Annotated in this window: 97 protein-coding genes, 1 tRNA gene and 1 riboswitch (2 of these 99 only partly in view); of the genes, 60 read left to right on the top strand and 38 right to left on the bottom strand. The window is 70.1% G+C overall.

The genetic code is table 11. The annotated features are described in order from the left end of the window. A protein-coding gene (gene aroA / locus ABH928_RS01520) for a 3-phosphoshikimate 1-carboxyvinyltransferase (protein ID WP_370061025.1) crosses the window boundary here: on the bottom strand, positions 1-617 show its 5' end (the start). 703 nt of this gene lie to the left of the window's left edge; the window shows 617 of its 1,320 coding nt (coding positions 1-617); the start codon lies at positions 615-617; its stop codon lies off the left edge, out of view. Positions 618-718: 101 nt separating this feature from the next. Then, positions 719-1,429 (bottom strand): M50 family metallopeptidase, encoded by a 711-nt coding sequence (locus ABH928_RS01515; protein ID WP_370061023.1) that lies wholly within the window; start codon positions 1,427-1,429, stop codon positions 719-721. Between the two features lie 248 nt (positions 1,430-1,677). Between ABH928_RS01515 and ABH928_RS01510 the strand changes: the two genes are divergently transcribed. From ABH928_RS01510 to def, 7 genes are all read left to right on the top strand, one after another. After that, positions 1,678-2,442 carry an SOS response-associated peptidase gene (locus tag ABH928_RS01510; RefSeq protein ID WP_370061021.1) on the top strand — a complete coding sequence of 255 codons (765 nt, stop codon included), beginning with the start codon at positions 1,678-1,680 and terminating at the stop codon, positions 2,440-2,442. Positions 2,443-2,573: 131 nt separating this feature from the next. Further along, positions 2,574-3,347 carry a sigma-70 family RNA polymerase sigma factor gene (locus ABH928_RS01505; RefSeq protein ID WP_370061019.1) on the top strand — a complete coding sequence of 258 codons (774 nt, stop codon included), beginning with the start codon at positions 2,574-2,576 and terminating at the stop codon, positions 3,345-3,347. After that, complete coding sequence (gene rsrA / locus ABH928_RS01500) at positions 3,344-3,646, top strand: mycothiol system anti-sigma-R factor (protein ID WP_370061016.1); 303 nt, start codon at positions 3,344-3,346, stop codon at positions 3,644-3,646. Before ABH928_RS01505 ends, rsrA begins: the two co-directional genes overlap by 4 nt. 305 nt (positions 3,647-3,951) lie before the next feature. Then, positions 3,952-5,340 (top strand): HD-GYP domain-containing protein, encoded by a 1,389-nt coding sequence (locus ABH928_RS01495; protein ID WP_370061855.1) that lies wholly within the window; start codon positions 3,952-3,954, stop codon positions 5,338-5,340. Positions 5,341-5,390: 50 nt separating this feature from the next. Further along, positions 5,391-6,755 (top strand): HD-GYP domain-containing protein, encoded by a 1,365-nt coding sequence (locus tag ABH928_RS01490; protein WP_370061014.1) that lies wholly within the window; start codon positions 5,391-5,393, stop codon positions 6,753-6,755. A gap of 130 nt (positions 6,756-6,885) precedes the next feature. Further along, a complete protein-coding gene (locus tag ABH928_RS01485) occupies positions 6,886-7,848 on the top strand; it encodes a tetratricopeptide repeat protein (RefSeq protein ID WP_370061012.1) in 963 nt (320 codons plus the stop codon). Between the two features lie 155 nt (positions 7,849-8,003). Further along, complete coding sequence (gene def, locus ABH928_RS01480) at positions 8,004-8,609, top strand: peptide deformylase (RefSeq protein WP_370061010.1); 606 nt, start codon at positions 8,004-8,006, stop codon at positions 8,607-8,609. Positions 8,610-8,676: 67 nt separating this feature from the next. Here the strand turns inward: def and ABH928_RS01475 are convergent, their stop codons facing one another. From ABH928_RS01475 to ABH928_RS01465, 3 genes are all read right to left on the bottom strand, one after another. Further along, positions 8,677-9,711: a ribonucleotide-diphosphate reductase subunit beta gene (locus tag ABH928_RS01475; RefSeq protein ID WP_370061008.1), complete on the bottom strand. Its 1,035-nt coding sequence runs from the start codon at positions 9,709-9,711 to the stop codon at positions 8,677-8,679. After that, a complete protein-coding gene (locus ABH928_RS01470) occupies positions 9,711-12,074 on the bottom strand; it encodes a ribonucleoside-diphosphate reductase subunit alpha (RefSeq protein ID WP_370061006.1) in 2,364 nt (787 codons plus the stop codon). Before ABH928_RS01470 ends, ABH928_RS01475 begins: the two co-directional genes overlap by 1 nt. Positions 12,075-12,207: 133 nt before the next feature. Continuing rightward, positions 12,208-12,342, bottom strand: a riboswitch (cobalamin riboswitch). Positions 12,343-12,485: 143 nt separating this feature from the next. Next, positions 12,486-13,001 carry a GNAT family N-acetyltransferase gene (locus ABH928_RS01465; RefSeq protein WP_370061004.1) on the bottom strand — a complete coding sequence of 172 codons (516 nt, stop codon included), beginning with the start codon at positions 12,999-13,001 and terminating at the stop codon, positions 12,486-12,488. A 160-nt stretch (positions 13,002-13,161) separates the two neighbouring features. On the opposite strand from ABH928_RS01465, the gene ABH928_RS01460 reads away from it, so the two are divergent. Further along, entirely contained in the window at positions 13,162-13,752 is a 591-nt protein-coding gene (locus ABH928_RS01460; RefSeq protein WP_370061002.1) for a hypothetical protein, read from the top strand. Between the two features lie 44 nt (positions 13,753-13,796). On the opposite strand, the gene ABH928_RS01455 is transcribed toward ABH928_RS01460, so the two are convergent. From ABH928_RS01455 to ABH928_RS01440, 4 genes are all read right to left on the bottom strand, one after another. After that, positions 13,797-14,561 (bottom strand): histidine phosphatase family protein, encoded by a 765-nt coding sequence (locus tag ABH928_RS01455; protein ID WP_370061000.1) that lies wholly within the window; start codon positions 14,559-14,561, stop codon positions 13,797-13,799. A gap of 95 nt (positions 14,562-14,656) precedes the next feature. Then, positions 14,657-16,279 carry a monocarboxylate uptake permease MctP gene (gene mctP / locus ABH928_RS01450; RefSeq protein ID WP_370060997.1) on the bottom strand — a complete coding sequence of 541 codons (1,623 nt, stop codon included), beginning with the start codon at positions 16,277-16,279 and terminating at the stop codon, positions 14,657-14,659. Then, complete coding sequence (locus ABH928_RS01445) at positions 16,276-16,545, bottom strand: DUF3311 domain-containing protein (protein WP_370060995.1); 270 nt, start codon at positions 16,543-16,545, stop codon at positions 16,276-16,278. The genes mctP and ABH928_RS01445 overlap by 4 nt, the downstream gene beginning before the upstream one ends. Positions 16,546-16,695: 150 nt before the next feature. After that, positions 16,696-17,469 (bottom strand): GntR family transcriptional regulator, encoded by a 774-nt coding sequence (locus tag ABH928_RS01440; protein WP_196192732.1) that lies wholly within the window; start codon positions 17,467-17,469, stop codon positions 16,696-16,698. Positions 17,470-18,016: 547 nt separating this feature from the next. Between ABH928_RS01440 and ABH928_RS01435 the strand changes: the two genes are divergently transcribed. The 6 genes from ABH928_RS01435 to ABH928_RS01410 all read left to right on the top strand — a co-directional run bounded on the left by ABH928_RS01435 (position 18,017) and on the right by ABH928_RS01410 (position 28,995). Further along, positions 18,017-19,267 carry an extracellular solute-binding protein gene (locus ABH928_RS01435; protein WP_370060992.1) on the top strand — a complete coding sequence of 417 codons (1,251 nt, stop codon included), beginning with the start codon at positions 18,017-18,019 and terminating at the stop codon, positions 19,265-19,267. A gap of 90 nt (positions 19,268-19,357) precedes the next feature. After that, positions 19,358-20,422 (top strand): carbohydrate ABC transporter permease, encoded by a 1,065-nt coding sequence (locus ABH928_RS01430; protein WP_370060990.1) that lies wholly within the window; start codon positions 19,358-19,360, stop codon positions 20,420-20,422. After that, positions 20,419-21,249, top strand: coding sequence for a carbohydrate ABC transporter permease (locus tag ABH928_RS01425; RefSeq protein ID WP_370060988.1), 831 nt, complete (start codon positions 20,419-20,421; stop codon positions 21,247-21,249). The genes ABH928_RS01430 and ABH928_RS01425 overlap by 4 nt, the downstream gene beginning before the upstream one ends. A gap of 40 nt (positions 21,250-21,289) precedes the next feature. Then, positions 21,290-22,822, top strand: a complete 1,533-nt coding sequence (locus tag ABH928_RS01420; RefSeq protein WP_370060986.1) for a glycoside hydrolase family 3 protein — start codon at positions 21,290-21,292, stop codon at positions 22,820-22,822. Positions 22,823-23,428: 606 nt separating this feature from the next. Continuing rightward, positions 23,429-24,880, top strand: coding sequence for a sensor histidine kinase (locus ABH928_RS01415; RefSeq protein WP_370061853.1), 1,452 nt, complete (start codon positions 23,429-23,431; stop codon positions 24,878-24,880). 278 nt (positions 24,881-25,158) lie between these two features. Next, entirely contained in the window at positions 25,159-28,995 is a 3,837-nt protein-coding gene (locus ABH928_RS01410; protein WP_370061851.1) for a Pls/PosA family non-ribosomal peptide synthetase, read from the top strand. A 361-nt stretch (positions 28,996-29,356) separates the two neighbouring features. On the opposite strand, the gene ABH928_RS01405 is transcribed toward ABH928_RS01410, so the two are convergent. Both ABH928_RS01405 and ABH928_RS01400 read right to left on the bottom strand, forming a co-directional pair. Beyond that, positions 29,357-29,608 carry a WhiB family transcriptional regulator gene (locus tag ABH928_RS01405; protein WP_030257455.1) on the bottom strand — a complete coding sequence of 84 codons (252 nt, stop codon included), beginning with the start codon at positions 29,606-29,608 and terminating at the stop codon, positions 29,357-29,359. Positions 29,609-29,944: 336 nt separating this feature from the next. Continuing rightward, on the bottom strand, positions 29,945-30,892 hold the full coding sequence (locus ABH928_RS01400) for a diacylglycerol kinase family protein (protein ID WP_370060983.1): 948 nt from the start codon (positions 30,890-30,892) through the stop codon (positions 29,945-29,947). A gap of 143 nt (positions 30,893-31,035) precedes the next feature. Between ABH928_RS01400 and ABH928_RS01395 the strand changes: the two genes are divergently transcribed. Next, positions 31,036-31,461: a hypothetical protein gene (locus ABH928_RS01395; RefSeq protein ID WP_370060981.1), complete on the top strand. Its 426-nt coding sequence runs from the start codon at positions 31,036-31,038 to the stop codon at positions 31,459-31,461. A gap of 13 nt (positions 31,462-31,474) precedes the next feature. Here the strand turns inward: ABH928_RS01395 and ABH928_RS01390 are convergent, their stop codons facing one another. The 4 genes from ABH928_RS01390 to ABH928_RS01375 all read right to left on the bottom strand — a co-directional run bounded on the left by ABH928_RS01390 (position 31,475) and on the right by ABH928_RS01375 (position 34,102). Continuing rightward, complete coding sequence (locus ABH928_RS01390) at positions 31,475-32,611, bottom strand: RNA polymerase sigma factor SigF (RefSeq protein ID WP_370060979.1); 1,137 nt, start codon at positions 32,609-32,611, stop codon at positions 31,475-31,477. Positions 32,612-32,639: 28 nt separating this feature from the next. Further along, positions 32,640-33,053: an anti-sigma regulatory factor gene (locus tag ABH928_RS01385; RefSeq protein ID WP_196192725.1), complete on the bottom strand. Its 414-nt coding sequence runs from the start codon at positions 33,051-33,053 to the stop codon at positions 32,640-32,642. Positions 33,054-33,314: 261 nt separating this feature from the next. Beyond that, entirely contained in the window at positions 33,315-33,803 is a 489-nt protein-coding gene (locus ABH928_RS01380) for an N-acetyltransferase family protein (RefSeq protein WP_370060976.1), read from the bottom strand. Positions 33,804-33,832: 29 nt separating this feature from the next. Continuing rightward, positions 33,833-34,102: a UBP-type zinc finger domain-containing protein gene (locus ABH928_RS01375; protein ID WP_370060974.1), complete on the bottom strand. Its 270-nt coding sequence runs from the start codon at positions 34,100-34,102 to the stop codon at positions 33,833-33,835. A 121-nt stretch (positions 34,103-34,223) separates the two neighbouring features. Between ABH928_RS01375 and ABH928_RS01370 the strand changes: the two genes are divergently transcribed. The 4 genes from ABH928_RS01370 to ABH928_RS01355 all read left to right on the top strand — a co-directional run bounded on the left by ABH928_RS01370 (position 34,224) and on the right by ABH928_RS01355 (position 40,555). Then, positions 34,224-35,825: a Na+/H+ antiporter gene (locus ABH928_RS01370; protein ID WP_370060972.1), complete on the top strand. Its 1,602-nt coding sequence runs from the start codon at positions 34,224-34,226 to the stop codon at positions 35,823-35,825. Between the two features lie 174 nt (positions 35,826-35,999). After that, positions 36,000-37,388, top strand: a complete 1,389-nt coding sequence (locus ABH928_RS01365; RefSeq protein WP_370060970.1) for an FAD-dependent monooxygenase — start codon at positions 36,000-36,002, stop codon at positions 37,386-37,388. A gap of 387 nt (positions 37,389-37,775) precedes the next feature. Next, positions 37,776-39,728, top strand: a complete 1,953-nt coding sequence (locus ABH928_RS01360; protein ID WP_370060968.1) for a putative Ig domain-containing protein — start codon at positions 37,776-37,778, stop codon at positions 39,726-39,728. A 329-nt stretch (positions 39,729-40,057) separates the two neighbouring features. Beyond that, on the top strand, positions 40,058-40,555 hold the full coding sequence (locus ABH928_RS01355; protein WP_370060966.1) for a hypothetical protein: 498 nt from the start codon (positions 40,058-40,060) through the stop codon (positions 40,553-40,555). A 97-nt stretch (positions 40,556-40,652) separates the two neighbouring features. Here the strand turns inward: ABH928_RS01355 and sodN are convergent, their stop codons facing one another. Further along, the gene (gene sodN / locus ABH928_RS01350) at positions 40,653-41,048 is read right to left on the bottom strand and encodes a superoxide dismutase, Ni (RefSeq protein WP_196192719.1); all 396 of its coding nucleotides are present in this window, start codon (positions 41,046-41,048) and stop codon (positions 40,653-40,655) included. Between the two features lie 172 nt (positions 41,049-41,220). On the opposite strand from sodN, the gene sodX reads away from it, so the two are divergent. After that, positions 41,221-41,694, top strand: a complete 474-nt coding sequence (gene sodX, locus ABH928_RS01345) for a nickel-type superoxide dismutase maturation protease (RefSeq protein WP_370060963.1) — start codon at positions 41,221-41,223, stop codon at positions 41,692-41,694. 58 nt (positions 41,695-41,752) lie between these two features. Here the strand turns inward: sodX and ABH928_RS01340 are convergent, their stop codons facing one another. After that, positions 41,753-42,322 carry a CGNR zinc finger domain-containing protein gene (locus ABH928_RS01340; protein WP_370060961.1) on the bottom strand — a complete coding sequence of 190 codons (570 nt, stop codon included), beginning with the start codon at positions 42,320-42,322 and terminating at the stop codon, positions 41,753-41,755. A 629-nt stretch (positions 42,323-42,951) separates the two neighbouring features. Here ABH928_RS01340 and ABH928_RS01335 point away from each other — a divergent pair. Then, positions 42,952-44,148, top strand: coding sequence for an NADP-dependent malic enzyme (locus ABH928_RS01335; RefSeq protein WP_370060959.1), 1,197 nt, complete (start codon positions 42,952-42,954; stop codon positions 44,146-44,148). A 124-nt stretch (positions 44,149-44,272) separates the two neighbouring features. Further along, positions 44,273-45,235, top strand: coding sequence for a zinc-binding dehydrogenase (locus ABH928_RS01330; RefSeq protein WP_370060957.1), 963 nt, complete (start codon positions 44,273-44,275; stop codon positions 45,233-45,235). A 116-nt stretch (positions 45,236-45,351) separates the two neighbouring features. Here the strand turns inward: ABH928_RS01330 and ABH928_RS01325 are convergent, their stop codons facing one another. From ABH928_RS01325 to ABH928_RS01270, 12 genes are all read right to left on the bottom strand, one after another. Continuing rightward, positions 45,352-46,368: a helix-turn-helix transcriptional regulator gene (locus tag ABH928_RS01325; protein WP_370060955.1), complete on the bottom strand. Its 1,017-nt coding sequence runs from the start codon at positions 46,366-46,368 to the stop codon at positions 45,352-45,354. Further along, a complete protein-coding gene (locus ABH928_RS01320; protein WP_370060953.1) occupies positions 46,365-47,273 on the bottom strand; it encodes a DUF4097 domain-containing protein in 909 nt (302 codons plus the stop codon). The genes ABH928_RS01325 and ABH928_RS01320 overlap by 4 nt, the downstream gene beginning before the upstream one ends. A gap of 179 nt (positions 47,274-47,452) precedes the next feature. Then, on the bottom strand, positions 47,453-47,632 hold the full coding sequence (locus ABH928_RS01315) for a DUF6104 family protein (RefSeq protein WP_196192713.1): 180 nt from the start codon (positions 47,630-47,632) through the stop codon (positions 47,453-47,455). A 50-nt stretch (positions 47,633-47,682) separates the two neighbouring features. Next, on the bottom strand, positions 47,683-48,090 hold the full coding sequence (locus ABH928_RS01310; RefSeq protein ID WP_370060950.1) for a hypothetical protein: 408 nt from the start codon (positions 48,088-48,090) through the stop codon (positions 47,683-47,685). A 130-nt stretch (positions 48,091-48,220) separates the two neighbouring features. After that, a complete protein-coding gene (locus tag ABH928_RS01305; protein WP_370060948.1) occupies positions 48,221-48,817 on the bottom strand; it encodes a hypothetical protein in 597 nt (198 codons plus the stop codon). Continuing rightward, positions 48,793-49,491 carry a WXG100 family type VII secretion target gene (locus tag ABH928_RS01300; protein WP_370060946.1) on the bottom strand — a complete coding sequence of 233 codons (699 nt, stop codon included), beginning with the start codon at positions 49,489-49,491 and terminating at the stop codon, positions 48,793-48,795. Before ABH928_RS01300 ends, ABH928_RS01305 begins: the two co-directional genes overlap by 25 nt. Further along, positions 49,488-49,787 (bottom strand): DUF6317 family protein, encoded by a 300-nt coding sequence (locus tag ABH928_RS01295; RefSeq protein ID WP_370060944.1) that lies wholly within the window; start codon positions 49,785-49,787, stop codon positions 49,488-49,490. The genes ABH928_RS01300 and ABH928_RS01295 overlap by 4 nt, the downstream gene beginning before the upstream one ends. Next, positions 49,780-50,718: an SAV_915 family protein gene (locus ABH928_RS01290; protein WP_370060942.1), complete on the bottom strand. Its 939-nt coding sequence runs from the start codon at positions 50,716-50,718 to the stop codon at positions 49,780-49,782. Before ABH928_RS01290 ends, ABH928_RS01295 begins: the two co-directional genes overlap by 8 nt. A gap of 141 nt (positions 50,719-50,859) precedes the next feature. Continuing rightward, complete coding sequence (locus tag ABH928_RS01285) at positions 50,860-54,714, bottom strand: multifunctional oxoglutarate decarboxylase/oxoglutarate dehydrogenase thiamine pyrophosphate-binding subunit/dihydrolipoyllysine-residue succinyltransferase subunit (RefSeq protein ID WP_370060939.1); 3,855 nt, start codon at positions 54,712-54,714, stop codon at positions 50,860-50,862. A gap of 223 nt (positions 54,715-54,937) precedes the next feature. Further along, a complete protein-coding gene (locus ABH928_RS01280) occupies positions 54,938-56,158 on the bottom strand; it encodes a sensor histidine kinase (RefSeq protein ID WP_370060937.1) in 1,221 nt (406 codons plus the stop codon). Next, positions 56,155-56,883: a response regulator transcription factor gene (locus ABH928_RS01275; RefSeq protein ID WP_196192708.1), complete on the bottom strand. Its 729-nt coding sequence runs from the start codon at positions 56,881-56,883 to the stop codon at positions 56,155-56,157. Before ABH928_RS01275 ends, ABH928_RS01280 begins: the two co-directional genes overlap by 4 nt. A 209-nt stretch (positions 56,884-57,092) precedes the next feature. Continuing rightward, entirely contained in the window at positions 57,093-57,812 is a 720-nt protein-coding gene (locus tag ABH928_RS01270) for a spermidine synthase (RefSeq protein WP_370060934.1), read from the bottom strand. 116 nt (positions 57,813-57,928) lie between these two features. On the opposite strand from ABH928_RS01270, the gene lon reads away from it, so the two are divergent. Both lon and ABH928_RS01260 read left to right on the top strand, forming a co-directional pair. Further along, positions 57,929-60,382, top strand: a complete 2,454-nt coding sequence (lon, locus tag ABH928_RS01265; RefSeq protein WP_370060932.1) for an endopeptidase La — start codon at positions 57,929-57,931, stop codon at positions 60,380-60,382. 288 nt (positions 60,383-60,670) lie between these two features. Continuing rightward, positions 60,671-62,110, top strand: a complete 1,440-nt coding sequence (locus ABH928_RS01260) for an FtsW/RodA/SpoVE family cell cycle protein (RefSeq protein WP_370060930.1) — start codon at positions 60,671-60,673, stop codon at positions 62,108-62,110. A 25-nt stretch (positions 62,111-62,135) separates the two neighbouring features. Here ABH928_RS01260 and ABH928_RS01255 read toward each other — a convergent pair whose 3' ends face one another. Together ABH928_RS01255 and ABH928_RS01250 are read right to left on the bottom strand one after the other, a co-directional pair. Next, the gene (locus tag ABH928_RS01255) at positions 62,136-63,344 is read right to left on the bottom strand and encodes a YncE family protein (RefSeq protein WP_370060928.1); all 1,209 of its coding nucleotides are present in this window, start codon (positions 63,342-63,344) and stop codon (positions 62,136-62,138) included. 5 nt (positions 63,345-63,349) lie between these two features. Then, entirely contained in the window at positions 63,350-64,138 is a 789-nt protein-coding gene (locus ABH928_RS01250; protein ID WP_370060926.1) for a polysaccharide deacetylase family protein, read from the bottom strand. A 63-nt stretch (positions 64,139-64,201) separates the two neighbouring features. On the opposite strand from ABH928_RS01250, the gene ABH928_RS01245 reads away from it, so the two are divergent. Next, positions 64,202-65,008, top strand: a complete 807-nt coding sequence (locus ABH928_RS01245) for an enoyl-CoA hydratase/isomerase family protein (protein WP_370060924.1) — start codon at positions 64,202-64,204, stop codon at positions 65,006-65,008. Positions 65,009-65,138: 130 nt separating this feature from the next. After that, entirely contained in the window at positions 65,139-66,281 is a 1,143-nt protein-coding gene (locus ABH928_RS01240) for a DUF3533 domain-containing protein (RefSeq protein WP_370060922.1), read from the top strand. A 124-nt stretch (positions 66,282-66,405) separates the two neighbouring features. On the opposite strand, the gene ABH928_RS01235 is transcribed toward ABH928_RS01240, so the two are convergent. Beyond that, positions 66,406-66,627, bottom strand: coding sequence for a hypothetical protein (locus tag ABH928_RS01235; RefSeq protein ID WP_370060920.1), 222 nt, complete (start codon positions 66,625-66,627; stop codon positions 66,406-66,408). 31 nt (positions 66,628-66,658) lie between these two features. Next, on the bottom strand, positions 66,659-67,831 hold the full coding sequence (locus ABH928_RS01230; protein ID WP_370060918.1) for an anion permease: 1,173 nt from the start codon (positions 67,829-67,831) through the stop codon (positions 66,659-66,661). Positions 67,832-68,242: 411 nt separating this feature from the next. Here ABH928_RS01230 and ABH928_RS01225 point away from each other — a divergent pair, with 411 nt between their 5' ends. Further along, positions 68,243-69,658: an NlpC/P60 family protein gene (locus tag ABH928_RS01225; RefSeq protein WP_370060916.1), complete on the top strand. Its 1,416-nt coding sequence runs from the start codon at positions 68,243-68,245 to the stop codon at positions 69,656-69,658. A 193-nt stretch (positions 69,659-69,851) separates the two neighbouring features. On the opposite strand, the gene ABH928_RS01220 is transcribed toward ABH928_RS01225, so the two are convergent. Continuing rightward, a complete protein-coding gene (locus ABH928_RS01220; RefSeq protein ID WP_370060914.1) occupies positions 69,852-72,155 on the bottom strand; it encodes an FdhF/YdeP family oxidoreductase in 2,304 nt (767 codons plus the stop codon). Positions 72,156-72,422: 267 nt separating this feature from the next. Here ABH928_RS01220 and ABH928_RS01215 point away from each other — a divergent pair, with 267 nt between their 5' ends. Further along, positions 72,423-73,304, top strand: coding sequence for a fumarylacetoacetate hydrolase family protein (locus ABH928_RS01215; RefSeq protein ID WP_370060912.1), 882 nt, complete (start codon positions 72,423-72,425; stop codon positions 73,302-73,304). Positions 73,305-73,700: 396 nt separating this feature from the next. On the opposite strand, the gene ABH928_RS01210 is transcribed toward ABH928_RS01215, so the two are convergent. Further along, positions 73,701-74,465, bottom strand: a complete 765-nt coding sequence (locus ABH928_RS01210) for a TetR/AcrR family transcriptional regulator (RefSeq protein ID WP_370060910.1) — start codon at positions 74,463-74,465, stop codon at positions 73,701-73,703. Positions 74,466-74,643: 178 nt separating this feature from the next. Continuing rightward, positions 74,644-75,558: a diiron oxygenase gene (locus ABH928_RS01205; RefSeq protein ID WP_370061849.1), complete on the bottom strand. Its 915-nt coding sequence runs from the start codon at positions 75,556-75,558 to the stop codon at positions 74,644-74,646. A gap of 179 nt (positions 75,559-75,737) precedes the next feature. Between ABH928_RS01205 and ABH928_RS01200 the strand changes: the two genes are divergently transcribed. The 9 genes from ABH928_RS01200 (at position 75,738) to ABH928_RS01160 (ending at position 89,103) form a co-directional block, all read left to right on the top strand. Further along, positions 75,738-76,490, top strand: a complete 753-nt coding sequence (locus ABH928_RS01200) for a rhomboid-like protein (RefSeq protein ID WP_370060908.1) — start codon at positions 75,738-75,740, stop codon at positions 76,488-76,490. A 5-nt stretch (positions 76,491-76,495) separates the two neighbouring features. After that, positions 76,496-78,202, top strand: a complete 1,707-nt coding sequence (locus ABH928_RS01195) for a DUF885 domain-containing protein (RefSeq protein ID WP_370060906.1) — start codon at positions 76,496-76,498, stop codon at positions 78,200-78,202. 213 nt (positions 78,203-78,415) lie between these two features. Next, positions 78,416-80,716 carry a DUF4139 domain-containing protein gene (locus tag ABH928_RS01190; protein WP_370060904.1) on the top strand — a complete coding sequence of 767 codons (2,301 nt, stop codon included), beginning with the start codon at positions 78,416-78,418 and terminating at the stop codon, positions 80,714-80,716. Continuing rightward, the gene (locus ABH928_RS01185; protein WP_370060902.1) at positions 80,713-82,500 is read left to right on the top strand and encodes a mucoidy inhibitor MuiA family protein; all 1,788 of its coding nucleotides are present in this window, start codon (positions 80,713-80,715) and stop codon (positions 82,498-82,500) included. The genes ABH928_RS01190 and ABH928_RS01185 overlap by 4 nt, the downstream gene beginning before the upstream one ends. A 119-nt stretch (positions 82,501-82,619) precedes the next feature. Beyond that, positions 82,620-83,222, top strand: a complete 603-nt coding sequence (locus tag ABH928_RS01180; RefSeq protein WP_370060900.1) for a prepilin peptidase — start codon at positions 82,620-82,622, stop codon at positions 83,220-83,222. Positions 83,223-83,293: 71 nt separating this feature from the next. Then, complete coding sequence (locus ABH928_RS01175) at positions 83,294-84,103, top strand: nucleotidyltransferase (RefSeq protein WP_370060899.1); 810 nt, start codon at positions 83,294-83,296, stop codon at positions 84,101-84,103. 131 nt (positions 84,104-84,234) lie between these two features. Beyond that, complete coding sequence (locus tag ABH928_RS01170; RefSeq protein ID WP_370060898.1) at positions 84,235-84,699, top strand: hypothetical protein; 465 nt, start codon at positions 84,235-84,237, stop codon at positions 84,697-84,699. Continuing rightward, positions 84,692-85,885, top strand: coding sequence for a caspase domain-containing protein (locus ABH928_RS01165; RefSeq protein ID WP_370060897.1), 1,194 nt, complete (start codon positions 84,692-84,694; stop codon positions 85,883-85,885). The genes ABH928_RS01170 and ABH928_RS01165 overlap by 8 nt, the downstream gene beginning before the upstream one ends. Positions 85,886-85,953: 68 nt before the next feature. After that, positions 85,954-89,103 carry a DUF3427 domain-containing protein gene (locus tag ABH928_RS01160; RefSeq protein WP_370060896.1) on the top strand — a complete coding sequence of 1,050 codons (3,150 nt, stop codon included), beginning with the start codon at positions 85,954-85,956 and terminating at the stop codon, positions 89,101-89,103. A gap of 17 nt (positions 89,104-89,120) precedes the next feature. Here ABH928_RS01160 and ABH928_RS01155 read toward each other — a convergent pair whose 3' ends face one another. Then, positions 89,121-89,723: a Uma2 family endonuclease gene (locus ABH928_RS01155; RefSeq protein ID WP_370060895.1), complete on the bottom strand. Its 603-nt coding sequence runs from the start codon at positions 89,721-89,723 to the stop codon at positions 89,121-89,123. 206 nt (positions 89,724-89,929) lie between these two features. Continuing rightward, positions 89,930-90,001: transfer RNA gene (locus tag ABH928_RS01150), tRNA-Arg, on the bottom strand. Between the two features lie 141 nt (positions 90,002-90,142). Here ABH928_RS01150 and ABH928_RS01145 point away from each other — a divergent pair. The 23 genes from ABH928_RS01145 to ABH928_RS01035 all read left to right on the top strand — a co-directional run. Continuing rightward, positions 90,143-90,622, top strand: a complete 480-nt coding sequence (locus ABH928_RS01145; RefSeq protein ID WP_370060894.1) for a response regulator — start codon at positions 90,143-90,145, stop codon at positions 90,620-90,622. Between the two features lie 135 nt (positions 90,623-90,757). Then, on the top strand, positions 90,758-92,491 hold the full coding sequence (gene argS / locus ABH928_RS01140) for an arginine--tRNA ligase (protein ID WP_370060893.1): 1,734 nt from the start codon (positions 90,758-90,760) through the stop codon (positions 92,489-92,491). Between the two features lie 151 nt (positions 92,492-92,642). Then, a complete protein-coding gene (lysA, locus tag ABH928_RS01135; protein ID WP_370060892.1) occupies positions 92,643-94,040 on the top strand; it encodes a diaminopimelate decarboxylase in 1,398 nt (465 codons plus the stop codon). Positions 94,041-94,269: 229 nt separating this feature from the next. Next, complete coding sequence (locus ABH928_RS01130; protein WP_370060891.1) at positions 94,270-95,565, top strand: homoserine dehydrogenase; 1,296 nt, start codon at positions 94,270-94,272, stop codon at positions 95,563-95,565. Between the two features lie 6 nt (positions 95,566-95,571). Beyond that, positions 95,572-96,648, top strand: coding sequence for a threonine synthase (thrC, locus tag ABH928_RS01125; RefSeq protein ID WP_370060890.1), 1,077 nt, complete (start codon positions 95,572-95,574; stop codon positions 96,646-96,648). A gap of 311 nt (positions 96,649-96,959) precedes the next feature. Next, a complete protein-coding gene (thrB, locus tag ABH928_RS01120; protein ID WP_370060889.1) occupies positions 96,960-97,907 on the top strand; it encodes a homoserine kinase in 948 nt (315 codons plus the stop codon). A 546-nt stretch (positions 97,908-98,453) separates the two neighbouring features. Continuing rightward, the gene (gene rho / locus ABH928_RS01115) at positions 98,454-100,586 is read left to right on the top strand and encodes a transcription termination factor Rho (RefSeq protein WP_370060888.1); all 2,133 of its coding nucleotides are present in this window, start codon (positions 98,454-98,456) and stop codon (positions 100,584-100,586) included. Positions 100,587-100,830: 244 nt separating this feature from the next. Next, positions 100,831-101,055, top strand: coding sequence for a 50S ribosomal protein L31 (rpmE, locus tag ABH928_RS01110; protein WP_370060887.1), 225 nt, complete (start codon positions 100,831-100,833; stop codon positions 101,053-101,055). Positions 101,056-101,177: 122 nt separating this feature from the next. After that, complete coding sequence (gene prfA / locus ABH928_RS01105) at positions 101,178-102,251, top strand: peptide chain release factor 1 (protein ID WP_370060886.1); 1,074 nt, start codon at positions 101,178-101,180, stop codon at positions 102,249-102,251. Between the two features lie 74 nt (positions 102,252-102,325). After that, positions 102,326-103,192 carry a peptide chain release factor N(5)-glutamine methyltransferase gene (gene prmC, locus ABH928_RS01100; RefSeq protein WP_370060885.1) on the top strand — a complete coding sequence of 289 codons (867 nt, stop codon included), beginning with the start codon at positions 102,326-102,328 and terminating at the stop codon, positions 103,190-103,192. Between the two features lie 15 nt (positions 103,193-103,207). Further along, positions 103,208-103,855 (top strand): L-threonylcarbamoyladenylate synthase, encoded by a 648-nt coding sequence (locus ABH928_RS01095; protein ID WP_370060884.1) that lies wholly within the window; start codon positions 103,208-103,210, stop codon positions 103,853-103,855. A 17-nt stretch (positions 103,856-103,872) separates the two neighbouring features. Beyond that, positions 103,873-104,532, top strand: a complete 660-nt coding sequence (locus ABH928_RS01090; RefSeq protein WP_370061847.1) for a protein-tyrosine-phosphatase — start codon at positions 103,873-103,875, stop codon at positions 104,530-104,532. A 315-nt stretch (positions 104,533-104,847) separates the two neighbouring features. Further along, on the top strand, positions 104,848-106,143 hold the full coding sequence (gene glyA / locus ABH928_RS01085) for a serine hydroxymethyltransferase (protein ID WP_370060883.1): 1,296 nt from the start codon (positions 104,848-104,850) through the stop codon (positions 106,141-106,143). Between the two features lie 107 nt (positions 106,144-106,250). Further along, positions 106,251-107,624 (top strand): MraY family glycosyltransferase, encoded by a 1,374-nt coding sequence (locus ABH928_RS01080; RefSeq protein ID WP_370060882.1) that lies wholly within the window; start codon positions 106,251-106,253, stop codon positions 107,622-107,624. Between the two features lie 144 nt (positions 107,625-107,768). After that, a complete protein-coding gene (locus tag ABH928_RS01075) occupies positions 107,769-108,218 on the top strand; it encodes a hypothetical protein (protein ID WP_370060881.1) in 450 nt (149 codons plus the stop codon). A 187-nt stretch (positions 108,219-108,405) separates the two neighbouring features. Continuing rightward, entirely contained in the window at positions 108,406-109,218 is an 813-nt protein-coding gene (gene atpB, locus ABH928_RS01070; RefSeq protein ID WP_370060880.1) for a F0F1 ATP synthase subunit A, read from the top strand. An 81-nt stretch (positions 109,219-109,299) separates the two neighbouring features. Beyond that, on the top strand, positions 109,300-109,557 hold the full coding sequence (atpE, locus tag ABH928_RS01065) for an ATP synthase F0 subunit C (RefSeq protein ID WP_370060879.1): 258 nt from the start codon (positions 109,300-109,302) through the stop codon (positions 109,555-109,557). A gap of 38 nt (positions 109,558-109,595) precedes the next feature. Further along, positions 109,596-110,147, top strand: coding sequence for a F0F1 ATP synthase subunit B (locus ABH928_RS01060; protein ID WP_370060878.1), 552 nt, complete (start codon positions 109,596-109,598; stop codon positions 110,145-110,147). After that, positions 110,144-110,959: a F0F1 ATP synthase subunit delta gene (locus ABH928_RS01055; protein ID WP_370060877.1), complete on the top strand. Its 816-nt coding sequence runs from the start codon at positions 110,144-110,146 to the stop codon at positions 110,957-110,959. The genes ABH928_RS01060 and ABH928_RS01055 overlap by 4 nt, the downstream gene beginning before the upstream one ends. Before the next feature lie 149 nt (positions 110,960-111,108). Beyond that, positions 111,109-112,683, top strand: coding sequence for a F0F1 ATP synthase subunit alpha (gene atpA / locus ABH928_RS01050; RefSeq protein WP_370060876.1), 1,575 nt, complete (start codon positions 111,109-111,111; stop codon positions 112,681-112,683). A gap of 25 nt (positions 112,684-112,708) precedes the next feature. Continuing rightward, positions 112,709-113,620 (top strand): F0F1 ATP synthase subunit gamma, encoded by a 912-nt coding sequence (locus ABH928_RS01045; RefSeq protein ID WP_370060875.1) that lies wholly within the window; start codon positions 112,709-112,711, stop codon positions 113,618-113,620. A gap of 4 nt (positions 113,621-113,624) precedes the next feature. Continuing rightward, a complete protein-coding gene (atpD, locus tag ABH928_RS01040; protein ID WP_370060874.1) occupies positions 113,625-115,070 on the top strand; it encodes a F0F1 ATP synthase subunit beta in 1,446 nt (481 codons plus the stop codon). 112 nt (positions 115,071-115,182) lie between these two features. Beyond that, positions 115,183-115,343: the 5' portion of a F0F1 ATP synthase subunit epsilon gene (locus ABH928_RS01035; protein WP_370060873.1), read on the top strand. 211 nt of this gene lie beyond the right edge of the window; 161 of the gene's 372 nt are visible here — the first part of the coding sequence; the start codon lies at positions 115,183-115,185; its stop codon lies beyond the right edge, outside the window.

The following is a 115,343-nucleotide window of genomic DNA, read 5'->3' as shown; positions in this document are numbered from 1 at the left end:
GACGGCACCGGTTCGCCGACGTGGCGGACCTCGACGCCGTGCTGGAACCGGGGACCGGAGAGCAGCAGCGCGCTGACGAACTGCGAGGAGCTGGACGCGTCCACGGTGACCGTGCCGCCGACCAGGCCGCCGGTGCCGTGGACGGTCAGCGGCAGCGCGCCGCGTCCGCCGTCCTCGATCCGGGCGCCGAGGGCGCGCAGCGCGTCGATCACGCCGCCGAGCGGGCGCTCGTGGGAGCGCGGGTCGCCGTCGAAGGCGATGTCGCCGTCGGCGAGGGCGGCGACCGGAGGGAGGAAGCGCATCACCGTGCCGGCGTTGCCGACGTCGATCCGGGCCGGGCCGCCGAGCGGCGCGGGCAGCACCCGCCAGGCGTCGCCGCCGCCGCTGACGCCGCTGGTGGAGTTGAGCGTGTCCTCGACGCCGACCCCCAAGGCGCGCAGGCCGTCGGCCATCAGCAGGCTGTCGCGGCTGCGCAGCGGGCGGCGCACGTAGCCGGGTTGCGCGGCGAGGGCGGCAAGCACCAGCGCACGGTTGGTCGCGGACTTGGATCCGGGCACGGTGACCACCGCGTCGACGGGATCGGTCGCGGTCGGGGCAGGCCAGTGCAGCTCGGTCATGGTCACAAAGCTTACGGTCCGCGCCCGGTTCGGTTCAGAACGGCGGGCTGGGCCGACGGGTTCGGTCGATGGGCCGGGCTGATGGGCCGGCCCGGGTTGGTTCAGGGAATCAGCCAGCGGGCACCGACGAGCAGGGAGCCGAGGGAGACCGCGAGGAAGACGCCGACCCAGAACAGGCCGGGCAGGCGGGTGAGCCGGGCCAGCTGGTCCGCGTCCGAGTCACGGGCCTGGCCACGGGCGCGCTTGGTCTGCAGCTCCAGCACCGGCCGCACGCCCGCCAGCAGCAGGAACCAGACACAGAGATAGGCGAACGCGCCCTGCAGCTGCGCGCTGCCGAACCAGGAGACGGCGAAGCAGAGCCCGCCGGTCAGCAGCACCGTCAGCACGCCGTAGGCGTTGCGCACCTCGATCAGCACGCAGAGCAGCAGCGCCACGACCGCCCAGAGCAGGCCCGTGGTGTGTCCGGCCGCGAGCATCCACGCCCCGCCCAGGCCCAGCAGCGAGGGCGCGACGTATCCGGCGGCAGCGGTCAGCACCATGCCGGGGCCGTGCGGCTTGCCGGAGGAGACGGTCAGGCCGCTGGTGTCGGAGTGCAGCCGGATGCCGTGCAGCCGACGCCGCATCAGCAGCGCGACCAGGGCGTGGCCGCCCTCGTGAGCGATGGTGACCACGTTGCGGCTCAGTTGCCACACCATCCGCCAGCCCACGGCGAGCAGGGCGACGGCGGCCGTGGCCCAGATCACGGCTCCGCTGGGCAGGGCCTGGGTGCCGGTCAGCTGGTCCCAGACCTGGCTGATGCTGTGGGGCTGCATGCGGACTGCACTCCGGGGGACACGGGGACGGGGACGGCGGGCCATGGACCGCGGCGCCGAACGACGCACCGAACAAGGCTCCGAGCGAGGCGTGCAGCCTCGCACAAGGGGACGCCGCGCGACCAGTTCCCGGTTCGGGCGGTGTACCGGGAACCGGGCGGCGGGTACCGGTTGCTGGGCAGCCGGTGGCGGTCCGGCGGTTGGGACCGGTCCCCGGCCGGGAGCGTCGACCTGGCAAGGTGGGACACATGTGCGGACGGTACGCGTCGAGTCGTAAGCCCGAGGACCTGGTCGAGCTCTTCGAGGTCGCCTCGTGGGACCCGAAGGAGACCCTCGCGGCGGACTACAACGTCGCGCCGACCAAGGACGTCCTCGCGGTCCTGGAGCGGCCGATACGCGAGCAGGGGCCGGACCCGGTCCGGCAGTTGCGGGTGCTGCGCTGGGGCCTGGTGCCGTCCTGGGCCAAGGAGCCGGGCGTCGGCGTGAAGATGTTCAACGCGCGCAGCGAGACCGTCCACGAGAAGCCCGCCTACCGCCGCGCCTTCAGCACCCGTCGCTGCCTGCTCCCCGCCGACGGCTACTTCGAGTGGCACACCCCCGAGAAGCGCCCCGGGGAGAAGGCACCGAAGAAGCAGCCGTACTACGTGACACCGAAGGACGGCGCGGAGGTCGCCTTCGCCGGGCTCTACGAGTTCTGGCGGGACCGGAACATCCCCGAGGACGACCCGGCGGCCTGGCTCACCACCTGCACGGTCATCACCGTCGCCGCGGAGGAGGAGCTGGCGCACGTCCATCCGCGGATGCCGCTGATCCTGCCGCGCGACCGCTGGGACGACTGGCTGGACCGGTCGCTCACCGAAGAGGACGAACTCGCCGCGCTGCTGGCACCACCGGCTCCGGGACTGATGGAGCTCCGTCCGATCGGCCCGGCGGTCGGCAACTTCCGCAACAACGCCCCCGAACTGCTGGAGCGGGTCGAACCCGAGCCGGAGGAGGCCGGAACGCTCTTCTGAGGAGGCACCTCCGAGGACGCTCCTCCGAGGGCGGGACCCGCTGACGACGTGAGGTCCGGTCGGGGAATGAACAGCCGGGCCCGCTGGTTGTCGCCACTGTCAGGATCGAACACGTCAGTGGAAGGCAGCTCATGGTCGCAGCCGCATGCCAGGCCCGCCCGGAGGACGCGGCGGAGTCGTTCCTTGGCTGGGCCGCGTGGCCCGTCGCGGGCGATTCCTCTCCGAGCCCGATAGTCTCCTTGGCGAGCAAGCCATTCAGCGCCGAGGAGGTGGGTCCGGTCGCCGCGAAGGACACCGAGGAGACCGAGACGGAGCGCGTGCAGCGCTTCGAACGGGACGCCTTGGCATACCTGGACCAGCTGTACTCCGCTGCGTTGCGGATGACCCGCAACCCCGCGGACGCGGAGGACCTGCTGCAGGAGACGTTCGCGAAGGCGTTCGCCTCGTTCCACCAGTTCCGTGAGGGCACCAACCTCAAGGCCTGGCTGTACCGCATCCTGACCAACACGTTCATCAACTCCTACCGGAAGAAGCAGCGCGAGCCGCAGCGCACCGGTGCGGACGAGATCGAGGACTGGCAGCTGGCACGGGCCGAGTCGCACATGTCGACCGGCCTGCGCTCGGCGGAGACGCAGGCGCTGGACCACCTCCCGGACAGCGACGTGAAGGAAGCCCTGCAGGCGATCCCGGAGGAGTTCCGGATCGCGGTGTATCTCGCGGACGTCGAGGGCTTCGCGTACAAGGAGATTGCCGACATCATGGGGACACCCATCGGAACGGTGATGTCCCGCCTCCACCGCGGACGCCGCCAACTGCGGTCGCTGCTGGAGGACTACGCCCGTGACCGCGGGTTGGTCCCGGCCGGGAGCGGTGCGGGGGATGACCGGAAAGGCGCGGACTCATGAGCTGCGGCAACCACCACGACACTTCGTGCGACGACGTACTCGACCACCTCTACGAGTACCTCGACAACGAGATGGGCGAGGGCGACTGCGCCCGACTGCGCGAGCACTTGGACGAGTGCTCGCCCTGCCTCGACAAGTACGGTCTGGAGCAGGCGATCAAGGCCCTGGTGAAGCGGTCCTGCGGTTGTGACACCGCGCCGGCGGATCTCCGCGGCAAGGTGCTGGCGCGGATCGAGCGGATCCGTGCGGGGCTGCCGGTGGAGGGCGAGTTGCTCGCCCGCCCGACCGCGCAGGAGTAATCGCACTGTTCAGGGGCGTGGGGTTCCGCTCGGCGGAGCCCCACGCCCCGTGCGATTGCAACTCCCTGCGGAAGCGAAAAACTGGCCCCTCCCCGGTGTGAAGAAAACGTGCCGCATCGCGTGCTTCAAACCGGAGGCCCAGGGGTATCCAGTCACCCGATCGTGGAGTTTTTCGTGGAACGTCTGCCCCTGTGCGGGCGCTGTGCGATGAACTGAGGCCCGGACCTGGCGAAGGCGGAGCGGAGTCGGAGTCGGTGGCGGATGCGGAGATCGCGGGCTCGACTGCGGGCGGGGGCGGGGAACCTCTGGGGCTCGTGGGGCGCTGCTACGCGGTCGCGGTGATCACGGCGGCGCTGGTCTGCCCGCTGGAGCTCGGGGTGGGCGGCAGCCCGTGGAGCCAGGTGCTCGTGCTGGCCGCGCTGTACGTCGCGTGCGAGTGGCTGGTGCGGCGTCAGGCGCTCAGCGCCGCAGGCGGGGTGGAGACGCAGACGCGATGGACCGCGTTCTTCCCGGTGCTGCTCGCGGCAGCGACCCTGCTGCGGCCCGGGGCGGCGGCGCTTGTGCCGGTGCTGGGCGCGGTGCTCGCGCCCGCCGAGCCGCCGCGTGCGCTGCGGCGTGCCTGGAACGCGGCGCAGTTGGCGCTGGCCGCCTGCGCGGCGGCCGAGGTGTTCGATGCGACCGGTGGCAGCAGTGAGCTGACCCGGCGTCAGTTCCCTGAGGTGCTGGGGCCGACGCTGCTCGCCGCGCTGGCGTTCTGCGTGGTGACGGCGCTGCTGGTCGGCGGGATCAGGGTCGCCGCGGAGCGGGCGGACCCCTACACGGTGTGGCGCGGAGCGCTGCTCCGATCGCTGCTGCCCTGCCTGGGGTACGGGCTGATCGGGCTGATGATGGCCGTCCTCTGGAGCTCCTACGGCGGCCTGGCTGCCGTGCTCGTGCTGCTGCCGCTGACGGTGTCCTCGTGGGTCTACGCCCAGTTCCAGCAGGAGGAGGCCGCGCACCAGGCGACGGTCAGCGCGTTGGTGCAGGCGGTGGAGATCAAGGACGAGTACACCCGGGGCCACAGCGAGCGCGTCAGCCGCGCGTCGGTGCTGATGGCGCGGGAGCTGCGGATGGCGGAGGAGCGTGTCGCCTCGCTGCGGGTGGCCGGGATCCTGCACGACATCGGCAAGTTGGGCGTGCCGACGCGGGTGCTGCGCAAGAACGGTCCGCTGACCGACGACGAGCACGAGGCGGTGCAGCTGCACCCGACCTTCGGGCACGAGATGGTGCGCGGCATCGGCTTCCTGGGCGAGGCGCGCGAGGGCATCCTGCACCACCACGAGCGGATGGACGGGCGCGGCTACCCGACCGGCCTGGCGGGGGAGGAGATCCCGGAGTTCGCCCGCGTGATCGCGGTGGCGGACGCCTTCGACTCGATGACGTCCACCCGGTCGTACCGGCGCGGTCGGCCGGTCACCGAGGCGGTGGTGGAGCTGGAGCGGTGCGCCGGGAGCCAGTTCGACCCGGTGATGGTGGAGGCGCTGGTGCGTGCGGTGCGTCGCCACGGCTGGCAGCCGGCGGCTCCGACGGCGGCCGACGAGGACGCCCCGGACGTGCCGCTCGGCATCCGCGAGCCGAGGCGTCCGGCCGGGGCCGGTGCCTCGGGCGCGGGTGCCGCCGGGGTGAAGAACGCGGCCACCAGGGTGGCGCGTTGAGTCGTCGTGATCGGGCCCTGGCACGGGGGGGCCTGGCGCAGGAGTGGGAGGTGCGCAGACCGGCTGTGCCGATGCAGCAGGCCGTGTCGACGCGCGGCAGGAGCGGTCGGCGCAGCGGGGGCGCCGGTGCGCCGGCCACCGTCGATGCGGCGCGGGTCGGCCGACTGCCGCGTCGGGTCGTGGCCGTCTACGCCGCCGCGGTGCTGCTCGTCCTCGCGTCGGGCGTCTGGCTCGCGGTCTACGGCTTCGTCGAGGCGTGGATCGCCCTGGGCTTCGGGACGTTGGTGGCGGTCGGCGAGCTGTTGCGGACGACGCTGCCGGGCGACCGGGTGCAGGCACCGCTCGGCGCGGCGGCTGCGCTGGCGTACGCGCTGCTCGGCGCGCTGGCGGGGGAGCGGACGCATCACGGGGTGGCGCAGGTCGTGGTGGTGACCACGGGTGCGGCGATGGTCGGCATGGTGCCGAGGGTGGCGCGGGGGCGGCAGCCGTGCTGGGACTCGGTGGCCCGGCGGGTGCTCTCGGTCGGGGTGGCCGCGCTGCTGTTCCAGCCCTTCTACAACCGGGGGGTGCTGCTGCGGTACGGCTTGGAGCACGGTCCGGCCAACGGCGCCTATCTCGCGTTGTGCGCCGGGGTCGCGGCGCTGACCGACATGGGGTTGGCGGCGCTGTTGGCCGGGTCGCACTCCGGCGCGCGATTCGCGCACGCCTTGCGCGACGAGTGCTGCGCGCTGCTGCGGATCGGCTCGGCGATAGTCGCGACCGGTGTCGTGATCGCCATCGCGGCAGGAGAGATCGGGCTCTGGGCGCTGCCGCTCTTCTCCGTGCCGCTGCTGCTGACCCAGGCGGGTTTCCGCCGCTATGCCGCGATCCGGGCAACCCAGCGGCAGACCATCGCGAGCCTGGCCCGCGCCACCGAGGTCGCCGGATACACCCTGCCGGGCCACGCGCAGCGCGTCACCCTGTTGGCCTGCCGGGTCGGACGTGAACTCGCGCTGACCGAAGGCGAACTGCTGCTGCTCGAGTACGCGGCGCTGATGCACGACATCGGCCAACTCTCGTTGGTGGACCCGATTCCCGGCGGCGCGACGGCCCTGCTCTCGCGGGCGGAGCAGCGGCGGATCGGGCAGTTGGGCAGCGAGGTGATCCGCAGGACCGGCGTTCCGCCCGAAGTCGCCGAGATCGTGGCCCGGCTGGCCGAGCCCTACCGTCGTCCGGACGGCACCCGGGACGGTGATGTCCCGCTTGCCGCGCGCATTGTCCGCGTTGCCAACGCCTTCGACGACCTGGCGTGCGACGACCCGGGACCGGCCCGGCGCGAGGAGGTGCTCGTGCAGTTGCGGGAGGAGACCGCGCAGGAGTACGAACCCCGTGTGGTCGAGGCATTGGCCCGTGTTTGCCAAAGGATGCCTGGGTAGGCAGCGAGCGAGGGTGCGCTCATGGTTGGATGCTGATGCAGGGCCTTGCGGGTCCATGTGTCGACCTATGGATGAAGCAACGCCACATGTGCACGCGACAGTGCAGGGGACCGACAAGCGGCAGGCTGAGGTGAAGATCTTCAATCGAGCACGGCAGAGGCCGTCCGCCACCTGGCGGCAGACCACCGACCGCGCCTTCACGCTCATCGGTGACGGTCGGCTCGACGACGCGGGAGCACTCCTGGTCCGGGCGACGGACCTGGAGCCGTGGTTGTCCGACTCCTGGTTCAACCTGGCATTGCTGCACAAGTTCCGCCGGGACTGGGACCAGGCCCGCGCGGCCGGTCTGCGCGCCGTGGCGCTGCTGGACCGTGGCACCGGTACCGGCGCGCCGGACTGGTGGAACCTGGGCATCGCAGCGACCGCGCTCCAGGACTGGGCGCTGGCCCGCCGCGCGTGGCAGGCGTACGGCCTGCGCGTCCCGCCCGGCGACGGTCCGGTCCGGATCGACTACGGCATGACGCCGGTCAGACTGTCGCCGGAGGGCGAGTCCGAGGTCGTCTGGGGCAGACGCCTGGACCCGGCACGCGTCGAGGTGCTGAGCATCCCGCTGCCGTCCTCCGGCCGCAGATGGGGCGAGGTCGTGCTGCACGACGGCTCGCCGCACGGCGAGCGGGTCGCGGACGGGGTTCCCTACCCGGTCTTCGACGAGATCGAACTGTGGGCGCCCTCACCCGTGCCGACGCATGTGGTGCTGCTGCAGGCGAGCACCGAGAGTGACCGTGACGCGCTGGAGCGGATCGTCTCCGAGGCCGGCTACGCGGCGGAGGACTGGACCTCCTCGGTGCGGCTGCTCTGCCGGGCCTGCAGTGAGAGCCGGATGGCCTCGGACGACGGCCACAGCGGCGCCCACGACCCCCACGACGACGGCCCGCTGGGACGGCTGAGCCACCACGCGCAGGGGGAACTGTGGGTCCCCGAACGCGAATGCGGCGTCGCCGCTCCGGCCGGGCTGGTCGAGCAGCTGCTCGACCGGTGGGTGGCGCAGTCGCCTGCGCGGCGGGCGTACCGGGACCTGGAAGAGGTCTGCTGAGGGGCTTTGTCCGAAACCACCCTGGGCGGATGGTCCGGCACGTTCGGCCTGCCAGGTGCGTGGGTGGTTGCTCGCGCAGTGCCTCGCGCAGTTCCTCGCGCCCCTGAGGTGGTTACCCTTTGAGCGAGTAGCTGAGCAGAGTTGAAGGCGAGAGCATGTCGGAACAGCAGTTGGAAGCCGCCGAGCCGCAGCAGGTCGTCGGTGAGGAGCCGGACACCTCGCGCGGGACCGTGCGGGCGATCACGGTGGTCGGGAACCCGGTCCTGCATCACCCGTGTGCCACGGTGACGGAGTTCGGGCCGGAGCTGCAGGCGCTGATCGACGACATGTTCGTGAGCATGTACGCCGCCGAGGGTGTCGGCCTCGCCGCCAACCAGATCGGCGTGGCACAGCGGGTCTTCGTCTACGACTGCCCGGACGACGACAACGTGCGTCACATCGGCGTCCTGGTGAACCCGGTGCTGGACGACCTGGACCCGGCGCAGCGGAACCTCGACGACGGCAACGAGGGCTGCCTCTCCGTGCCCGGCGCGTACGCCGAGCTGCCGCGGCCGGACTTCGCCGTCGTGCGCGGCCAGGACAAGGACGGCAAGGACGTCGTCGTGGAGGGCACCGGCTTCTTCGCGCGCTGCCTGCAGCACGAGACGGATCACCTGAACGGGTACCTCTACATCGACCGGCTCTCCAAGCGGGACCGCAAGGACGCGCTGCGGCAGATGGCGGAGCTGACGCCGCGGTACGAGGTCGTTCCGAACGAGTGACAGCATGACGGAACGGAGGGCGTTCACCCGCGTGGGTGAACGCCCTCGGTTGTGACCAGCCGGGTGACTAGAAGTCGTCGTCGAAGGAGACCGAGCCCTCGACGGCCATCTGGTACGCGGAGACCCGGCGCTCGAAGAAGTTGGTCAGCTCCTGGACGTTCTGCAGCTCCATGAACGCGAACGGGTTCTCCGAGCCGTAGCGGACCGGCAGGCCCAGGCGGGCCAGGCGCTGGTCGGCGACGCACTGCAGGTACTCCCGCATGGAGTCCGTGTTCATGCCGGGCAGGCCCTCACCGCACAGGTCGCCGGCGAACTGGAGCTCGGCCTCGACGGCCTCCTCCAGCATCGCGGTCACCCGCTCGCCCATCTCCTCGTCCCACAGGTCGGGCTCCTCGGCCCGGACCGTGTCGACGACCTGGAAGGCGAAGTCCATGTGCATGGACTCGTCGCGGAAGACCCAGTTGGTGCCGGTCGCCAGACCGTGCAGCAGGCCGCGGCTGCGGAACCAGTAGACGTACGCGAAGGCGCCGTAGAAGAACAGGCCCTCGATGCACGCCGCGAAGCAGATCAGGTTGAGCAGGAACCGGCGGCGGTCCTCCTTGGACTCCAACCGGTCGATCTTCTCGACGCTGTCCATCCAGCGGAAGCAGAACTGCGCCTTCTCGCGGATGGACGGGATGTTCTCCACCGCCGCGAAGGCCGCCGTGCGGTCCTCCGGGTCGGGCAGGTACGTGTCCAGCAGGGTCAGGTAGAACTGGACGTGCACGGCCTCCTCGAAGAGCTGGCGCGAGAGGTAGAGCCGCGCCTCCGGGGAGTTGATGTGCTTGTACAGCGTCAGCACCAGGTTGTTGGACACGATCGAGTCGCCCGTCGCGAAGAACGCGACCAGCCGGCCGATCATGTGACGCTCACCGGCACTGAGCTTGGCCAGGTCGGCGACGTCGGAGTGGAGGTCGACCTCCTCCACGGTCCAGGTGTTCTTGATCGCGTTCCGGTAGTGCTCGTAGAAGTCCGGGTAGCGCATCGGGCGGAGCGTCAGCTCGAAGCCCGGGTCGAGGATGTTCTTCTTCTGGGTGGTGCTCGTGTCGGCGGTGCTGGTCATTACTGGCAGGCCTCGCAGGACTCAGGGTTCTCCAGGGAGCAGGCGACGGCTTCCGTCTCCTGCACCGCCTGGGCGGTGGCCGCGCGGGCGATCCGGGTCGCCGGGCGGGAGCGCAGGTAGTACGTGGTCTTCAGGCCGACCTTCCAGGCGTACGCGTACATCGAGCTGAGCTTGCCGATGGTGGGCGCGGCCATGAAGAGGTTGAGGGACTGGCTCTGGTCCAGGTACGGCATGCGGGCGGCGGCCAGGTCGATCAGCGCGCGCTGCGGGAGCTCCCAGGCGGTGCGGTAGAGGCGCTTGTAGTCCTCCGGCAGGTCGGTGATCTCCTGGGCGGAGCCGTTGCCCTCGCGCAGTTCCTCGCGGGTGATCGCATTCCAGAGGGCGAGGTTCTTCAGGTCGGCCACCAGGTACGGGTTGACCTGGAGGAACTCGCCGGAGAGGGTCTCCCGCTTGAAGAGGTTGGAGACCTGCGGCTCGATGCACTCGTAGACGCCGGCGATGGAGGCGATGGTCGCGGTCGGCGCGATGGCCAGCAGCAGGGCGTTGCGCAGGCCGGTCTCGGCGATGCGGGCGCGCAGTGCGTCCCAGCGCTCCGGCCAGGCAGGGGCCACGTCGAAGTGGTCGATGTGCAGCTTGCCGCGGGCGGCGCGGGTCTCCTCGTAGGCGGCGTGCCGGCCGAAGCGCTCGGCCAGCTCGCAGCTGGTCTCGTAGGCGGCCAGCATGATCCGCTCGGAGAGCTTCGTCGAGAGCGCCTTGGCCTCGGCGGAGTCGAAGTCCAGGCGGAGCTTGAAGAAGACGTCCTGCAGGCCCATCATGCCCAGACCCACCGGGCGCCAGCGGGAGTTGGACGTGCCCGCCTCGGGGGTCGGGTAGAAGTTGATGTCGATGACCCGGTCCAGGAAGGTCACCGCGGTGCGCACGGTGGCGTCCAGGCGCTCCCAGTCGATCTCGCCGTTCGGCAGCACGTGCGCCCCGAGGTTGACCGAACCCAGGTTGCAGACGGCCGTCTCGGAGTCGTCCGTGATCTCCAGGATCTCGGTGCAGAGGTTCGAGGAGTGGACCGTGCGGCCGGGCAGCGCGGTCTGGTTGGCGGCGCGGTTGGAGGCGTCCTTGAAGGTCATCCAGCCGTTGCCGGTCTGGGCCAGGGTGCGCATCATCCGCGCGTACAGGGTCCGGGCCGGGATGCTGCGGACGGCCTTGCCGTCCTGCTCGGCCTTGACGTAGGCGGCGTCGAACTCGGCGCCCCACAGGTCGACCAGCTCGGGGACGTCGCCGGGGGAGAAGAGCGACCAGTCGCCGTCGGTCTCGACGCGGCGCATGAACTCGTCCGGGATCCAGTGCGCCAGGTTGAGGTTGTGCGTGCGGCGCGCCTCCTCACCGGTGTTGTCGCGGAGCTCCAGGAACTCCTCGATGTCGGCGTGCCAGGTCTCCAGGTAGACGCAGGCCGCGCCCTTGCGGCGACCGCCCTGGTTGACCGCGGCGACGGAGGAGTCGAGGGTGCGCAGGAACGGGACGATGCCGTTGGACTGGCCGTTGGTGCCGCGGATCAGCGAGCCGCGCGAGCGGATCCGGGAGTAGGACAGACCGATGCCGCCCGCGTGCTTGGAGAGCCGGGCGATCTGCGCGTAGCGGCTGTAGATCGAGTCCAGCTCGTCCAGCGGCGAGTCCAGCAGGTAGCAGGAGGACATCTGCGGGTGCCGGGTGCCGGAGTTGAACAGCGTCGGCGAGCTGGGCAGGTACTCCAGGCGGCTCATCAGCCCGTACAGCTCGGCGACCTCGGCCACCGACTTCTCGTTGCCCCCGACCTCCAGCCCGCACGCCACCCGCAGCATGAACTGCTGCGGCGTCTCGATCACCTGACGGGTGATCGGGTGGCGCAGCAGGTAGCGGGAGTAGAGCGTGCGCAGGCCGAAGTACTCGAAGCGGTCGTCGGCCTGCTGGTCGACGACGGCGTCCAGTGCGTCGGCGTGCGCGGCGACGAAGGCGGCGGTGGTGTCGCCGATCAGACCCTCGCGGTGGCCGACGGCCACGGACTCGGCGAAGCAGGACGAGCCCTGACCAGCCGCCTCCTCGCGGACCTCCTCGGCCAGCAGCCGGGCCGCCAGACGTGAGTACTGCGGGTCCTCGGCGATCAGCGCGGCGGCGGCCTCGATGGCCAGCCCGCGCAGCTCCGCGTAGTCGGCCTGGGCGCTGCGGCCACGCAGCGCGGCGGCGGCGACGCGGCCCGGGTCGACCTGGGTCAGGTCTGCGGACCGCTCGGTGAGCGTGACCAGCAGCGCGGTGCCGGGAGCGTCGGCGGCGCCACCACGGGCGTCGGGCTCACGGGTGGGCTGGGGCAGGGTGGGGACGGCGATGTCCGTCATGTACGCGCACGCTCCTCGTTGGCGGCCGGTGGCTGAGGCACGGGTCGCGTGAGAAGGCAGGCGGGAGCAGAGCAGCGCGAAGCAGCCCGTCGGCCCACCCACGAGGCCCGGTTGCAGCGCCCGCGGCCGGGCAGGCCGAGGACGCGCTGACGGCAGGTCATCGGACTCGCGGACAGGCCGGATCGGCAGCCGCTCACCGTTGCGGGGCAGTCCCGGAATCGCACCGGGTTCCCCTGCTTCGACAGCGAGCATGAGCATACATCTAGGGGCAGGTGCGTCACGCACCACCAGATGTTGTGTCGCGGCGTGATTCGTTCGAGTAACCGTTCGATCACTCGGCTGCCCCGCTGGAGCACTGCTGCGGCGCACTCCGGGCACCGGCTGAGGCGTCGCGGCTCCTGCCTGCGGGCATCACGCAGGCGAGCCGGACAGCTCCAGTGCGTAGGTGAAGAGGACCATGCCGGGGATCGGCGACCAGTCGCGTTCGGGGGTCCGGACGAAGCCGAGACGCCCGTATATCCGGTGCGCGAAAGCCATCTGCTGTTGTGATGACATGACGATCCGGGGCAGTCCGAGCTCCCGGGCGCGGTCGATCACGGCACGGACCATCAGCTCGCCGATGCCGCGTCCGCGGGCGGCCGGGTCCGGGGAGACGGCCAGCATCCGGAACTCGCCCTCCTGACCCTGCGCCAGGTCCGCGTAGGGGGAGCCGGGCGGGGCGAAGGTCACCGAGCCGAGGACCGCGCCCGTCTCCTCGTCCACCGCGACGAGCAACTCCGCCTTCTCGGCCCGGTCGCCCGGATCGCGCAGCAGCTTGGCGTAGTCGCCGTCCCGCTCGGTGTGACCGTCGTGGATGAAGGCCTCGGCAACGAGGTGACCTGCGGCGTCGTACTCGTCGGGCAGGGCGGGGCGGACGATGATGCTCATCCTTGAAGTCTGCCTGACCTCTCCCCGGTTGCTCCGTGCGGGGGTGCGCCGAGCGGCGCGGCAGAGGGTGACGTGCCATGTTCGTTGAGTGATGTACCAAGCGAAGCGTGATGCGAAAGGGCGCAGCAGCCGCGCCCTGATACTCGGTTGTCTCCCCGTCATGACCGCGGCCGCGTTGCTGGCGGGGACGACGACGCAGGCGAACGCGGCGACGGCGGGCAAGGAGACCATAGCCGCCAAGACCGCCCCGATCTGCGCAGGGGCGGCGCAGCCCAACCCGATCGCGGTCACGCTGACCGGGGTCCACCGCGGTTACGTGCGCGGCGCGGGTTGGTCGACGCTGCGGCTGACGCTGCACAACCGCACCCGGGCGGCCTGCGGGCAGCTCAAGCCGGTGCTCGTCTACGGCGCGCGGTCCCGCACGCTGCGCGTCGACGCGCTGCGGCTGGAGACCTGGCTCGCCGGACGGTGGCGGGCGGTCGGGGTCGACGCCGCGCTCGGCGAGCTCGCGGGCGAGGTGGGCCCGCGCAACGGACTGAGCCTCCGGCCCGGTGCCACGGCGGCGCTGACGCTGCGGATGCGGCTGACCCGCAGCGCGCCGACGGGGGACTGGCTCTCCCTGGCGGTCGCCTACGCGCCGCTCCAGACCAAGCCCGCCAAGGGCGCGCCGTCCGGCACGACGACGCAGGCCTGGCCGGTCGGGGTCACCGACCCGCTCTACTTCCGGGTGACCAGCAGGCACTCCCGGTGACCCCGACTGCCTCGCGGGTCAGTCAGAACACCTGACCCGCACGCCTAACCCTCCAGGTGGGGGCGCTCGTTCCAGCAGTCCAGGGCGAGGGCGCCCTTGGCGTCGCGGATCCAGCGGGTGACCGAGGTGTTGCGGACCGCGCCGCCCTCGGTCAGCTCCTGGAGCTCGCCCTCCTGGAGGTCGTCGATGACGTGGCGGAGCAGGATGACCACCGCGTCGTGGGCGACGACCAGGACCCGGCGGTTGCTCTCCCCCTCGTAGAGGTCGCGGAGCGCGCTGCGCAGGCGCTGGGCCACGTCGGTGAGGGACTCGCCGCCGGGCGGGCGCCAGCGCAGTTCGCCGAGCAGGCGGCGGCGGGCGGCCTCCTGCGGGTGGCGCAGCTCGATCGCGGCCGAGGTCAGCATCTCCAGCACGCCCAGCTCGCGGTCGCGGAGCCGCTCGTCGGTGCAGATCTCCGGGAGCGGCAGCCCGGCCCGGTCCAGCTCCTCGACGACCAGCTCGGCGGTCTCCTGGGTGCGCAGGTACGGGGAGACCCACAGGCTCTGCGGGACGCCGTCCTCCGAGCGGGTGGCCAGCCAGCGGCCGAGGGCGCGGGCCTCCGCGCGGCCCAGCGTGGTGAGCGAGAGGTCCGCGTCCCGGCACGTGATGCCGACGTCCAGGGCGCCGACCGCCTCCGCGGCCTGGAAGGCGGCGTTGGCGGTGCTCTGGCCGTGCCGGACGGCGGTGAGCGTCAGCGGCCCCGGCAGCCCCGGGAAGAGCCGGCGCGGAGCCGTCCGCTGCGCCTTCGGATAGTGCTGGGTCAGTGCCACGTCGGGCCCCCTGGGGATCGACTGGCCCGCCGCGGGAATGCAGAACGGGCCGCGCCCCCAGTGTGCGGGAGTGCGCGGCCCGTTCTAAGGGCGCATCAGGTGGTGACGGGGGCGATCACCGGTTCGGAGTGCTCCGTGTCGTCCACGTCGGCGACGTAGTCGGCCGGGACCGTCTCGTCGACGCCCTCGGGCGACTTGACCAGCCGCAGCCCGACGGTCAGCACGACCGCGACGGCCAGGTTGAGCACCAGCGCGATCAGGCCGATGTAGCCCATCTGCCCGATGCCCGGGATGTTCACGGTGTTGCCGCCGAAGTGCGAGCCGGGCTTGCCGGCGGCGGGGATGCCCCAGGTCTCGTAGGTGCTGTAGGCCATGCCGATGGCCCAGCCGGCCAGCAGCCCCCAGCGGTGGAACCACCGGGTGAACAGCCCGCCGACAATGGCCGGGAACGTCTGGAGGATCCAGATCCCGCCCAACAGCTGGTAGTTGACCGAGAACGACTGGTCCAGGGTGAGGACGAAGGCCAGTGCGCCGAACTTCACCACCAGCGAGACCAGCTTGGCGACCTTGGCCTCCTGGGCCGGGGTCGCGCTCGGCTTGAGGAACTCCTTGTAGATGTTCCTGGTGAACAGGTTGGCGGCGGCGATCGACATGATCGCGGCCGGGACCAGCGCCCCGATCCCGATCGCGGCGAAGGCGACCCCCGCGAACCAGCTCGGGAACATCTGCTGGAACAGCTGCGGGATGGCCAGGTTCTTGTCGTAGCCGGTCACGCCCTTGCCGACGCCCGCCGAGATGGCCATGAAGCCCAGCATCAGCAGCAGGCCCAGCATCAGCGAGTAGGCGGGCAGGATGGCCAGGTTGCGGCGCACCGTGAGCCGGTTCTTGGCGGCCAGCACGCCCGTCGCCGAGTGCGGGTACATGAACAGCGCCATCGCCGAGCCGAGCGCGAGGGTGGCGTAGGTCCACTGCGCGGACGGCCCGGAGACCAGGCTGCCCCGCGGCTTGCCGGTGGTCGGGTTCTTGGCGGAGAGCGCGGTGGCGGCGTCGTGGAAGATGTGGCCGTAACCGCCCAGCCGGATCGGGATGTAGATGATCGCGACCAGCACCACGATGTAGATCAGAGTGTCCTTGACGAACGCGATCAGCGCGGGCGCCCGCAGACCGGAGCTGTAGGTGTACGCGGCCAGCACGGCGAACGCGATCAGCAGCGGCAGGTCCTTGCTCCAGCCGCTGCTGCCGCCGACGTGCATGGTCGTCAGGACCGCCTGGATGCCCACCAGTTGCAGCGCGATGTAGGGCATGGTCGCGACGATCCCGGTCACCGCGACAGCGAGCGCGACGCTCCTGCTGCCGTAGCGTCCGCGCGCGAAGTCGGCCAGGGTGACGTAGCCCTTGCTGCGCGCCACCGACCAGAGCCGGGGCAGGAAGAGGAAGACCAGCGGCCAGGCGATGATCGTGTACGGCACGGCGTAGAAGCCGGCCGCGCCGACGCCGTAGACCAGCGCGGGAACGGCGATGAAGGTGTACGCGGTGTACAGGTCGCCACCGAGCAGGAACCAGCTGACCACGGTTCCGAAGCCGCGCCCACCCAGGCCCCACTCGTCCAGGTGGTTCGCGTCCTGTGCGCGGCGCCAGCGGGCGGCCACGAAGCCGACGGCGGTGACGAGCACGAAGAACAGCAGAAAGACCGTCAACGAGGTCCAGTTGGTCTTCACTTGGCGGCACCTGCCTTCGCCTCGGCCTTGCGGCGCTTCTCCTCACGGGTGAACAGGACATAGGCGACGCCGGTCAGCAGCGCGGAGAGGATCACCCAGAGGAGTTGGTACCAGTAGAAGAAGGGGATCCCGATGAAGGCGGGAGTCAGCCGTGAATAGGAGCTGACCCAGAGCAGCGCGACGAAGGGCGCGACGAGCAGGACGGCGCAGGTCACCCTGACGGGTGTGACGAGCGGCAGGGTTGTTGCGGTGTCGGATTCGGGCATGGACGGTGGCTCCCCCTGGCAACTTTGACGATCTGTTGACCAAGGGAATCTAGACCCTCGCCGCGCTCACGTCACCAGTGCGGGAGGGTGCAACACCCAGAGTCCCGCGTCCCTGGGGTTGCAACTGCCTCTCGAGCAGAGAGTGGCCGTTCAGGCCTCGGGGCGGCGGAGGCGGGCGGTGAACTTGTAGCGGTCGCCGCGGTAGACGGAGCGGACCCATTCGACCGGTTCGCCGTCCGCGTCGAAGGAGTGGCGGGAGAGCAGCAGCATCGGCAGGCCGACGTCCGTGCCGAGGACGCCCGCCTCGCGCGGGGTGGCCAGGGAGGTCTCGATGGTCTCCTCGGCCTCGGCCACGTGGACGCCGTAGACCTCGCCGAGCGCGGTGTAGAGCGAGTTGTACTTGACCAGGTTCCGCCGCAGCGCGGGGAACCGCTTGGCACTGAGGTGCGCGGTCTCGATGGCCATCGGGTCGCCGTTGGCCAGGCGCAGACGCTCCACCCGGAGCACCCGGCCGCCGGGGCGGATGTCCAGCAGCTCGGCCAGCCGGTCGTCGGCGGTGACGTAGCCGACCTCCAGCAACCGGGAGGTGGGCTCCAGGCCCTGGGCGCGCATGTCCTCGGTGTAGGAGGTGAGCTGCAGCGCCTGGGAGACCTTGGGCTTGGCGACGAAGGTGCCCTTGCCCTGGATCCGCTCCAGCCGCCCCTCGACCACCAGCTCCTGCAGCGCCTGGCGGACGGTGGTCCGCGAGGTCTCGAACTCCAGCGCGAGCGTCCGCTCCGGCGGGACCGGCGTGCCGGGCGCCTGCGTCTGGGTGATCTGCAGCAGGTGGCGCTTGAGGCGGTAGTACTTCGGGACGCGAGCGGTGGACGCCCCCGCCTGGGCCTCCTCCGCCGAGGCCGTCCCCTGGCCTCCATCGGTCGTCATCACCGCTCCTGCTTCCTGTCCCCTGTTGGTGTGTCTGATGGTCCGTGTGGCGCTGTGGTCGCCGCGCGTGCGGCACTCATGGTGACACGTCCGCCCCGGCGAGGGCATGCGCGGCACCTGGCGTGCGAGCCCGTTCCCTCGGGGGAGTGGGGTCTCCCGCGCGGATTGGTCCAGGCCAGGTGTACCAGCATGGTCTAGACCTCAAACGCCGTTCTTGGCAAGACCCTCGATTCGGGCGGGCCCGACCGGTCCAGGTCAGTGGGTGTACCAATCGATCACGCCGCGGGGCATGGCTGGTGTCGGCTTGGTAACGGCTCCCGTTCTTCTCGTGGCAACCCGTTGACAGTCATCTTTGGTCTAGGCCAAGCTCCAGGCACTGGTCTAAACCACACAGCGACCAATCAACAACCCCCGACCCATCGCTGGGAAGCGGCGCCCTCGACCTGCTCCGTGCAGGGAGTCGTACCGGAACGGATGGGGGACAATCCGGGCATCCCAGGAGGATGGCGTGAACCGTCGACTTATCGCCGCAATAGGGACCGCGGCCGTGCTGGCCACGGTGGCCGCATGTAGCTCCAGCTCCAACTCCTCTGGGAGCGGCGGCTCGAGCAGCGCCGCGAGTGGAAAGACTCTCACCGTCTGGCTGATGACGGGTGACAACCCGCCCGACTGGGTCAGCAGCGTCACCGCGGACTTCAAGGCCGCCAACCCCGGCGCCAAGCTCAACATCGTCGTCCAGCAGTGGGACGGCATCACCCAGAAGGTCACCACCGCCCTCTCGGAGAGCACCCCGCCGGACGTCATCGACATCGGCAACACCCAGACCCCGTTCTACGCGGCCAGTGGTGGCCTGATGGACCTGACCTCGGTCAAGTCCTCCATCGGCGGTGACAACTGGACCCAGTCGTTCACCAACTCCACGCTGTACCAGGGCAAGCAGTACGCCGCCCCGTGGTACGCCGGTGGGCGCGCGGTCATGTACAACAAGGCGCTGTGGGCCAAGGCCGGGATCACCTCCACCCCGACCACGATGACCGACTTCATCGCCGACCTGACCAAGCTGAAGTCCACCGCGGGCGTCTCCTCCGCGATGTGGCTGCCCGGCCAGGACTGGTACGCCTTCGACGGCTTCCTTCAGGACGCCGGCGCCACCATCGCCACCCAGGGCGGCTCCTCCTGGACCGGCGGCCTGAACAGCCCGCAGGCACTGCAGGCGGCCAACCAGTTCAAGCAGCTCCAGTCCTTCGGCAGCGCTCCCAAGGACCAGGACGAGGCGCACCCGGCCCAGGCCGACGTCTTCGCCAAGGGCAACGTGGGCGCCATGATCGCCATGGGCTACGAGGCGGCGACCGTCACCAAGGACAGCCCGGCACTGGCCTCCCAGATCGGCTGGTTCCCGATCCCGGGCGCCAGCGCGTCCCAGCCGGCCAAGACCTTCATGGGCGGCTCCAACCTGGCCATCTCGCAGAACAGCCAGAACAAGACGCTGGCCGAGAGCTTCCTCAAGGTCGCCCTCAGCGACAAGAACGAGTCCATGTTCGCCAAGGACTCCGGCTTCCTGCCGAACAACCAGGCCGACTACGCCGCCCTGGCGGGCAACGCCTACGCCGAGGCCTACGAGAAGGCCGCGCCGTACGCCGGTTACACCCCGCTCGTCCCGACCTGGGCGAACGTGGAGAACACGCCGAACCCGATCACCACGCTCTTCCTGACCCCGATCCTCGAGGGCAAGGACCCGGCCTCCGCCGCCTCCGCTGCGGACGCGCAGATCGCCTCGCGTCTGAACCAGCAGCAGTAGCACCTCCTGGAGCTGTCCGCCCGGTCTCGGCCGGGCGGACAGCTCCGCCCGCTGAACCAGTAGAGCCTGACGAAGGTGAGACAGATCGCCATGCCATCCAAGGGAGCGCCGGCTCAGCTCCGGGACGACGGAGGGACCGCGGCCGGGTCGCCGGAGCACTCCGGCGGCCAGGCACGAGGGACCGGAGGGAACGGAACCGCGGGCAGGTTCCGGCCCCGGTTCGGCGGGAAGTTCGGCGGGAAGTTCGGCGGGAAGCGGAGAGACACCGGCAACGACGGGATCACCCCGTACCTGCTGCTGCTCCCGGCGCTGGCGGCGACCGCGATCTTCCTGGTCTACCCGGCGATCCGCGAGATCCTCATCTCGTTCCAGCGGCTCAACGCGTTCGAGCTGATCCAGCACGTCACCGAGTGGAACGGCTTCCAGAACTACCAGACGATCCTCAGCAGTTCGGACTTCTGGCACTCGGTCGAGCGGTCGGTCCTGTTCACCGCCGTCAACGTCTTCCTGATCATGGTGCTGGGCAGCCTGGTCGGCCTGCTGCTCAACCGCCTCGGCAGCAAGATGCGGTTCGTGCTCTCGCTGGCCCTGGTCTTCGCCTGGGCCATGCCGGTGCTGGCCGGGACCACCGTCTTCCAGTGGCTCTTCGACCAGAACTACGGCGTCGTCGACTGGCTGCTCTCCCAGCTCGGCTGGAAGAGCATGGCCCACTACGACTGGCTCAACAGCCAGTTCTCGGCCTTCACCGTGATCGCCCTGCTGTTGGTCTGGCAGTCGATCCCCTTCGTGGCGTTCAACCTCTATGCCGGTCTGACCACCATCTCGACCGAGCTCTACGAGGCGGCCCGGCTCGACGGCGCGGATGCCTGGCGGATCTTCCGCTCGGTCATCTTCCCGATCCTCAAGCCGTTCTTCCTCTCCACCACCTTCCTGGAGATCATCTGGATCTTCGGCGCACTGCCGCAGGTCCTGGCGATCAGCGGTGGCGGGCCGCAGGGGAGCACCGCCACCCTGCCGGTCTACGCCTACCTGGTCGGCGTCGGCCAACAGTCCTACGGGATGGGCGCCGCGGTGGCCGTCGTCACCATCGTCATGCTCTGTCTGATGATGTCGTACTACTTCCGCATCATCCTGAAGCAGGAGGACGAACTGTGAAGTCCTCGCTCGTCAGCCGGATCACCTTCAACGCCCTCGCGTCGGTGCTGGCCATCGTGTTCGTCTTCCCCGTCTACTGGATGGTCACGACGGCGTTCAAGCCGAACAACCAGATCATCAGCAGCACGCCGGTCTGGGTGCCCACCAGTCCCACGCTGGCGCACTTCACCACCGCGATGCACGCGCAGTTCTTCGGCGACTACTGGGTCAACAGCCTGACCGCGACCGTCGGCGCGGTGCTGGCGGCGCTGGTGATCGCGCTGCTGGCCTCGGTGGCCGTGGCCCGGATGCGGTTCCGCGGGCGCAAGGCGTTCATCCTGATGATCATGGTGGCGCAGATGGCCCCCTGGGCCGTCATGCAGATCGCCATCTACATGATCGTCCGCGACGCGAACATGCTGAACGAGATCCTCCCGCTGCTCCTCTTCTACATGATGATGGTGCTGCCCTTCACGATCTGGACGCTGCGCAACTTCGTCGCGGCGATCCCGAAGGAGCTGGAGGAGTCGGCCCTGATCGACGGCTGCAGCCGGTTCGGCGCCTTCTGGCGGATCATCTTCCCGCTGCTGGCACCGGGGTTGATGGCCACCTCGCTGTTCGGCTTCATCACCGCGTGGGGCGAGTTCCCGCTGGTCCTGGTGCTCAACAAGGACCCCGCCCACTACACGTTGCCCCTGTGGCTGACCCAGTTCCAGAGCGTGTTCGGCAGCGACTGGGGAGCCACCATGGCGGCCTCGACGCTGTTCGCGCTGCCGGTGCTGGTGCTGTTCATGATCATGCAGCGTCGGGCCGTCGGCGGCCTGACGGCCGGCGCGGTGAAGGGCTGACGTGGACGTGGGGATCCTCGAACCATCATCGATCCGGACGATGGACCGGAACGACCGACTGCACCGCGACGCGCTCACGGTGCTGCAGCCCGGCTTCGTCGGGACCACGCCGCCGGACTGGCTGCGACGCCATCTCGGCGAGGGCCTCGGCTCGGTGGCCCTGTTCGCCCGCAACGTGACCGACCCGCAGCAACTGGCGGCGCTCACCGCCGAGTTGCGCCGGGAGAACCCGCACGTCCTGGTCGCCATCGACGAGGAGGGCGGCGACGTCACCCGCCTGGAGGCCGGCAACGGCTCGTCCTGGCCGGGCAACCTGGCCCTGGGCGCGGTCGACGACCCGGCGCTGACCCGGGACGTAGCCCGCGAGCTGGGCCGGGCGCTGGCCGAGTGCGGCGTCAACTACAACTGGGCGCCCTCGGCGGACGTCAACTCCAACCCCGACAACCCGGTCATCGGCGTCCGCTCCTTCGGCGCCGACCCGGACCTGTGCGCGCGGCACACCGCCGCGTGGGTGGAGGGGCTGCAGTCCGTCGGCGTGGCCGCCTGCGCCAAGCACTTCCCCGGGCACGGGGACACCGCCGTCGACTCGCACCTGGGCCTTCCGGTGGTGGACATCGACGTGGACCTGCTGCGCTCGCGCGACCTGGTCCCGTTCAAGGCCGCGATCGCCGCCGGCGCCAAGGCCGTGATGACCGCTCACATCATGGTCCCGGCGCTGGACGGCGATCGCCCGGCCACGCTCAGCCGGGCGGTGGTCGACCTGCTCCGCCTCGCGCCGTCCGCCGGCGGCCTCGGCTACCAGGGGCTGATCGTCACCGACGGCATCGAGATGGGCGCCATCGCCGACACCTACGGCGTGGCCCGGGGCACGGTGCTGGCGGTCGGCGCGGGCGTGGACGCGATCTGCGTCGGCGGCGGGCTGGCCGACGAGGAGACCGTGCTGCACCTGCGCGACGCGCTGGTGGCCGCGGTGCGCGAGGGCGAACTGCCCGAGCAGCGCCTGGCCGAGGCCGCCGCCCGGGTACGGGAGTTGGGGGAGTGGACCGCCGAGCAGGGGGCGGCCAGCGGTCGGCTCGCGCCCGACCTGGCCATCGGCCTGCGCGCGGCACGGCGGGCGCTGCGGGTGACCCGGCAGCCGGGCGCGGGCTTCGCCCCGGTGACCGAGCGGCCGTACGTGCTCTCGTTCAGCCCGGTGCCGAACATCGCCGTCGGCGACCAGACGCCCTGGGGCGTGGCCGGGATGCTCGCCGCCCGCTTCCCGGGGACGCACGCCGAGAGCGTCGGCCCGGACGACGCCACGCCGGAGCTGCTGCCCGCGCTCGTCGAACGGATCCGGCGCGAGTCGGCCGGACGGCCGCTGGTCGTCGTGGTGCGCGACCTGCACCGGCACGCGTGGATGTCGCGAGCGCTGGACGGGGTGCTCGCCGGCCGGCCGGACACCGCCGTCGTCGAGATGGGTGTCCCACGGGCCTCCGCGCGCGGCGCGCTGCACATCGCCACCCACGGCGCGGCGCGCGTCTGCGGCCTGGCCGCGGTGGAGGTGCTGACAGGGCAGCCGACGGCACACCAGTGAGAGCGGCTCCCGCCCGCGGCGGGAGCAGGGGGGAATCAAGGAGGGGAGCGCAGGGCACGGGTGAATTCCCGTGCCCTGCGCCGTTTTCCGGACTGGTGCTGTCCTGGGAATTCCCTGGGAATTCTCCGGGGCAATCTCTTGTCGGGGTCATTTCAGAATTCCCCGGCTTCGAGCTTTCCTGTGTGCTGAATTCCAGTCACATGACCGTCGGGACAAGAGGGATGGCCACCCGGCCGATGCGGAACGGGCATGCAAAAGGCCGCGGGTGTCGCGACGGGACCCTCAACCCGTCGCGGCGCGCCGCGGCCTTCGGCCTCGTCGGAGGAGGACGCCGTCGCCTGCGTGGCGGGTGTGCGGGCCCGGGACGCGGGACGGGTTCGGCCGACGGTGGGGGAGCGGCAGCCGCGCGGTCAGGGCAGATAGCGCAGGTTCGTCGCTCCGTTGGTGCTGCCTCGATTGTGGACTAGACCATTCACCATTGTCCAGACCAGTGGACCGGGAAAGCCGGGGAAGGCAGAGGTCGCGGTCAGGGTAGGCGTGCTGTTCACCGGCTGGTCGCACGGAGTCCTTCCCCCTGCCTGGGGATACGCTCGCAGCATGCCTTCCCTGAACGAGCTGGTGCGCCACCACACCGCGCTGGAACCCGCCGATGTGGAGTGGATCCACCTACTCATCTCCGAATGGCAGCTGCTCTCGGACCTTTCCTTCGCCGACCTCGTGCTCTGGGTGCCGACCAGGGACGGCACCCGCTACGTCTCGCTGGCGCAGATGCGGCCCAACACCGGCCCGACCTCCTACCAGGACGACATGGTCGGCCACCTGGTCCCGCGCGGCCGCCGCCCGCTGCTGGACATGGCGCTGGACGAGGGCAGGATCGTCCGTGAGGGTGACCCGGAGTGGCGCGAGGACGTACCCGTTCGGGTGGAGTCGATTCCCGTCCGGCGCGAGGGGCGCGTGCTCGGGGTGATCGCGCGGAACACCAACCTGCTGACCGTCCGCACGCCCAGCCGGCTGGAGCTCACCTACCTGCAGAGCGCGTCCGACCTGGCCCAGATGATCGCCGCGGGCACCTTTCCCTTCCGTGGCGAGCAGGTGGACATGGACGCCTCGCCGCGCGCCGGCGACGGCCTGCTCCGGCTGGACGCCGAGGGCGTGGTCACCTACGCCAGCCCCAACGCCATCTCCGCCTACCATCGCCTCGGCCTCAGCACGGACCTGGTCGGCCTGCACCTCGGCCGGACCACCGCGGACCTGATCCCGCCCACCAAGGGCGCCGTCGACGAGGCGATGGTCAAGCTGGCCAGTGGCTGGGCCCCGCGGACCACCGAGGTCGAGCACCCCGAGGCGGTCGTCCAGCTGCGGGCCATCCCGCTCAAGCCCAAGGGCGAGCACATCGGCTCGCTGGTGCTGCTCCGCGACGTCACCGAACTGCGGCGTCGTGAGCGCGAGCTGATGACCAAGGACGCGACGATCCGTGAGATTCATCACCGCGTCAAGAACAACCTGCAGACCGTCGCCGCGCTGCTGCGGCTCCAGTCGCGCCGACTCGACTCCGAGGCGGCCCGGGGCGCGCTCGACGAGGCGGTGCGCCGGGTGGGCTCGATCGCCATCGTGCACGAGACGTTGTCGATGGCGCTGGACGAGCACGTGGCCTTCGACGAGATCGCCGACCGGGTGCTGGCGATGGTGATGGAACTGTCACAGGACGGCCGCGTCACCGCCCGCCGGACCGGCAGTTTCGGGATCCTCTCGGCCGAGGTGGCGACTCCGCTGTCGATGATCCTTACCGAGATCCTGCAGAATGCCCTGGAGCACGCATACGGTCCCAAAGCGGGCGGTACCGTCGAGGTCGAGGCCAGCAGGGCGGACGGTGTGCTGCACATCACCGTCACCGACGACGGCTCCGGTCTGCCGGACGGATTCGACCCGCACACGGCGGGAAATCTGGGGCTGCAGATCGTCCGTACACTGGCGACGGGCGAACTGGGCGGACGCTTCGACATGGCCCCGGCACCCGGTGGCGGCACAAAGGTAATACTCGAAATCCCGTTTGATTGACTGTCGGACGGTTTTAACCGGTTACTCACCTTTAAGGCCCCAACCAAAAGGGATATTGGCTCGTCTAACGTGCCAGGTGCCACAGCGGCGATCACACGATGATCTCGTCGGCGCCGCTCAGGACCACCACCCGACGCCTGGCGAGAACATACGTGGAACAACAGAACTTCATCGCGCCCTCAAGCCACGCCGTATACGGCGTGGGCACCGTCCTGGCTCCGGCCTGGCAGACGGGCGCGGTCTGGCCGTTGGCGGACCCGGCAGTTGCCCGGACCCTCATGGACATCCTGGACGAGACGGCATGGCACCACCCCGACGCGCCCGCGCTCGACGCGGGCGGCACCGTGCTGAGCTACCGCGAGCTGCTGCGGGAGATCGACGGAATCGCGGCGGGGCTGGCCGGCGTCGGCATCGGACCGGGTGACCGGGTCGGCGTCCGCGTGCCCAGCGGCACGCCCGGCCTCTACCTCTCCGTCCTGGGCGCGCTGCGCGCCGGTGCGGCCTACGTGCCGGTGGACGTCGACGACCCGGACGAGCGCGCCGAGATGATCTGGACCGACGCGGGCGTCTGCGCCGTCATGGGCGCGGGCGAGGACGGTGGCCTGGAGGTCTGGCCAGGTCCCAGCCCCACCGGCGGCGAGCCGGGCGCGCCCCGGATCGGCGACGACGCCTGGATCATCTTCACCTCCGGGACCACCGGCCGACCCAAGGGCGTGGCGGTGACCCACCGCAGCGCCGCCGCCTTCGTCGACGCGGAGGCCCGGCTCTTCCTGCGCCAGGCTCCGCTCGGCCCCGGCGACCGGGTGCTGGCGGGTCTGTCGGTCGCCTTCGACGCCTCGTGCGAGGAGATGTGGCTGGCCTGGCGGCACGGCGCCTGCCTGGTGCCCGCACCGCGCGCACTGGTCAAGGCCGGGACCGACCTCGGCCCGTGGCTGGTCGAGAAGGGCATCACCGTCGTCTCCACCGTGCCGACCCTGGTCGCGCTCTGGCCCGCCGAGGCGCTGGACCGGGTGCGGCTGCTGATCGTCGGCGGCGAGGCCTGCCCGGCCGAGCTCGTCGAGCGACTCGACGTGCCAGGGCGTGAGTTCTGGAACACCTACGGCCCGACCGAGGCCACCGTCGTCGCCTGCGCCTCGCTGATGCGGGCCGGACAGCCCGTCCGGATCGGTGCGCCGCTGGACGGTTGGGAGCTGGCGGTGGTCGACCAGCAGAACCGGCCGGTGCCCTGGGGCGAGGTCGGCGAGCTGGTCATCGGCGGCGTCGGCACCGCCCGGTACCTCGACCCGGCCAAGGACGCCGAGAAGTTCGGCGCGATGCCCTGGCACGGCAGACCCGAGCGCGTCTACCGCTCCGGTGACCTGGTGCGTGCCGACCCGCAGGGACTGGTCTTCGTCGGTCGTGCCGACGAGCAGGTCAAGTTGGGCGGCCGACGCATCGAACTCGGTGAGGTCGACGCGGCGTTGCAGGCACTGCCCGGCGTCCGCGCCGCCGCCGCGGCGGTCAAGGAGACGCCCGCGGGCGGGCAGGTACTGGTCGGTTATCTGGTGCCCGAGGCACCGATTTCCGGCATCCCCGCGCAGGGCCCGGACGGCTCGCTCGATCTGGCCGCCCTGCGCACCCTGCTGCTGGACCGGCTGCCGCAGGCGCTGGTACCGGTGCTGGCCGTGGTCGCCGAACTGCCCACCCGCACCTCCGGCAAGGTCGACCGCAAGGCGCTGCCCTGGCCGCTGTCCGGCGGAGACGCCGGCGCGGGCGTGACCGGCGGACCGCTGCACGGGACCGCCGCCTGGCTCGCCGAGCAGTGGCAGGCCGTGCTCGGCGTCCCGGCCGGCCCGGACGGCGACTTCTTCGCCCTCGGTGGCACCAGCCTCGCCGCCGCCAAGCTCGTCTCGCTGCTGCGGGACCGCTACCCCGGCGCGTCCGTCGCCGACCTCTACCAGCAGCCCCGGCTCCAGGACCTGGCCGACCACTACGACGGCCAGGCCGACGACGTGGCCGAGCACCGCGAGGTGCGGCCGGTGCCGCGCTGGGTCGGGCTCTACCAGGCCGTGGTGCTGGCCGTGCTGTTCACGGTCACCGGTCTGCGCTGGGTGCTGGCGCTGGCGGCGGTCGACGACGTCATAGGGCCGCTGCCCTGGGCGCCGTACACCTCCTGGTGGCTGATCGGCGGCGGCTGGCTGGTGCTCTCCAGCGCCTTCGGGCGCGCCCTGATCGGCGCGCTCGGCGCGCGGCTGCTGACGGCCGGTCTGAAACCCGGCAGCTACCGCCGCGCGGGCGCGGCCCATCTGCGGCTGTGGACCGCCGAGCGGCTGGTCGGCGCGTTCAACATCGGCTCCGTGCTCGGCACTCCGCTGGCCCGCCGGTACGCGCGCTGGCTCGGCTGCCGGGTCGGGGACGACGTCGACCTGCACAGCATGCCCCCGGTCACCGGCATGGCCGTCTACGGCGACGGCTGCGCGGTGGAGACCGAGGTCGACGCCGCGGGCTGGTGGCTCGACGGAGACCTGCTGCATCTGGGCACCGTCCGGATCGGACGCGACGCCCGCGTCGGCACCCGCACCATGCTGATGCCCGGCGCGGAGATCGGCTACAACGCCGAGGTGCTGCCGGGCAGTTGCGTGGTCGGCAAGGTCCCGCCCCACACCCGCGTCCACGGCAACCCGGCCCGGGCGGACGAGCGTCCCGTGCCGTTCGAGGAGCAGTGGCCGGCGCCCGCGCACCGGCGCTCGCGCTTCTGGAACGTCGCCTACACCCTGGCCCTGCCCGGCTTCCAACTGCTTGCGCTGGTCTCGGCGCTGCCCGCCGTCTACGCGCTCTGGGTGCTGATAGGGACCGACCCCTCCTACAGCGGCGTCTTCGACCGGCTCGTGCTGGCGTCGGTGCCGCTCGCGGTCGTCACGATGCTGGTCTACGCCCTCTGCGTGGTGGTGACGGTCCGGGTGCTGTCCGTCCCGATCAAGCCGGGGCTGCATCCGGCCCACGGCAGGGTCGGCTTCTGCGTCTGGGCCGTCCACGGGCTGATGGCCTCCTCCCGGGTCATCCTGTTCCCCTTCTACGCGAGCCTGTTGACACCGCTGTGGCTGCGCGCGCTCGGTGCCAAGGTGGGACGCAAGGTCGAGGCCTCGACCGTGATCGGCCTGCCCGGCCTGATGCGCGTCGACGACCACGCCTTCCTCGCCGACGACAGCATGGTCGGCTCCTTCGCCAGCCGCGGCGGCTGGCTGCGGCTGGGCGTGTCCAGCGTCGGAAAGCGGTCCTTCGTCGGGAACTCCGGCATCGTCGCGCCCGGCCGGGCGCTGCCCGACGACTCGCTGGTCGGCGTGCTCTCCGACGCGCCCGCCGGCGCCGAGCCCGGCAGCTCCTGGTTGGGCCGTCCGGGCATGCGCGTCCAGCGCGTGGTGGAGGGCGGCGAGGACACCGCCCGCACCTACGACCCGCCGCGCCGACTGGTCCTGGCCCGCGCCTGCGTCGAGCTGTGCCGACTGCTGCCGGTGCTGATCGCGGTGCTGCTGGGCGACATGGCGGCGACCGGACTCCAGGCGCTGTTCGACTGGGACGGCCTGACGCTCTGTGCCGCACTGGCCGGGGTGCTGCTACTGCTTCTCGGGGTGACGGCCTGTCTGATCACCACCGCGGCCAAGTGGTTGCTGATGGGCCGGTTCCGCGAGAGCCAGCGCCCGCTGTGGTCCTCGTTCGTCTGGCGCAACGAGCTGTTCGACACCTTCGTCGAGGAGCTGGCCATGCCGTGGCTGGGCGGCTCGTTGATCGGCACCCCCTTCTTCACGGCCTGGCTGCGCAGCCTCGGCACCGAGATCGGCCGCGGCGTCTGGTGCGAGTCGCACTGGTTCCCGGAGACAGACCTGATCCGCATCGGCGACGGAGCCACCGTCAACCGCGGTGTGGTGGTGCAGACCCACCTCTTCCACGACCGGCTGATGCGGATGGACCTGATTGACGTCGAGGCGGGCGCGACCGTCGGCCCGCACTCGATCGTGCTGCTCGGCGCGACGCTGGGAGAGGGGGCCGTGGTCGGCCCGTCCTCGCTGGTGATGCGCGGCGAGTCGGTCCCGGCCGGCACGCGCTGGCTGGGCAACCCGGTCCGCCGCTGGACCTGACCGCGGCGGCGGGGGACGCCGCGGAAGGGCCTGAAGACAAAGCGAGGCCCTGCCGAACGGGGGGGAGGTTCGGCAGGGCCTCTTGACCTGCTCCGGCCGTCGGGGGGAGTCGGCCGGAGCAGGGGCTCTGGTGTGAGGGTTGCGCTCTGTGCACGGCACGAACGACTGCCCTCGGCTCCGACGGTATCAAATCCGCGGGGCCGGTGAGCAACGCAACGGGTGTGCGTTGCTTTGGAAAGTGCGGAGCGCGGTCACAACGTTGTGGTGACGGAAACGCCACGGCACTCGATCACAAGTTGATCAAAGGTGGTACAGGTGCAGGATGGTGCAGGCGGTGCAGGCCTTGCGACTACGCAGCGTGTCAGGCGGTACGAGCGCGGTTGCGGGCGGCGCGACGCTTCATCGCACGACGCTCGTCCTCGCTCATGCCACCCCAGACGCCCGCGTCCTGGCCGGTCTCCAGCGCCCACTGCAGGCAGCTCTCCATCACGGGGCAGCGACGGCACACGGCCTTCGCCTCCTCGATCTGCAGCAGGGCGGGGCCAGTGTTGCCGATCGGGAAGAACAGCTCGGGGTCCTCTTCCCGGCAGACGGCACGGTGGCGCCAGTCCATGATTGTCCAACTCCTCTAAAAGGCAGGGGGTGCCCCACCTGCGTCAATGGCAGCTTGTGAATGTGAACGCTTTCACGAACCCATGGGCGGGCGCAGGGCCGACGGGTGAGTCGGCGCGCGGGTGCTCGCGGCGTTGCAGTGGATTCGGGCGACTCAGGCGGGTTCCGGTAACGGACTGTCCCGATCGCCAGGTAAAGGTTCGCAAACCTCGACCCCGGATACAACCCCCTTCGGGTAGGAAATTTTGATTCGTCGGTGTCGCTTGGGTCACACCCAGTACTTCGATGGAGTGAAGGCACTCGTGCGTTCGAGAACAAGGCCAGATGGCCCTTCCGTTCACACAATCACACGCAGTGCCCGAGATACACCTGTGAAGCTGATGGTCTTCCGCTCTCCAAGGTGGTCCCCGTCGACCTGGAATGGCAGCGGTTCCTGCGAATGCAAGGTGAATTCGGCCAGATCGTGGTAAGCGACCACGTGTTTGCCGTGCGGACCGACCCCCGTCGAGTCCAGGAGCTGCGGGATCGTGCGTAGCGTCTGGAGGAGTGACATCCGGGTCATGCCGAAGAGGTCGAGGTTCGTGTCGAACCCCGCCTCGGGCGAGGCGTAGACCGGTCGGTTCCCCAGGTAGGTCCACGGTGAGGTGTTGGAGACTATGGACACCGCCAGGCCCTCGACCGGTTCCGTCCCGTCGGCACGGAAAGTGATCGGACCGTCCTTCCGGCGCCGCCGCTCCCCGGCGAACGCGCGCACCGCCTGCCCGACATAGAGGGAGTGCGTCGACCGCCGACCGCTGCGCCGCGCCTCCTCGACCCGGCCCACCACGCCGGCGTCGAACCCGAACCCCGCGGTGAAGGTGAACCACCGGTCCGGCAGCCCCTCGCCTCCGGCGCGCCCGAGGCTGATGGAGCGCGACCGCTTCTCGCTCAGCGCCTGCAGCAGTTGCCCGGTGGCCTCGACCGGATCGTTGGGCAGCCCGAGCGCCCGCGCGAAGACGTTGGTGCTCCCGCCCGGCACGACGGCCAGTTTGGGCAGGTGTTCGCCGGGGCCGTCGTGGAGCAGTCCGTTGACGACCTCGTTCACGGTCCCGTCCCCGCCGAGGGCGACGACCAGATCGTGCGAGCCGTACCGCGAGACCTCGCGCGCGAGGTCTCGCGCGTGCCCGCGGTAGCCGGTCGCGGCGACGTCCAACTTGAGGTCGTTGGCAAGGGCGTGCGTCAGAACATCCCTGGTCCGACTGCTGGTGGTAGTCGCTTTCGGGTTGACGACCAGGAGGGCACGCATGGCCACAGATTACCTATAGGACCTACAGGTCTCGCACGCGCACGCGGTTGCCCTGCCCAGGGGTATGGGGCCTTCGGCACGCGAGGCAGTGCAACTGCCTGCCCAGGAGAAGGTGTCCGTGAGGCACGAGCTAGCCTGGTGCGGTGACCGCGAATGCCACTGTGACCGCCAGCCCCGCTGCCGTCCGTCCCTGGACGTTGATTGTCGGGGCCTGCTTCTCTCTTGCCCAGGGCGTCGTCATTGCTGCCTACGGCATCTTCGTGATGGTCGGCCCGCTGTCGGCCACCGCCAAGACCGGTGTCGGCATGGCCGAGTACGCCGGGAGCATCCTGCTGCTGATGGGGCTGCTGCCCCTCGCCGCGGGTCGCGCGCTGCTCAAGCTGCAGAAGTGGGGCCGCAGTCCGGCCGTCATGATCGACACGCTCTGCCTCGCGGTGACCTGGTTCACCGTCCAGAACGGCGGATCCCAGCTCGCGCTGGGCGTGGCGATCGGCGTCGCCGGCCTGCTCGGCGTCGCTCTGCTGCTGCACCCGAGGACCACGGCTGCGCTGTGGCCCTCGGGTCGGTGAGAGCAGCTGAACCTCACTCCTCGATGAGGAGCTTCTCCCGGAGCTGGGCGAGCGTGCGGGCCAACAGCCGGGAGACGTGCATCTGCGAGATGCCGACCTCGGACGCGATCTGCGACTGCGTCATGTTCCGGAAGAACCGGAGCACCAGGATCCGCTGCTCGCGCTGCGGCAGCTGAGCCAACAGCGGCTTGAGCGACTCGCGGTACTCCACGCCCTCCAGCGCGTCGTCCTCCGCGCCCAGGGTGTCCGCGACGGCGGGGGACTCGTCGTCGGTGTCCGGCACGTCGAGCGAGAGCGTGCTGTACGCGTTGGCGGACTCCAGGCCCTCCAGCACCTCCTCCTCGGAGATGCCCAGATGCTCGGCCAGCTCGTGGACGGTCGGGGAGCGCCCGTGCCGCTGCGACAGCTCGCTCGTCGCCGTGGTCAGCGCCAGCCGCAGCTCCTGCAGACGGCGGGGGACCCGGACCGCCCAACCCTTGTCGCGGAAGTGGCGCTTGATCTCGCCGACGATGGTCGGAGTCGCGTAGGTGGAGAACTCCACGCCGCGCTCGGGGTCGAACCGGTCCACCGACTTGATCAGGCCGATGGTGGCGACCTGGGTCAGGTCGTCCAGCGGCTCGCCGCGGTTGCGGAAGCGGCGGGCCAGGTGCTCGACCAGCGGGATGTGCATCCGCACCAGCTGGTTCCGCAGTTCCACCCGCTCCGGTGAGCCGTCGGGCAGCGACGCGAGACGGACGAAGAGCGCCCGTGCGGCCTCGCGGTCCGGCGCACCGTGCCGCTGCGGCCCGGGGACCCGGACGCCCGGACCCCACGCCTCGGCGGGCTTGCGCGCCTCACTGTCGCTGTCTCCCTGGACCTCGACCTCGACCTGGACCTCGACGACCTCGACCTCGCCGTCGACGTCGCTCTCCGCGTCGACGTCCGGGTCGGCCGCGTCGTCGTCCTCGGCTGCGAGGTCGAACTCGTCGGTCTCGTCGGTCGCGTCCTTCTGCTCGGGCGCGTCGGACTCCGCCACGAACGCCCGCGCCGCGTCGGCGCGTTCGGGATCGTCCGCGAACACCCTTGCCTCCGTCTGCTGCTGGTCGCCTGCGTCCGCCTGCGCGGGCACGACGGCCCGGTCGGCTCCGGGCTTGTGGTTCAGGTCTCTCACCGCGATCCCCCGCTCCCGTCTCCTCGCGTCATGGCTGGCCGGGGCCGGCACCGCGCTTCTTGTGCAAGCTGATGGTCACCGTCCGGTCCGGCTCGACCGTCGACTCCACCTCGCCGGCCAGTGCGGAGAGCACCGTCCAGGCGAAGGTGTCGCGCTCGGGCGCGCGGCCGTCGGTCGTGGGCGCCGACACGGTCACCCGGAGCGAGTCGCCGACCAGGCGGAACACGCAGCTGAGGACCGAGCCCGGCACGGCCTGCTGGAGCAGGATCGCGCAGGCCTCGTCGACCGCGATGCGCAGGTCCTCGATCTCGTCCAGCGTGAAGTCCAGCCGCGCCGCAAGACCGGCCGTCGCGGTTCGCAGAACCGAGAGGTAGGCACCCGCCGCGGGCAGTCGGACCTCGACGAAGTCCTGCGCGTCGGGCTCGCCGTCGATCTGGGACACCCTCACCTCCGTGCTGTGCTGTTGGGTGGAGCTGTGCTGTTGCCTTCGCCGGGCGTTGCTGCCTGGCTCGTGCCGGGGAGCGACGGGCTCACCGGCCCGTGACCGGTGACGCTATCGCGATCCCGTGCGTCGTGTCGCCCATCCTGGGAGCGAGGCCCCTGTGGTGACTCATAGTAGGTCTCCATATACGCACCGTGGCAATGGGGGTGACCGAATCTTGTCCCGGGAAGGGAAAACCCGTACGTGCCGGACGCCGGTGGCTCAGTGCGCCTGTGACGCCAGGGACTCCAGCGCGGTGCCGGTGAGTCGGTGGACCGTCCACTCCTCCATCTGCGCCGCGCCCAGTGCCTTGTAGAACGCGATCGAGGGCTCGTTCCAGTCCAGCACTGACCACTCCAGTCGGCCGTAGCCGCGCTCGACGCAGATCCGCGCCAGCTCGGCCAGCAGCCCCTTGCCGTGACCGCCGCCGCGCGAGTCCGGGCGGACGTAGAGGTCCTCCAGGTAGATGCCGTGGACGCCGGTCCACGTCGAGTAGTTGCGGAACCAGAGCGCGAAGCCGACCGTGCGGGCCGCTCCGTCCTCGATGTCCTCCGCGACGTGGGCGAAGGCGGCGGGGTGCTCGGCGAAGAGGGCGTCATGGAGGTGCTGCTCGGTGGCCTTGGCTTCGGGCAGTGACTTCTCGTAGTCGGCGAGCTCCCGCACCATGGCGTGAATCTCGGCGACGTCGTCGGGCGTTGCGGGTCGGATCATTCTTGAAGCCTAAAACGCCGGAGGGGCGTTCACACCAGCCGCTGGTCCTCGAAGCACCAGCGCCAGCCCTCGCCCGGCTCGAAGCTGCGCATCACCGGATGCCCGGTCTGCGCGTGGTGCTCGCTGGCCCTGCGGCCCGGGGTCGAGTCGCAGCAACCGATGTGGCCGCACTGCAGGCACTTGCGCAGGGCGACCGGCCGCTGGCCCAGCTCGCGGCAGTGCTCGCAGGTGGAGCTGAGCTGCGTCGGCTCCTCGTGCGGCAGTTCGGCGAGGTGCGGACAGGCGCGTGCGGGGGACATGGCCTCAGGGTACGGCGGTCGACGGTTCCCGTGTGGTTCTGTGAGCCGGTGAGGACGACGGGACGATTCGGACATCGCGTCGCACCGGGCCGGGAGTGAGGACGCCAGGAGTGAGGACGCCGTGAGCGGACCGAGTGCGCTGCTGGTGCTGGTGGCGGGCAGCGCCACCGTGGCGGGCGTGGCCCGCCGTTTAGGGCTCTCCGCGCCGCTGTTGCTGGTCGTCGTCGGGTTGGGTGCCGCGTATCTGCCGGGGGTGCCCGACTACACGCTGGCGCCGGACGTCGTGCTGCCGCTGGTCCTGCCGCCGCTGCTCTACTCGGCGGCGCAGGACGCGTCGTTCCGCAGCCTGCGCCGGAACCGGCGGCCCGTGCTGCTGCTCTCCATCGGCTACGTGCTGTTCTGCACGGTGACCATGGGCCTGGTCGCGCACGCGCTGATCCCGTCGCTGCCGCTGGCGGCCGCGTTCGTCCTCGGTGCGGTGATCGCGCCGCCGGACGCCGTGGCCGCGACGGCGATCGCCCGCAAGGTCGGACTGCCGGCCCAACTGGTCTCGATCCTCCAGGGCGAGAGCCTGGTCAACGACGCGACCGCGATCACCGTCTACCGGGTCGCGGTCGCGGCGGCCGTGGGGGAGGGGTTCTCGTTCGGCAGCGCGCTCGGGGAGTTCCTGCTGGCCGCGCTGGGCGGGACGGCGGTCGGGCTGGTCCTGATGCTGCCGTTGCAGTGGCTGCGGTCCCGGCTCCGGGATCCGCTGCTGCTCAACACCTTCTCGCTGCTGGTCCCGTTCGCCGCCTATGCGGCGGCGGAGGCGCTGCACGCGTCCGGCGTGATCGCGGTCGTGGTGGTCGGCCTCTACCTCGGTCACTACGCGAACTGCGTGGACTTCGCGGTGCGGCTCCAGGAGGAGTCGGTCTGGGCCATGGTCTCGTTCGTGCTGGAGTCGTCCGTCTTCGCCCTGATCGGCCTCCAGCTGCCGGTCGTGGTACGGCAGGTGGGCGGTTGGTCGGTCGGGCAGCTGACGGTCTGGGTGGTGGTGCTGCTGGTCGCCCTGATCGGGCTGCGGTTCGTCTGGTCCTGGCCTGCGACCTATCTGCCGGGCCTGCTCAGCAAACGGATCCTGGAACGGGAGGGACGGCCCTCGTGGACGCGCCCGTTCATCGTCGCCTGGGCGGGGATGCGTGGTGTGGTCTCGCTGGCGGTGGCCTTCTCGATTCCGGAGACGACCCACGACGGATCCCCCTTCCCGGATCGGGATCTGCTGCTCTTCCTGGTCTTCACACTGGTCATCGGCACGTTGCTGGTGCAGGGGCTCACCCTCCCGTGGCTGGTGCAGCGGCTCCCGCTGCCGCAGCGTGACCGGCAGACCGAGACGCTGCGCGAGGCCCAGGCCCAGTACGAGGCCAGCGCGGCGGCGGAGGCGCGGCTGGACGAGTTGCTGGAGGACCCGCGCAACCGCCTGCCCGAGGCGCTGGAGGCACGGCTGCGCCGATTGTTGGACCACAGGCGCAACGCCGTCTGGGAGCGGATGGGCGCACCCGTCCACGAGTCCACCGGCGAGTCGGTGGACAGCGCCTACCGCCGCCTGACCCGGGAGACGCTGGCCGCCGAGCGCCAGGCGTTGGACCGGCTGCGCGGGGAGGAGCGGATCGACGACGAGACGTTGCGGCGGCTGGTGCGTCAACTGGACTTCGAGGAGGCGCTGATGGTCCACGTCGAGGAGTGAGCGGCAGCCGCGCGGGTGCGGGTGCGGGTGCGGATGCGGGTGCGGGTGCGGATGTGTGCGGTGCGGGCCCGGTGCCCCGGCGGTCAGCGTGCGGCAAGGGCGCGGTCAGCGGTGCGGGCGACGCTCGTTCCGGAGCGCGGCAGCCGAGGCCGCGTACGACGGACGAGGTGAACCATGCAGCAGCACACGATGCAGCAGCACACCCCTGCGACAGGCGCCACCACTCCCGCCCTCCGGGTCCTGATCTCCGGCGCCAGCATCGCCGGGCCTGCCCTGGCGCTCTGGCTGGGGCGTTGCGGCCACGACGTCACCGTCGTGGAACGCGCCGCGACGTTCCGCGAGGGCGGCGGCGCGGTCGACTACCGCGGGTCCGTGCACCGCACGGTGCTGGAGCGGATGGGCGTCCTGACCACCCTGCGCGGTCTGGACACCGGGATGGGCGAGCAGGTGCTGCTCGACCCGGACGGCCGCGAGCGGCTGCGGCTGCCGGCCTCCTTCATGAGCGGCGAACTGGAGGTCACCCGTGGCGACTTGGCCCGGACCCTCTACGAGGCCAGTCTGCCGTTCGCCCACTATGTCTTCGGCGACTCCATCCGCACCCTGACCGAGCATGCGGACGGTGTCACCGTCGAGTTCGAGCACGGCCCCACCCGCGAGTTCGACCTGGTCGTCGGCGCGGACGGGATGCACTCGGTGACCCGGCGGCTGGTCTTCGGCGAGGAGTCCCGCTTCCGTCGCGACTCCGGCTGGTTCTTCGCCACCTTCTCCACCGATCTGTCCACCGATCCGTCCGGCGAGCTGTCCACCGATCCGTCCGGCGAGCCGGCGGCCTCGCTCGGGCTGCGCGACTCCGGGGTGATCTGGAACGACCCCGGGCGGATGGTCGGGCTCGCCAACACCCTGGGCGAGGACGGCGCGATGCTGGTCTTCCACGAGCCGGGACTCCGCTACGACCACCGGGACGTGACCGGGCAGCGGGAGATCGTCCGCGAGCGCTACGCCGACGCGTCCTGGTCCGCCGTCCCGGCGGTGCTGCGGTCCGTCGGGACGGCGTCGGACTTCTACTTCGACTCGATCAGCCAGATCGTGATGGACCGCTGGTCGCAGGGGCGCGTGGTGCTGCTCGGCGACGCGGCCTGGGCGCCCGCGCCCGGCGGCCTCGGCAACGGCCTCGCGGTGGTCGGCGCATACGTCCTGGCCGGGGAGTTGGCCAGGGAGCTCGGCGCCGGTTCGGAACCGGCGGCTGCCGTGGCTACGGCCTTCCGCCGTTACGAGGAGCGGATGCGCCCGTACGTGACGGGATGCCAGAAGCAGGGCAGGGGAGCCGGACCGTTCCTGGCCCCCGCCACGGCGGGCAGGCTCCGGCAGCGCAACCGGATCTACCGGATGCTCTGCAGCCGGATGATGCGCGGCTTCTTCGACCGCCTGACCACCCGGCAGGCCGAGGCGATCGACCTGCCGCTGTACCCGCTCCCCGCTTGCCTGTTGTCGGAGATCGTCAGCGAGCAGCCCCGGCCCGTTGCGGACAAGGCCCGTGCGCATGCGGTGCATTCCCAGGCTTGATATCTGCCATAGGCGTACACGAAGCGACAATCCCCCAAGGGGCGGGGCAAGAAACCACTGAGCGGCGGGCTACGCGCGTCAGACCGCGCTGAGCTCGCCGTTTGTTCACTCGCGGGTCAGGTGTGAGTCGCCTTGTGATTTCTTCCTGTGAGACGCCTGTTGACCCAAATTCGACAACCCTGCTTTGCTGTCCCCCACGAAGACGGAGAGCACCACAACAAGTGGTGACAGTATGCCAACTCGCATGGTTTGCATCTGAGTTGGTGTGTGCGAGCTGGTCTGACGTCTTCGGTTCTCCCAGGGCAAGCGGGCGCTCCAGCTGAGCACGCGAGGGTCATCCCCGAGCGGTCTCCACAGCGCCCGCGACGAGAGAGGAACGCTCCCCACATGCGCAACACCCGCTTCAGAGGCGCGGCGCTGGCCGGCATAGCCTCGCTGTCCCTCGCCGCGGCAGGGCTCTCCTTCGCCGCCTCCCCGGCGATGGCCGCGAGCGGTGGCCACCACGACTCCGGCCAGGCGCACCACAACGCCGCCATGGTCGGCAGCAACGCCACCATCAACAACGAGTTCAACCCGTACAGCTCTTCGCTGAACGCGAGCAAGGCCGCGGCCCTCAAGCAGTACGAGGCCCAGCAGCGCAAGCGCCTCGCGAACCAGGCGACCGCGGCGGCCACCGGCCAGGAGACCCTCTCCTACGGCGGCGGCACCGACGGCGTCGGCGTCATGGACGGCCACGTCAAGGTCTACCTGGTCTTCGACGGTACTCAGTGGGGCGCCCAGGGCACCAACGCCAAGGGTGACTCCACCTTCACCGGCGACGTCGACGGCGCGGCCCCGGTCGCCCAGGAGATGTTCAAGGGCATCGGCACCGGTGGCGAGACCTGGTCGGCCGACCTGACCCAGTGGTGCGACGGCGCGAGCGTCGTCTCCGGTGCGACGAGCTGCCCGAGCAACGCCAGCTTCGTCCCCTACCAGAGCGGCGGCGTTCTCTCCGGCGTCTGGTACGACAACTCGGCCGCCGAGCCGAGCAACGCGACCGGCAACCAGCTGGCCCAGGAGGCCATCAAGGCCGCCGGCCACTTCGGCAACACGTCCTCCGCGTCGAACCGCTATGCGTACTACGTCATCCTGTCGCCGCACGGCACCGACCCGGACGGCTACCAGGACCCGAACACCGGCTACTGCGCCTGGCACGACTGGAACGGCGACACCAGCCTCAGCGGTGGTGCGGCGACCTCGCCCTACGGCGACATCGCCTTCTCCAACCAGCCCTACAACATGGACGCCGGCCAGAACTGCGGTGTGGGCTTCGTCAACGGCGCGTCCGCCGGTGAGCTCGACGGCTACACGATGACCCTCGGTCACGAGTGGCACGAGATGATGTCGGACACGTACCCGGCGGGTGGCTGGACCAACCACGTCTCCGGCTCGTCCTACAACGGCCAGGAGAACTCGGACGAGTGCGCCTGGCTGCAGCCGGGCACCGCCGGCGGCGCCGCCAACGTCACCATGGGCACCGGCTCCTTCGCCGAGCAGGCCAGCTGGTCGAACGACACCAACTCCTGCGCCATCTCCCACACGATCCTGACCCACGGTGGCGGCACCGGTGGCAACACCGTCACGGTGACGACCCCGGCCGGCCAGTCCGGCACCGTCGGCACCGCCGCCTCGCTGAAGGTCACCGCGTCGGACTCGGCCACGGGTCAGACCCTCGCCTACGCAGCGACCGGTCTTCCGGCCGGCCTGTCGATCAACTCCTCGACCGGTCTGATCTCCGGCACCCCGACCGCCGCGGGCACCTCCTCGGTGACGGTCACCGTGACCGACGGCACCGGCGCCAAGGGCACCGCCACCTTCTCCTGGACCGTGGCCGCCGCCCCGACCGGCTGCACCTCGGCCCAACTGCTCGGCAACCCGGGCTTCGAGACCGGCGCCGCCGCCCCGTGGACCACGACCGCGGGCGTGCTGAACAACTCCTCCCAGGAGCCGGCGCACGCCGGTAGCTGGGACGCCTGGCTCGACGGCTACGGCACCGCCCACACCGACACCGTCTCCCAGACGGTGACGATCCCGAGCGGCTGCAAGGCGACGCTGAGCTACTGGCAGCACATCGACACCACGCAGACCGACGGCACCGCGCACGACACCCTCGTCGTCACGGTGAACGGCAACACGGTCGGCTCCTTCTCCAACCTGGACGCCAACACCGGCTACAGCCAGGAGAGCTTCGACCTCTCCTCCTACGCCGGTAAGTCCGTGACCATCACCTTCACGGGCACCCAGGACGGTGCGGCGAACACCAGCTTCGTCCTCGACGACACCGCGCTGAACGTCTCCTGACGTCCAGTCAGTCACCAGCACCACCCGGGGGTCGGCCGCTGGCCGGCCCCCGGCCTGCGTCCCGGGGTTCGGAGGCACTCGAGGGGGGTGCCTCCGGCCCGGCCCGAGTGATCCGACTCATCCGGCTGATCTGCTGAGACGCAGGAGAAAGAGGGAGTGGGAGGGGAACCGATGCGCAGGCCTGCGCATCCAATCGGCAGTTGTCCGTGAAGTGGATACTGCCCGCACAGAGGAGCAAGCACATGACCAAGGCCCGTACTTCTGACGCTGGTACGCCCGGGGCTTCGAGCCCGTCCGCTCCGCGGTCGTCGAAGCGCAGTCTTGTCGCGGTGGCGGCCCTCGGTCTCGCCGCAGGCCTGGCACTGGCCGGCTGTTCGTCCTCCGGCTCGTCCTCCGGCTCGTCCACCGGGGCGACGGGCTCGGCGTCCGGCTCCGCGACCGCCGTCGCGTCTCCGTCCGCCTCCGCCTCCGGGGCCGGAACGAGCGGCGGCACGACGCCCACCGGCACGGTGGTCAAGCTCGACGAGAACGCCAAGGGCACCACGATTCACGTGCCCGTCGGCGGCTCCGTCCTGCTGACCATGCACAACATCACCTGGAGTACGCCGCACGTCTCCAACGCCGCCGACCTGTCGCCGCTCGGGCTGCCCGAGATCGGCCCTGGCACCGACTGCCACCCCGGCAGTGGCTGCGGCACCAAGACCACCCGCTTCGTGGCCCGCCAGGCCGGGACGGTCACCATCACCGAGACCCGCACCTCCTGCGGCGAGGCCCGCCGCTGCACGGACGGCCAGGGCACCTACACGGTCACGGTCGTCGTCGGCTGACGCGCGAAGGCGCCTGCCGCGCGGGAACGACGAAGGGCCCGGCCGATTGCTCGGTCGGGCCCTTCGCGGACAAGTCTCAGCCTCAGAGTCCGTGGACTCAGGCCTTCTTGGTCTCCCAGAAGATCTTGTCGATCTCCGCGATCAGGTCGAGCGCCTTCTGGCCCGTCGCCGGGTCGGTGGAGGCCTTGGCCGCGGACAGGGCCTTCAGGGTGTCGTTCACCAGCTGGCTCAGCTGGGGGTACTTCTCGAAGTGCGGAGCCTTGAAGTAGTCGCTCCACAGCACGGAGACGTGGTGCTTCGCCAGCTCCGCGCGCTCCTCCTTGATCACGGTCGCGCGAGCGCGGAAGTGCGGGTCCTCGTTGGCCTGGTACTTCTCCTGGACGGCCTTGACCGACTCAGCCTCGATGCGCGCCTGAGCGGGGTCGTACACGCCGCACGGGAGGTCGCAGTGAGCGTGGACAGTGACCCGCGGTGCAAACAGCCGAGAGAACATGGGAGTCCTTCCTGTGATCGTCTTCCCAGGAGGAGGTTACCGCCGAAAGGCGTCGGACTCGCGTCCGCCCCGGAGGCTTAGGGCAAAGGTCGTAGAAGAGAGGTGGACTTGCCCCGCAGGCTTGCGAAGATGGAATCGAACGGGTCCCGAGCGGTGGGCGAGGATGAACGGAATGGCCGAGCGGATGGGTGAACCCGGCGGGCAGCCGCAGCTGCGGCTGCCACAGGAGCCACCGGAGGGCGGGTCGGTCACCGGTCGGTTCGGCGTGCTGGTCGTCGATGGACCGTCGATGGCGCCCACGCTGTCCCATGGCGATCGCCTGATCTGCCACTACGGCGCGCGACTTCGGCCGGGGGCGGTGGTGGTGGCGCAGCACCCGCTCCGCCAGGACCTGATCGTGGTCAAGCGCGCGGTGGAACGTCGCCCGGGCGGGTGGTGGCTCCTCTCCGACAACAGCGCCGTCGAGAGCGACAGCCGTGACTACGGCCCGGTGCCGGAGGACCTGGTCCTCGGCCGCGTCCTGCTCCGTTACGCCCCACGCCTCGCCTGGCTCGCCCCGTCCACCTGGTGGCAACCGGCGCTCCGCGCCATGCCGTACGCGATGTCCCGCCGCCTCGGCGACTTCCGCCGGCTGCCGAGCCTGTAGGCAGAGCCCCGCGCCGCCCCGCGCCCCGGAAAGTGCGACTACCGGCGGTAGTGCGTCTTCACGCGGAAGCCGCTTCGCGCTTCCGCGCGCGGTACGCCGCGACGTTCGCGCGCGTCGCGCAGCGGTCGCTGCAGTAGCGGCGGCTGCGGTTGGTGGAGGTGTCGAGATACGCGTTGCGGCACGGCGCCGCCTGGCAGATGCCGAGACGGTCCGCGCCGTGGGCGGTGAGGTGCATCGCCAGGCCCATGCTGGCCAGTGCCGCGTACAGCGAGGTCGCGGTCGAGGCGTTCTCCGCCAGATGCATATGCCACAGCGGGCGGCCGTTCTCGTCGAGGTAGCCGTGGCCCGAGATGACCGGGCTGACCGGGTACTCGATCAGCAGCTCGTTGAGCATGTCGACGGCGCGCGTCTGGTCGCCCTCCGCCGCGGACTCGAAGACCGACCGCAGGCGGTTCCGGACCGCCCGCAGCTGCGGGACGTCCGCCACCTCGACCAGCTTCGTGCCCCGGCCGCCCGCGCTGAACAGGCGGCGGACCTCGTCGACCGTGGTGAGTACGTCCTTGCCGCGCTCGGGTTCCTCGGTGTTGACCAGCCTGACGGCGAACTCCGCGTAGGTGGTGAGTTCCATGAGTCGTCCCGAGGTGTCCGTGGCCCGTGAAAGCTGACAGACCGGCACCGACTGCCGTCGGTGGTACCGCGTGGTGGGCGCAGTGTGGTGCCGGGTGGTACTCGCTGGTAATGACTGTACTCTCAGCCAGGGTATTACGATCGGTTCCGATGCGCGTACCTCCGGGTGCGGACAGCGTCCGCAGTATGGCGGTTGAACGGAACATGTGATGAACAAGACCGAATCTCGAGCGGCCTCATTGCCCAGGATCGAGGCGACTGTGCCAAAATCAGCTCACGGGTGACCCCCGTCAGTCGAGTAGGCCCACCGGATCGGCACCGATCCGGGCGGTGTGCAGGACCGGAAGCACGACAGCGCTCCGGATCCGAGGCACCGGTCCGCAACCCGGCCTCTCGCCGCGCGCGGTGTTTTTACTGTTCGTCCCATTCGTTCATATTTGCTGGTTCGCGTCCCGTCTTGTGCGGGCGGATCTCACGACGCGACCGAGCATGGACCCCGAACCTGGGGGACGAAAAGACGAAGCTGTGGCGCCGGCGCCGCGACTAGTGTCGAGATCGGCACCGAACCGGACGCATCAGACGCATCACCAGACATACCAACCCTCACAGAACGACGACGAAGAGGTCCTCGTGGCAGCCGAGATCATCAGTCCCCGTCCCCTCGACGAGAAGGATCCGATCGATCCCGCCTTCGCCCTGCACCGCGGCGGCAAGATGGAGATCAGCGCGACCGTTCCGGTGCGTGACGCGGACGACCTTTCCCTGGCCTACACCCCGGGCGTCGCCCGGGTCTGCACGGCCATCGCCGAGCAGCCCGAGCTGGTCCACGACTACACCTGGACCTCCAACGTGGTCGCGGTCGTCACCGACGGCACCGCCGTGCTCGGCCTCGGTGACATCGGCCCGCAGGCCTCCCTCCCGGTCATGGAGGGCAAGGCGATCCTGTTCAAGCAGTTCGGCGGCGTCGACGCGGTGCCGATCGCGCTGGACACCAAGGACGTCGACGAGATCGTCGAGACCGTGGTCCGGCTCGCGCCGTCCTTCGGTGGGGTGAACCTGGAGGACATCTCCGCGCCGCGCTGCTTCGAGATCGAGCGCCGCCTGCAGGAGGCCCTCGACATCCCGATCTTCCACGACGACCAGCACGGCACCGCCGTGGTCACCCTGGCCGCGCTGCGGAATGCCGCCAAGCTGACCGGTCGCACCCTGGCCGACCTGCGCGCCGTCATCTCCGGTGCGGGCGCGGCGGGCATCGCCATCGCCAAGATCCTGGTCGGCGCGGGCATCGGCGACGTCTCCCTGTGCGACCGCAAGGGCGTGGTCCACGTCGGCCGCACCGACCTGACCGACGTCAAGCGTGAGATCGCCGAGCTCACCAACCGCGGTGGCCTGACCGGTTCGATGGCCGACGTGCTGGCCGGCGCCGACGTCTTCATCGGCGTCTCCGGCGGCACCGTGCCGGAGGACGTCGTGGCGACCATGGCCAAGGACTGCATGATCTTCGCCATGGCCAACCCGAACCCCGAGGTGCACCCGGACGTCGCGCACAAGTACGCGGCGGTCGTGGCCACCGGGCGCTCGGACTTCCCGAACCAGATCAACAACGTGCTGGCCTTCCCCGGCATCTTCGCCGGCGCATTCCAGGTGCGCGCCTCGCGCATCACGGAGGGCATGAAGATCGCTGCGGCCACCGCGCTGTCCGAGCTGGTCGGTGACGAGCTGTCCGCCGCCATGGTCATCCCGAGCCCGTTCGACCCGCGGGTCGCCCCGGCCGTCTCCAAGGCGGTCGCCGAGGCCGCCCGCGCCGAGGGCGTCGCCCGCGCCTGACGCTGTGCGCCAGGGTCAGATGGGCCCTGGCGTTCTAGCACGCACACCCCGCGACCGTCGCGGAGCCGTAGATCACATCGTGGCGCGGTTCCGCGACGGTCGCGCGCGGTTCTAGGGTCATGGCATGTTCGCCGCCTATGCCGCCCGTATCGCACCGGACGACCCGCTGAGCGGTCTCGAGCTCGGGGAGCGCCCCGAGCCCGAGGCGAGGCCCGGCTGGAGCATCGTCACCGTCAAGGCCGCTTCCCTCAACCACCACGATCTGTGGTCGCTGCGCGGGGTCGGGCTCCCCGCCGAGAAGCTGCCGATGATCCTCGGCTGTGACGCCGCGGGCGTCGACGAGGACGGCAACGAGGTCGTCCTGCACTCCGTCATCGGCCAGACCGGTCACGGCGTCGGGCCCAAGGAGCCGCGGTCCATCCTGACCGAGCACTACCAGGGCAGCTTCGCCGAGAAGGTCGCCGTTCCGACCTGGAACCTGTTGCCCAAACCCGCCGAGCTCTCCTTCGCGGAGGCGGCCTGCCTGCCGACGGCGTGGCTGACGGCGTATCGGATGCTCTTCACCAACGCGGGCGTGAAGCCCGGCGACACCGTCCTGATCCAGGGCGCGGGCGGCGGCGTGGCCACGGCGCTCATCGTGCTGGGCAAGGCCGCAGGTCTGCGGGTCTGGGTGACCAGCCGCGACGAGGCCAAGGGCGCCCGTGCGGTCGAACTGGGCGCCGACGCCTGGTTCCCCAGCGGGGCCCGGCTGCCCGAACGCGTCGATGCCGTCATGGAGACCGTCGGCGCGGCGACCTGGTCGCACTCGATCAAGTCGCTCCGGCCCGGCGGGACGCTGGTCATCTCCGGTGCCACCAGCGGACCCAACCCGCCTGCGGCGGAGCTGACCCGGATCTTCTTCCTGGAGCTCAAGGTGGTCGGCTCGACCATGGGGACCAAGGAGGAGCTGGCCGGCCTGCTCAACTTCTGCCGGACGGCGGGGGTGCGCCCGGTCGTCGACTCGGTGCTGCCGCTCTCCGAGGCACGCGAGGGCTTCGCGCGGATGGCGAAGGGCGACCTCTTCGGAAAGATCGTCCTGGAGCCGTAGGACGGCTGTGGCGGGGTGCGGCGCGGTGACGCTCGCGTCGCGATGCGGTGGGACCGATCGGCCAGGGCCCCACGTCCCTGGCCGATCGGCCTTAACCCCCGGGCTGGTCTTAGGAGTTACCGCCGACGCAGTCGTGCTGCGGCGTCCGCCAGGGCGGACCGGGCGCGCTGCAGGCTGTCCGCGGTGACGCCCGCGTCGCGCGCGTGGTCGCGTACCTCGTCGCGGAACCGGTCGAGCAGGCCGCTCAGTTCGCGCAGCGGCTCGCCCGCCGGGTCGACGCTCGCCCACCCGGGCAGGTCCGCCGGCTGCTCGTCGGCCTGGTCGGCCTTGCCGAAGTCGACCGGCTCGTCCGGGCCTGGCTTCCGGTCCTCGGGAGCGCCGGGAGCGCTGTGCGACGCGCCGGTCTGGGCGCCCGGGGGAGTCCAACGGCTCGGATCCGCCAGGCCGCTCAAGGTGCGGGTCAACTCGGACAGGCCCTCGGACAGGCCGGTGGGCCAGTCACCGCTCTTGATGTGGGTGCGGATCTGATCGCCGATCCGGCTCGCCTCGCGACGGGCCTGCTCGCGCACCGCGCGGGCCTGCTCCCTGGCCTCGCGGGCCTCCTCACGGGCGGACCGGGCCTGCTCCTTGGCCTCCCGCGTCTGCTCCTTGGCCTGCTCCTTGGCGACGCGCCACTCATCCTTGGCACGCTGCCAGGACTCGCGGTCGGCACGCCAGGTCTCGTCCCCGAAGCGCACCTGACGGCGCGACTCCCGGGCGGCGGTCCGCATCTCCTCGCGCAGATTCTGCGCGGAGTCGCGGACGTCCTCACGGATCTGGTCGGCAAGCTGTGAGACCGAGTCGTGGATCTCGGCCTCGAGCTCGGCCAACTCGGCCGCGCGGGAGGTGAGTTCGGCGCGACCGGCCTCGGTGATCCGGTAGACCTTGCGGCCGCCCTCGACCGAGTGCTCGACCAGGCCCTCCTGCTCCAGCTTGGCCAGCCGGGGGTAGACCGTTCCGGCGGAGGGCGCGTAGAGGCCGTGGAAGCGCTCCTCCAACAGGCGTATCACCTCGTAGCCGTGGCGCGGGGCCTCGTCCAACAGCTTGAGCAGGTACAGACGCAGGCGTCCGTGAGCGAAGACAGGGCGGCTCATGCCTCGTCAGCCCCCTTCTGGAAGTCGATCGCGAGCGGGGAGTCGGGAGTGGCGTCCTGGGGGGTGTCCTGCACGGAGTCGTCCTCGTCGGTGGGGCGACGCAGGACGGCGACGGACCCGGAAACCGTGGTGATCTTCACACGGCTGGTGCCCTTGCCCAGCGTTCCGGTGATGCGCTTGGCCCCCCACATGCCACCGACCTGCAACTGGTCGAAGGAGGAGGAGATGTCGCCGCTCGTCGTGTCGGCCCTGACCTCGGCGTCCGCCGGAGCGGGGATGCGTACGGCCACCTCGCCGGAGACATTGGTCAGCTCCACGTCGGCGGCCGTCGGACGGTCGAGGTCGACCGTCATCGCGCCGCTGACGGAGTTGGCCTTCAGCGCGCCGCTGGTACCGGCGAAGACGGTGAGCGCGCCGGACACGGTATTGATCTTAAGCCCGCCGGAGGTGCCGTGCGCCTCCACCGCACCCGAAACCGTGTTGGCGTCGACCGGGCCGCTCACCCGAACCAGCGTCAGATCGCCGCTGGCGGTGTTCGCGTGGACTCGTCCGGTCACCCCGGACACCACCGCGTCGGACGAGGCGGAGCCGAGCTCGACCGTGACGTCGGCCGGCACGACCAGGGAGACCACGACGCGGCGCTTCTGCCGCAGACCCTCGATCCAGCGGCCGAGGGCCTTCCACTGGAAGTCCTTCACCTTGAGGTCCTCGTAGGTGACCAGCAACTCGCCGTCCTCGAGGCTCACCAGCAGCGGCGGCCCCTCGATCTCGGTGACCTCGACCCGCGCGGGGCCCTCACCGGCGACCACGTTGACCGCGCCGGCGACCGTACGCACCCGCAGGCGTCGTACCGCCTCGTCGAAGACGAGTTTCTGGGGCTCGCTGATCGTCCAGTGCTCCGACATACCGGTCTCCCCGATGCGTGCGGCGTAGCCGCGGCTGCACCGCGCCGAACCGGGCGCGGCCTTCTGCTCTTCACGATATATCGCACTCGCCAGGAGTCAAGCTATATCGCGAATCTCAGGGTCGCGTCCGGGATCGTGTCGGGGTCGCCTCGGGGATGAGTCGGGTACCGCCTGAGCCGCTACTCGTCGTCCTCGTCGTCGAGCCGTGCCAGCCACGTCGCCAGCCGCTCCACCGGCACCTCGAACTCGGGGTTCAGGTCCACGAACTCCTGCAGCCGGTCGGCCAGCCAGTCGAAGCTGACCTCCTCCTCGCCCCGGCGGTTCTGCAGCTCCTCGATGCCACGGTCGGTGAAGTACACGGCTGTTGCTTTTCCTCTCACTGAAGTCCTCGCCCGAAGGGTACGACAGCTCAGGCGGGCTCACGGTGAAAGAGTCGGTCGTAGCGCTGCTGATCCGCCGCAAGGCGGGCGCGGGCACCGCGCTCGGCCGGCAGCTCCCGACCGAGCGTGGTGCCAGGGATCCACGAGAGCGCGAAGCCCAAGACGAACGGCCCGACAATCGGGAGCAGAGCGATCAGGACGATGGAGTTCATCATCAGCTTGACCGGCCAAGGGAGGCGGCGCCGGAGCTCGCTTCGGTGCTCGCGCCACTCTTCGGGGGTCAGCGTGGTCCGGTTGATCAGGATCGATTCCCGAACGCCGAAAGCGAAGCCCACGGCGATCAGAACTGTCATGCCGACGGAGAGGAGCACGCGAGTCCCCAGCGACAGGTGCTCGGTGCTCATCCCGTAGAAGATCGACCCGGCCAGCAATGCCATGAGAAAGACCATGAACCCGCGCACGAGGGTGAGCAGGACTCGCCGAGTCCAGTACGCCGGTCCCCGATCCACCCAGGTGGTACCGACAAACTGTACTGACAAGGGACTTGGTGCGTACTGCGCGTACTCGTCAGAAGAGGCCGGTGATTCCATGCCATGCTCCCGTCACATCGCCCCACATAGATTTTCCGGTTCCCTTGAGGACGTTCCAGCTCCCGTGAGCCAGCCCGCCTACGACCCCATGGTCGTGGATGTCCTCGCTCCAGTGCTCGTGTACCGCTTTGTCGATGCCGACGCCGACAGCGACTGCACCCGCGAGCTCCAAAGAAGTCGCGGTCACATAGGCTGCACCGGTCAGTTCTTCAGGGGCGGCTGCAACGAGCGCAACCCCAGCCACCACACCGCCCACGGCCGCACCCCCGTCCACCAGGATCGAGTGGGTCCATGACCAACCTTCGTCGTGGTCCTTTATTGCTTCGAATCCCGAGCCAGTCAGCGCCGCGGCAACGTCCAAATCCGGGATGTCCTTAAGGAAGTCCGGCGCGTACTTGAACTTGGACAGCAACTCGCTCAGGCCGTCGAGGTCACCGGTCTTGAAGTTGACGAGCTTCGAGAAGGCGTTCCGACTGTCCAGCGCCGCAGCCAGTTTGGTCTCGCTCGCCTTGAAGTCCGTGACAGCCGACTTGTAGTCCTTGAACGAGCTCAGGTCTGTGCGGACGCCTTGCATCTTCTTGCCGAGCGAGGAGCTTCGGTCTTGAGTGCTGCTTGGGCGGCGTCCCGAGACTTCTTGGCTTCAGCCAACTCCTCGTTCGCCTTGTCGGCCGCCACGCTCTTGCGGTCGTCTCTTGTGGCATACAGATCTCGGAGGAAGGCGGCGACCGTCATCTTGTCGCTCGTTTGCATCGGCTGGTCCGGGTCGATGTCCGCGTAGAACCCCTGCAGAGCCTCCGCCGCTTTGACCCGAGCGTTCTGCGCCTGCACCGTGATCGCGTCGTAGACCTGGGTGTACTCGTTGAGCGCGGGGTCGCTCGCGTTCGCCACCGTCGTCAGCGGTTCGCCGTGTGGGCCGACTTGGAGGCCCTTGCTCTTCGCGGTCTGCGCCGCGTTGTAAAGCGCGTCGTTGAGCGATGAGAGGGAGTCGCCCAGACTGCTCAGGGTCTTCCCAACCGAGCCGACCAGATCGGAGAAGCCGCCCGCTGTGATCGAGTCCGTTGTCCAGGCCTTCCGGAAGCTGGTGGCCGCGTCACCCTGCCAACCGGCCGAGCTCACCAGCGAGTCAACTCCGCTGTCGAGTGGGGCGACCACCGACTGAAGTGCCTCAACGGCGCCGGTCAGTGTGGCGCCCATGTGCTGGAGGCCGGTGAAGTCGCCACCGATCCAGTTGTCGCTTCCCGGGCTCATGAGTCCGGCATCAGATCTTCGAAGACCCCGTGCACGTCCACGTCGCGACGCTGATAGGAGTCGTGTGTGTAGCTGAGCTTGTCGCCGTGGTCGTCGATCTTGTCCGCCATCTTGGTGTGGAGTGAGTCGAGTGAGTCCATGATGGTTTGCAGCGCGTCGTTGAACCCTGGGTCGCCGCCGTCCACCAGAGGTGGGCTGACCTGGACCTTCAGGGAGCGGTAGTGGTCCGCTTGTGAGTGGTACGTCTTGGCCATGGCGGCCAAATCCGCCAACACGACCTGATAGCTGTTACCCACGACTGAACTCCTCCTCATAGGCCAGCACATCGTCCGCCATCCAACGGCGTGCGTCTGGCACTACCGGCGGGTCGAGGCGGACCGGAGGGGCTCCGAGGCGATCCATTAGGGTGATGAACCTTTCTGCGCGCACGGCAGCCCACGGCTGCGCAGTTCCCAGCCGTTCGATGAGGAGGTCCAAGGATGTGAAGGCGACGGGCACCGGGCCCTCGGGGCTGCCCAGCAGTTCGAAGACCATCTGATCGTCGCTGGGGTGCGTCGGAACGAAGAGCGGAGTGTTCGACGTCAGCCGTGCAAGGGGGACGGTCAGGTCCAGTACTTCACCGTCCGCGTTGAGCCGGTTCACCGCTCCGCCCGCAGTGGGCAGGGCCAGTGCCGTTTCGTCACCAGGGTGGATCGGTGAACGCAGCGCCACCGTGATCGCCGCCAGGGCGGCGGCCAGACGTGGGGCGTTGCGCTGGTAGACCGCCGGCTGCGGTGCGCCGGACAGATCCCAGGGGAGGAAGGCGTCGCCGAAAGCAGCGACGGCGATGGACAACCGTCCGTCCTGCGCTTCCGCACGGACGCGAGTCAGCAGCGGTTCGCGATGTGACTCACCGTCTGCGTCGACCCATGTGCCGACACAGTCAGTGAGGATGCTCACCCCGCGGTCCGAGGAGTCACCACCGGCGTTCTGTAGCTCTTCCGCGATGCGAGCCGCGTTTTCGGCCAGGGAACTCCCATGCACGGCAAACTCCGCGGAGACCGTACCGGCACGGACGGTCATGTGCGGCACAGCGACAGCGAGGTGCTCGCGGCCCAAGAGGAAGACCACCGTGAGGACCGCATCCACGCTGCTGCGCACGACGTCGCCAGTGGGCAGTTCCAGCTGCCACGTCCAGTACGCAGTAGGTCTTTCCCCGGCCATCCGGCCCCCCGGTGTCGTGTACATCTCACTTTAGCCGAAACGATGCTACCGGCTCGCGTCGGAAAGGTGGGTCGGGGGTGTGACCGGGCAAAAGCAAAGGACCCGGCACCCCAACTGGGGTACCGGGTCCCTTCAGCGCATCAGGTGGATGTCACCAGCGGCTGATCAGAGGGTGTACACCTCGTCGATCAGCTGCTGCTGCTCCTGCGCGTGGCGCTTGGCCGAGCCGACCGCCGGGGCGGAGGAGGCAGGGCGGGCGACGCGGCGGAGGCGCTGGCGGCTGGCGGAGGGGCCGACGACGACGTCGATGTGGTCCACCAGGTTCAGCGCGATGAACGGCCAGGCGCCCTGGTTGGAGGGCTCCTCCTGGGCCCAGACGTACTGGACGTCGGTGCCGTAGCGCTTGAGCTCCTCCTGGAGCTCGTTGACCGGGAGCGGGTAGAGCCGCTCGACGCGGACGATCGCCGTGTCGGTGATGCCGCGCTCGGTGCGGGCGGCGGCAAGGTCGTAGTAGAACTTGCCGGCCGTGATGACGACCTTGCGCACGTTCGCCGGGTCGACCGTCGAGTCGCCGATGACCGGGCGGAAGCCGCCCTGGGTGAACTCCTCTGCCTTGGACGCCGCGGCCTTCAGACGCAGCATCGACTTCGGGGTGAAGACGATCAGCGGCTTGTGGTGCGGGTTGTGCGTCTGCCAGCGCAGCAGGTGGAAGTAGTTCGACGGCAGCGTCGGCATGGCGACCGTCATGTTGTTCTCCGCGCACAGCTGCAGGAAGCGCTCCGGGCGGGCGGACGAGTGGTCCGGGCCCTGGCCCTCGTAGCCGTGCGGGAGGAGCAGCGTGACGCCGGAGTTCTGGCCCCACTTGGTCTCGGACGAGGCGATGTACTCGTCGATGACGGTGGACGCGCCGTTGACGAAGTCGCCGAACTGCGCCTCCCACATCACCAGCGCGTCCGGGCGGGCCAGCGAGTAGCCGTACTCGAAGCCCATCGCCGCGTACTCGGAGAGCAGCGAGTCGTAGACGGTGTAGCGGGCCTGGTCCTGCGTCAGGTAGAGCAGCGGGGTGTAGTCCTCGCCGGTCTTGTTGTCGATCAGCACCGCGTGGCGCTGGCCGAAGGTGCCACGACGGCTGTCCTGGCCGGCCAGGCGAACCGGGTGGCCCTCCATCAGCAGCGAGCCGATGGCGAGGGTCTCGCCCATGGCCCAGTCGATGGTGCCGTCCTCGATCATCGCCGCGCGGCGCTGCAGCTGCGGCAGCAGACGCGGGTGGACCGTCAGCCACTCGGGCAGCGCGACCTGGGACTCGGCGATGCGCTTGACCATCTCCTGGGAGATGCCGGTGCCGACCGAGACCGGGAAGGTCGCCTGCGGACGCTCGGAGACCGGCTGGGCCGGCGTGCCGGAGGCCTCACGGACCTCGGCGAAGACCTTCTCCAGCTGGTCCTGGTAGTCCTTGAGCGCCTGCTCGGCCTCTTCCAGCGTGATGTCGCCGCGACCGATCAGACCCTCGGTGTAGAGCTTGCGCACCGAGCGCTTCTTGTCGATCAGGTCGTACATCAGCGGCTGGGTGAACGACGGGTTGTCGGCCTCGTTGTGACCGCGGCGGCGGTAGCAGATGAGGTCGATCACGACGTCCTTGTGGAACGCCTGGCGGAACTCGAAGGCGAGCCGCGCTACGCGGACCACGGCCTCCGGGTCGTCGCCGTTGACGTGGAAGATCGGGGCCTCGATCATGCGGGCCACGTCGGTGCAGTACATCGACGAGCGCGAGGCGGCCGGGGCGGCGGTGAAGCCGACCTGGTTGTTGATCACCACGTGCACGGTGCCGCCGGTGCGGTAGCCGCGCAGCTGCGACATGTTCAGCGTCTCGGCCACGACACCCTGGCCCGCGAAGGCCGCGTCGCCGTGGATCTGGATCGGCAGGACGTCGAACGAGTCGCCGGCCTTGTCGAGGATGTCCTGCTTGGCGCGGGCGATGCCCTCGACGATCGGGTCGACCGCCTCCAGGTGGGACGGGTTGGCCGCGAGGGAGACCTTGAGGGTCTCGCCGTCCAGGCCGGTGAACGTGCCGTCCGAGCCGAGGTGGTACTTCACGTCGCCGGAGCCGTGCATCGACTTCGGGTCGAGGTTGCCCTCGAACTCGCGGAAGATCTGCGCGTAGGACTTGCCGACGATGTTGGCCAGCACGTTCAGACGGCCGCGGTGGGCCATGCCGATGACGGCCTCGACCAGGCGGGCCTCGGCGGCCGAGTCCAGCACCGCGTCCAGCAGCGGGATGACGGACTCGCCGCCCTCCAGCGAGAAGCGCTTCTGGCCGACGTACTTGGTCTGCAGGAAGGTCTCGAACGCCTCGGCGGCGTTGAGGCGGCGCAGGATGCGCAGCTGCTCCTCGCGCTCCGGACGGTCGGTGCCGCGCTCGACGCGGGCCTGGATCCAGCGGCGCTGCTTCGGGTCCTGGATGTGCATGTACTCGATGCCGACGGTACGGCAGTACGAGTCGCGCAGCACGCCGAGGATGTCGCGCAGCTTCATCATGGTGTGGCCGGCGAAGCCGCCCACCGCGAACTCGCGCTCCAGGTCCCACAGCGTCAGGTCGTGCGCCTGGACGTCGAGGTCCGGGTGCTTGCGCTGCTTGTACTCGAGCGGGTCGGTGTCGGCCATCAGGTGACCGCGGACGCGGAAGGAGTGGATCAGCTCCATCACGCGGGCGGTCTTGTTGACCTCGTTGTCGTGGGTGCGGGCCACGTCGGTCGCCCAGCGGACCGGCTCGTAGGGGATCCGCAGCGACTCGAAGATCTTGTCGTAGAAGCCGTCCTGGCCGAGCAGCAGCTGGTGGATCGTGCGCAGGAACTCGCCGGACTGGGCGCCCTGGATGACCCGGTGGTCGTAGGTGGACGTCAGCGTCATCACCTTGGAGATGCCCATGCCCGCCAGCGTCTCCTCGGAGGCGCCCTGGAACTCGGCCGGGTACTCCATCGAACCGACGCCCAGGATGGTGCCCTGACCGGGCATCAGGCGCGGGACGGAGTGGACGGTGCCGATGCCGCCGGGGTTGGTCAGCGAGCAGGTGACGCCGGAGAAGTCGTCGACCGTGAGCTTGTTCTGGCGGGCGCGGCGGACGATGTCCTCGTAGGCCTGCCAGAAGCCGAAGAAGTCGAGGGTCTCGGCCTTCTTGATCGCGGCCACCACGAGCTGGCGGTCACCGTTCGGCTTGGTCAGGTCGATCGCCAGGCCGAGGTTGACGTGCTCGGGCTTGACCAGGAAGGGCTTGCCGTCCTTCTCCTGGAAGCCGTGGTTCATCGCCGGCATCGCCTTGATGGCCTGGACCATGGCGTAGCCGATGAGGTGGGTGAAGCTGACCTTGCCGCCGCGGGCGCGCTTCAGGTGGTTGTTGATGACGATGCGGTTGTCGATCAGCAGCTTCGCGGGGACGGCGCGGACGCTGGTCGCGGTCGGCATCGAGAGCGAGGCGTCCATGTTCGCCACGATCCGGGCGCTCGGGCCCTTCAGCGCGACGAGCTCGGGTCCTGACGGTGCCTCGGCGGGGGCGGTCACGTTGGTGCTGTCCTTAGCGGTTTCGGCCGGGGTGGCCGGAGTGGCGGGCACGCGCTGGGTGGGCGCGGCAGGGGTCGCAGGGAGCTGGGTCAGCGGCTCTGCAACGGAGGGGGCGGCGGGAGCCGCGGCGACCGGCTGCGCGGGAGCAGCGGCCGGAGCCGGAGTGGCTACGGGCGCGGGAGCAACAGCCGGAGCCGGAGCCGGGGCGGGTACCGCAGCGGCAGCCGGGACCGGGGGCGTCGTGGGCGTCCCGGTCGCGGCGACGGCGGTGGCACCCGCCTTCTTGGCGTGGCTGGTCTTGTAGTCGGCGAAGAAATCCCACCAGGCCCGGTCGACCGAGTTCGGATCCTGGAGGTACTGCTGGTAGATCTCGTCCACGAGCCACTCGTTCGGACCGAACGCGGCGCCGGGGCCGGGCTCGGCCGAGGTGGCAGGTGAGCTGGTGTGTGGGGACTGTGGAGACACGGCGGCAACCGCCCTCTTCCGCTTCCGTGTGGATGGTGGACAGCGGGTAGTAAGGCTACGCCTCCGCCGCACGTCCGCGCAGGTCCCGCACGGCAAGCGTCGCCCAGATCACAGTCCGGCCGCAAACAATGGCCGAAACGAGAGGTTAGAAGTCGGGCGCGGTTGGGGAGAACGAGAGGCTGTTCGTGCGGTCGAAACCCGGCGAATCGGGCATACTTTCGGCTCACGGGTGCATGTGCGGGAGGATCGCCGGTTCCCAGGGATCGCGCAGGTCGCGCCCCTCGCGCGGCTCGCGGCGCGGGCCGGGGAGCTCGACGCGGATCAGACAGCCCTTCGGTGAGTCGGCGACGGCGATGGCGCCGCGGTGCAGTTCGACCGCCCAGCGGGCGATGGCCAGACCGAGACCGGTGCCGCCGTCCGCGCCGGGCCCCTGCGCGGTGGCCGAGCTGCCGCGGCCGAAGCGCTCGAAGACCCGGGTCCGGTCCTCGGGGGCGATGCCGGGGCCCTCGTCCGCGACGTCGACGACCAGGCCGCCGGAACCGGCCGAGCGGGCCCGTACGGTGACCGTGCCGTCCTGTGGGCTGTGCCGGCAGGCGTTGTCGACCAGATTGGCGACGACCTGGTGCAGGCGCTCCGGGTCCGCGTGCGCGGTGAGCCCGTCGGCGACGTCCAGGCGCAGCGAGACGTCGGTGCGGCGTTTGCTCGCGCCGCCGGAGACGGAGCCGTCAACGGTCAGCCCGCGCAGCACCCCGGCCAGGAACGGCTCGACGTCGAAGCCGCGCAGCTCCAGCGCGTCCACCCCGTCGGCGAGCTTGGACAGGTCCAGCAGATGGGAGACCAGGCGGCCCAGCCGCTCGGTCTGCTCCAGCGCGGCGGCCATGGTGGCCGGTTTCGGCTCCACCACGCCGTCGACGACGTTCTCCAGCACGGCGCGCAGTGCGGCTATCGGGGTGCGCAGTTCGTGGGAGACGTTGGCGATCAGCTCGCGGCGCTGGCGGTCGGCCGCGTCCAGGTCGTCGGCCATGGTGTTGAAGGCGTGGGCGAGCTCGCCGACCTCGTCCAGGGAGCGGGTGTGCACCCGGCGGGTGTAGTCGCCGGCGGCCATCGCCCGCGCGGCGGCGGTCATCTCGCGCAGCCCGGCGGTCATGCCGTGGGCGAGCAGCTGGGTGATCAGCAGCGAGGCGATCACCGAGAAGATCATCACCACCCGGATCTGGGTGGAGGAGTTCAGCGCCAGCACCACCATCAGCGTGGAGATGCAGACCGAGGCCAGGACCAGCACGTTCAGCTTGGCCTTGACCGAGCGGAGCGGGTCGAACGGGCGCAGCCCGGCCCAGAAGCGCTCCGCGCGGCTGGCGTGCGCGTCCCGGCCTCCCGCCGCCTTCGGTGGCTGCGGGGGCTGGTGCGGGAGTTCGCGCCGACGTGCGGGAACACTCCTGCTCACGGTGCGGGGGACTCCAGCGCGTAGCCGACGCCGTGGACGGTGCGGATCCAGTTGGCGCCGATCTTCCGGCGCAGCGCCTTGACGTGGCTGTCGACGGTGCGGGTGCCGGACGCGTCGGTCCAGTCCCAGACCTCGGCCAGCAGCTGCTCCCGGGTGAGCACCGCGCGCGGCTGCTGGGCCAGGCAGGCCAGCAGGTCGAACTCGGTCGGGGTCAGGTGCACATCCTCGCCGGTGACCCGGACCCGACGCTGGACGTGGTCGATCTCCAGTTCGCCGAGGCGCAGCGTGCCGCCCATCGGCGTCCGCGCGGCCAGCTGGGCGCGCTCGATGCGGCGCAGCAGCACGTTGACGCGGGCCGCCAGCTCGCGCATGGAGAACGGCTTCGTCATGTAGTCGTCCGCACCGACGCCGAGGCCGACCAGCAGGTCCGTCTCGTCGTCACGTGCGGTGAGCATGAGCACCGGGACCGGGCGCTGCGCCTGGATCCGGCGGCAGACCTCCAGCCCGTCGAAGCCGGGCAGCATCACATCCAGCACGACCAGGTCGGGCTGCCAGGTCTGGAAGCAGTCGACCGCCGTCGGCCCGTCGTGGGAGACCGCGACGCGGAAGCCCTCGGCGCCGAGTCTGGCCGCGATCGACTCGGCGATCGTCGGCTCGTCCTCGACTACCAGCACTCGGCGCTGGTTACCCAGCCCGTTGTTGGTCTGCTGCTGTACATCCGTCACGGTCACGCCACCGCCCCCAGGGCCTCGCGTTCTCCGGCCCGAACTGAATCTCGGGCCGCCGGGTCGTCTTCGGTACGGTGCCCCACCCCCGACTCGCTCAGTCCGCCACTGCTCGCAGCGTACGGACCCTGGGCCCGCTGTGGCAGGCCGTCGTCGGATAAACCGACCCTTCGAGGGGTGGCACGGGCAAGGACCATACCGTGCGTTAACTAGACGCGCGAGGACAGGTACACGACATCAGGAACGCCTCGTTCCACCTGTACCGGGATTTCGATGACTTCGATTCGGGCAAATCGGGCGCGAAGACGTGCTTCGAAGGGGCGCGAATGTGCCGCGCTCCACACCGCGAGCACACCTTCATCAGCAAGTGTTTGCTCAAGGAGGTCCAGGCCGGCCTCGCTGTAGAGGGAGTCGTTGGATTCGGTGACGGTCCAGTCGGGACCGTTGTCGATGTCGAGGCAGAGCGCGTCGTACCGGTGCTCGGTGGTGCGCAGGTGGTCCAGCAGGTCGGCGTTGACGATCTCGATACGCGGATCGGTGTGACCTGTTCCGGCGAACGGCGCCAGCGGGGCGTCACCCTGCGTGTGCCAGTCGATGATCGCCCTCTCCCGCTCCACCACGGTGATCCGGCCCGGGCGCTTGTCCTGCGCGGCCTCGGCGAGCGAGAAGCCGACGCCCAGTCCGCCGATCAGCACGTGTGCCCCGCGTGGGGAATCCAGGGCGTCCAGGGCGGCGCTGATGAGGAGGCGCTCGGAGCGCCCGTCGGAGGTGTCCATCAGGAAGGTGCCGTTGGCGATGATCTCGAAATGCGCGCCGCGGCGGCGCAGGGCGACCTCGCCGAACGGGCCCTCGCGGCGGTCGAGCAGTTCCGGCGTTTCGTCGGCGCCGGCGTGCTCGGGGTGCGCGGCGTCGTGGTGATGCGTGGACATGGGTCCTATCGTGCCCGATACGCCTGATCGCTCAGAGCGAACATGCGCCGGGGAACAATAGTGGGGTCATGAACCTTTAGTGCAGGTAACTCAACTTGCATGACCGTGGAGAGATCATGGCTTCGACTTCAGGAACGCTCACCCTGCCGGTGCTGCCGCTCGACGACGATGCGGTCCTCCCTGGCATGGTCGTCCCGCTCGACCTGTCCGACCAGGATGTCCGTGCCGCCGTGGAGGCCGCGCAGGCGGCGGTCCGGGAGACCGGTGCGCACGCGCCGGGAATCCGTACGGTGGCGGGCGCCCGCAAGGCGCGGGTGCTGCTGGTGCCGCGCGTCGACGGCGCCTACGGCGCGATCGGCACGCTGGCGACGGTGGAGCAGGTCGGCCGCCTGGCCGACGGCGACCCGGCCGCGCTCGTCCGCGGTGTGCGCCGGGTCCGCATCGGCACGGGCACGACGGGCCCGGGCGCCGCCCTCTGGGTGGAGGCGGTGCCGGCCGACGAGACCGAGGTCCCGTCGCCGCTGCCGGGCGCGATCGCGGAGACCGTCAAGGAGTACAAGGCGCTGACCACGACGTGGTTGCAGAAGCGCGGCGCGTGGCAGGTCGTGGACCGGTTCGCGCAGATCGAGGGCGTCTCCGAGCTGGCCGACAACATCGGCTACGCGCCCTTCGTCACCACCGAGCAGAAGCTGCGCGTCCTGGAGGAGCTGGACCCGGTGGCCCGGCTCGGCTACGCGCTGCAGTTGCTCAAGGACCACCTCGCCGAGGCGGAGGTCCAGGAGACCATCAGCAAGGACGTCCAGGAGGGCATGGAGAGGCAGCAGAAGGAGTTCCTGCTCCGCCGCCAGCTGGAGGCCGTCCGCAAGGAGCTCTCCGACCTCAACGGCGAGCCGGACTCCGAGGAGGAGGACTACCGCGCCCGCGTGCAGGCCGCCGACCTGCCCGAGAAGGTCCGTGAGGCCGCGCTCAAGGAGGTCGAGAAGCTGGAGCGTTCCAGCGACGCCTCGCCCGAGGGCAGCTGGATCCGCACCTGGCTGGACACCGTCCTTGAGCTGCCCTGGAACGACCGCACCGAGGACGCCTACGACATCGCCGGAGCGCGTGCCGTGCTGGACGCGGACCACTTCGGCCTCGACGACGTCAAGGAGCGGATCGTCGAGTACCTGGCCGTGCGCAAGCGGCGCTCGGACCGTGGGCTCGGCCTGGTCGGCGGGCGTCGCGGGGGAGCGGTGCTGGCGCTGGTCGGCCCGCCCGGTGTGGGCAAGACCTCGCTGGGCGAGTCCGTGGCGCGGGCGATGGGACGCGAGTTCGTCCGGGTCGCGCTCGGCGGTGTCCGTGACGAGGCGGAGATCCGCGGCCACCGGCGTACCTACGTCGGCGCGCTGCCGGGCCGCATCGTGCGGGCGATCAAGGAGGCCGGGTCGATGAACCCGGTGGTGCTGCTGGACGAGATCGACAAGGTCGGCTCGGACTACCGGGGCGACCCGGCGGCGGCGCTGCTCGAGGTCCTGGACCCGGCGCAGAACCACACCTTCCGCGACCACTACCTGGAGGTCGAGCTCGACCTGTCGGACGTGGTCTTCCTGGCCACGGCCAACGTGCTGGAGGCGATCCCCGAGCCGCTGCTGGACCGGATGGAGCTGGTCCGGCTCGACGGCTACACCGAGGACGAGAAGGTCGTCATCGCCCGTGACCACCTGCTCCCGCGTCAGCTGGAGCGTGCCGGTCTGGGCGCTGACGAGGTCGTCCTTGCCGAGGACGCGCTGCGCAAGCTGGCCGCCGAGTACACCCGTGAGGCGGGCGTCCGCACGCTGGAGCGCGCGGTCGGGCGGATCCTGCGCAAGGTCGCGGCCCAGAACGAGCTCGGCGAGGCGGGCGCGGAACTGCCGCGCACCGTGGGCGAGGCGGACCTGCGCGGCCTGATCGGCCGTCCCCGGTTCACCCCGGAGCACGCACAGGAGCCGGAGGAGCGGCGCACGGCGGTGCCGGGCGTGGCGACGGGCCTGGCGGTCACCGGCGCGGGCGGCGACGTGCTCTTCGTCGAGGCGTCGCTGGCCGACCCGGAGACGGGCGGCACCGGACTGCAGCTCACCGGCCAGCTCGGCGAGGTGATGAAGGAGTCCGCGCAGATCGCGCTCTCGTTCCTGCGCTCGCGCGGAGCGGAGCTGGAACTGCCGGTCACCACGTTGCGTGAGCGCGGCGTCCACATCCACGTTCCTGCGGGCGCGGTCCCGAAGGACGGCCCGAGCGCGGGTGTGACGATGACCACGGCCCTGGCCTCCCTGCTGTCCGGGCGGAAGGTCCGACCGGATGTCGCGATGACCGGCGAGGTCTCGCTGACCGGGCGGGTGCTGCCGATCGGCGGCGTCAAGCAGAAGCTGCTGGCGGCGGACCGGGCCGGGATCACGACGGTCCTGATCCCCTCCCGCAACGAGGCGGACCTGGACGACGTCCCGGCGGAGGTCCTGGCGCGCCTCACCGTCCACGCGGTCGGTGACGTCCGTCAGGTGCTGGATCTGGCGCTGGAGCCTGCCGTGTCGCTGAGCAAGCCGGAGCCGCTGGCCGCCTGACGGCGGTGACGCGCTGTTGTTGCCGCAGGGAGTCGAACTACCAAGGGGCGCGGGGCCGCATATCAGCGGAGCCCCGCGCCCCTTGTGTGCTGCATGGTTCGCCACCGCGTCAAAGGTGAGGCCCTGGCAGACGTCGACTCCGTCACAGTGTTGCCCGCCAGAGAACCGGAACGGGCCCGTGCGCGTTCCCACCTCCGAACGAGACCTGCGACAATGCCACGGTTCTCCGAGCCAGGAGCGCGGAGCGCAGGAGTCGGAACGTCGCAGAGTGTTGGGTGGGTGCAGAAGATGGGCGCACGGAGCTCGCGGAGCGCAGCCGTGGCACCGGGAGCGAAACGCAAGCGGAACCTGGAGCTGATGCTGCTCCTCTTCGCGGTCGTCGTCTGTGCTTTCGCCGATGCCACCGCCGAGCTGGGGCTGAACGGCACCCTGCCCAGCGGCTTCGTGCTCCAGGTCGTGGGCCTGGGCGCCTTGGCGGTGCTGGCGCACGTCATGGTGCGGTTCTGGGCGCCCTACGCGGATCCGGTGATCCTGCCGATAGCCGTCGTGCTGACCGGGCTGGGCCTGGTCCTGATCCACCGGCTCGACGCGTCGTACATCAAGGTCTACAACTCCACGGCCATGGCGCCGAACCAGATCATGTGGACCGCGATCGCGATCATGGTCTTCGGCGCGGTGATCTACTTCGTGAAGCACCACCGGATGCTCGCGCGCTACACCTACCTGCTGATGGCGGTCTCGCTGATCGCGCTGGTCGCGCCCGCCTTCTTCGGCGCGGACACCTACGGCGCCCGACGCTGGGTCATCCTCGGCCCGATCCAGGTCCAGCCCGGTGAGTTCGCCAAGCTCACCATGATCGTCTTCTTCGCCAGCTACCTGATGGCCAACCGCGACGCGCTCGCGTTGGTCGGCCGCCGGTTCATGGGCATCGCACTGCCGCGCGGGCGCAACATGGGTCCGATCCTGGTCGTCTGGGCGGTCAGCCTGGTCGTCCTGGTCTTCGAATCGGACCTCGGTACCTCGCTGATCTTCTTCGGTGCATTCATCATCATGCTCTACGTGGCCACCGAGCGGACCGGATGGGTCGTCCTCGGTGCGCTGATGGCCGTGGGCGGCTCGGTCGCGGCGGGAACCCTGGTCTCGCACGTCAAGTACCGCATCACCAACTGGCTCGACCCCTTCGCCTACTACAACCCCTCCCCGCCGCAGGGCTCCTCGCCGCAGCTCGCGGAGTCGCTGTTCAGCCTGGGACACGGCGGACTGCTCGGCACCGGTCTGGGCAAGGGCGACTCCTGGCTGATCGGTTTCGCCGGCCGCAGCGACTGGATCCTGTCCACGATCGGCGAGGAACTCGGCACCGCCGGGATCATGGTCGTGCTGGTGCTCTACCTGCTCCTGGCGCAGCGCGGCATGCGCACCGCCGTCCGGCTGACCGACCCGTTCGGCAAGCTGCTCGCGGCCGGTCTGGCCTCGGCCCTGCTGCTGCAGGTCTTCGTCGTCACCGGTGGTGTCATCGGACTGATCCCGCAGACCGGTAAGGCGCTGCCGTTCCTCGCCCAGGGTGGTTCGTCGACCGTGGCGAACTGGATCATGGTCGCCCTGCTGATCAAGCTCAGCGACGCCTCCGGCCGGGCCGATCTCGAGCCGAAGCCGGCTCCGGACGAGACGCTGACCATCTCCGCAGAGGAGATCGCTGCCGCCCGCGCCGAGATGGAGCAGGCCGGCTGACCCGCGTCCGGTGTGCCCGGGGCCCTCAGCGGAAGATGCCAGTGTGGCCCAAGGAGTACCGGCCGGGCTGCGGGTAGACGCAGAGCCCGTGCGGACCTTCGCCGACGGGGATCTCCGCGAGGAGCTTCCCGTCGGTCGTCGACATCGCGTAGACGACGCCGTTGTAGCGGCCGGAGAGCCACAGCACCTTGCCGTCGGCCGAGACACCGCCCATGTCGGGGCTGCCGCCGCCGGGGATCCACCACTTGTGGAGCAGCTTGCCGGTGGCGAAGTCCAGCACCGAGACCGAGCCCTCGCCGCGGTTGGAGATGTACAGGGACTTCGAGTCCCGGCTGACATAGAGGCCGTGCGCACCGGCGCCGGTCTTCAGCAGCGTCGGCTTGGAGAAGGTGTCGCCGTTCATCTCCCAGACGCCGTTGGCGACCATGTCCGCGATGTACCAGACCTTGCCGTCCGGGGAGATCTTCACGTCCTGCGGCATCGAGCCCTGGAACGGGATCTTCTGCTCGGCAGTGATCGCCATCTTCTCCGTGTCGATCTTGAGCAGGTCGCCGGAGAACTCGCACGAGACGATGAAGTACCGGCCGTCCGGCGAGAAGTCCGCGTGGTTGACGCCGTCGCACTGGGACGGGACGGCCTTGACCACCTTCATGGTGTGCGCGTCGCGGAAGACCAGCTGGTGGTCGGCCGAGGCCATGACGATCGCGTACTTGCCGTCCGGGGTGAAGTAGAGGTTGTACGGGTCGTGCACGTCGAGCGTCCGGCCCGAGACCTTGCCCGTGGCCGGGTCGATCGGGGTGAGGGTGTTGCCGAGGTCGTTGTTGACCCAGAGCGTCTTCAGGTCCCAGGAGGGGACCACGTGCTGCGGCTCGTTGCCGACCTGGATGGTGTCGATCACCTTGTAGGTGGCGGGGTCGATCACGGTGACCGTGTCGGAGAGCGTGTTGGGCACGTAGATCCGGGACGGGAAGTCCTTGACCACCGGTGAGAGCTGGTTCGGCCGGTCGGCGGCGTAGAGGTCGGTGGGGGAGAGCAGCGGGGGCATGCCCGGGAGGGCGTTCGGGTCCCGGCTCTGTCCCGCGGCCGCGGCCTCGGCGGCCTCGCGCGCCGCAGCTCCGCCGAGCTTCTGCGCGGCGTCCTGCGTCGAGGCGCCGCCGGACGAGCAGGCGGTGGTGACCAGCAGCGCGGCGGCGCCCAGTGCGAAGGCGGTGGCAAGGCGGCGAGGGGTGCGCATCGGCATCAGCTCAGCAGCTCCGAGGTCGTGACCGCGCTCAGTCCGCGCTGGTGCAGGCCGGCAAGGATCGCGGGCAGGGCGGCGACGGTGCCGGTGTGCCCGAAGTGCATCGAGACGACGGACCCGGCCCGGGTCTTCTCCAGCACGGTCCGGGTCACCGCGGCGGCGCCGGGGTCCTGCCAGTCGAGCGAGTCCACCTCGTAGGAGAGGCAGTGGGTGTAGCCGACGCGACGCGCCTGGGCGGAGACGGACGCGGTGCAGTCCTGCGCCTGGGACGGCCGGAACCACGTCCCGATCGAGCCGGTCAGCTGCCGCAGCCGCTGGGCGCAACGGTCGATCTCGGCGTACGCCTGGTCGGGGGAGAGGGAGGAGATCGCCAGGTGGTTCTGGGTGTGGTTGCCGAGCTCGTGGCCGCCGTCCAGGATCCGCTTCGCCATCTCGGGGTACGCGTCCAGCCAGCTGCCGACGGCCATCACCGTGATCCGGGCATGCGCGCGCTCGGCCTCGGCGAGCACGCTGCGGGCGATCGCCGGATCGCCCTGGCCGTGGAAGGTGAGCGCCACCCGGTCGGTGGTCGTCGGCCCTGACTGGATCTCGAAGGGCAGGTCGGCGAGCGCCTGGGACGCCGTGGCGGCATGCGTCGCCGGCGCGCCGGACGCGCCCGGTGCGGTGGATGCGCGTGATCCGGTCGGGGACGGGCGGGCGTCCGTGCCGTTCGCGCAGGCGCTGAGCACGGTGCCGGCTGCGCCGAGCGCGGCGCCGCAGAGGAGGGCACGTCGATCCAGGGGGCTCACCGTCCCGACGATATGCAGAAGGTCACATATCCGCGCGGCGAGCATCTGACGGATGATCGAGGCGTGCTGACCGCCGAACGCAAGGACCTGCCGTACTCCGTCCCGGGCCTCCGGCTCGCCCTCGGGGAGGACGGCGTCGCCGTTCTGACGCTCGATCGGCCGGAGAAGAGGAACGCGCTCACCCGGACGATGTGGGCCGCGATCCCGGGGATGCTCGCCCGCCTGGCGGAGGAGCCGGGCGTCCGGGTGCTGCTGCTCGCGGGCGCGGGCGGGGCGTTCTCCGCCGGCGCGGACATCGCCGAGCTGGCCGACGTCTACGGCAGCCCGGACGCCGCGGACGCCTACCACGCCGTCAACGTCGCCGCCGAGACCGCGTTGGCCGAGTTCCCGCATCCGACGCTGGCCGTGATCGACGGCCCGTGCGTCGGCGGTGGCTGCCAGCTCGCCGTCGCCTGTGACCTGCGGTTCGCCGCGCGCGGCGCGCGCCTGGGCATCACTCCGGCGAAGCTCGGCATCGTCTATCCGGCGGTACCGACCGCCCGCCTGGCCCGGCTGCTCGGCCCGGCCCGTGCGAAATACCTGCTCTACTCCGCCGAACTGGTGACGGCGGACCAGGCGTTGACCTTCGGTCTGGTCGACGAGGTCGCGGACGACGCGGGGGCCCTGGCCGACCGCGCGCTCGCCTTCGCCCGGACCCTCGCCTCCCGCTCGGCGCAGACGCAGGGCGCGGTCAAGGCGGTCGTCGACGCGACCGTGGGCGGCGGCGACCCGCAGGTGGCCGTCGCCTCCTGGGAGCGCGCCTCCCGGACCACTCCGGACGTCCGGGAGGGCCTCGCCGCGTTCCTGGAGCGGCGCGCGCCCAGGTTCTGAGGTTGAGCGGGCAGGCAGGCTGACGGGGCGTCGGGTTCGTCGGCGTGGCTCCGGCGTGCTGAAAAGTGGGATATGTAGGTTGATGTCCGTTTCATGATCCAGTGCAGAGCAACGGACGAACGGACCCCACATGGCCAGTGGACTGAGCGCGAGCGGGCGAGCGGGGGCGACCGGACAGCGGGGCTTCCTCGGGGAGCTCAGGGACGCCGTCAACGGCCGGACGGCGATGCTGGTGGTGGCAGTGCTGCTGCTCCAGTTCGGCTTCATCGTGTCCTACATCGGCGCGCTGCATCACCCGTACCCGCACCGGGCCTCGATCGGCGTCGTCGCGCCGCCGCAGGTCAGCGCGCAGACGGTGGCCGGGCTCAACGCCCTGCCCAGGCAGGAGCTGGACGCGAGTCCGGTCGCCGACGAGCCGACGGCCGTCGACCGGATCAGGACGCAGAAGATCTACTCCGCGCTGGTCGTCAATCCGACCGGAACCCAGGACCGCCTGCTGGTCGCCAACGCCGCCGGTCCCGCGCTGGCGACCGCGGTCACCCAGGTCGTCACCGCCGCCGAGCAGCGGCAGGGCCGCACTGTCGCCGTGACCGACGTGGTTCCGCTGGCATCCGGGGACGCGGAGGGGCTGTCGGGCTTCTACCTCGCCATCGGCTGGTGCGTCGGCGGCTACCTGGTCGCCTCGCTGCTGGGCATCAGCGCGGGCACCCGGCCCGCGAATCCGCGACGCGCGGTCATCCGGTTGGGCTCGCTGCTGTTGTACTCCGTCGCAGCGGGTCTCGGCGGGGCGGTGATCGCGGGCCCGGTTCTCGGCGCGTTGCCGGGGAGCGTGGTCGCGCTCTGGGGCGTGGGCACGTTGGTGGTCTTCGGCGTCGGCGCGGTGACGATGGCGCTGCAGTGCTTCTTCGACGTCATCGGCATCGGGATCGCGGTGCTGCTCTTCGTCATCCTGGGCAACCCGAGCGCCGGCGGCGTCTTCCCGCCCCCGCTGCTGCCGTCCTTCTGGCGGGCCATCGGCCCCTGGCTCCCGAACGGCGCGGGCACGGCCCTGAACCGCGTCGTCGCGTACTTCCACGCCGGGACGATCCTCCGGCCCGTCCTGGTCCTCGTCGTCTGGAGCGTGGCCGGCGTCGCCGCGACGATGCTCGCCGCCTCCCTCCGCCCCCGGGGCGGTCGCCCCGGGCTGAGCGAATCGCACGGGAGCGAGCGCGCACAACAGGTGCGCGGGGAACTACGCGAGCAACCGCCAGGTGCGGACAGCCCTGTCCATTGAGGACCGTCCGCCCAGGGAGGCTTGTCGCGCTCACGCGGCGGAGCCGCACATCAGCAGCGCGCCGCGCCCCTGAATGGTGCGGCTACCGCGCCCTGCAGCTGTGCCCGCTCCGCAGGGCTGCTGCTCAGCCGCCGGCGATCAGGTACAGGCCGTAGCCCACCGCGCTCGCGCACAGCGCGAAGCTGAGGACCGCCGTGCCCAGCGACAGCGCCCCCGCTCCGCCGCCGGAGACCCGCTCCCGGCGGGCCAGTGCGCTGACGCCGACGCAGAACGCCCCGACCACCGCCACGGCGATCACGACACTGACCCCGAACGTGCTGCCCAGGGCAGCCCAGTTGATGTTCATCGTGCTGCTACTCCTTCGGCCGAAGCTCGACTCAGGCCGCGATCACGGGCGACGGGGAGGCGACTGCCGGCTGCCCGGCTGCCGTGCCGACGGTCAGCGGGTCCTCGGCGACGACGTTGGCCGCGCTGATCTGCTGGCCGCGGGAGGCCACGTAGATCCACGCCGCGATGCCCGCGCCGATCAGGCCGAGGGCGATCTGGCCCCACGCGCCCTGGTCGGCCAGCAGCACGCCCACGCCACCGACCAGACCCGCGGCCGGCAGCGTCAGGACCCACGCGTACGTCATCTTCCGCACGGTGTTCCAGTGGACCGCGCCGCCGACCTTGCCCTTGCCCGCGCCCATGATGCCGCCGGAGCAGACGTGGGTGGTGGACAGGCCGTAACCCATGTGCGAGGAGGTGAGGATGACCGTCGCCGCCGCCGTCTGCGCGGTGAAGCCCTGCGAGGCGTCGACCTCGGTGATGCCCTTGCCCATCGTGCGGATGATGCGCCAGCCGCCGATGTAGGTGCCGAGCCCCATGGTGATGCCCGCGGCCAGGATGACCCAGAGCGGCGGGTTGGAGCCGGGGGCCAGCGAGTGGGCGGTGATCAGGGTCAGGGTGATGACGCCCATCGTCTTCTGGCCGTCGCTGGTGCCGTGCGCGACCGAGACGAGCATGGCCGACGCGACCTGGCCGACCTTGAAGCCCTTGCGGGTGACCTCCTGGTCGCCCTTGGCGGTGAGGCGGTAGGACAACTTGGTCGCACCCCAGGCGGCGATGCCCGCCACGATCGGGGAGGCGACGGCCGGGATCAGGATCTTGGTGGCCACCACGTCGAAGTGCACGCCGTGCATGCCGACGGAGACGACCGTCGCGCCCAGCAGGCCACCGTAGAGGGCGTGCGAGGAGCTGGACGGGATGCCGCGCAGCCAGGTGACGAGGTTCCAGACGATCGCGCCGATCAGAGCGGCGAAGACCACCTGGGGCTGGATGCCCGCCTTCTCGTCGATGATGCCGCCGGAGATCGTCTTGGCGACCGCGACCGACAGGAAGGCACCGCAGAGGTTCAGCACCGCCGAGATGGCGACAGCGACCTTGGGTCGCAGCGCCCCGGTGGCGATCGAGGTGGCCATCGCGTTGGCCGTGTCGTGAAAACCGTTGGTGAAGTCGAAGGCGAGAGCCGTGATCACTACGGCGGTCACCAGGAACGAGATGTGTTCCATGCCCAAACAATCGTCTCAGCGGGGTGGTCGAGCGTGACCGTAGGGAGCCCGGATGAACGGAAGGTGAACTGACGGACTATCCAGAGTTGACGAGTGTGCCGAAGCATGACAAAACCACCCGTTGTTGATCTTCGTGTGTGAACTGGGTCCTTGCGCTGCCTGGCATTCGATCGTCCCAGGACAATTTCTGGCACCGCCGTATGAGGGATGTGTCACATTCACCTGGTGGCCGTCATCACGTGACAGGGCCAGGTGTGAGCGGCCTCAGAATCGTTGACGCCCCCTGCCGCGTGTCAGTGGGACATGGGAGGATCGCCGAGGTTGTCCGTAGGCGGGCGATCGGTCGGTCGTGGGGGCGGAGCCGCAGTGTGCGGCTGACGAAGGGGCGGGCTGGTGTTGGGTATCGGGGGCATGGAACGTCGTCCTTGGCTGCGCGGGGTGCTGCGTTGCGGGTTGATGCTCGCGGCCGCCTCACTCGCCGTCATTCCCGCCGCAGGCAGCGCGAGCGCCGCCGTGGCGCCCCACCCGGGCACGGCCGGAGGGATTTCGACGGTCCTGCCCGCCGGGACGGTCACGCTGACCCAGGCCGAGCAGGCACTGCTGCCGATCCTCGACCACCTGCGCGCGCTCTACCAGCAGATGGAGCAGGCCACCCAGCAGTACGACTCGCTCGGCGCACAGTTGCAGCAGGCGCAGGCCGGTGTGCAGAAGCTGGACGTCCAGCTGGCCGGCGCCCAGGCCCAGGTCGACGCGGGAACGGCGATCGCCGGTGAGATGGCCCAGCAGCAGTACGCCGCCGGTGGCTTCTCACAGCTGGCACAGCTGATCTTCGCCGACGACCCGCAGGCGGCCCTCCACGGCAAGGAACTGCTGGACGCGGCCTCCCAGTCGCAGGCGTCGCTGCTCAGGAAGCTCCACGCCGACGAGGAGGTCCTGGCCAAGGCGCAGACAGCGGCCGAGGCGGCCCGGCAGCGCGTGGCCCAACTCCTCGCCCAGCAGGGCAAGCAGAAGGACGGCATCACCAAGCAGCTGACCGGCGTCGAGCAGTTGGTCTCCGGCCTGACCGGCGCCCAGCGCCAGGAGCTCTCACTGCTGGAGCTGAAGGAGGCCGACGCCGCCCAGCTGGCGCTGCTGGCCTCCGGCGTCCTCGGCAACCAGGGCGCCAAGCCGTCGGCCGAGGGTGCGCAGGCCATCGCCTTCGCCTTCGAGCAGCTCGGCAAGCCCTACGTCTGGGGCGGCGACGGGCCCGACGTCTACGACTGCTCCGGTCTGACCTCGCAGGCCTGGCTGCACGCGGGGACGACCATGCCGCGCACCAGCGAGATGCAGTGGGCCGACCTCACCCATGTCCCGCTCGACGAGCTGCGCCCGGGCGACCTGATCGTCTACTTCCAGGACGCCAGCCACGTCGCGATGTACATCGGCGGCGGCATGGTCGTCGAGGCGCCGCATCCGGGTGCGTTCGTCGACATCGAACCGATGGCCGTCGACCCGATCCTCGGCGCGGTCCGGCCCGACCCGCAGAACCCGTCGATCGGCGGCACCTACACCCTGCCGTCCGCGCCGCCCGGATCGACCGGCCCGGTGCCGATCGGTCCGACCCTGCCCTCGAACACACCGAAGCCGACGCCGAAGCCCACGCCCAAGCCGACGCCCCGGCCCACGCCGAAGCCCAGCCCGTCGGGTTCGCCCACGGGTCTGCCGACCGGCATGCCGTCCGGGTGGCCGTCGGGTTCGCCCTCCACTTCGCCTTCGCCGTCGCCGAGCGGGAGCCCGTCGACGAGCCCGTCACCGTCGGTGACGGGCTCGCCCTCCGCGATCCTCTGAGGCACCCGCGTCGGGACGGCCCAGGGGCCTAGGCCCTGTCGTCAAACTCCCGCCGGGCCCGGCTTGCCTGGTACGCCCTTCTGCTGCGTTGTCGGATCGCCCAAGTACGGCCCAGTACGAGGGCGACCCTCCGCCTTGCAGCTGGCCGCACCAGACAACCCGGGCTGATCCGACGCGAGTTTGACGACAGGGCCTAGCCCGCGTCGGGCTGCGAGTCCGGCTCCAGGCGGATCACCACGGACTTCGAGGTCGGCGTGTTGCTGGTGTCGGCCGTGCTGTCCAGCGGGACCAGGACGTTGGTCTCCGGGTAGTACGCGGCCGCGCAGCCGCGCGTCGTCGGGTAGTGCACCACCCGGAAGTGCGGCGCGCGCCGCTCGACGCCGTCCTTCCACTCGCTGACCAGGTCCACGTACTGACCCTCCGTCAGGCCGTGAGCCGCCGCGTCCTCGGCGTTGAGCAGCACGATCCGGCGTCCGCCGGTGATGCCGCGGTAGCGGTCGTCCAGGCCGTAGATGGTGGTGTTGTACTGGTCGTGCGAGCGCAGTGTCTGCAGCAGCAGGCGGCCCTCGGGGACGACCGGCGCGGTCATCGCGTTGACGGTGAAGTTGGCCTTGCCCGTCGTCGTCGGGAACGCGCGGGTGTCGCGCGGGCCGTGCGGGAGGGCGAAGCCGCCGGGCGTCAGGATCTTCGTGTTGTAGTTCTCGAAGCCGGGGATGACCCGGGCGATCCGGTCGCGGATGTTGCCGTAGGAGGCGTTGAAGTCCTCCCACGGCACGGTGTTCTTGGGGCCGAGGGTGCGCCGGGCCAGCTTGCAGACGATGGCGACCTCGGAGAGCAGGTCCGGCGCGGGCGGCCGGAGCGAGCCGCGCGAGGCGTGGACCATGCCCATCGAGTCCTCGACGGTGACCTGCTGCGGTCCGGAGGCCTGCCGGTCCTGGTCGGTCCGGCCGAGCGTGGGCAGGATCAGCGCGCGCGTCCCGGTGACCACGTGCGAGCGGTTCAGCTTGGTCGACACGTGCACCGTCAGGCGGCAGCCGCGCATCGCCTGCTCGGTGACCTCGGTGTCGGGGGTGGCCGCGACGAAGTTGCCGCCCATGGCGAAGAAGACCTTCACCTTGCCGTCCCGCATCCCGCGGATGGTGTCCACCACGTCGAGCCCGTGCTCGCGCGGCGGGTCGAAGTGGAACTCCTTGCCGAGCGCGTCCAGGAAGGTGGCAGCGGGCCGCTCGAAGATGCCCATGGTCCGGTCGCCCTGGACGTTGCTGTGCCCGCGGACGGGGCAGACACCGGCACCCGGCCTGCCCACATTGCCGCGCAGCAGCAGGAAGTTGACGACCTCACGAATGGTCGGCACAGAGTGCTGGTGCTGCGTCAGGCCCATGGCCCAGCAAACGATGATCTTCTCCGACTTCAGTACCAGCTCGGAGAGTTCCAGGATCTGACTGTCCGGCAGGCCGGTGGCCGCGTGGACCTCGTCCCAGTCGGTCTGCCGCGCCTCGGCGGCGAACTCCTCGAAGCCGCCGCAGTGCCTCTCGATGAAGTCGCGGTCCAGGACCGTGCCAGGGTTCTTGTCCTCGGCCTCCAGCAGCAGCAGATTGAGCGCGCGGAACAGCGCCAGGTCGCCTCCGAGACGGATCTGCAGGAACAGGTCGGTCAGCTTGGTCCCGCTGACCAGACCGCGCGGAGTCTGCGGGTTCTTGAACCGCTCCAGCCCCGCCTCCGGCAGCGGGTTGACGCTGACGACCGTCGCGCCCGCACGCTTGGCCCGCTCCAGTGCGGAGAGCATCCGCGGGTGGTTGGTGCCCGGGTTCTGCCCGGCCACGATGATCAGGTCGGCCTGGTAGAGGTCCTTGAGATGGACGCTGCCCTTGCCGACGCCCAGCGTCTCCACCAGCGCGGAGCCGGAGGACTCGTGGCACATGTTCGAGCAGTCCGGCAGGTTGTTGGTGCCGAGCTGGCGGGCGAAGAGCTGGTAGGCGAAGGCCGCCTCGTTGGACGTCCGGCCGGAGGTGTAGAAGGCGGCCTGGTCCGGGTCGTCCAGCTCCTTGAGCTCGTCCGCGACCAACTGCAGCGCGTCGTCCCAGGAGAGGGGCGTGTAGTGGGTGGCGCCCTCCTCCAGCAGCATCGGCGCGGTGAGCCGGCCCTGCTGGCCCAGCCAGTAGCCGCTGCGCTCGGCCAGGTCCGCCACCGAGTGCTCGGCGAAGAACTCGGGACCGACGCGACGCACCGTCGCCTCCTCGGCCACGGCCTTGGCGCCGTTCTCACAGAACTCGGCGGTGTGGGTGTGGTCCGGCTCCGGCCAGGCGCAGCCGGGGCAGTCGAAGCCGTTCGGCTGGTTCAGCTTGAGCAGCGTCTTCACCGCACGGGGCAGGCCCATCTGCGCGGCGGCGATCTGCGTGGTGTGCCGCAGGGCGGGGATGCCCGCGGCGGCGTGCTGGGGTTGACCGGTCGCGGGCGCGTCCTGCGCCGGATCGGTCACGGGAGCCTTGCGCGCCATTGCGCTCCACCTTTCGCCCTGTGGGCCGCCCTGCACGGTCCTCGTCCTGAGACTGGGGACATCCTTCCATCTCCCGCCGTATGAGTGAATCGTTCTATTCAGCGCAGGCGGCGATTTTTGGATTTGTGCAGGTAGGAGCCGTTGTTACCCGTCCGTATGGCGGTCGGCCCATGGTCGGGTGATCCTACAGTTTGATAGAAGTAGGGCTCTTTCTCCGAGCGACGGTGGGCGACCGGACCGTCCCGATCGCAAAGTGGGTGATCGCAGGTGCGTTTCCTGCGCATAGGACCGACGGGCGCCGAGCGCCCCGCACTGCTCGCCGCGGACGCGGAGAGTGCCTTCGACCTGTCCGCGCTCACGCCGGACATCGACGCCGCGTTCCTCGCTGGGCTCACGCCCGAGCGCCGCGTGGAGATCTCCGCGCGCGCGGAGGCGGGCGAGTTCCCGCGGCTCGCCCTGGCAGGCGGCCAGGGTCGCGGTGGCGAGCGCGTCGGCGCGCCGGTGGCGCGCCCGGGCAAGGTGGTCTGTATCGGCCTCAACTATCGCGACCACGCGGAGGAGGCGGGCCAGCCGATCCCGGCTGAGCCGGTGGTCTTCCTCAAGTCCAGCGACTGTGTCGTCGGCCCCGACGACGAGGTCCTGGTCCCGCGCGGCAGCGAGAAGACGGACTACGAGATCGAGCTGGCCGTGGTGATCGGCGCTACCGCCCGGTACCTCGACTCCCCGGAGGACGCGGACGCGGTGATCGCGGGCTACACCATCACCAACGACGTCACCGAGCGCGCTTGGCAGTTGGAGCGCGGGGGCACCTGGGACAAGGGCAAGTCCTGCGACACCTTCAATCCCATGGGCCCCTGGTTGGTCACGGCCGACGAGATCCCGGACCCCCAGGCACTGGGACTCCGCCTGACGGTCAACGGCGAGGTCCGCCAGAACGGCTCGACGTCGAACATGATCTTCGGCGTCCGCCATGTCATCTGGTACCTCAGCCAGTTCATGACCCTCCACCCGGGCGACGTGGTCAACACCGGCACCCCGGCGGGCGTGGCCATGGGCCTCCCGAACCAGCCGTGGCTCAACCCGGGCGACGTCCTCACCCTCGAGATCGACGGCCTCGGCAGCCAGCGCCAGGTGCTCGGCAAGGCCTGACCCCGGGGCAACGCCCTAGAGGTGCGGGGCCGTGCTGATATGCGGTTCCGCCGCGTGGGCGCGAGCAGGCGGGCTGCAGGGGGTAGTTGCACTACCTCGGGGGCGCGGGGCTGTGCTGATATGCGGCTCCGCCGCGTGGGCGCGAGCAGGCGTTGCACTATTTAGGGGCGCGGGGGGGGGGGGGGCCCGCCCCCGGGGGGGGGGGGGGGGGGGGGCGGCCCCCCCCCCGCGGGGGGGGCCCCCCCCCCCCCCCCCCCCCCCCCCCGCGGGGGGGGGGGGGGGGCGGGGGGGGGGCCGGGGGGGGGGGGGGGTGGTTTTCCTTTCTGGGGGGGGGGGGCCCCCCCCCCCCCCCGGGGGGGGGGGGGGGGCGCCCCCCCCCCCCCCCCGCCCCTGGAGTTACTCCTCGACAGGCAGCAGCAGCCCCGTCAGTCCCTCGATGAGCTTCGCTCCAGGGCCTTCGCCCTGGTAGTGCACAAGCAGACCCCGCAGGACCGTCGCGCTCTGCCGGTCGTGGAGGGCCATCACCGCGAACATCGCCACGAACTCGTCGACCAGCCAGTCGCGCAGCGACTCCGCGCTGCCGACTCCGCCCTCGTCCAGCCAGGTCAGCGCCGTCGCCTCGACGACCGCGACCCAGGAGCGGATCAGCAGGGCGAGTCGCGGGCCGGGGTCGCGGACCCCGAGGTGCTCGATGATGTTGGTGAACGCGGACCTGCGGACCTCGTCCACGATCGCGTTGGTGCGCTGCGTCTCCACCGCCGAACCGCCGCGCAGCAGCGCGCCGTAGCCCGCCGCATGCTCACGGACGAACGCGAGGTAGCGGTCGAGCGCATAGGCGAGCCGCTCGGTCGGGTTGCCCTCCGCGGGGGAGACGAAGCGCGCTGCGAGCTCCCTGGCCGCGCTGCCCAGCGCGGCCTCGTACAACTGCTGCTTGCCGCCAGGGAAGTAGCGGTAGACCAGCGGCCGGGACGCTTCCGCCGCCGTGGCGACGTCGTCGAGGGAGACCTCCTCCGGCGCGTGGCGGCTGAAAAGCTCCAGCGCCACCGCGATCAGCTGCTCGCGACGCTGTTCCACCGGCAGGCGCCGGTAGGGTCCGCGGCGCGCTCGGGTCGTGGTCGTGGTCGCGGAAGCCTCGTCGGGCGTGGCAGGCGCTGGGGTCACCTGATCACCTTACGCCGCCGCCCCGTTCGGCGACGCGGAGCGTCCGGGCTCGGCCCGAGGTCGGACGGGGGCGGACGGGGTCGGGCACGGCCGGCCGGGCTCGGCCGAGGTCGGACGGGGGCCGCGCGGCTCCGCCGCCTCCGCCCGGCTCGGGTTGGGCCGCCGCGCCGCGACGACCTCAGAGCAGCCCCGACCGCCGCCACTCGGCGCGCACCGCGCGGCCGTGGATGACGCCGGTCTCCTCCAGGAACTCCACCAGCTTCTCCGCCGACCACCGCATGGTCTCCCTGCGGTGCTCGCTCGCGCGGACCTGGCGCAGGCACTCGTCCACGTCCAGACCGGCCCGCTGGTAGACCTTGGGGCTGATCAGCGAACGGGCCACGACGACCGCCGCCTGGCCGGAGGTGAGCCGGGTGAAGGTGCGCTCCCAGAGCGGCGCGGTCACCATCTGCCGACGCAACTCCTCGCGCGCGTAGCGCACATGGCGGGTCTCCTCGACGACGTGGATCCGGGTGATGCCGCGCACCAGCGGCTGGATCCGCTCGTCGGGGAAGCTGACCCGCTGCATCCGGTCGAGGATCTCCTCGACCAGCAGGGTCGCAGTGAAGGCTGCGGGCGTCGGCGCGGTGGTCTTGAGGACGCGCCCGAGGAAGCGGGACATCCCGCCCGGCTGGTACCAACCGGTCTCCAGCTTGGCGACCATGCGCGCGAACATCTTGGAGTGCCGGCACTCGTCGGCGACCTCGGTGAGCGCGTACTGGACGTGGCCGGTGCGCGGGTCCAGGTCGTAGATGTGCCGGGCGAGCAGCTGCATCAGGATGACCTCGAACCAGATGCCCGCCGAGGCGAGGCTGGCGGCCTCGTGGCGGGACAGGTCGATCCGCTGCTCCTCGGTCATCCGCTCCCATAGCGGCGTCCCGTAGAGGGAGACGAGGTGCTCGGGCAGGAACCAGAGACCGGGGACGAGCGGGGCGTCCCAGTCGAGCTCGGTGTCCGGGTCGAAGGAGTGCTTGGCCGAGGCCGTGAGCAGCCGTTCGGCGACCAGTTCACGGTCGCTGAGCAGCAGGGAGGGGGCGCCCGGGGTCGTCGTCATCGCCATGCTGTTATGAGACTCCGCGTCAGCAAGGGTGTCAATCCCTTCGACGTCGGCTTCCCCTTTCGGGGCGACTTTCCGTGGCGGCTTCGTGGCGCGAGTTGTCCACAGGCGGGGTTTGTCCACAGGGTGAGTAGTGCGCGAAGGGAAACATGTGGTTCTTGTGCAGAATGGCCCACATGACGCGAGTCGCCCGCCCCGTCCGGCCCAGTTCCGAGCCCTCACCGCCCAGTCCCGTCGCCAGAGCGGCCACGAGGCTCTGGGCGCTGGCCCGGTTCCTGATCCGGTCCGCGCCCGGCACCTACCTCTGGCTCTTCATCCTGGGCGTCAACACCCTTGCGCTGACGCGGATGTCGCCTCGCTTCAAGCACTGGTTCCTGGCCACCCACAGCACCAACCTGGTCGAACTCAGCCACCATCCGGTCAAGGTGCTGATCAGCAGCGCGTTCTGGACGGAGACGCCGAGCTTCTTCTTCTGGTTCGTGATCTTCAATCTGTTCCTGGTCCCGGCCGAGTGGTGGCTCGGAACCGCCCGCTGGCTGGCGGTCGTCGTGCTCGCGCACGTCCTCGCCACGCTGATCAGTGAGGGCACGGTGCAGTTGATGATCAACGCGCACATGTACCCGCACCGGGAGCGGTTCGTCATCGACATCGGCGTCAGCTACGGCCTCTCCGGGGGCGTCGGCGTGCTGGCCTGGTGGTGGGCCAGGCCCTGGCGCTGGTGGTATCTCGGCATCTCCGCCGCCTTCTACGGCGTCCTGCTCGGGGTCTCCACCAACTTCACCAATCTCGGCCATCTCTGTGCCTATCTGATCGGTGTGGCCTGCCTGCCGCTCACCCGTGGACGACGCGGTGGCGACATGACGCCGGCCAGTCTTATCGCTCCTCTGCGAAAACGACTGACTAGCACCCCTCTCCGTGGTGCAGGATGACCCGCATGGCAGACACCCATTCCCTCGCAGCTGACACGCCTCGTCGGATCGCGGACGCGTACGTCGACGCGGTAGCCGAGCAGAACCCCGTCACCGCCGCATACCTGGGCGTCAATCCGGGCGATCCGCGTCAACCGGACCTCTCCCCCCAGGGGTTCGACACCGAGGCGGATCTCGCCCGCCAGGCGCTTGCCCGGCTGGACGCGCTTCCGGCCGAGGCGTTCGAGGACCCGGTCGAGTCGGCGTGTGCCCGGCTGCTGCGCGAGCGACTGACCGCGCAGCTCGCGGTCCACGAGGCCGGCGACCACCTCCGCTCGCTCAGCAACATCGGCGCGCCGGTCCACGACGTCCGCGCCATCTTCTCGGTCGCGCCGAGCGAGACCAAGGAGGACTGGGCCGCCCACGTGGGCCGGATGGGCAACGTCGCCGACGCGGTCCGCGGGTACCAGGCCACCCTGGCCGAGGGCCTGCGCCGCGACCTGGTCAGCGGCCCGCGTCAGGTGGCGACGGTCGGCACCCAGCTGGCCGCCTGGTTCGGCGAGAGCCTGACCGACGAGAAGAACTGGTACAGCACCTTTGCCGTCGACTGCCCCGCAGACCTGCGGGCCCAGCTCGACGCCAACGCCGAGCAGGCGTCCGTAGCCGTCGCCGAGTTCTGCGCCTGGCTGCGCGACACCTACGCGCCCGTGGCCGCCGACCGTCCCGACACCGCCGGTCGGGAGCTCTACACGCGGTCCGCGCGCCTCCACAGCGGCGCCGACCTGGACCTCGACGAGGCCTACGCCTGGGCGTGGACGGAGTTCCACCGCCTGGAGGCCGAACTCGTCGCCGAGGCCGACAAGGTGAAGCCCGGCGCGACCCCGCGCGAGGCCTCCGAGTACCTGGAGACCGACGGCCACACGATCGAGGGCGTGGAGGAGATCCGCGTCTGGCTGCAGAACATCATGGACGAGGCCATCGAGGCACTCGACGGCACCCACTTCGACATCCAGGACAACCTGCGCCGGGTCGAGTCCCGGATCGCCCCGGCGGGCTCCGCCGCCGCGCCGTACTACACGCAGCCCAGCCTCGACTTCTCCCGTCCCGGCCGCACCTGGCTGCCGACGCTCGACAAGACCGCCTTCCCGACCTGGCAGCTCGTCAGCATCTGGTACCACGAGGGCGTTCCCGGCCACCACCTGCAGCTGGCGTCCTGGGTTGCGGCGGCCGACACGCTCTCCCGCTACCAGGTCACCCTCGGCTCAGTCAGCGCCAACCTGGAGGGCTGGGCGCTGTACTCCGAGCGCCTGATGGACGAGCTCGGCTTCCTCGCCGACCCGGCCCACCGTCTCGGCTTCCTCGACGAGCAGATGCTGCGCACGGTCCGCGTCATCATCGACATCGGCATGCACCTCGGCCTCACCATCCCGGCGGACTCCCCGTTCCACCCCGGTGAGACGTGGACGCCGGAGCTGGGGTCGGACTTCTTCGCGGCCTACGTCGGCTCGCCCGCGGAGATGCGGGAGAGCGAGATCATCCGCTATCTGGGCTGGCCGGGCCAGGCCATCGGCTACAAGCTCGGCGAGCGCGCCTGGCGTCGTGGCCGCGACGCGGCGAAGGCGGCGGCAGAGGCGCGCGGCGAGGAGTTCGACCTCAAGGCGTGGCACATGAAGGCGCTCGCCCAGGGCTCGTTCGGGCTGGACGACCTGGTCGCCGAGCTCAGCGCGCTGTAGCGGGCAGGCCCTGGTCGGATTCTGGGCGGTCCCCGGCCGGTTGCCCGGTCGGATTGCTGCTCGGATTGCTGGTCGGGCTGCCTGGTCGGACTGCCTGGTTCGGGCGTCCTGCCTGCCGTACCCGAGTCCCCGGCGTCTGCGACGGCAAAGGCCGCGCGAGAGGCCGGGGCTCGGGTTACGGTAAGGCCCTCTGCTGACTACGAGGGAGACCACGTGGAGCACGAGCTGCTGGTCGCGGAGTCGCGGCTGGATTCCGTCACCGTCCATGCCGACGGCGCACTCTGCCGCCGCCGGGTACGCGTCCAACTCCCGGCCGGTGTCTCTCGGGTACGGCTCACCGGCCTGCCCCTGGTCTCCGATCCGCAGAGCCTGGGGGCGCGCGTCGTCGACCTCCTCGACCCGGACGCGGAGGGGGCGGCGGGAGGTCCGGCGGAGCGGTCATCATGTGGTCGGGTGCTGGACGTGCGACGCGAGGAACGGGCGGAGGTCGTACCGCGCGAGCAGCTCGCCTCACTCCGGCGCGAGGTCGACGCCGCGCAGGAGGCGTACGACGTCGCACGCGCTCGGCGTGACCGTCTGGCGGCGCGCGCCGAGACCACCTGCGCGCTGCGGCCCGTTCCGCCTTTGCCCCGGCGTGGGGACCCGCCTCGTCCCGCACCCGTCGACGCGGTCATCGCGCTCGCCGGGTTCACGGACGAGCGCCTCGACACCGTGAATGCCCAACTCCTCGGCGCAGAGCAGGCGTTCGAGCGGGCCGAGCACGACCTGGATGTCGCGCGACACCGTCTCGCTGAGGCCTCGCACGCGCTCCCCACGGAGTCGACCCGGACGACGGCCGACGCGGTGGTCACGATCGACCGCGGGGCAGACGGGACGGGTGGGGCAGGCGGGTCGGGTGCGGTAGGCGCGGCAGTCGGGTCCGGAGGGCTGGACGGCCAAGATGCCCTGGTCGAGCCGGAGTTGGAGGTAGAGCTGGAACTGGAGTATGCCGTCCCCGGCGCCACCTGGTTCCCCTCCTACCGGCTCCACCTGACCCGCCGCGGGGCAACTGATGGTGCCTCTGGTGTCTCTCCGCGCGACAGCCTCTCCCTCCGTGCGTCCATCGCTCAACGCACGGGTGAGGACTGGACCGGTGTTCGACTGAGCCTCTCCACCGCCGATCTGCTGACCCGCACCGTGATGCCGCAACTGCGCTCCATCCGGCTGGGCCGACGGCAGGCCGAGCAGCCCGCACCGCCGTGGCGGGAGGCTCCGGCAGGCCTGAGCGGACTCTTCAGCGGCTACGACGCAGCAGTCGCCGACGCCCAGGCTCCGCCGGTGCCGCCGCCATCGCGCGGTCTGGGCGCGGCAGTTGCCGGGGCCGGGGCTGGGGCTGGCGTCGTCGGCGGCACCGAGGGTGAAAGGGAACTACGTCCCGCGATGCGCCGTGCCGCTCCACGTGCTGCGGCATTCGGCGCAGCCCCCGCCGCTCCGGGGGCTGCGCCCGGCGGTCCTGTCGCCTACGGCGGCGCGTCTCGTGCCCAGCCGACGGCCGTCGCCTTCCCGGCAACGCCGCAGGCGGGCGCGGCCCCACCCGTCCGGGCGTTGCCCGCGCCCGAGCCGACGCTCGATGTCGCCCTCCGTGACCTCGCCGGGCTCGAACTCGCAGGTCCGACCGCACCGATCGGGGCTCGGGGCACGCTCGCTCCCAGCCTGTCCGGCGGCTCGGCCGGCCCGGTCGAGTGGGAGCACCGGCAACGTGCGCAATCCGTACGCGGGCTGCCGGTGCCGCCGCACGCTGTGCCGGTGCACCTGCGTGCGGCGGCCATGGGCGCCGGTCCCGTCGCCGACGACCGCGCCCAGACCCTCGAGCACCGCTTCGACCACCAATTCGACCACCGCTTCGACACTGCGGCGAGGGTGGACGTTCCCGCCGACGGCGCCTGGCACAGCGTGGCCGTCTCGGAGCTCCCGGTCGGGTTGATGCTCCGTCACCTCTGCGTGCCGTCCCTGGACCCGCAGGTGTACGCCACGGTCGAACTGGCCAACACCAGCCCGCACGCCTTGCTGCCCGGCCCGCTCGACGTGGTCGTCGACGGCGAGTACAGCACCACCGTCGCGATGCCCGCCCTTGCGCCCGGCGCGCGCAAGCGGATCGGGATCGGCGTCGAGGAGGGCGTGCGGGTCGCCCGCCACAGTCGTTCCGCCGAGTCGTCCAGCGGCCTGCTCGGCGGTACGACCGTGATCACCCAGCGCGTCGAGATCGAGGTGGCCAACCGCCTCGACCGTCCGATCGATCTCGACGTGCTGGAACGCGTCCCCGTCAGCGACGAGAAGGACGTACGGATCGAGGACACCGCCGCCACTCCACCCTGGACGGTCGTCCCGCCCGAGCAGGACGAGCACCATCGCCGGGGGCTCCGTCGCTGGCAGCTCGACCTCGCGCCCGCCGCCACCGCCACGCTCACTGGTGGCTACGAGATCCGCATTCCGTCCGCCAAGGCCGTCGCCGGCGGCAATCGGAGAGACGCATGACGACCCCGCCCGATCTCCCCGACGCGACCGACGCCACGGACGCGACCGACGCCACGGACGCGACCGACGCCACGGACGCGACCGACGCTCTTCACGCCCCGATGCTGCTGACCGCGCCCGTCACCGCCGTCACCGTGCTTGAGGACCGGGTCGAGGTCCAACGCGCCGTGTCGCTGGCCGGTTCGGCGCTGTCGCCCGGAGTGCACCGACTCCGCCTCGGGCCGGTCAGCCCGCTCGTCGTCGACCACTCCCTGCGCGGGGAGCTGGACGGCTTTCCGGGCGGCAGCGTGCTGGACCTGCGCGTGGTGCGGCGCTACACGCCGAGGCCGCCGGTCGCCTCGTCGTCCTCGGACGAGCGGTCCGACCTGTCGGTGGTCGGACGACGCGTCAACGACCTGTCGCAGCAACTGCGGAGGGCGGAGCTGAAGGTGGCCAGGCTCGCCGCGCACGTCGCAGTCCTGGAGCAGTTGCTCGTCGACGTGCACCGTGACATCGCCGAAAGCGCGGGCGCGGGTGACGCGCATCCGGAGCGCTGGCGTGAGGCCCTCAATCGCGCCGAGGGTGAGTACGACCGCCACGACGACGAGCTCGGCGCGGCCCGCCGCCGCGCCGCGCGCCTCAAGGCCGAGCTGATCGAGGCCCAGGAGTCCTTGGCAGCGTCGGAGACGCCCCCCATGGTGCTCACCGCACATGTCGAGGCGGTTCTCGAACTTCCGGAGAGTGGCGCGGTCGGATCTGCTTCCTTGTATGCAGAACCAATGTTGACGCTCCGTCATCTCACCCCCTGTGCCCTCTGGCGCCCGGCCTACCGGGCCACGCTCACCACCGGTGCCGGCACTACCGGCTCCACAGGCGAGCAGCCGGGCCTGCAACTGGAGCGCGACGCCTTCCTCTGGCAGCGCACGGGCGAGCCGTGGACGGACGTCCGAGTCACCCTCTCCACCGCCCGCCCGGCGCGTGCCGCCGAGCCGCCGTTCCTGCCCTCGGACGTGATCGCCCTGCGGGACCGCAGCGCGGAGGAGCGTCGCACGGTCGAGGTGGACCTGCGTGAGGTCGAGATCCCCGAACTCGGGCCGGCCATGGACGAGTCCGGGGCCGCAGCCGGGGGAGTGCAGTCCACGGTCTCGACGCTCCCGGGCGTCGACGACGGCGGCGAGGCACGGCGTCTGGTGATCCCGACAGCCGTGACGGTGCCGAGCGACGGGCGCGCCCATCGCGTGCCGCTGGGGGAGACCACGTCGGCCGCCACGGTCGACCTCTTCTGCCTGCCGGAGCTCTCGCCGCTGGTGCTGCGGAACGTCCGCTTTCGCAACGACTCCGGCGCGCCGCTGCTGTCGGGGCCGGTCGACCTGGTGCACGACAGCGCCTTCGTCGGACGCGGCGAACTGCGCTTCACCGCGCCCGGCGCGCCGGCGGAGCTCTGCTTCGGCAGCGACGGCGGCTTCCGCTCGGTCCGCAGCGTGCAGGAGACGACGGAGACGGTCGGACTCTCCGGCCGCACCGTGCGCAGCAGAACGGTCCGCGTCACGCTCACCCGTTTTGCGGCCAGCCCAGGGGACGAAGCTTCCGATCCGATCCGCGTCTCCCTGCGCGAACGGGTGCCGGTGTCCGAGCTGGCCGAGGTGGAGATCCGGCTCGACAAGCACGGAACGTCGCCGCAGCCGGATGCGCTGGACACCGACGGCATCGCCCGCTGGGAGATCGATGTCCAGCCGGACGACCGGCGGACGGTGGTGCTCCGCTACGACGTCGTCGCCGCGCCCAGTGTGTCGATGACCGACTGATCGTCAACGTGATCGTCAACTGGTCGTCCGCACAGCGATTTCGAACGAAGCAAACGCAGCCGATCGTTCGCTGCGCGAAGATGCCCGGTGAACGACTCAGCGATCGGAGGAGCGCGCCCATGAGCGAACAGTCGGCCGCCGAGCCCGCCGCCTCCGTGCCGCCACGCTCCCGTGTGCGCTTTCCCCTGCCTGACGACGAGACACGATCGGTCCTCCGCCGTGACGCGCTTCCGATCGCGATCGCCGCGATCGTGTCGATCGCCGCGCTGATCGTTCGCCATGGCTGGACGCTCGTCCTCCCGGCCCAGATCGTCTTCGTGGTCGGCGCCGCCGCGCTCGCGATGGTCGACGCCCGCCTGCGCCGCCTGCCCGACGCGCTGACGTATCCCGCGTATCCGGCGCTCCTGCTGCTGCTGGCCCTCCCGGGGGCGGGCGGCCCATGGCTCCGTGCCCTCCTCGGCGCGCTGACACTCGCTTGCGGCTACTACCTGTTGGCGCTCTTCGGCGGCGCAGGGCTCGGCGACGTCAAGGCAGCCGGGCTGGTCGGCCTCGTCGTCGGCTACGAGGGCTGGTTCCGTCTGCTCGCGGCCACCGTCTACGCCTCACTCCTGGCGGGCGTCTGGGCCGTAGCCCTCCTCGCCACCCGCCGGGCCGGACGCCGCAGCCAGATCGCCTTCGGCCCGTTCCTGATGTCCGGCGCCCTCCTCGCCCTGCTGCTCTGACCACCCGGCGCGGAGGGACAGCGGAGGGATATCCGTTCGCGGACGGGCAGTCGACCAGGCAGAGTTCGCGCATGAGCGCGACCACGACAGGCCTGGACAGCGACGGCTACATCGCCCGCGAGGGCTCACTGGACCGGGTGCCTTCGGCCTACGCCCCCGTGGTCGCCACCGCCCGGGACCGCATCGCCGCGGCCTTCGACCCCGGCTCCCGCCTCCACAGCGCCTACCTCTACGGCAGCATCCCGCGCGGCACCGCTGTGCCCGGCGTCTCTGACCTCGACCTGCTCCTCGTCCTGCACGAGGCCGACGCGCTCGCGTCCTCCCTCGACGCGACCTTTCCGTTCGTCAACGGCGTCGGTGTGCTGCTCTTCGATGCCACCACCGTGCTCAGCGAGCTCGAACGCCACGACCTGGGCTGGTTCCTCGCCTGCCTCTGCACGCCCCTGCTCGGTCCGGATCTGGCCGCCCAACTCCCGCGCTACCGCCCGGACTCACTCCTCGCCCGCGAGACCAACGGTGACCTGGCTCTCGCCCTACCCCGCTGGCGCGAACGCCTCGCCGCTGTCGAGGGCGATCTCACCACTGAGCACGACCTCGCCGCCCGCCGCGTCCTCTGCCGCAGCGTCGCCCGCCGCCTGGTCCGCACCGGCCTCACCCTGGTCATGCCCCGCTGGGGCGGCTGGACCAGCGACCTCCGCCTCTCCGCCCAGATCTTCGCCCGCTACTACCCCGCCCGCGCCACCCAGATGCACCTCGCCGCAACCGTCGCCCGCACGCCCACCGACGACAGGTCCGTCCTGCACACGCTGGTCGACGACCTGGCCCCGTGGCTCGCCACCGAGTACACCGCCGTCCACGGCACCAAGGCCCCACGCGATTGAGGTCACAGGCGTCACATGGCGGCCAGTACCCAGGAGCTCCTCTGTCCTGCGGTTCGCGGGCGCCTCCTACGCCCCGCCCCTTGTACTGCAACTGCAGAGCCTCTGCTGAGACACCACCCCGTGATCAATATATGAGCGTATGGGTGGCTAAAATTGTTCAAGTTCCCATCGTCCAAGGGCACTTCTTGGCAAGATGCCTTCGTGGCCGACCAGCAACGAAATGGTCGAGAGATGGGCGCGGGGAGAGTATGCAAGCGGAGATTCGGATCACGGGGCCGGCCAGTGGGGCGGAGCTAGCTGACTTGGGACGCTGGCTGTCTGCACAGCGGGGCCTTGTGGGCAGGGTTGCCCAGGTGCAGGGAGAGATCGGCGAGCAGGAACTGGGCGGCGGTGCTGTCGAACTCCTCTCGGTGGCCCTCGGCTCTGGAGGAGTGGTCTCGGTCCTGAGTAGCGCGATCAGCGCATGGCTTGGCAATCGGCAGCGGACCATCAAAATCACGGTCGACGGTGTGAGCGCGGAGTTCCCTGCAGGGACGCGGGCAGAGGTTCTGGCGCGATACCTGGAGGCGCTCAAGGGCGAGGGCTCCAGTGCCTGAGGCTTCTGGCCGGATCGACTCGATCGACTACGCCCGCTCCCGCGCCATCCTGATCGGCGTGGCTGACTACGACGACGCGGGATTCCTGCCCGTCCCGGCGGCAGCCAACAGCCTGAACGCGATGCACACCATGCTCACCGACTCGGCCTCGGGTGCATGGCCTGAGCCTCGCGTCTCGGTCTTCCGGAACCCACGCAACACGGGTGCGTTCGCGGCACACCTTGCTGAACTGGCGAAGTCCGCCGAGGACACACTGTTCTTCTACTTCGTGGGACACGGTTGTCTGAGCACGATGTCAGAGCTGTGTCTGACGCTGAGTGACACGGTCAAGCGGCATGCCGACCTGACCGGGCTCCCGTATCGGGCGGTCAAGAACAACATCCTCGGGAACAGCGCGGCGCGGCTCAAGGCGGTGGTTCTCGATTGCTGCTTCTCAGGACAAGCCATCGAGTCGCTCAGCGGTGACGTCATCGACAGCCTGATCGCCAGGGGCACCACCATCATCACCGCCGCTGACCACGACCAGGCGGCCCATGTGGTGCCCACTTCCGAACAGGCGCAGGCATGCACCTCGTTCACGCGACATCTGCTGGACATCGTCGAGGTAGGCCGGCCGCATGGTACGGAGATGCTCACTCTCCAGGAGATCTACCCGCTGCTCCAGAACAGGCTGAGGGAGTACGGGCTTCCCGAGCCGAACCAGCGCACCACCGACACCGCCGGCTTCTTTCCGCTCGCGCGAAATCGCGCCCTGGCCCCGCTGGCCGACCGAGAGTCGGCATCAACAGAGGCCGCGCCTGGGGTGGGAGAGCGCTACGCGCTGGTGGTGTGGCGTAAGAGTCGTGCTCTGCTGGACGATCCGACCGGGCGTTGGTACGGCGAGACGCAGCGTGGCGAGCAGGCGCAGGAGGAGGCCGACAGGATGTGGTGGCCGATCGCACGATGGCGGATTCCGAATCTCAAGTCGCTGGTTGTGGTCACCGACGGTCGGGTGCATCGGATCCGCGAGGTCTTCGGGGTGGACGAGGAAACCACCTCCGCGGGCGACAACGGCAAGCTGGCTCTGCGAGTGAGTGCCCCCCTGGAGCCCGAGCGCCTGGCGGATCGCCTGCCTGGCCTGCCGTTCGCGCTCGATGATGCCCACCCCGCCGTGCAGGGACGGATGCGCGAGTACGTCACCTTCTGACGGCCTCAGCGTGGTGCGGTGGGCATGTGTTCGTTCATGAAGTAGTCACGTGATGGTCAGGAGCGGTTGTGGGAAACCTCGTCAGCGGCCAGGAGCCGGCCGCCGGTCTGTATGAGCAACTGGTGACGGACGTCATCGAGGCGCGCGTGGACGCGCTGCGAGGAGCGGGCTGGCAGGTCGTGGAGGCGTCGGTCGGGCCGGAGTCGGCACCGTATGTGCTCGCCCGACATCTGGGACGCCGCGCCGCGGAGGCCCTTGCCGCGCTGCCGGAAGAGCAACGGGTCGACGCTGCGAACGAGTTCCTGAGGGTTCTCGAGAAGCGGGGGCACGGGGATCCCGCCGAACGCATTGCGGAGGGGCCGCGGCAATTGCTGGCTCTCGCTGAGAAGGAAGCCCCGGGGGTGTACGCGATCCGGCCTGCTACGCCCCTGTCTGAGTCGGCTCTGCTCACCAACGCCCCGGAGGACCCGAGTCTGGGCACGGAGCTGCGTGCTGAGCTGGCCACCGCCGACCGGGTCGACTTGATCTGTGCGTTCGTCAAGTGGTACGGGCTTCGCGTGCTGGAAGAGCAGCTGCGCGCCGCCGCTGTCCGTGGCGTGCCGATTCGGGTGGTCACCACGACGTACATGGGGGCCACCGACCGGCACGCGCTGGACCGTCTGGTGCGCGAGTACGGGGCGGAGGTGAAGGTCAACTACGAGCTGCGTTCCACCCGCCTGCATGCAAAGGCATGGCTGTTCCGTCGCCGTAGCGGATTCGACACGGCGTACGTCGGCAGCTCCAACCTCTCCCGGGCTGCTCTGCTCGACGGCGTGGAGTGGAACGTGCGGCTGTCCTCGGTCAGCACACCTGCTGTGCTCAAGAAGTTCGAGGCGACCTTCGACTCGTACTGGAACGACTCCTCTTTCGAGAGGTACGACCCCGACCAGCACGCGACCCGGCTTGACGATGCCCTGCGCTCGGCCTCAGGTCGCGACGCCAAGAGCCAGGAAACCACCCGCATCAGCCTGTCCGCTCTCGAGGTCCGCCCGTATCCGCACCAGCGGGACATGCTCGACCAACTGGATGCCGAGCGCGAGGTCCACGGACTGCACCGCAATCTGCTGGTCGCTGCCACGGGCACTGGTAAGACCGTGATGGCGGCTCTGGACTATCGCGCCCTGCTGCGCAAGCTGGGTCGTAAGCCGGAGCAGCTTTCGTTGCTCTTCGTCGCGCATCGGCAGGAGATCCTCAAGCAGTCCCTGCGCACGTACCAGGACGTGTTGACCGACGCCAACTTCGGGGAACTGCTGGTCGGCGGTGAGGTGCCCGAGGATTGGCGGCATGTCTTCGCCAGCGTCCAGTCACTGCACCGGGACCGGCTTGAGGAGCTGGCTCAGGACCACTTCGATGTCATCGTCATCGATGAGTTCCACCACAGCACCGCGCCTACTTATCGCCGGATCATCGACCACTTCCAGCCAATGGAACTGCTCGGTCTCACTGCCACACCAGAGCGCAGCGACGGCCGCCATGTCCACGTGGAGTACTTCGACGGCCGCATCGCCGCAGAGATGCGACTGTGGGAGGCTCTGGAGAACGACCTGCTCAGCCCGTTCCACTACTTCGGCATTGCCGACAACACTGACCTCTCCATGGTTGGGTGGCGCCAAGGGACGTACGACACGGGCGAACTTGACCGGCTGTTCACCGGTAACGAGGCCCGCGCCCGACTGGTCGTCAAGGCGCTGCAGGACAAGGTGGCCGACCCGGAGCATATGCGCGCGCTCGGATTCTGTGTCTCCGTCAGTCATGCCTACTTCATGGCGGAGTACTTCCGCCAAGCTGGTCTCGCCGCCCGGGCCTTGGATGGGACCACCCCGCAGGCTGAGCGTGACGCGGCGCTCGAGCAGTTGCGGCGCGGTGAACTGCAGGTGCTGTTCTCTGTCGATCTCTTCAACGAGGGCTTGGACATCCCGGACGTAGACACCCTGCTGCTGCTCCGCCCCACCCAGAGCGCGACGGTCTTCCTGCAGCAGCTCGGCCGTGGATTGCGGCGTACCGAGGACAAGCCAGTACTGACCGTTCTCGACTTCGTCGGGCAGCACCGGGCCGAGTTCCGCATTGAGGAGCAGTTCCGGGCGCTGACCAACCTCACCCGGCGCCGTCTGCTCGAACACGTCGAGCAGGACTTCCCGCAGCTGCCGTCGGGCTGTCAGATCATCCTGGACCGCAAGTCCAAGCAGGTGGTGCTCGAAAACATCAAGGCGCAACTCAAGCTCGGGATCAAGGGCCTGGCCAACGAGGTCCGCGAGTACGCCCGCCCTGAGTTGGCCGAGTACCTGCGCGAAAGCCGCCGTGAGCCGGCCGACCTGTACCGCGGCAGCAGTAGTTGGACAGCGCTGCTGCGCCGAGCCGGTCTGTTGGACGGGGAACCCCCTGCAGGCGAGGACGCACTGCTCAAGCGGGTGTCCGCATTCCTGCACGCCGCCGACACGCTGCGGGTGGAGACATACACACAGCTCCTGTCTGACGACGCCCCCCGCTACACGGAGCTGACAGAGCAGCAGCGCGGGTTCGCCCACATGCTGTTCTTCTCGCTGTGGCCCACCGGTGGCGGCTTCGCCGACTACCAGGAGGGGCTCGACAGCCTGTGTGAGCAGACCGCCTTCCGCAGTGAGGTACGGCAACTGCTTGCCTGGAATTTGGACCACACCCGTCGTCCCACCACCCCGCTGCTCGGCACGCACAGCGGGGTACCGCTTGCACTGCACGCCGAGTACTCGCGTGAGGAGATCCTGCCCGCCCTCAGGGTTGCCGAACTCGGGGGCTTCCTTCCCGGCAACTTCCGCGAGGGCGTGAAGTGGTGCCCCGCCACCAACACCGACGCTCTCCTGGTCACCCTGACCAAGGACGAGAGGGACTTCAGTCCGACCACGCGGTATCGCGACTACGCGCTCAGCCCGACCCTTTTCCATTGGGAGTCCCAGAACAACACCTCACCCACTTCAGGGGTGGGCCAGCGTTACCGCCGGCATCGGGAGCTGGGCAGTCACGTGCTGATGTTCGTCCGTCGGTTCAAGAGCACCGACTCCGGCGGCCCCCAGCCCTGGACTTTGCTGGGACCGGTCGACTACCAGTCGCACGAGGGCAGCAAGCCGATGGCGGTGGTCTGGAAGGTCCGCACACCGATCCCCGCTGATGTCGAGCTCTACTCGGCTGTGACAGGCGTCAGCTGATCCGCGCGAGTGCGGCGTCACTGCCCCTGCGCGCAGTGACGCCGCAGCGTGATCGCAGTGAGGTCGAGGTCGAGGGCGAACGGCACCGCGGTCTTCAGACGGTCGTGGAAGATGCCGGTTGGGGCGTAGACCCGGGTAGCGGGTTCGAGCTCGAAGACGTACACCACGGCTCGGCCCCTGTCGTTCTCCACTCGCCAGTAGTGGGGAATACCGGCCCTGGCGTACTTCATCGGCTTGGTCTCCCGATCCCGGGAGGTGGACTCGGGGGAGACCACCTCGATCGCCAGCCTGACCGAAGAAGCCGGGAATCGGGTCTGCTCGGGATCCACGATTGCGTCGCCGCTCACGACAATGACACCCGGCCGGTTCTGCCCGTCGATGTCGATGGTGAACTCCCGGACCACTTCCAGATCTGGCGGAGCCACAGCTTCCAGCCCCTGCTTGAGGAAATCGATGGCCCGGACGTGGAAAATGGTCTGCGGACTCACGCGGACGAGGCTCCCGTCGATCAGCTCCGTGTGCGGAGGCAGATTGGGAAGCCGGTCGAGATCGTCGGCGGTCCAACCGCCCTCAGGCGGGATCGGCCAGTTGGGCTCGGATGCCTCGGGCAGGACGCTCATCGGTGCTCCCATGGGACGGAGTCTCGCCGTTGCTTCCAGCCTAGCGTCGGGCTTCCGGTAGGAATCGCACCAACGCGTGAGAAGGAGGGGCGCCGTTGACTTGGGCTTCAGCCACCCCTGAGTGACTGAAGCTCCCCTGGAAATGACGAAGGCCCAGACTCACCGGGCATCCCGGTCATCTGGGCCTGTGCGTGCTTCGTGCGAAGTGCCCCCGGTAGGATTCGAACCTACGCACCCGCCTCCGGAGGGCGGTGCTCTATCCCCTGAGCTACGGGGGCGCACTGTCTTGCGACGTGGAGAACACTACCAGTCCAGACCGCCTGCTCGTGCACGTGGTTTTCGGAAGGGGACGTAACCAGTTCCGGCGGAAGTCCCCAAAACGGAGACGGAGTGTGGTTCCTCCGCATACCCTCAGTGATGTGTCAGGCGAGTCGGGGCGGGTGCTGGTTGTCGACGACAGCGCGGTGATCCGCCAGCTGATCAGGGTCAATCTGGAGCTCGAGGGCTTTCAGGTGGTGACCGCCGTGGACGGGGCCGAGTGTCTGGACGTGGTGCATGCGGTGCAGCCGGATGTGATCACGCTGGACGTGGTGATGCCCCGTCTGGACGGTCTGCGGACGGCGGCGCGGCTGCGGGCCGATCCGCGGACGAGTCATCTGCGGATAGCGATCGTCAGTGCCTGTACGCAGCTGGACCTGGAGCGCGGGGAGTCCGCCGGCGTCGACGGCTATCTCGCCAAGCCATTCGAGCCCATGGAACTGGTCTCCCTGGTGCGGCGGTTGGCCTGCGGCCAGGAGCGCCGCGGTCGTCGCGGCGCGGCCGGCGGAGCGCAGGTGCTCGGCGGTGGCGGAGCGGCGGGCGGCCGGACCGGTGTCGGGCGGGCGCGTCGTTCGCTGTGAGCGAACGTTCCGGGCCGGATCGCAAGCGCAGGTGGATGCGCAGCGACCGCCGGATCCCGCTCGCCGGGTGGACGCGGTGTCTCACTCGGCAGAACTGATGCCAGGGAAGGCCCGCCTCTCGCCTAGGCTTGCCCCGTGACACCCGCAGAGCTTTCCCAGGCAGTCCAGGATGCCGTCCGCGCCGCCGTCGAGGCGGGCGAGATGACCGTCGCCGTCCCCGAGACGGTGACCGTCGAGCGGCCCAAGAACCGCGACCACGGCGACTACGCCACCAACGTCGCGCTCCAGTTGGCCAAGGCCGCCGGCAAGCCGCCGCGACAGGTGGCCGAGCTGGTCGCCGCCAGGCTCCGAGAGCTGCCCGGGATTGCGAAGATCGACATCGCCGGTCCGGGCTTCATGAACGTCACCCTCGACGCCGCCACCCAGGGCGAGCTGGCCCGCACCATCGTCACCGAGGGCGCGCACTACGGCCACGGGGATGCCTTCGCCGGGCTGAAGATCAACCTGGAGTTCGTCTCCGCTAACCCCACCGGCCCGATCCACATCGGCGGTGTCCGCTGGGCGGCCGTCGGCGACTCGCTCGCGCGCATCCTGCGCGCCTGCGGCGCGGACGTGACCACCGAGTACTACATCAACGACGCCGGCGTGCAGATCTCCAAGTTCGGCACGTCGCTGCAGGCCGCCGCCAACGGCCGTCCGGTGCCCGAGGACGGCTACGTCGGCGAGTACATCAACGACATCGCCGCGGAGATCGTCAAGGAGAACCCGGGCATCCTCGACCTCTCCAAGGGCGAGTCCAACGCCGAGTCCAAGGGCGAGCCCAACGCCGACCCCAACGCCGAGCCCAACGGCGATGCCGAGGACGAGCAACTGCAGAAGTTCCGCACCGAGGGCCTGCGCCTGATGGTCGCCGAGATCCAGCGCTCCATGGCCGAGTTCGGCGCCCACTTCGACGTCTGGTTCTCCGAGAAGTCGCTGCACGACTCCGGCGCCGTCGAGAAGGCCGTCGACCGGCTCCGCGAGCAGGGCCACGTCTTCGACAAGGACGGTGCGGTCTGGCTGCGGACCACCGACTTCGGTGACGACAAGGACCGCGTCCTGATCAAGGCGGACGGCGACACCACCTACTTCGCCTCCGACGCCGCGTACTACCTGAACAAGCGCGACCGCGGCAACGACGTCACCGTCTACATGCTCGGCGCCGACCACCACGGCTACGTCAACCGCCTCAAGGCCATCGCGGCCTGCGCCGGTGACGACCCGTCGCACAACATCGAGGTGCTGATCGGGCAGTTCGTGAAGATGCTCAAGGACGGCGAGGAAGTTCGCATGTCCAAGCGGGCCGGCAACATCATCACCATCGACGACGTCGTCGACTGGATCGGCGTGGACGCCGCCCGCTACTCGCTGGCCCGCGTCCCCACCGACTCGACGCTCACCCTCGACATCGACGTGCTCACCAGCCAGTCGAACGAGAACCCGGTCTTCTACGTCCAGTACGCCCACGCCCGGATGTCCTCGGTCGCGCGCAACGCGGCCGAGCTGGGCATCGACAAGGGCGCGGCGGAGGACTTCCGGCCGGAGCTGCTTGCGACCGAATGGGAGAACCAACTCCTCGGCCGTCTCGGCGAGTTCCCCGGTGTGCTGGCCTCCGCCGGCGAGCTGCGGGAGCCGCACCGCGTCGCCCGCTACCTGGAGGAGCTGGCCCGCGACTACCACCGCTTCTACGACAACTGCCGGATCCTGCCGCGTGGTGACGAGGAGGTCACCGACCTGACGCGCGCCAGGCTCTGGCTGGCGGAGGCCACACGAACGGTCATCGCCAACGGTCTCGGGTTGTTGGGCGTCTCCGCCCCCGAACGCATGTAATCCGCGCGAGGGGCCCGAAACCGTCAACCCGGACGACGGTTTCGGGCCCCTCGCGCAAGTGGGCCCCACGGCAGTCGGTGACCGACGAGTAACCAACAGCAGTTGTGGAGCGCGCAAGCACAGCAGCAGAACAGCAGGGAGAACCGAAGCAATGAGCCGTTCCGCCCACCCGGCCGGACCCCGTCACGGCGACGTGCTGCCCGAGGGCCACTACGCCGCGCCGCCCGCCGACCTCAACCTGCTGGACCCGAAGGTCTGGTCCAAGACCGTCACCCGTGACGAGGCCACCGGCGCGGTGACCGTCGCCGGGCTGGACGTCCGGGCGCTGGCCGAGCAGTTCGGCACCCCCGCCTACATCCTCGACGAGGAGGACTTCCGGTCCCGCTGCCGCGCCTGGCAGCAGGCCTTCTCGCACCTGGACGCGGACGTCTACTACGCGGGCAAGGCCTTCCTCTCCCGCGCCGTGGTCCGCTGGCTGCACGAGGAGGGCCTCAGCGTCGACGTCTGCAGCGGCGGTGAGCTGACCGTCGCGCTCTCCGCCGGCATGCCGCCGGAGCGGATCGCCTTCCACGGCAACAACAAGACCCGCGCCGAGCTGGAGCACGCGGTCAAGTCCGGGATCGGGCACGTGGTCGTGGACTCCTTCGAGGAGCTGGTCCGGCTGGCCTGGGCCGCCGACCAGCAAGGCGTGCGGCAGAAGATCCTGCTCCGGGTCACCGTCGGCGTCGAGGCGCACACCCACGAGTTCATCGCCACCGCGCACGAGGACCAGAAGTTCGGCTTCTCCCTGACTGGCGGTCAGGCCGCCGAGGCGGTGCGCCGGGCGCTGACGCTGGACGGCGTCGAGCTGGTCGGCATCCACTCGCACATCGGCTCGCAGATCTTCGACATGGCCGGGTTCGAGGTCGCGGCCCGCCGCGTGGTCGGCCTGCTGGCCGAGGTCAAGCACGAGCACGGTGTCGAGCTGCCCGAGATCGACCTCGGCGGCGGTCTCGGTATCGCCTACACCAGCGAGGACGATCCGCGCGAGCCGCAGGAGATCGCCACCGCGCTGACCGGGATCGTCCGCCGCGAGTGCGCCGCCGAGGGCCTGGCCATCCCGCGTCTGTCGGTCGAGCCGGGCCGCGCGATCGTCGGCCCGACGGCGTTCACGCTCTACGAGGTCGGCACGATCAAGCCGCTCGAGGGCCTGCGCACCTACGTCAGCGTCGACGGCGGCATGTCGGACAACATCCGTACCGCGCTCTACGACGCCGAGTACAGCGTGGCGCTGGTCTCCCGCGCCTCGGACGCGGAGCCGATGCTGAGCCGCGTGGTCGGCAAGCACTGCGAGTCCGGCGACATCGTGGTCCGCGACGCGTTCCTGCCCGACGACCTGGCCCCCGGCGACCTGCTGGCCGTGCCCGCCACGGGCGCGTACTGCCGGTCGATGGCCAGCAACTACAACCACGCGCTCAAGCCCCCGGTGGTCGCGGTCCGCGACGGCCAGGCCCGGGTCATCGTCCGCCGCGAGACGGAGGAGGACCTGCTCCGCCTCGACGTGGGCTGAGCGGCGGGCTGAGATACGGCCCGGTCAGCGTGTCGCTCCGGACGGCGGCGAGAGGATTTGCTGCCGTCCGGTATCGACCAGCGGAATTTGCGTCTCAGTCCGTGGAACAACAGGAAGATCGGCGGCCCGGTCGCCGAGACTTGAGACAGAACAGCACGACACACACGTACAGACATACGTACAGAACAGCACGTTCCCCAGTGGTCAAACCCGTGCAGAACGGAGTCGGATGATGCGTACGCTCAAGGTGGCGCTCCTCGGTTGTGGAGTAGTGGGCTCCGAGGTGGCGCGCATCATGACGACGCACGCCGCCGATCTGGAGGCGCGCATCGGGGTGCCCGTGGAGCTCGCAGGCGTGGCCGTACGCCGGGCCGGACGCGCCCGTCCGGGCGTGCCGGAGCACCTGATCACCACCGACGCCGAGGCGCTGGTCAAGCGCGGCGACATCGACGTCGTGATCGAGGTGATCGGCGGTATCGAGCCGGCGCGTTCACTGATCGTCTCGGCATTCGAGAACGGCGCGTCCGTCGTCTCCGCCAACAAGGCGCTGCTCGCCGCCGACGGAGCCGCCCTGCACGCCGCCGCGGCCAAGGCCGGCGCGGACCTGTACTACGAGGCCGCCGTGGCCGGTGCGATCCCGCTGATCCGCCCGCTGCGCGAGTCCCTGGCCGGTGACAAGGTCAACCGGGTGCTGGGCATCGTCAACGGCACCACCAACTTCATCATGGACAAGATGGACAGCACCGGCGCGGGCTACTCCGAGGCGCTGGAGGAGGCCACCGCGCTCGGCTACGCCGAGGCCGACCCGACCGCCGACGTCGAGGGCTTCGACGCCGCCGCCAAGGCCGCGATCCTGGCCGGTATCGCCTTCCACACCCGGGTCACCGCCGGCGACGTCTTCCGTGAGGGCATCACCGAGGTCACCGCCGCCGACATCGCCTCCGCCAAGGCGATGGGCTGCGTGGTGAAACTGCTCGCCATCTGCGAGCGCTCCAAGGACGAGAACGGCGAGGAGTCGGTCACCGCCCGCGTCCACCCGGCGATGATCCCGCTCAGCCACCCGCTGGCCTCCGTGCGCGGCGCCTACAACGCCGTCTTCGTCGAGGCGGACGCGGCCGGTCAGCTGATGTTCTACGGCCCCGGCGCCGGCGGCGCGCCGACCGCGTCCGCCGTGCTCGGCGACCTGGTCGCGGTCTGCCGCAACAAGGTGGGCGGTGCGACGGGACCGGGCGAGAGCGCGTACGCTCAGCTCACCGTCAACCCCATGGACGACGTGGTCACCCGCTACCACGTCAGTCTGGACGTCGCCGACAAGGCAGGTGTCCTCGCCCAGGTCGCCACGGTCTTCGCCGAGCACGGGGTGTCCATCGACACCGTCCGCCAGCAGGGCCGGGACGGCGATGCCTCGCTTGTCGTCGTGACGCACCGCGCCACTGACGCCGCGCTGTCCGCCACCGTCGCCGAACTGCGCACTCATGACCACGTCCGTGGCGTGGCCAGCATCATGCGTGTCGAAGGGGAGTAACCCGATATGAGCACCACCCTCCAGCACACCCCTCAGTGGCGCGGCCTCATCGAGGAGTACCGCGACCGGCTCCCGGTCACCGCCGCAACGCCCGTGGTGACGCTGCTCGAGGGCGGCACACCGCTCGTCCCGGCCCAGCTGCTCTCCGAGCGCACGGGCTGCGAGGTCTACCTCAAGGTCGAGGGTGCCAACCCGACCGGGTCCTTCAAGGACCGCGGCATGACCATGGCCATCTCCAAGGCCAAGGAGGCGGGCGCGCAGGCGGTCATCTGCGCGTCCACCGGCAACACCTCGGCGTCCGCGGCGGCGTACGCGGTCCGGGCGGGGATGGTCTGCGCGGTGCTGGTGCCGCAGGGCAAGATCGCGCTGGGCAAGATGGGCCAGGCGCTGGTCCACGGCGCGAAGATCCTCCAGGTGGACGGCAACTTCGACGACTGCCTGACGCTGGCGCGCGACCTGTCCGACAAGTACCCGGTGGCGCTGGTCAACTCGGTCAACCCGGTCCGGATCGAGGGCCAGAAGACGGCCGCGTTCGAGATCGTCGACATGCTGGGTGACGCCCCCGACATCCACGTGCTGCCGGTCGGCAACGCGGGCAACATCACCGCCTACTGGAAGGGCTACCGCGAGTACGCGGCGGACGGCATGGCGACGAGGACGCCGCGCATGTTCGGCTTCCAGGCGTCCGGCTCCGCCCCGATCGTGGACGGCGCGCCGGTCCTCAAGCCGCAGACGATCGCCACCGCGATCCGCATCGGCAACCCGGCCTCGTGGGACTACGCGATCGCCGCACGCGACGAGTCGGGCGGCCTTATCGACAAGGTGACGGACCGACAGATCCTCTCCGCCTACCGGCTGTTGGCCTCCCGCGAGGGCGTCTTCGTGGAGCCGGCCTCGGCGGCGTCGGTCGCGGGTCTGCTCCAGGCCCACGAGCAGGGCCTGATCGACCCGGGCCAGCGGATCGTCTGCACGGTCACCGGCAACGGCCTCAAGGACCCCGACTGGGCGGTCGCTGGCGCGCCCCAGCCGACGGTCGTCCCGATCGACGCCGCGGCAGCGGCGGAGCGTCTCGGTCTGGCCTGAGTGCTTCGCTCCCGCAGGTAGCCGCACCGTCCGGGGCGCGGGGCTGTGCCGATACGTGGCGGAGCCCCGCGCCCCTGCGGCGGCGCCGCACGTCAGCAGGGCCGCACATCAGTAGAGCCGCACATCAGGAGCGCCCGCGCCCCTGAGCATCCGCCTGGTTCCCCGTCCGGACAGGCAGACACACCTCGTGTCGAGGTGTACCGCTGAACAGCCCCTTTTCGCTACCCTGGCGTCATACCCCAAGCGCATGCGCTGATTTGCACGCTTGCATCGGGTTTCGTCGTACCCACTCCCGCAGGAGAGTCCACGCAATGGCAGGCCCCGCCTTCCGCGCCGCCGCAGTACGGGTGCGGGTTCCCGCGACCAGCGCCAATCTCGGGCCCGGCTTCGACTCCTTCGGCCTCGCCCTCGGCCTCTACGACGACCTCGTCGTGCGCGTCGCCGACGCGGGTCTGCATGTCGACATCGCCGGTGAGGGCGCGGACACGCTGGCCCGCGACGAGCGCCACCTCGTCGTCCGCGCGATGCGCGCCACCTTCGACCGGCTGGGCGGACAGCCGCGCGGTCTCGAAGTCGTCTGCGCCAACCGCATTCCGCACGGACGCGGACTCGGCTCCTCCTCCGCCGCCATCTGCGCCGGCATCATGGCCGCGCGTGCGGTGACCGTCGGCGGAACCGACGCCCTCGACGACGCCGCGACGCTCGCGCTGGCCTCGGAGATCGAGGGTCACCCCGACAACGTCGCCGCCTGTCTGCTCGGCGGCTTCACCATCGCCTGGACCGACGACTTCGACGGCGAGGGGACGCCGACGCCCGGCTCGGGCGCGCACGCGGTCACCCTCACGCCGAACCGCGAGGTCGTTCCCGTGGTCTTCATTCCCGGGGACCCGGTGCTGACCGAGGTCGCACGTGGTCTGCTGCCCGGGACCGTCCCGCACGCCGACGCCGCCGCCAACGTCGGCCGCGCCGCGCTGCTGGTGGAGGCCATCACCCGGCGTCCGGAGCTGCTGCTCCCCGCGACCGAGGATCGGCTGCACCAGGACTACCGCACTCCGGCGATGCCGCAGAGCGCCGCGCTGGTCGCGGGCCTGCGTGCGGAGGGAATCGCCGCCGTGATCTCCGGCGCCGGACCGACGGTGCTGGCCCTGACGGACGCGAGCACGGCCGAGAAGGTGCTCGGTTTCGCGGGCGAGGGCTGGGCCGCGCACCGGCTGGCGCTGGACACCGAGGGAGCCGCGGTACTGCCGTTGTCGCAATGACACGTCGATCCGCACCGGGAGATCTGCCCAGGGATCTCCACGGGGCAGATCTCCACAGGCAGATCTCCACAGGATCCACAGGTCGGGGCGGATCTGCGAACGGCGGTGCCGGGAATACCTCGGGAAAGTGGGGACACGATTGACACTCGCAGAGTGGGGGAATGTTTGTTGGGTCCAGTAGTGTTAATCTCATGTCAGCACCAGGGGCCCTGCGGGGCCGGGTGCGCGGCGTCCCCACCGTTGGGACAGCAATTCTCCGGGAGCCCGCCACATCGCGTACGCAGCCTGCCTGCGCCATTGTGACCGCATCCCGACGCCGTGTCGGCTAAAGAACCGCCTCCGAGCAGGGGCCTGGAGCCGGAGCCGTACACGCGCAGGGGGCCCGGACGCGTTCGTGCGCAGCGCCATTGACACTGACACATCGCACGTACGCAGTGGGTTCCATCGTTTTATCGCAGCCACGCCCTGCCAAAAGACCACAGGGCGGACAGCACGACCGGTCGCCGAGCCAGAAAGGCCGACGTCCGCTCCAGGGAAGGACCCTTCGTGAGCGACACCACCGATCTGATGGGCGCGCGCCCGGACGCTGACGCGTCGGACGCCGGCACGGCCCCCGCGCCGAAGCGCCGTCGGACCACGGGCACCGGGCTGAACAGCATGGTGCTCGCCGAGCTGCAGCAGCTCGCCTCCGGCCTCGGCATCAGCGGCACCGGCCGGATGCGCAAGAGCCAGTTGATCGATGCCATCAAGGAGAAGAGCGGCGGCGACCCGCTGCTCGCCGCCTCCGCCGCGGCTCCCGCCGCGAAGCGTGCCTCCTCACGCTCCGCCGCCGCTGCCACGCCGGCTGCCGACGACGCCACCGAGACCGCGCCCGCCGCCCCGGCCCGCCGCACGACGCGGTCCCGCGCCGCCGCTGCCGCGCCCGCCGAGCAGCAGATCGAGATCCCGGTGCAGAGCAAGGCCGAGAGCGCGCCCGCCACGGTCGGCGCCACCGCTGCGCCCACCACCGCGGAGCGTCCGGCGCGTCGCAGCCGTCGTGCCACCGCTCCGGCGGGTTCGCCCGAGGGCGCCCCGGCCGCCGCCGCGACCGGTGTCGCGACCGAGGCCGCGCAGGCCTCCGCCCAGGCCGCGCCGGCTCAGGCGCAGGCTCCGGCCGCCGCCGAGTCCGCCCAGTCGGCTCAGGCTGCGACCGGGACCGAGACCCGTGAGCGCGGCGAGCGCGGTGACCGTGCCGACCGCGGTGACCGCGGCGAGGGCCGTGAGGGCCGTCGCGAGCGCCGTAGCCGTCGCGACCGCCGTGAGCAGCAGGGCACCGACGGCGGCCAGCCCCAGCAGGGCCAGGACGGCAACCGTCAGGGCCGTCAGCAGGGTGGCCAGGGCGGCCAGGAAGGTGGCCGTCAGCAGGGTCGCCAGGGCGGCCAGAAGGACACCGACTTCGAGGACGACGAGTTCGGCGGTCGGCGCCGTGGCCGCTACCGCGACCGCAACCGCCGTGGCCGTGACCGTGGTTACGAAGGTCCGGCCGAGCCGCAGGTCGGCGAGGACGACGTCCTGATCCCGGTCGCCGGCATCCTGGACATCCTGGACAACTACGCCTTCGTCCGGACCTCGGGCTACCTCGCCGGTCCGAACGACGTCTACGTCTCGCTGGCCCAGGTGCGCAAGAACGGTCTGCGCAAGGGTGACGCCATCACCGGCGCCGTCCGCCAGCCGAAGGACGGCGAGCGCCGCGAGAAGTTCAACGCGTTGGTCCGCCTCGACTCGGTCAACGGCACGGACCCGGAACCCGGCCGCAACCGGCCTGAGTTCAACAAGTTGACGCCCCTGTACCCGCAGGACCGGCTCCGCCTGGAGACCGACCCGGGCGTGCTGACCACCCGCATCATCGACCTGGTCGCACCCATCGGTAAGGGCCAGCGTGGTCTGATCGTCGCGCCGCCGAAGACCGGCAAGACGATGATCATGCAGGCGATCGCCAACGCGATCACCCACAACAACCCCGAGACCCACCTGATGGTCGTCCTCGTCGACGAGCGTCCGGAAGAGGTCACGGACATGCAGCGCTCGGTCAAGGGCGAGGTCATCTCCTCGACCTTCGACCGTCCCGCCGAGGACCACACCACCGTCGCCGAGCTCGCGATCGAGCGCGCCAAGCGTCTGGTGGAGCTGGGCCACGACGTGGTCGTGCTGCTGGACTCCATCACCCGCCTGGGCCGCGCCTACAACCTGGCGGCGCCGGCCTCCGGCCGCATCCTGTCCGGTGGTGTCGACTCGACCGCGCTCTACCCGCCGAAGAAGTTCTTCGGCGCCGCGCGCAACATCGAGAACGGCGGCTCGCTGACCATCCTGGCCACCGCGCTGGTCGAGACCGGCTCGCGCATGGACGAGGTGATCTTCGAGGAGTTCAAGGGCACCGGCAACATGGAGCTCAAGCTCGACCGGAAGCTCGCCGACAAGCGCATCTTCCCCGCGGTGGACGTGGACCCGTCCGGCACGCGTAAGGAAGAGATCCTCATGTCGCCGGACGAGCTGCGGATCGTCTGGAAGCTGCGCCGGGTGCTGCACGCGCTCGACTCGCAGCAGGCGATCGAGCTGCTGCTGGACAAGATGAAGCAGACCAAGAGCAACGCCGAGTTCCTCATGCAGATCGCGAAGACGACCCCGGGCCAGGACGACTGACCCGACGCTCCGCGCTCAGCACTGCGACCCCGGGCCCGAAAGGGCCCGGGGTCGCGGGCTTTTCCTCAGGCACAGGGGCCGGTCGCACGGTCCGGGGGCGCAACTCCGGGCCCCGGAATATCCGTGGCCCGAACCCCGTTTTGGAGCATGACGGCAGTCCCTGGCAGACTGGTACGTCGGTCCCGGTTCACGCGCGGCAGCCCGCCGCACGACCCGGTGCCCTCCCAGAACATAGGAGCATCCCTTGAAGGCCGAGATCCACCCCACCTACGTGGTCACCCAGGTCACCTGCACCTGCGGCAACGAGTTCACCACGCGCAGCACCGAGCAGTCCGGCGTCATCCGCGCCGAGGTCTGCTCCGCCTGCCACCCGTTCTACACCGGCAAGCAGAAGATCATGGACACCGGTGGCCGCGTGGCCCGCTTCGAGGCCCGCTTCGGCAAGAAGCACGCCGCCAAGCAGCAGTAGCGGCCTTTCGGCGCCGGCCGGGCGTACCCGTGGTTTCCCGGGTGCGCCCTGGTCGGCGCCGTTCGCGTTGACGAGAAGGTTTCACCGGTTCCATCCCACTTGCGGAAGAAGGCCCAGCTCCCATGTTCGAGGCAGTCGAGGAGCTCCTCAACGAGCACGCGACGCTTGAGGAGCGTCTTGCCGATCCGGCCGTGCACGCCGACCCGGCCGCCGCGCGTCAGTTGACGAAGCGCTACGCCGAGCTGACGCCGATCACCAAGGTCTACCGCGAGTGGCGTCAGACCGGCGAGGACATCGAGACCGCCCGCGAGCTCGCCGAGGCGGACCCGGAGTTCTACGCCGAGATCAAGGCCCTTGAGGCGCAGCGCGAGGTGCTCACCGAGCGCCTGCGGATGCTGCTGGTGCCGCGTGACCCGAGCGACGACAAGGACGTGCTGCTGGAGGTCAAGGCGGGTGAGGGCGGCGAGGAGTCCGCGCTCTTCGCGGGAGACCTGCTGCGCATGTACCTGCGCTACGCCGAGAAGCAGGGCTGGAAGACCGAGATCATCGACGCCAACGAGTCGGACCTCGGCGGCTACAAGGACGTCCAGGTCGCGGTGAAGTACCGCGGTGGCAACCCCGAGCCCGGCCAGGGCGTCTGGGCGCGGCTGAAGTACGAGGGCGGTGTGCACCGCGTGCAGCGCGTGCCGGCCACCGAGTCGCAGGGCCGGATCCACACCTCCGCCGCGGGCGTGCTGGTCACGCCGGAGGCCGAGGAGGTCGAGGTCGAGGTCAACGCGAACGACCTGCGCATCGACGTGTACCGCTCGTCCGGTCCGGGTGGCCAGTCGGTCAACACCACCGACTCCGCCGTGCGCATCACGCACCTGCCGACCGGTATCGTCGCGTCCTGCCAGAACGAGAAGAGCCAGCTCCAGAACAAGGAGCAGGCCATGCGGATCCTCCGCTCCCGTCTGCTGGCGGCGGCGCAGGAGGAGGCGGACCGTGAGGCCAGCGACGCCCGCCGGAGCCAGGTCCGCTCGGTGGACCGCTCGGAGCGGATCCGCACCTACAACTTCCCGGAGAACCGGATCTCCGACCACCGCACCGGTTACAAGGCGTACAACTTGGACCAGGTGCTCGGCGGCGAGCTCGACCCGGTGATCCAGTCCGCCGTCGACCAGGACGCCGCCACGCGGCTCGCCGAGGCGACCTGAGCCCGTCGGCCGCACCGGCGCTCCGCCGCCGGCGCAGCGAGTAGAACCCGAAGGACCGCAAGAGAGGCACGCACGTGAACCTCCTCCTCGCCGAGGTGGCCCAGGCCACCCAGCGGCTGGCTGCCGCAGGCGTGCCCTCGCCGCGTTTCGACGCGGAGGAGCTCGCGGCCTTCGTCCACGACGTCAAGCGCGGCGAGCTGCACGCCGTCAAGGACGCCGACTTCGACGCCCGTTACTGGGAGGCCGTCTCCCGTCGCGAGGCGCGCGAGCCGCTGCAGCACATCACCGGGCGGGCGTTCTTCCGCTACCTGGAGCTCCAGGTCGGCCCCGGGGTCTTCGTGCCGCGTCCGGAGACCGAGTCGGTGGTCGGCTGGGCGATAGACGCCCTGCGCGACATGGACGTGGCCGAGCCGCTGGTGGTCGACCTCTGCACCGGCTCGGGCGCGATCGCGCTGGCGCTGGCCCAGGAGGTGCCGCGCAGCCGGGTCCACGCCGTGGAGATGTCCGACGACGCCTACGCGTGGGCCCGCCGCAACGTCGACGCCAGTCCGGACGCGTCCCGGATCGAGCTGATCCGCGGCGACGCGACCAAGGCGTTCGTCGACCGGCCCGAGCTGAGCGGCCAGTTCGACCTGGTCATCAGCAACCCGCCGTACATCCCGCTGACCGAGTGGGAATACGTCGCGCCGGAGGCTCGCGACCACGACCCCGAGATGGCACTCTTCTCCGGCGAGGACGGTCTCGACACCATCCGCGGCATCGAGCGCGTGGCCGCGCGGCTGCTGCGGCCCGGGGGAGTGGTCGTCGTCGAGCACGCGGACACGCAGGGCGGTCTGGTGCCGTGGATCTTCCGCGAGGAGGCGGGCTGGACCGACGCCGCCGACCACCGCGACCTGAACAACCGCCCCCGCTTCGCCACCGCGCGCCGCGCCGTCCTCTAGGAAGGGATTCCACCGATGAGTCGTCGTTACGACTGCGCCGACGCGACCGAGCGTGCCGCCGGTCTGCGCGAGTCCGCCTCCGCGATCCGCCGGGGCGAGCTGGTGGTCATCCCCACCGACACCGTCTACGGCCTGGCCGCCGACGCCTTCTCCGCGGACGCCGTGGGCGAGCTGCTGGCCGCCAAGGGCCGCGGCCGGAGCATGCCCAGCCCCGTCCTGGTCGGCTCGCCGACCACGCTGCACGGGCTGGTCACCGACTTCTCCGAATCGGCGTGGGAGCTGGTCGACGCGTTCTGGCCGGGCGGGCTCACCCTGGTCGCCCGTCACCAGCCGTCGCTGCGCTGGGACCTCGGCGAGACCCGCGGCACGGTCGCGGTCCGGATGCCGCTGCACCCGGTCGCCATCGAACTGCTCAACACCACCGGCCCGCTGGCCGTCTCCAGCGCCAACCTGACCGGCGGCCCGTCCCCGGCGACCTGCGACGCCGCCCAGGAGCAGCTCGGCCAGAGCGTCTCGGTCTACCTCGACGGGGGCCGTGCGGACCACGCGGTCCCGTCGTCCATCGTCGACGTGACCGGCAAGGTCCCCGTGCTGCGGCGCGCGGGCGCGGTGTCGCTGGAGCAGCTCCGGGAGGTCGTACCCGACCTGGAGGCCGGGAGTTGACCGGTCGCGTCCGGCCGATACGCCCCACTCCGCGTCCCTACGCCCACGGCGCGGAGCAGCGCGTCGGAAGATTCCGGATCCTCTACGTCTGCACGGGCGGAGTCTGTCGCTCGCCCATCGCCGAGCGGCTGACCCTGCATGAGCTGACGGTCCGTCTGGGCGGGCGCGTGGGTTCGGAGATATCGGTGGAGAGCGCCGGCACCTGGGGCCACGAGGGCGCTCCGATGGAGTCCAACGCGGCGGAGATCCTCGGCGAGTTCGGCGCGGACCCGTCCGGCTTCATCGGCCGCGAGTTGCTCGACGAGCACGTCATCGAGGCCGACCTGGTGCTGACCGCCACCCGCGACCACCGGGCCCAGGTCATCTCCATGGGCCACGACGCCGGCATGCGCACCTTCACCCTGAAGGAGTTCACCCGCCTCGTCCGGGCCATCGACCCGGCGACCCTGCCCGACGACTCCGTCGAGCCCGGCGCGCTGGCGGAGCGGGCACGCGTCCTCGTCCGCGCGGCGGCGGCGCTGCGCGGCTGGCTCCTGGCGGCTTCGCCGGAGGCGGACGAGGTGGACGATCCGTACGGGGCGCCGTTGGGCATGTTCCGCAACTGCGGATCGGAGATCTTCGACGCGCTGGACCCGATCGTCACCGCGCTCACGGGCGTTACCCGGGTTCGGGTCTGAGCACGGTCCGTTCGGGCAGAGCGGACGTTGCACTTTCCCATGGGCGCGGGGCTCTGCTTGATCAACTGCGTGCGCGAGCCACCACCCGGTGCGGATGGCCCTGCTCGTTCGGCGTGCCAGGTCCGCCGGTGGCTTCTCGCGCCCGCGCGGCGGAGCCGCATATCCGCAGAGCCCCGCGCCCCGCAGGTGTGCAACGGCCTCGCCGCGCATGAGTCCCCGCGCCCCGCAGTAGCGCAACTGGCCCTATGCGGGCGTGTGCGCACGGGCGTCTCTGCCGCCTCCGGCGTACCGTTTGCACCGGAGGTGAGCGCGGCCATGGCGACCCTGGTGACGAGCGACGAACCGGCGCGGGCTGCTGCCTTCCCTGACGAGCCGGATCCCGCCCTGGACGCGCTGCTCGACGCCGAGCGGGACCGCCGCCGGACGCAGATCCAACTGCTCGCCGGAGAGAACTTCTCCTCCCCCCGTGTGCACGCGCTCCTCGGGAGCGACTTCGCGGACAAGTACGCCGAGGGCTACCCGGGCATGCGACACCACACCGGCTGCGGCCCCGCCGACGCGGTCGAAGAGCTCGCCGTCGAGCGCGCCAAGGCGCTCTTCGGGGCCGACCACGCCAACGTGCAGCCGCACTCGGGGACCGGCGCCGTGCTCGCCGTGGCAGCGGCCCTGCTGCGGCCGGGGGATTCCGTGCTGGCGATGTCGCTCGCGCACGGCGGGCACCTCACCCACGGCTCGTCGGCGAACTTCTCCGGACGCTGGTTCTCCGTCACCGGATACGGCGTGCGCGAGAGCGACGGGCTGATCGACCTCGACCAGGTGCGCGACCTGGCGCGCACCGTGCGCCCGAAGGTGCTGGTCGCCGGGGCGATCTCGTACCCGCGGGCGATCGACTGGGAGGCGTTCCGGTCCATCGCCGACGAGGTCGGCGCGCACTTCGTCGCCGACGCCTCGCAGACGCTCGGGCTCTCCGCCGGTGGGACGATCCCGTCGCCGGTGCCGTACGCGGACGTGGTGTGCGGGGTCACGCACAAGGTGCTGGGCGGTCCGCGGGGCGGACTGCTGCTCTGCACCAGGGAGTTGGCCGAGCGGATCGACCGGGCCGTCTTCCCCTTCATCCAGGGCGGGCCGATGGTCGACCAGCTCGCCGCCAAGGCCTACGCGCTCGGACGCGCGGCCACGCCCGCCTTCACCGCGTACACGCGCCGCTGCGTGGTGAACGCCCAGGCGCTGGCCGCCGCGCTGGACGGGTACGGCCTGCGCCCGCTGACGGGCGGGACCGACACCCACCTGGTCACCGTCGACGCCCGCGCGCTCGGGCTGACCGGACGGGAGGTGGAACAGCGGTGCGAACGGGCGGGTCTGCTGCTCGGGCACTGCGCCGTCCCGTTCCAGGAGGTACCGCCCGCGTCCGCGTCGGGGGTCAGGCTGGGGACACTCTGTGTGACGACGCAGGGGATGGATGAGCCGGAGATGTCCGAGATCGCCCTCCTCATCCGCTCCGCAATTCAGGAACCGGATTCCGGATCGGTCGCCGAACGTGTGCGTGCCCTGGCGGAGCGTTTCCCTACCCTGTCGACAAAACCGCAATGCGGGGAGTCGGCGTCTCTCTGATTAGGGTGTGCCCGTGACGCACCTTGATTCCGGCGACCGCTCATGGACGGGACGGCTATGCTCTGCCGATATCTCGGGGGTGTCCAGCGCAGCACAGGAGGACTCTGGTGCGTGAGTTCCTGCTGACGCTCTGTGTGACCGCGGCGGTGACCTATCTGCTGACCGGTCCGGCGAGGAAGTTCGCGATCATCGCGGGCGCCATGCCGCCGGTCCGTGACCGCGACGTGCACAAGGAGCCGACGCCACGACTCGGTGGGATCGCCATGTTCGGCGGTCTCGTCGCAGGCCTGCTCACGGCCGACCATCTGGACACCCTCAAGTACGTCTTCCAGGGCACCGGTGACGTCCCGGCGCTGCTGTCCGGCGCGACCATCATGTGGGTGCTGGGTGTGCTGGACGACAAGTGGGGTGTCGACGCGCTGGTCAAGCTCGGCGGTCAGATGGTGGCCGCGGGCGTCATGGTCTACCAGGGCCTGACCGTGCTCTGGCTGCCGATCCCCGGTGTGGGCACGTTCGCGCTGCCGGAGATGTGGGGCACCTTCATCACCGTGGCGCTGGTCGTCATAAGCGTCAACGCGGTCAACTTCATCGACGGTCTGGACGGCCTGGCGGCGGGCATGGTCTGCATCGCCGCCCTCGCGTTCTTCGTCTACGCCTACCGGCTCTGGTACGGGTACTCGGTGCCCGACGCGGCGCCGGCCGCACTGTTCAGCGTGATCCTGGTCGGCATGGTGATCGGCTTCCTGCCGCACAACTTCCACCCCGCCCGGATCTTCATGGGCGACTCCGGTGCGCTGCTGATCGGGCTGGTGCTCTCGGTCTGCATGATCTCGATCACCGGTCGTGTCGACCCCGACGTGATCACCATGCAGACGCAGAGCGGGACGGCCACCGTCCACGCGATGGTCCCCGTCTACATCGTGCTGCTGCTCCCGCTGACCGTGATCGCGATCCCGCTCGCGGACCTGATCCTGGCGGTGGTCCGCCGCACCTGGGCCGGCAAGTCGCCCTTCGCCGCGGACAAGCAGCACCTGCACCACCGCCTGCTGCAGCTCGGCCACTCCCACAGCCGCGCGGTCCTGATCATGTACTTCTGGGCGGCTCTGCTCGCCTTCGGAACCGTGGCCTTCTCGGCCAGCCGCACCGAACTGCTGGCCATCAAGGTCGCTTTGGTGCTGTGCGCGATCGGCATCCTGCTTCTGCTGCTGCCGCGCTTCCGGCCGCACGCGCCCCGGGTGGCGGAGCGCTTCCTGCCGCCGCGCTACCGGCAGAGTGCAAAGGTAAGTGATGTTCTTACCAATGGGCCGGTAAAGGAGATCGTGGACGATCCCATTCCGGTGGCATCGTCGCTGACCACGGCGGATGAGGAGCTGCTCGACCAGATCGGTACGGGCTCCCATGCGGTGGGGCACCATTCGGGCACTTCGGGACGATCCGGCTCCGGTGCAGTGCGTGTGTCAAGGAGCACACCAAGAAAGTAAAGACTGCGCCAAATAGCTTGTGATACCGTTCACGACATCGGGTGAGCTGCCGAAGGACCTTATGGGAGAAGGTCGTTCGACCCGGCTCTCCGTCCCAACCCACCCTGCTGTAACTCACGACCTCATCGCTCCGGAGCCACGACAATGTTGTCCAACGACGCCCGGATCCTTCGCGGCTGTGCCCTGGTGGCAGCACCCGTCGGAATCCTCGCGCTGGTGCTCAGCACGGTTTTCGCGGGCTCCAAGGGACTGGTCGGCGCGCTGATCGCGCTGGCCGTGGCCCTGGTGGTGTTCGGTGGTGGGTTCGCGGCACTGATGAGGCTCACTCGGGACCGTCCGCAGACGGTGCTGATGGCCGGGCTCCTGGTGTACGCGGTGCAGATGCTGCTCGCCGGCGTCTTCATCGTGGTCTTCAAGAACGCCTCGTTCTTCAACGGTCGTGCGTTCGGGTTCTCCCTGCTGGCCACCCTGCTGGCCTGGGTCGGCGGGCAGGTGTACTTCACGCTCAAGAGCAAGACCCTCTACGTGGACACCTCGGCCGGCAAGCCTGACGGGCCCCAGAGCAAGTCAGGCGGCTCGGGCAACGGGACGTAAGGCCCGCGTAAAGGTAGTACCAAGACATCTGCTATCGTCCGGATTCCGGAGCCCCCTCCCTGACCCTCGTGCGTCAGGGGAGCGAGTGGCCCCGGACAACCCGATCACGGTGCCGAACTGCGGCGGTCCTCCGTCGCGCCGACACACAAGGTTGCAGTTCTGATGCTTCACGACGAAGGAGTCAAGGGTGAGTAGCCCCTCCACGACGCTCGTTGCGAGCGGGTGTCACATCACCCCCTCTGGTTGCGGTTTCCCGGCCCCTGGGCTCGACTCCTTCAACTTCAAGCCGATCTTCAGCATCGGCAGCTTCGACTTCACGAAGCCGATGCTGCTGGCGATCATCTGCATGCTGCTGGTGATCGGCTTCTTCTGGGCCGCGTTCCGCAAGCCGAAGCTGGTCCCCACGAAGCTGCAGCTGGTCGGCGAGATCGGCTACACCTTCATCGCGCGTGGCATCGCGCGTGACGTCATCGGCAAGAAGGGCGACAAGTTCGTCCCCTTCCTGACGTCGATCTTCTTCTTCGTGTGGATGATGAACATCATGTCCATCATCCCGCTGGCCCAGTTCCCGGTGGCGTCGCGCTTCGCGTACCCGGTGGCCCTGGCCGTGCTGGTGTGGGTGACGTACATGTACCTCACCTTCAAGACGCACGGTTTCCTGGGTGGTTGGAAGCACCTGACCTACATGGAGGGTCTGCCGAAGCCCCTGGTGCCGCTGATCGTCTTCCTGGAGTTCCTCCAGAACGTCATCACGCGGCCGTTCACGCTCGCGGTGCGACTGTGGGCCAACATGTTCGCCGGCCACATGCTGATCGTCATGTTCAGTGTCGCGAGCTGGTACCTGCTGACGCCCTCGATCATGTCCGCCTTCGCCGGAGGATCGTTCGTCCTCGCCATCGGCATGACGGCCTTCGAGGTCCTGATCCAGTTCCTGCAGGCGTACATCTTCACCCTCCTCACCTCCCTCTACATCAGCGGAGCGCTCGAAGAGGGTCACTGAGACCCGCCCGCTGCTGACCACCTGAAATCTTCCGCCGGGAAGCCCCCCTGCGGATCGCATCACAAGAAGGAAGACAACAAAATGTCGACCCTCCACGGCGTCACCGAGCTCGCTGCCAACTCCATCAGCATCAAGGGCAACCTGGGCGCAGTCGCCTACGGTCTGGCCGCCATTGGCCCGGGCGTTGGTATCGGTCTCGTCTTCGGTCACTCGATCGAGGCCATGGCCCGCCAGCCCGAGGCCATGCCGATCATCCGCCAGAACATGTTCCTCGGCTTCGCCCTCTGTGAGGTTCTGGCCCTGCTCGGCCTGGTCGTTCCGTTCATCTTCTCGGCCTGAGTCGACCCCAGTAGCCACGCTCGACGAAAGGTTCAGACATGCTGACGCAGTTTCTGGCTGCGGAGGGGCCTCAGAATCCTCTGATCCCCTCCACGCCTGAACTCATCATCGGCTTTCTCGCCTTCTTCATCGTCTTCGGCGTCCTCGGCAAGAAGCTCCTGCCCAACATCCAGAAGACTCTGGAGGAGCGGCGCGACGCGATCGAGGGTGGCCTGGAGCGGGCGGCTGAGGCTCAGGCCGAGGCAACCCGCACGCTGGAGGAGTACAAGGCGCAGCTCGCCGAGGCCCGTCACGAGGCGGCCCGGATCACCGAGCACGCCCGCGAGCAGGGTTCGATGATCATCGCCGAGGCCCGCGAGGAGGCGCAGCGTCAGGCTGCGGTCACCGTCGCGCACGCCCAGGCGGAGATCGAGCGCACGCGCGGTCAGGTGACCACGCAGCTGCGCCACGACATCGGCCGTATCTCGATCGAACTGGCCGGCAAGGTGGTCGGTGAGTCCCTGGAGGACTCCGCCCGCCAGAGCCGCACCATCGACCGCTTCCTTGACGAGCTCGAAGCCAAGGCTGCGGAGTCGGCGGGTGCCAAGTGAGCGGCGCCACCCGGCAGTCCATGGCGGCCGCCCGCGAGCGACTTGAGGCGCTGACGGACCACGCGTCCGTCGACCTCGACCGCCTGGCGGACGACCTGCTGGACATCACCCGGGTGCTGGACCGCGAGGCGGGCCTGCGCCGGACCCTGACCGACCCGGCCGCGCCGGGTCAGGCCAAGGCCGACCTGGTCACCAACCTGCTGCAGGGCAAGGTCGGCGCGGACGCGATCGACCTGGTCTCCGGCATGGTCCGGTCCCGCTGGAGCGCCGGCCGCGACCTGGCGGACGCCACCGAGCAGCTGGGCGCCATGGCGCTGATCATCGGCGCCGACAAGGCCGACGCGCTCGACGAGGTCGAGGACGAGCTGTTCCGCTTCGGCCGCGTGGTCGCGAGCAACGTCGAGCTGCGCTCCGCGCTGACCGACAACGCCGCGAGCAACGAGGCCAAGGCCGCGCTGGTGCGCAACCTGCTCGACGGCAAGGCCCGGGCCGCGACCGTCGCGCTGGTCACCGTGCTGGTGACGCAGCCGCGTGGACGTAGCCTGGAGAGTGGCCTGGAGGAGTACGCCCGGCTCGCCGCCGACCGTCGCGGTCGTGTGGTGGCGTTGGTGACCTCCGCCGTGCCGCTGTCCGACGCGCAGAAGCAGCGCCTCGCCACCGCGCTGGCGTCCCTGGCGGGACGCCAGGTGCACCTGAACCTCGACGTGGACCCGGCGGTCCTCGGCGGCGTTCGGATCCAGGTCGGCGACGAGATCATCGAGGGCACCATCGCGGGTCGTCTCGACACCGCGAACCAGGGCCTGGCGGGCTGAGCCCAAGCAGCATTCCGACCCTCGGTCGGTACACAACAGAGGACGGTCAGGCCTCGCACCGCACCACCAGCGGGAACTGACCGAGAGTCGAATACTTGCGGCCCTCCATGGGCGGGCCGAGGACGCAACTAGGAGAGCAGGGAACCCAGATGGCGGAGCTCACGATCCGGCCGGAGGAGATCCGGAACGCTCTGGACAACTTCGTCCAGTCGTACCAGCCGGACGCCGCCTCGCGTGAAGAGGTCGGCACCGTCACCTTCACGGCGGACGGCATTGCCAAGGTCGAGGGCCTTCCCTCGGTCATGGCCAACGAGCTGCTGAAGTTCGAGGACGGCACCCTCGGCCTCGCGCTCAACCTCGAGGCCCGCGAGATCGGTGTCGTCGTCCTCGGCGAGTACAGCGGGATCGAGGAGGGCCAGACGGTCCGCCGCACCGGCGAGGTGCTGTCCGTCCCGGTCGGCGAGGGCTACCTCGGCCGCGTGGTGGACCCCCTCGGCACCCCGATCGACGGCCTCGGCGAGATCGAGACCCACGGCCGCCGCGCGCTGGAGCTGCAGGCTCCGGGCGTCATGGTCCGCAAGTCGGTGCACGAGCCGATGCAGACCGGCATCAAGGCCATCGACGCGATGACCCCGATCGGCCGTGGCCAGCGTCAGCTGATCATTGGTGACCGCCAGACCGGCAAGACCGCGGTGGCGATCGACACCATCATCAACCAGCGCGACAACTGGCGCTCGGGCGACCCGAAGAAGCAGGTCCGCTGCATCTACGTCGCCATCGGCCAGAAGGGCTCCACCATCGCCTCCGTGCGCGGTGCGCTGGAGGAGGCCGGTGCCCTGGAGTACACCACCATCGTCGCCGCCCCGGCGTCGGACCCGGCGGGCTTCAAGTACCTGGCCCCCTACACCGGCTCCGCCATCGGCCAGGAGTGGATGTACGACGGCAAGCACGTCCTGATCATCTTCGACGACCTGTCGAAGCAGGCCGAGGCCTACCGCGCCGTGTCCCTGCTGCTCCGTCGTCCGCCGGGCCGCGAGGCCTACCCGGGTGACGTCTTCTACCTGCACTCCCGCCTGCTGGAGCGTTGCGCCAAGCTGTCCGACGAGCTCGGCGCCGGCTCGATGACCGGTCTGCCGATCATCGAGACCAAGGCCAACGACGTCTCGGCGTACATCCCGACCAACGTCATCTCCATCACCGACGGCCAGTGCTTCCTGGAGTCCGACCTGTTCAACGCCGGCATCCGCCCGGCCGTGAACGTCGGTATCTCGGTCTCCCGCGTCGGTGGCTCCGCGCAGATCAAGGCCATGAAGTCGGTGGCCGGTCGCCTCCGTCTGGACCTGGCCCAGTACCGCGAGCTGGAGGCGTTCGCCGCCTTCTCCTCCGACCTGGACGCCGCGTCGAAGGCGCAGCTGGAGCGCGGTGCGCGCCTGGTCGAGCTGCTGAAGCAGGGCCAGTACCAGCCGTTCCCGGTCGAGGAGCAGGTCGTCTCAATCTGGGCCGGCACCACCGGTCAGCTGGACGAGGTCCCGGTCGCGGACGTGCGCAAGTTCGAGCGTGAGTTCCTGGACTACCTGCGCCGCGAGCACAAGGGCGTCCTGACCACCATCGTCGAGACCCAGAAGCTCGAGGACGGCACGATCGAGTCCCTGGTCGACGCGATCACCGCGTTCAAGCGCGAGTTCACCACCCACACCGGTGCGCTGCTCGGCGAAAACGCCTGACGAGACGGAAAGGACGTAACGACCCATGGGAGCACAGCTTCGGGTCTACAAGCGCCGGATCCGCTCTGTCACCGCGACGAAGAAGATCACCAAGGCGATGGAGATGATCTCCGCGTCGCGCATCATGAAGGCGCAGCGCGCGGTGGCCGCCTCCTCCCCGTACGCGACCGAGCTCACCCGTGCGGTGACCGCGGTGGCGACGCGATCGAACGCCAAGCACCCGCTGACCCAGGAGCCCGTCGACGCCACCCGCGCCGCCGTGCTCGTGGTGACCGCGGACCGCGGTCTGGCCGGTGGTTACTCCAGCAACGCCATCAAGGCGGCGCTGGAGCTGACCCGCCGGCTCCAGTCCGAGGGCAAGGCCGTCGACACGTACATCATCGGCCGCAAGGGCGTCAGCTACTACGGGTTCCGTGACCTCAAGGTCACGGGCTCGTGGGTCGGGTTCTCCGACAAGCCGACGTACCAGGACGCCAAGGAGGCGTCCGCGGCCCTGATCGACGCGTTCGTGACGGAGACGTCCGACGGAGGCGTGGACGAGCTCCACATCGTCTCGACGGAGTTCGTCTCGATGCTCACCCAGAACCCGGTGGAGGCCCGCCTCCTGCCGCTGTCCCTGGCTGAGACCGAGGCCACCGCCGAGGCGGAGGGACCGTTCCCGCTCTACGACTTCGAGCCGTCGGCCGAGGGTGTCCTCGACGCCCTGCTGCCGCGGTACGTGGAGAGCAGGATCTACAACGCGCTGCTGCAGTCGGCTGCTTCCGAGCACGCCGCCCGCCGCCGCGCGATGAAGAGCGCGACCGACAATGCGGGCGAGCTCATCAAGTCGCTCACGCGACTCGCCAACACGGCCCGCCAGGCCGACATCACCCAGGAAATCAGCGAGATCGTCGGTGGCGCGAGCGCCCTGGCCGACGCGACCGCGGGGAGTGACTGATCACATGACTACCACTGTAGAGACGGCCTCGGCGACGGGCCGCGTCGCGCGGGTCATCGGCCCGGTCGTCGACGTGGAGTTCCCCGTCGACGCCATGCCGGACATGTTCAACGCACTGCACGTCGAGGTCGACGCGCCGGACGGCACCGGCAAGAAGACCCTGACGCTGGAGGTCGCGCAGCACCTGGGCGACGGGATGGTCAAGGCCATCTCGATGCAGCCCACCGACGGCCTGACCCGTGGCGCCGCTGTCTCCGACACCGGCTCCGCGATCTCGGTGCCGGTCGGCGACATCACCAAGGGCAAGGTCTTCAACGCCCTCGGCGAGGTGCTGAACGCGGACAAGGCCGAGTTCAACGCCCAGGTCACCGAGCGCTGGCCGATCCACCGCAAGGCGCCCAACTTCGACCAGCTCGAGTCGAAGACCGAGATGTTCGAGACCGGCATCAAGGTCATCGACCTGCTCACCCCGTACGTCACGGGTGGCAAGATCGGTCTGTTCGGTGGTGCCGGTGTCGGCAAGACCGTTCTGATCCAGGAGATGATCTACCGCGTCGCCGAGAACTTCGGTGGTGTGTCGGTGTTCGCCGGTGTCGGCGAGCGCACCCGTGAGGGCAACGACCTGATCCACGAGATGGTGGACTCGGGCGTTCTGGACAAGACCGCGCTGGTCTTCGGTCAGATGGACGAGCCGCCGGGCACGCGTCTCCGCGTCGCCCTGTCCGCGCTGACCATGGCGGAGTACTTCCGCGATGTGCAGGGCCAGGACGTGCTGCTCTTCATCGACAACATCTTCCGGTTCACCCAGGCCGGTTCCGAGGTGTCGACCCTGCTCGGCCGGATGCCCTCCGCGGTGGGTTACCAGCCGAACCTGGCCGACGAGATGGGTCTCCTCCAGGAGCGCATCACCTCGACCCGCGGTCACTCGATCACCTCGATGCAGGCGATCTACGTCCCCGCCGACGACCTGACCGACCCGGCCCCGGCCACCACCTTCGCCCACCTCGACGCGACGACGGTTCTCTCCCGTCCGATCTCGGAGAAGGGCATCTACCCGGCCGTGGACCCGCTGGACTCCTCGTCCCGCATCCTCGACCCGCGGTACATCTCGGCCAACCACTACGACACCGCTGTGCGTGTCAAGGGGATCCTGCAGAAGTACAAGGACCTCCAGGACATCATCGCGATCCTCGGTATGGACGAGCTGTCCGAAGAGGACAAGGTCACCGTCAACCGGGCGCGCCGCATCGAGCGCTTCCTGTCGCAGAACACCTACGTCGCCAAGCAGTTCACCGGCGTCGACGGCTCCACCGTGCCGCTGTCCGAGACGATCGACGCGTTCAACGCGATCGCGGACGGCAAGTACGACGGCGTGCCGGAGCAGGCGTTCTTCATGTGCGGTGGCATCGAGGACCTCGAGCGCAACGCCGCCGAGCTGGCCAAGAAGTAATCGCTGCAGGTGAGGGGGCGGCCCGACCGCTGGTTGGGTCCGCCCCTTTCCCACCCGTTATTCTTTCCCCACTCCCGTCTTTCGGCGGGGGGCAGAGACCGAGGAGCCCACGGTGGCTGAGCTGCACGTCGAGCTGGTCGCGGCCGACCGAAAGGTCTGGTCGGGCGAGGCCACGATCGTCCTTGCCCGTACCAAGTCCGGTGACATCGGCATCCAGCCGGGGCACACCCCGGTCCTGGGCGCGATGGACACCCAGCCGGTGACCATCCGCCA

Origin of the sequence: Streptacidiphilus sp. MAP5-3 (genome assembly GCF_041262505.1) — a bacterium.
Taxonomy (GTDB): domain Bacteria; phylum Actinomycetota; class Actinomycetes; order Streptomycetales; family Streptomycetaceae; genus Streptacidiphilus.
The sequence above is the reverse complement of the archived record's forward strand: the minus strand, read 5'-3'. Positions and strand labels throughout refer to the sequence as shown.

Coding starts and splice junctions, on each gene's coding strand:
- ABH928_RS01515 (WP_370061023.1), bottom strand. CDS start 1,429: ATGCAGCCCCACAGCATCAGCCAGGTCTGGGACCAGCTGACCGGCACC.
- ABH928_RS01510 (WP_370061021.1), top strand. CDS start 1,678: ATGTGCGGACGGTACGCGTCGAGTCGTAAGCCCGAGGACCTGGTCGAG.
- ABH928_RS01505 (WP_370061019.1), top strand. CDS start 2,574: ATGGTCGCAGCCGCATGCCAGGCCCGCCCGGAGGACGCGGCGGAGTCG.
- rsrA (WP_370061016.1), top strand. CDS start 3,344: ATGAGCTGCGGCAACCACCACGACACTTCGTGCGACGACGTACTCGAC.
- def (WP_370061010.1), top strand. CDS start 8,004: ATGTCGGAACAGCAGTTGGAAGCCGCCGAGCCGCAGCAGGTCGTCGGT.
- ABH928_RS01475 (WP_370061008.1), bottom strand. CDS start 9,711: ATGACCAGCACCGCCGACACGAGCACCACCCAGAAGAAGAACATCCTC.
- ABH928_RS01470 (WP_370061006.1), bottom strand. CDS start 12,074: ATGACGGACATCGCCGTCCCCACCCTGCCCCAGCCCACCCGTGAGCCC.
- ABH928_RS01465 (WP_370061004.1), bottom strand. CDS start 13,001: ATGAGCATCATCGTCCGCCCCGCCCTGCCCGACGAGTACGACGCCGCA.
- ABH928_RS01460 (WP_370061002.1), top strand. CDS start 13,162: ATGACCGCGGCCGCGTTGCTGGCGGGGACGACGACGCAGGCGAACGCG.
- ABH928_RS01445 (WP_370060995.1), bottom strand. CDS start 16,545: ATGCCCGAATCCGACACCGCAACAACCCTGCCGCTCGTCACACCCGTC.
- ABH928_RS01440 (WP_196192732.1), bottom strand. CDS start 17,469: ATGACGACCGATGGAGGCCAGGGGACGGCCTCGGCGGAGGAGGCCCAG.
- ABH928_RS01430 (WP_370060990.1), top strand. CDS start 19,358: ATGCCATCCAAGGGAGCGCCGGCTCAGCTCCGGGACGACGGAGGGACC.
- ABH928_RS01420 (WP_370060986.1), top strand. CDS start 21,290: ATGGACCGGAACGACCGACTGCACCGCGACGCGCTCACGGTGCTGCAG.
- ABH928_RS01410 (WP_370061851.1), top strand. CDS start 25,159: ATGGACATCCTGGACGAGACGGCATGGCACCACCCCGACGCGCCCGCG.
- ABH928_RS01405 (WP_030257455.1), bottom strand. CDS start 29,608: ATGGACTGGCGCCACCGTGCCGTCTGCCGGGAAGAGGACCCCGAGCTG.
- ABH928_RS01400 (WP_370060983.1), bottom strand. CDS start 30,892: ATGCGTGCCCTCCTGGTCGTCAACCCGAAAGCGACTACCACCAGCAGT.
- ABH928_RS01380 (WP_370060976.1), bottom strand. CDS start 33,803: ATGATCCGACCCGCAACGCCCGACGACGTCGCCGAGATTCACGCCATG.
- ABH928_RS01375 (WP_370060974.1), bottom strand. CDS start 34,102: ATGTCCCCCGCACGCGCCTGTCCGCACCTCGCCGAACTGCCGCACGAG.
- ABH928_RS01365 (WP_370060970.1), top strand. CDS start 36,000: ATGCAGCAGCACACGATGCAGCAGCACACCCCTGCGACAGGCGCCACC.
- ABH928_RS01360 (WP_370060968.1), top strand. CDS start 37,776: ATGCGCAACACCCGCTTCAGAGGCGCGGCGCTGGCCGGCATAGCCTCG.
- sodN (WP_196192719.1), bottom strand. CDS start 41,048: ATGTTCTCTCGGCTGTTTGCACCGCGGGTCACTGTCCACGCTCACTGC.
- sodX (WP_370060963.1), top strand. CDS start 41,221: ATGGCCGAGCGGATGGGTGAACCCGGCGGGCAGCCGCAGCTGCGGCTG.
- ABH928_RS01340 (WP_370060961.1), bottom strand. CDS start 42,322: ATGGAACTCACCACCTACGCGGAGTTCGCCGTCAGGCTGGTCAACACC.
- ABH928_RS01330 (WP_370060957.1), top strand. CDS start 44,273: ATGTTCGCCGCCTATGCCGCCCGTATCGCACCGGACGACCCGCTGAGC.
- ABH928_RS01325 (WP_370060955.1), bottom strand. CDS start 46,368: ATGAGCCGCCCTGTCTTCGCTCACGGACGCCTGCGTCTGTACCTGCTC.
- ABH928_RS01320 (WP_370060953.1), bottom strand. CDS start 47,273: ATGTCGGAGCACTGGACGATCAGCGAGCCCCAGAAACTCGTCTTCGAC.
- ABH928_RS01310 (WP_370060950.1), bottom strand. CDS start 48,090: ATGGCATTGCTGGCCGGGTCGATCTTCTACGGGATGAGCACCGAGCAC.
- ABH928_RS01305 (WP_370060948.1), bottom strand. CDS start 48,817: ATGCAAGGCGTCCGCACAGACCTGAGCTCGTTCAAGGACTACAAGTCG.
- ABH928_RS01300 (WP_370060946.1), bottom strand. CDS start 49,491: ATGAGCCCGGGAAGCGACAACTGGATCGGTGGCGACTTCACCGGCCTC.
- ABH928_RS01290 (WP_370060942.1), bottom strand. CDS start 50,718: ATGTACACGACACCGGGGGGCCGGATGGCCGGGGAAAGACCTACTGCG.
- ABH928_RS01270 (WP_370060934.1), bottom strand. CDS start 57,812: ATGTCCACGCATCACCACGACGCCGCGCACCCCGAGCACGCCGGCGCC.
- lon (WP_370060932.1), top strand. CDS start 57,929: ATGGCTTCGACTTCAGGAACGCTCACCCTGCCGGTGCTGCCGCTCGAC.
- ABH928_RS01260 (WP_370060930.1), top strand. CDS start 60,671: ATGGGCGCACGGAGCTCGCGGAGCGCAGCCGTGGCACCGGGAGCGAAA.
- ABH928_RS01255 (WP_370060928.1), bottom strand. CDS start 63,344: ATGCGCACCCCTCGCCGCCTTGCCACCGCCTTCGCACTGGGCGCCGCC.
- ABH928_RS01240 (WP_370060922.1), top strand. CDS start 65,139: ATGGCCAGTGGACTGAGCGCGAGCGGGCGAGCGGGGGCGACCGGACAG.
- ABH928_RS01235 (WP_370060920.1), bottom strand. CDS start 66,627: ATGAACATCAACTGGGCTGCCCTGGGCAGCACGTTCGGGGTCAGTGTC.
- ABH928_RS01230 (WP_370060918.1), bottom strand. CDS start 67,831: ATGGAACACATCTCGTTCCTGGTGACCGCCGTAGTGATCACGGCTCTC.
- ABH928_RS01225 (WP_370060916.1), top strand. CDS start 68,243: ATGGAACGTCGTCCTTGGCTGCGCGGGGTGCTGCGTTGCGGGTTGATG.
- ABH928_RS01220 (WP_370060914.1), bottom strand. CDS start 72,155: ATGGCGCGCAAGGCTCCCGTGACCGATCCGGCGCAGGACGCGCCCGCG.
- ABH928_RS01205 (WP_370061849.1), bottom strand. CDS start 75,558: ATGACGACGACCCCGGGCGCCCCCTCCCTGCTGCTCAGCGACCGTGAA.
- ABH928_RS01200 (WP_370060908.1), top strand. CDS start 75,738: ATGACGCGAGTCGCCCGCCCCGTCCGGCCCAGTTCCGAGCCCTCACCG.
- ABH928_RS01195 (WP_370060906.1), top strand. CDS start 76,496: ATGGCAGACACCCATTCCCTCGCAGCTGACACGCCTCGTCGGATCGCG.
- ABH928_RS01185 (WP_370060902.1), top strand. CDS start 80,713: ATGACGACCCCGCCCGATCTCCCCGACGCGACCGACGCCACGGACGCG.
- ABH928_RS01180 (WP_370060900.1), top strand. CDS start 82,620: ATGAGCGAACAGTCGGCCGCCGAGCCCGCCGCCTCCGTGCCGCCACGC.
- ABH928_RS01175 (WP_370060899.1), top strand. CDS start 83,294: ATGAGCGCGACCACGACAGGCCTGGACAGCGACGGCTACATCGCCCGC.
- ABH928_RS01170 (WP_370060898.1), top strand. CDS start 84,235: ATGAGCGTATGGGTGGCTAAAATTGTTCAAGTTCCCATCGTCCAAGGG.
- ABH928_RS01155 (WP_370060895.1), bottom strand. CDS start 89,723: ATGAGCGTCCTGCCCGAGGCATCCGAGCCCAACTGGCCGATCCCGCCT.
- lysA (WP_370060892.1), top strand. CDS start 92,643: ATGAGCCGTTCCGCCCACCCGGCCGGACCCCGTCACGGCGACGTGCTG.
- ABH928_RS01130 (WP_370060891.1), top strand. CDS start 94,270: ATGATGCGTACGCTCAAGGTGGCGCTCCTCGGTTGTGGAGTAGTGGGC.
- thrC (WP_370060890.1), top strand. CDS start 95,572: ATGAGCACCACCCTCCAGCACACCCCTCAGTGGCGCGGCCTCATCGAG.
- thrB (WP_370060889.1), top strand. CDS start 96,960: ATGGCAGGCCCCGCCTTCCGCGCCGCCGCAGTACGGGTGCGGGTTCCC.
- prfA (WP_370060886.1), top strand. CDS start 101,178: ATGTTCGAGGCAGTCGAGGAGCTCCTCAACGAGCACGCGACGCTTGAG.
- ABH928_RS01095 (WP_370060884.1), top strand. CDS start 103,208: ATGAGTCGTCGTTACGACTGCGCCGACGCGACCGAGCGTGCCGCCGGT.
- glyA (WP_370060883.1), top strand. CDS start 104,848: ATGGCGACCCTGGTGACGAGCGACGAACCGGCGCGGGCTGCTGCCTTC.
- ABH928_RS01075 (WP_370060881.1), top strand. CDS start 107,769: ATGTTGTCCAACGACGCCCGGATCCTTCGCGGCTGTGCCCTGGTGGCA.
- atpE (WP_370060879.1), top strand. CDS start 109,300: ATGTCGACCCTCCACGGCGTCACCGAGCTCGCTGCCAACTCCATCAGC.
- ABH928_RS01060 (WP_370060878.1), top strand. CDS start 109,596: ATGCTGACGCAGTTTCTGGCTGCGGAGGGGCCTCAGAATCCTCTGATC.
- atpA (WP_370060876.1), top strand. CDS start 111,109: ATGGCGGAGCTCACGATCCGGCCGGAGGAGATCCGGAACGCTCTGGAC.
- ABH928_RS01045 (WP_370060875.1), top strand. CDS start 112,709: ATGGGAGCACAGCTTCGGGTCTACAAGCGCCGGATCCGCTCTGTCACC.
- atpD (WP_370060874.1), top strand. CDS start 113,625: ATGACTACCACTGTAGAGACGGCCTCGGCGACGGGCCGCGTCGCGCGG.